Annotated in this window: 100 protein-coding genes, 1 pseudogene and 1 riboswitch (2 of these 102 only partly in view); of the genes and pseudogenes, 46 read left to right on the forward strand and 55 right to left on the reverse strand. The window is 65.2% G+C overall.

Going from position 1 to position 113192, the window contains the following annotated elements:
- The 4 genes from nifN to AC1PPK_RS16910 form a co-directional block, all read right to left on the reverse strand.
- A protein-coding gene (nifN, locus tag AC1PPK_RS16895; protein WP_481114173.1) for a nitrogenase iron-molybdenum cofactor biosynthesis protein NifN crosses the window boundary here: on the reverse strand, nucleotides 1-1217 show its 5' portion. The gene continues 190 nt to the left of window position 1, outside the view; the window shows 1217 of its 1407 coding nt (coding positions 1-1217); it begins with the start codon at nucleotides 1215-1217; the stop codon falls past the left edge of the window.
- Between the two features lie 10 nt (nucleotides 1218-1227).
- The gene (gene nifE, locus AC1PPK_RS16900; protein WP_481114174.1) at nucleotides 1228-2625 is read right to left on the reverse strand and encodes a nitrogenase iron-molybdenum cofactor biosynthesis protein NifE; all 1398 of its coding nucleotides are present in this window, start codon (nucleotides 2623-2625) and stop codon (nucleotides 1228-1230) included.
- A 40-nt stretch (nucleotides 2626-2665) separates the two neighbouring features.
- On the reverse strand, nucleotides 2666-3052 hold the full coding sequence (locus AC1PPK_RS16905; RefSeq protein WP_481114175.1) for a hypothetical protein: 387 nt from the start codon (nucleotides 3050-3052) through the stop codon (nucleotides 2666-2668).
- 257 nt (nucleotides 3053-3309) lie between these two features.
- Nucleotides 3310-4518, reverse strand: coding sequence for a tyrosine-type recombinase/integrase (locus AC1PPK_RS16910; RefSeq protein ID WP_481114176.1), 1209 nt, complete (start codon nucleotides 4516-4518; stop codon nucleotides 3310-3312).
- 194 nt (nucleotides 4519-4712) lie between these two features.
- Between AC1PPK_RS16910 and AC1PPK_RS16915 the strand changes: the two genes are divergently transcribed.
- Nucleotides 4713-4910, forward strand: a complete 198-nt coding sequence (locus tag AC1PPK_RS16915) for a hypothetical protein (RefSeq protein WP_481114177.1) — start codon at nucleotides 4713-4715, stop codon at nucleotides 4908-4910.
- On the opposite strand, the gene AC1PPK_RS16920 is transcribed toward AC1PPK_RS16915, so the two are convergent.
- From AC1PPK_RS16920 to mltG, 6 genes are read right to left on the reverse strand one after another with little or no spacing between them, the layout of a single operon-like run.
- Nucleotides 4903-5589: an ankyrin repeat domain-containing protein gene (locus AC1PPK_RS16920; RefSeq protein ID WP_481114178.1), complete on the reverse strand. Its 687-nt coding sequence runs from the start codon at nucleotides 5587-5589 to the stop codon at nucleotides 4903-4905. The genes AC1PPK_RS16915 and AC1PPK_RS16920 overlap by 8 nt on opposite strands.
- Nucleotides 5586-6359, reverse strand: coding sequence for a TatD family hydrolase (locus AC1PPK_RS16925; protein ID WP_481114179.1), 774 nt, complete (start codon nucleotides 6357-6359; stop codon nucleotides 5586-5588). Before AC1PPK_RS16925 ends, AC1PPK_RS16920 begins: the two co-directional genes overlap by 4 nt.
- A gap of 30 nt (nucleotides 6360-6389) precedes the next feature.
- On the reverse strand, nucleotides 6390-6758 hold the full coding sequence (locus AC1PPK_RS16930; RefSeq protein WP_481114180.1) for a PilZ domain-containing protein: 369 nt from the start codon (nucleotides 6756-6758) through the stop codon (nucleotides 6390-6392).
- On the reverse strand, nucleotides 6755-7816 hold the full coding sequence (holB, locus tag AC1PPK_RS16935) for a DNA polymerase III subunit delta' (RefSeq protein WP_481114181.1): 1062 nt from the start codon (nucleotides 7814-7816) through the stop codon (nucleotides 6755-6757). The genes AC1PPK_RS16930 and holB overlap by 4 nt, the downstream gene beginning before the upstream one ends.
- A complete protein-coding gene (gene tmk, locus AC1PPK_RS16940) occupies nucleotides 7813-8430 on the reverse strand; it encodes a dTMP kinase (protein WP_481114182.1) in 618 nt (205 codons plus the stop codon). The genes holB and tmk overlap by 4 nt, the downstream gene beginning before the upstream one ends.
- Nucleotides 8427-9428: an endolytic transglycosylase MltG gene (gene mltG / locus AC1PPK_RS16945; RefSeq protein WP_481114183.1), complete on the reverse strand. Its 1002-nt coding sequence runs from the start codon at nucleotides 9426-9428 to the stop codon at nucleotides 8427-8429. Before mltG ends, tmk begins: the two co-directional genes overlap by 4 nt.
- 170 nt (nucleotides 9429-9598) lie before the next feature.
- Between mltG and ygfZ the strand changes: the two genes are divergently transcribed.
- Genes ygfZ through mfd form a run of 4 tightly spaced genes read left to right on the forward strand, consistent with a single transcriptional unit; the run spans nucleotide 9599 to nucleotide 15181 of the window.
- Nucleotides 9599-10630: a CAF17-like 4Fe-4S cluster assembly/insertion protein YgfZ gene (gene ygfZ, locus AC1PPK_RS16950; RefSeq protein ID WP_481114184.1), complete on the forward strand. Its 1032-nt coding sequence runs from the start codon at nucleotides 9599-9601 to the stop codon at nucleotides 10628-10630.
- A 9-nt stretch (nucleotides 10631-10639) separates the two neighbouring features.
- The gene (locus AC1PPK_RS16955; RefSeq protein WP_481114185.1) at nucleotides 10640-10930 is read left to right on the forward strand and encodes a DUF4936 family protein; all 291 of its coding nucleotides are present in this window, start codon (nucleotides 10640-10642) and stop codon (nucleotides 10928-10930) included.
- On the forward strand, nucleotides 10921-11688 hold the full coding sequence (locus AC1PPK_RS16960; RefSeq protein WP_481114186.1) for an NRDE family protein: 768 nt from the start codon (nucleotides 10921-10923) through the stop codon (nucleotides 11686-11688). The genes AC1PPK_RS16955 and AC1PPK_RS16960 overlap by 10 nt, the downstream gene beginning before the upstream one ends.
- A gap of 49 nt (nucleotides 11689-11737) precedes the next feature.
- The gene (mfd, locus tag AC1PPK_RS16965) at nucleotides 11738-15181 is read left to right on the forward strand and encodes a transcription-repair coupling factor (protein WP_481114187.1); all 3444 of its coding nucleotides are present in this window, start codon (nucleotides 11738-11740) and stop codon (nucleotides 15179-15181) included.
- A gap of 12 nt (nucleotides 15182-15193) precedes the next feature.
- Here mfd and AC1PPK_RS16970 read toward each other — a convergent pair whose 3' ends face one another.
- From AC1PPK_RS16970 to AC1PPK_RS16995, 6 genes are all read right to left on the reverse strand, one after another.
- Entirely contained in the window at nucleotides 15194-16006 is an 813-nt protein-coding gene (locus AC1PPK_RS16970) for a response regulator (RefSeq protein WP_481114188.1), read from the reverse strand.
- Nucleotides 16007-16314: 308 nt separating this feature from the next.
- Complete coding sequence (locus AC1PPK_RS16975; protein WP_481114189.1) at nucleotides 16315-16887, reverse strand: hypothetical protein; 573 nt, start codon at nucleotides 16885-16887, stop codon at nucleotides 16315-16317.
- On the reverse strand, nucleotides 16880-17671 hold the full coding sequence (locus AC1PPK_RS16980; protein ID WP_481114190.1) for a methyl-accepting chemotaxis protein: 792 nt from the start codon (nucleotides 17669-17671) through the stop codon (nucleotides 16880-16882). Before AC1PPK_RS16980 ends, AC1PPK_RS16975 begins: the two co-directional genes overlap by 8 nt.
- A 25-nt stretch (nucleotides 17672-17696) precedes the next feature.
- Nucleotides 17697-18062 (reverse strand): response regulator, encoded by a 366-nt coding sequence (locus tag AC1PPK_RS16985; protein WP_481114191.1) that lies wholly within the window; start codon nucleotides 18060-18062, stop codon nucleotides 17697-17699.
- A 33-nt stretch (nucleotides 18063-18095) separates the two neighbouring features.
- Nucleotides 18096-19070 (reverse strand): chemotaxis protein CheX, encoded by a 975-nt coding sequence (locus AC1PPK_RS16990; RefSeq protein WP_481114192.1) that lies wholly within the window; start codon nucleotides 19068-19070, stop codon nucleotides 18096-18098.
- A 10-nt stretch (nucleotides 19071-19080) separates the two neighbouring features.
- Nucleotides 19081-21471 (reverse strand): HAMP domain-containing protein, encoded by a 2391-nt coding sequence (locus AC1PPK_RS16995; protein ID WP_481114193.1) that lies wholly within the window; start codon nucleotides 21469-21471, stop codon nucleotides 19081-19083.
- A 282-nt stretch (nucleotides 21472-21753) separates the two neighbouring features.
- Here AC1PPK_RS16995 and AC1PPK_RS17000 point away from each other — a divergent pair, with 282 nt between their 5' ends.
- Genes AC1PPK_RS17000 through fdhF form a run of 3 tightly spaced genes read left to right on the forward strand, consistent with a single transcriptional unit; the run spans nucleotide 21754 to nucleotide 26658 of the window.
- A complete protein-coding gene (locus tag AC1PPK_RS17000) occupies nucleotides 21754-22248 on the forward strand; it encodes a formate dehydrogenase subunit gamma (RefSeq protein WP_481114194.1) in 495 nt (164 codons plus the stop codon).
- Nucleotides 22245-23795, forward strand: a complete 1551-nt coding sequence (locus tag AC1PPK_RS17005; RefSeq protein WP_481114195.1) for a formate dehydrogenase beta subunit — start codon at nucleotides 22245-22247, stop codon at nucleotides 23793-23795. The genes AC1PPK_RS17000 and AC1PPK_RS17005 overlap by 4 nt, the downstream gene beginning before the upstream one ends.
- A 10-nt stretch (nucleotides 23796-23805) precedes the next feature.
- The gene (gene fdhF, locus AC1PPK_RS17010) at nucleotides 23806-26658 is read left to right on the forward strand and encodes a formate dehydrogenase subunit alpha (protein WP_481114196.1); all 2853 of its coding nucleotides are present in this window, start codon (nucleotides 23806-23808) and stop codon (nucleotides 26656-26658) included.
- Nucleotides 26659-26807: 149 nt separating this feature from the next.
- Here the strand turns inward: fdhF and pal are convergent, their stop codons facing one another.
- A complete protein-coding gene (pal, locus tag AC1PPK_RS17015) occupies nucleotides 26808-27335 on the reverse strand; it encodes a peptidoglycan-associated lipoprotein Pal (RefSeq protein WP_481114197.1) in 528 nt (175 codons plus the stop codon).
- Between the two features lie 177 nt (nucleotides 27336-27512).
- On the opposite strand from pal, the gene AC1PPK_RS17020 reads away from it, so the two are divergent.
- A complete protein-coding gene (locus AC1PPK_RS17020; protein WP_481114198.1) occupies nucleotides 27513-28115 on the forward strand; it encodes a hypothetical protein in 603 nt (200 codons plus the stop codon).
- Here the strand turns inward: AC1PPK_RS17020 and AC1PPK_RS17025 are convergent.
- Together AC1PPK_RS17025 and AC1PPK_RS17030 are read right to left on the reverse strand one after the other, a co-directional pair.
- The gene (locus AC1PPK_RS17025; protein ID WP_481118274.1) at nucleotides 28087-28488 is read right to left on the reverse strand and encodes a hypothetical protein; all 402 of its coding nucleotides are present in this window, start codon (nucleotides 28486-28488) and stop codon (nucleotides 28087-28089) included. The genes AC1PPK_RS17020 and AC1PPK_RS17025 overlap by 29 nt on opposite strands.
- Nucleotides 28489-28696: 208 nt before the next feature.
- Nucleotides 28697-29050, reverse strand: a pseudogene (locus AC1PPK_RS17030) (FAD-dependent oxidoreductase); the annotation flags it as partial.
- Nucleotides 29051-29184: 134 nt separating this feature from the next.
- On the opposite strand from AC1PPK_RS17030, the gene AC1PPK_RS17035 reads away from it, so the two are divergent.
- The gene (locus AC1PPK_RS17035) at nucleotides 29185-29565 is read left to right on the forward strand and encodes a rhodanese-like domain-containing protein (protein WP_481114199.1); all 381 of its coding nucleotides are present in this window, start codon (nucleotides 29185-29187) and stop codon (nucleotides 29563-29565) included.
- Nucleotides 29566-29600: 35 nt separating this feature from the next.
- On the opposite strand, the gene AC1PPK_RS17040 is transcribed toward AC1PPK_RS17035, so the two are convergent.
- The 6 genes from AC1PPK_RS17040 to AC1PPK_RS17065 all read right to left on the reverse strand — a co-directional run bounded on the left by AC1PPK_RS17040 (nucleotide 29601) and on the right by AC1PPK_RS17065 (nucleotide 37993).
- The gene (locus AC1PPK_RS17040; RefSeq protein ID WP_481114200.1) at nucleotides 29601-30512 is read right to left on the reverse strand and encodes a hydroxymethylglutaryl-CoA lyase; all 912 of its coding nucleotides are present in this window, start codon (nucleotides 30510-30512) and stop codon (nucleotides 29601-29603) included.
- Nucleotides 30513-30528: 16 nt separating this feature from the next.
- Entirely contained in the window at nucleotides 30529-32217 is a 1689-nt protein-coding gene (locus tag AC1PPK_RS17045) for an AMP-binding protein (RefSeq protein WP_481114201.1), read from the reverse strand.
- Between the two features lie 150 nt (nucleotides 32218-32367).
- Nucleotides 32368-34383: an acetyl/propionyl/methylcrotonyl-CoA carboxylase subunit alpha gene (locus AC1PPK_RS17050; RefSeq protein WP_481114202.1), complete on the reverse strand. Its 2016-nt coding sequence runs from the start codon at nucleotides 34381-34383 to the stop codon at nucleotides 32368-32370.
- Between the two features lie 13 nt (nucleotides 34384-34396).
- Complete coding sequence (locus AC1PPK_RS17055; protein WP_481114203.1) at nucleotides 34397-35188, reverse strand: enoyl-CoA hydratase/isomerase family protein; 792 nt, start codon at nucleotides 35186-35188, stop codon at nucleotides 34397-34399.
- 10 nt (nucleotides 35189-35198) lie between these two features.
- On the reverse strand, nucleotides 35199-36806 hold the full coding sequence (locus AC1PPK_RS17060; RefSeq protein WP_481114204.1) for a carboxyl transferase domain-containing protein: 1608 nt from the start codon (nucleotides 36804-36806) through the stop codon (nucleotides 35199-35201).
- A gap of 14 nt (nucleotides 36807-36820) precedes the next feature.
- Nucleotides 36821-37993, reverse strand: coding sequence for an isovaleryl-CoA dehydrogenase (locus tag AC1PPK_RS17065; RefSeq protein WP_481114205.1), 1173 nt, complete (start codon nucleotides 37991-37993; stop codon nucleotides 36821-36823).
- A gap of 147 nt (nucleotides 37994-38140) precedes the next feature.
- Here AC1PPK_RS17065 and AC1PPK_RS17070 point away from each other — a divergent pair, with 147 nt between their 5' ends.
- From AC1PPK_RS17070 to AC1PPK_RS17080, 3 genes are all read left to right on the forward strand, one after another.
- Nucleotides 38141-39217 carry an AraC family transcriptional regulator gene (locus AC1PPK_RS17070; protein WP_481114206.1) on the forward strand — a complete coding sequence of 359 codons (1077 nt, stop codon included), beginning with the start codon at nucleotides 38141-38143 and terminating at the stop codon, nucleotides 39215-39217.
- Nucleotides 39218-40264: 1047 nt separating this feature from the next.
- Nucleotides 40265-40897: a type II toxin-antitoxin system MqsA family antitoxin gene (locus AC1PPK_RS17075; protein ID WP_481114207.1), complete on the forward strand. Its 633-nt coding sequence runs from the start codon at nucleotides 40265-40267 to the stop codon at nucleotides 40895-40897.
- Nucleotides 40887-41339 (forward strand): protein-export chaperone SecB, encoded by a 453-nt coding sequence (locus tag AC1PPK_RS17080; protein WP_481114208.1) that lies wholly within the window; start codon nucleotides 40887-40889, stop codon nucleotides 41337-41339. Before AC1PPK_RS17075 ends, AC1PPK_RS17080 begins: the two co-directional genes overlap by 11 nt.
- 382 nt (nucleotides 41340-41721) lie before the next feature.
- Here AC1PPK_RS17080 and AC1PPK_RS17085 read toward each other — a convergent pair whose 3' ends face one another.
- A complete protein-coding gene (locus AC1PPK_RS17085) occupies nucleotides 41722-42027 on the reverse strand; it encodes a hypothetical protein (protein WP_481114209.1) in 306 nt (101 codons plus the stop codon).
- Between the two features lie 471 nt (nucleotides 42028-42498).
- Between AC1PPK_RS17085 and AC1PPK_RS17090 the strand changes: the two genes are divergently transcribed.
- The 5 genes from AC1PPK_RS17090 (at nucleotide 42499) to AC1PPK_RS17110 (ending at nucleotide 47925) form a co-directional block, all read left to right on the forward strand.
- A complete protein-coding gene (locus tag AC1PPK_RS17090; protein ID WP_481114210.1) occupies nucleotides 42499-43293 on the forward strand; it encodes a hypothetical protein in 795 nt (264 codons plus the stop codon).
- 143 nt (nucleotides 43294-43436) lie between these two features.
- Nucleotides 43437-45566 carry a PQQ-dependent dehydrogenase, methanol/ethanol family gene (locus AC1PPK_RS17095; RefSeq protein WP_481114211.1) on the forward strand — a complete coding sequence of 710 codons (2130 nt, stop codon included), beginning with the start codon at nucleotides 43437-43439 and terminating at the stop codon, nucleotides 45564-45566.
- Nucleotides 45567-45685: 119 nt separating this feature from the next.
- Nucleotides 45686-46306 carry a transporter gene (locus tag AC1PPK_RS17100; protein ID WP_481118233.1) on the forward strand — a complete coding sequence of 207 codons (621 nt, stop codon included), beginning with the start codon at nucleotides 45686-45688 and terminating at the stop codon, nucleotides 46304-46306.
- Nucleotides 46307-46670: 364 nt separating this feature from the next.
- A complete protein-coding gene (locus AC1PPK_RS17105) occupies nucleotides 46671-47516 on the forward strand; it encodes an alpha/beta fold hydrolase (RefSeq protein ID WP_481114212.1) in 846 nt (281 codons plus the stop codon).
- 19 nt (nucleotides 47517-47535) lie between these two features.
- Nucleotides 47536-47925, forward strand: a complete 390-nt coding sequence (locus AC1PPK_RS17110) for a hypothetical protein (protein WP_481114213.1) — start codon at nucleotides 47536-47538, stop codon at nucleotides 47923-47925.
- A 308-nt stretch (nucleotides 47926-48233) separates the two neighbouring features.
- On the opposite strand, the gene AC1PPK_RS17115 is transcribed toward AC1PPK_RS17110, so the two are convergent.
- The 6 genes from AC1PPK_RS17115 to AC1PPK_RS17140 form a co-directional block, all read right to left on the reverse strand.
- A complete protein-coding gene (locus AC1PPK_RS17115) occupies nucleotides 48234-48794 on the reverse strand; it encodes an RES family NAD+ phosphorylase (protein ID WP_481114214.1) in 561 nt (186 codons plus the stop codon).
- A complete protein-coding gene (locus tag AC1PPK_RS17120) occupies nucleotides 48791-49222 on the reverse strand; it encodes an antitoxin Xre/MbcA/ParS toxin-binding domain-containing protein (protein WP_481114215.1) in 432 nt (143 codons plus the stop codon). Before AC1PPK_RS17120 ends, AC1PPK_RS17115 begins: the two co-directional genes overlap by 4 nt.
- A gap of 140 nt (nucleotides 49223-49362) precedes the next feature.
- Nucleotides 49363-50199 (reverse strand): MetQ/NlpA family ABC transporter substrate-binding protein, encoded by an 837-nt coding sequence (locus AC1PPK_RS17125; RefSeq protein WP_481114216.1) that lies wholly within the window; start codon nucleotides 50197-50199, stop codon nucleotides 49363-49365.
- A gap of 42 nt (nucleotides 50200-50241) precedes the next feature.
- A complete protein-coding gene (locus AC1PPK_RS17130; RefSeq protein ID WP_481114217.1) occupies nucleotides 50242-50907 on the reverse strand; it encodes a methionine ABC transporter permease in 666 nt (221 codons plus the stop codon).
- Nucleotides 50900-51736 (reverse strand): methionine ABC transporter ATP-binding protein, encoded by an 837-nt coding sequence (locus tag AC1PPK_RS17135; protein WP_481114218.1) that lies wholly within the window; start codon nucleotides 51734-51736, stop codon nucleotides 50900-50902. The genes AC1PPK_RS17130 and AC1PPK_RS17135 overlap by 8 nt, the downstream gene beginning before the upstream one ends.
- A 124-nt stretch (nucleotides 51737-51860) precedes the next feature.
- Nucleotides 51861-52178, reverse strand: a complete 318-nt coding sequence (locus tag AC1PPK_RS17140) for a DUF2325 domain-containing protein (protein ID WP_481114219.1) — start codon at nucleotides 52176-52178, stop codon at nucleotides 51861-51863.
- Nucleotides 52179-52555: 377 nt separating this feature from the next.
- Here AC1PPK_RS17140 and AC1PPK_RS17145 point away from each other — a divergent pair, with 377 nt between their 5' ends.
- Nucleotides 52556-52846, forward strand: coding sequence for a co-chaperone GroES (locus AC1PPK_RS17145; protein ID WP_079437001.1), 291 nt, complete (start codon nucleotides 52556-52558; stop codon nucleotides 52844-52846).
- 59 nt (nucleotides 52847-52905) lie between these two features.
- Nucleotides 52906-54540 (forward strand): chaperonin GroEL, encoded by a 1635-nt coding sequence (groL, locus tag AC1PPK_RS17150; protein WP_481114220.1) that lies wholly within the window; start codon nucleotides 52906-52908, stop codon nucleotides 54538-54540.
- An 8-nt stretch (nucleotides 54541-54548) separates the two neighbouring features.
- On the opposite strand, the gene AC1PPK_RS17155 is transcribed toward groL, so the two are convergent.
- The 3 genes from AC1PPK_RS17155 to AC1PPK_RS17165 form a co-directional block, all read right to left on the reverse strand.
- Nucleotides 54549-54905: a hypothetical protein gene (locus AC1PPK_RS17155; protein WP_481114221.1), complete on the reverse strand. Its 357-nt coding sequence runs from the start codon at nucleotides 54903-54905 to the stop codon at nucleotides 54549-54551.
- 14 nt (nucleotides 54906-54919) lie between these two features.
- Nucleotides 54920-56233, reverse strand: coding sequence for a hypothetical protein (locus tag AC1PPK_RS17160; RefSeq protein WP_481114222.1), 1314 nt, complete (start codon nucleotides 56231-56233; stop codon nucleotides 54920-54922).
- A 73-nt stretch (nucleotides 56234-56306) separates the two neighbouring features.
- Complete coding sequence (locus tag AC1PPK_RS17165) at nucleotides 56307-58217, reverse strand: glucokinase (protein ID WP_481114223.1); 1911 nt, start codon at nucleotides 58215-58217, stop codon at nucleotides 56307-56309.
- Between the two features lie 167 nt (nucleotides 58218-58384).
- Between AC1PPK_RS17165 and AC1PPK_RS17170 the strand changes: the two genes are divergently transcribed.
- From AC1PPK_RS17170 to AC1PPK_RS17180, 3 genes are read left to right on the forward strand one after another with little or no spacing between them, the layout of a single operon-like run.
- The gene (locus AC1PPK_RS17170; protein WP_481114224.1) at nucleotides 58385-59155 is read left to right on the forward strand and encodes a DeoR/GlpR family DNA-binding transcription regulator; all 771 of its coding nucleotides are present in this window, start codon (nucleotides 58385-58387) and stop codon (nucleotides 59153-59155) included.
- Nucleotides 59152-60222 carry an oxidoreductase gene (locus tag AC1PPK_RS17175; protein WP_481114225.1) on the forward strand — a complete coding sequence of 357 codons (1071 nt, stop codon included), beginning with the start codon at nucleotides 59152-59154 and terminating at the stop codon, nucleotides 60220-60222. Before AC1PPK_RS17170 ends, AC1PPK_RS17175 begins: the two co-directional genes overlap by 4 nt.
- Nucleotides 60213-60701: a heme-degrading domain-containing protein gene (locus AC1PPK_RS17180; protein ID WP_481114226.1), complete on the forward strand. Its 489-nt coding sequence runs from the start codon at nucleotides 60213-60215 to the stop codon at nucleotides 60699-60701. Before AC1PPK_RS17175 ends, AC1PPK_RS17180 begins: the two co-directional genes overlap by 10 nt.
- A 24-nt stretch (nucleotides 60702-60725) precedes the next feature.
- On the opposite strand, the gene AC1PPK_RS17185 is transcribed toward AC1PPK_RS17180, so the two are convergent.
- The 5 genes from AC1PPK_RS17185 to AC1PPK_RS17205 form a co-directional block, all read right to left on the reverse strand.
- Complete coding sequence (locus tag AC1PPK_RS17185) at nucleotides 60726-61838, reverse strand: ABC transporter ATP-binding protein (RefSeq protein ID WP_481114227.1); 1113 nt, start codon at nucleotides 61836-61838, stop codon at nucleotides 60726-60728.
- A 27-nt stretch (nucleotides 61839-61865) separates the two neighbouring features.
- Nucleotides 61866-62747, reverse strand: a complete 882-nt coding sequence (locus AC1PPK_RS17190) for a carbohydrate ABC transporter permease (protein ID WP_481114228.1) — start codon at nucleotides 62745-62747, stop codon at nucleotides 61866-61868.
- Nucleotides 62740-63678 carry a carbohydrate ABC transporter permease gene (locus tag AC1PPK_RS17195; protein ID WP_481114229.1) on the reverse strand — a complete coding sequence of 313 codons (939 nt, stop codon included), beginning with the start codon at nucleotides 63676-63678 and terminating at the stop codon, nucleotides 62740-62742. Before AC1PPK_RS17195 ends, AC1PPK_RS17190 begins: the two co-directional genes overlap by 8 nt.
- Nucleotides 63679-63771: 93 nt before the next feature.
- Nucleotides 63772-65028: an ABC transporter substrate-binding protein gene (locus AC1PPK_RS17200; RefSeq protein WP_481114230.1), complete on the reverse strand. Its 1257-nt coding sequence runs from the start codon at nucleotides 65026-65028 to the stop codon at nucleotides 63772-63774.
- A gap of 195 nt (nucleotides 65029-65223) precedes the next feature.
- Nucleotides 65224-66540 (reverse strand): carbohydrate porin, encoded by a 1317-nt coding sequence (locus AC1PPK_RS17205; RefSeq protein ID WP_481114231.1) that lies wholly within the window; start codon nucleotides 66538-66540, stop codon nucleotides 65224-65226.
- 408 nt (nucleotides 66541-66948) lie between these two features.
- Here AC1PPK_RS17205 and zwf point away from each other — a divergent pair, with 408 nt between their 5' ends.
- The 7 genes from zwf (at nucleotide 66949) to AC1PPK_RS17240 (ending at nucleotide 75396) form a co-directional block, all read left to right on the forward strand.
- The gene (gene zwf, locus AC1PPK_RS17210) at nucleotides 66949-68409 is read left to right on the forward strand and encodes a glucose-6-phosphate dehydrogenase (protein ID WP_481114232.1); all 1461 of its coding nucleotides are present in this window, start codon (nucleotides 66949-66951) and stop codon (nucleotides 68407-68409) included.
- A 17-nt stretch (nucleotides 68410-68426) separates the two neighbouring features.
- Complete coding sequence (locus AC1PPK_RS17215) at nucleotides 68427-69413, forward strand: glucokinase (protein ID WP_481114233.1); 987 nt, start codon at nucleotides 68427-68429, stop codon at nucleotides 69411-69413.
- A 122-nt stretch (nucleotides 69414-69535) separates the two neighbouring features.
- Nucleotides 69536-70783 (forward strand): ROK family transcriptional regulator, encoded by a 1248-nt coding sequence (locus AC1PPK_RS17220; RefSeq protein ID WP_481114234.1) that lies wholly within the window; start codon nucleotides 69536-69538, stop codon nucleotides 70781-70783.
- Nucleotides 70773-72311 (forward strand): sugar ABC transporter ATP-binding protein, encoded by a 1539-nt coding sequence (locus AC1PPK_RS17225; RefSeq protein WP_481114235.1) that lies wholly within the window; start codon nucleotides 70773-70775, stop codon nucleotides 72309-72311. The genes AC1PPK_RS17220 and AC1PPK_RS17225 overlap by 11 nt, the downstream gene beginning before the upstream one ends.
- Nucleotides 72312-72357: 46 nt before the next feature.
- Nucleotides 72358-73362, forward strand: a complete 1005-nt coding sequence (locus tag AC1PPK_RS17230) for an ABC transporter permease subunit (protein ID WP_481114236.1) — start codon at nucleotides 72358-72360, stop codon at nucleotides 73360-73362.
- Between the two features lie 76 nt (nucleotides 73363-73438).
- On the forward strand, nucleotides 73439-74371 hold the full coding sequence (locus tag AC1PPK_RS17235; RefSeq protein ID WP_481114237.1) for an ABC transporter substrate-binding protein: 933 nt from the start codon (nucleotides 73439-73441) through the stop codon (nucleotides 74369-74371).
- A gap of 71 nt (nucleotides 74372-74442) precedes the next feature.
- The gene (locus AC1PPK_RS17240) at nucleotides 74443-75396 is read left to right on the forward strand and encodes a carbohydrate kinase family protein (RefSeq protein ID WP_481114238.1); all 954 of its coding nucleotides are present in this window, start codon (nucleotides 74443-74445) and stop codon (nucleotides 75394-75396) included.
- A gap of 59 nt (nucleotides 75397-75455) precedes the next feature.
- Here AC1PPK_RS17240 and AC1PPK_RS17245 read toward each other — a convergent pair whose 3' ends face one another.
- The 3 genes from AC1PPK_RS17245 to AC1PPK_RS17255 are packed head-to-tail and all read right to left on the reverse strand — an operon-like array spanning nucleotide 75456 to nucleotide 77993.
- The gene (locus AC1PPK_RS17245) at nucleotides 75456-76025 is read right to left on the reverse strand and encodes a c-type cytochrome (RefSeq protein ID WP_481114239.1); all 570 of its coding nucleotides are present in this window, start codon (nucleotides 76023-76025) and stop codon (nucleotides 75456-75458) included.
- A 33-nt stretch (nucleotides 76026-76058) separates the two neighbouring features.
- Complete coding sequence (locus tag AC1PPK_RS17250; protein ID WP_481114240.1) at nucleotides 76059-77027, reverse strand: alpha-ketoacid dehydrogenase subunit beta; 969 nt, start codon at nucleotides 77025-77027, stop codon at nucleotides 76059-76061.
- Nucleotides 77028-77036: 9 nt separating this feature from the next.
- Entirely contained in the window at nucleotides 77037-77993 is a 957-nt protein-coding gene (locus tag AC1PPK_RS17255; RefSeq protein ID WP_481114241.1) for a thiamine pyrophosphate-dependent dehydrogenase E1 component subunit alpha, read from the reverse strand.
- A 294-nt stretch (nucleotides 77994-78287) separates the two neighbouring features.
- On the opposite strand from AC1PPK_RS17255, the gene AC1PPK_RS17260 reads away from it, so the two are divergent.
- Both AC1PPK_RS17260 and AC1PPK_RS17265 read left to right on the forward strand, forming a co-directional pair.
- Entirely contained in the window at nucleotides 78288-79940 is a 1653-nt protein-coding gene (locus tag AC1PPK_RS17260; protein WP_481114242.1) for a methyl-accepting chemotaxis protein, read from the forward strand.
- A gap of 143 nt (nucleotides 79941-80083) precedes the next feature.
- Nucleotides 80084-80351, forward strand: a riboswitch (cobalamin riboswitch).
- Between the two features lie 123 nt (nucleotides 80352-80474).
- Complete coding sequence (locus tag AC1PPK_RS17265; protein WP_481114243.1) at nucleotides 80475-82643, forward strand: TonB-dependent receptor; 2169 nt, start codon at nucleotides 80475-80477, stop codon at nucleotides 82641-82643.
- 83 nt (nucleotides 82644-82726) lie between these two features.
- Here the strand turns inward: AC1PPK_RS17265 and metE are convergent, their stop codons facing one another.
- Entirely contained in the window at nucleotides 82727-85018 is a 2292-nt protein-coding gene (gene metE / locus AC1PPK_RS17270; RefSeq protein ID WP_481114244.1) for a 5-methyltetrahydropteroyltriglutamate--homocysteine S-methyltransferase, read from the reverse strand.
- 99 nt (nucleotides 85019-85117) lie between these two features.
- Between metE and AC1PPK_RS17275 the strand changes: the two genes are divergently transcribed.
- The gene (locus AC1PPK_RS17275; protein ID WP_481114245.1) at nucleotides 85118-86026 is read left to right on the forward strand and encodes a LysR family transcriptional regulator; all 909 of its coding nucleotides are present in this window, start codon (nucleotides 85118-85120) and stop codon (nucleotides 86024-86026) included.
- Here AC1PPK_RS17275 and AC1PPK_RS17280 read toward each other — a convergent pair.
- A complete protein-coding gene (locus tag AC1PPK_RS17280; RefSeq protein WP_481114246.1) occupies nucleotides 86018-86497 on the reverse strand; it encodes a Fur family transcriptional regulator in 480 nt (159 codons plus the stop codon). The genes AC1PPK_RS17275 and AC1PPK_RS17280 overlap by 9 nt on opposite strands.
- 124 nt (nucleotides 86498-86621) lie before the next feature.
- Between AC1PPK_RS17280 and AC1PPK_RS17285 the strand changes: the two genes are divergently transcribed.
- The 9 genes from AC1PPK_RS17285 to AC1PPK_RS17325 all read left to right on the forward strand — a co-directional run bounded on the left by AC1PPK_RS17285 (nucleotide 86622) and on the right by AC1PPK_RS17325 (nucleotide 96338).
- Nucleotides 86622-88670, forward strand: a complete 2049-nt coding sequence (locus tag AC1PPK_RS17285) for a TonB-dependent receptor (RefSeq protein WP_481114247.1) — start codon at nucleotides 86622-86624, stop codon at nucleotides 88668-88670.
- A 24-nt stretch (nucleotides 88671-88694) separates the two neighbouring features.
- The gene (locus AC1PPK_RS17290; RefSeq protein ID WP_481114248.1) at nucleotides 88695-89405 is read left to right on the forward strand and encodes an ABC transporter ATP-binding protein; all 711 of its coding nucleotides are present in this window, start codon (nucleotides 88695-88697) and stop codon (nucleotides 89403-89405) included.
- Nucleotides 89405-90832: a DUF3526 domain-containing protein gene (locus AC1PPK_RS17295; protein ID WP_481114249.1), complete on the forward strand. Its 1428-nt coding sequence runs from the start codon at nucleotides 89405-89407 to the stop codon at nucleotides 90830-90832. Before AC1PPK_RS17290 ends, AC1PPK_RS17295 begins: the two co-directional genes overlap by 1 nt.
- 12 nt (nucleotides 90833-90844) lie before the next feature.
- Nucleotides 90845-92332, forward strand: coding sequence for an ABC transporter permease subunit (locus AC1PPK_RS17300; protein WP_481114250.1), 1488 nt, complete (start codon nucleotides 90845-90847; stop codon nucleotides 92330-92332).
- 72 nt (nucleotides 92333-92404) lie between these two features.
- Nucleotides 92405-93091, forward strand: coding sequence for a ZIP family metal transporter (locus AC1PPK_RS17305; protein ID WP_481114251.1), 687 nt, complete (start codon nucleotides 92405-92407; stop codon nucleotides 93089-93091).
- 21 nt (nucleotides 93092-93112) lie between these two features.
- Nucleotides 93113-93766: a DUF1826 domain-containing protein gene (locus AC1PPK_RS17310; protein WP_481114252.1), complete on the forward strand. Its 654-nt coding sequence runs from the start codon at nucleotides 93113-93115 to the stop codon at nucleotides 93764-93766.
- 5 nt (nucleotides 93767-93771) lie between these two features.
- The gene (locus AC1PPK_RS17315; protein WP_481114253.1) at nucleotides 93772-94443 is read left to right on the forward strand and encodes an ABC transporter ATP-binding protein; all 672 of its coding nucleotides are present in this window, start codon (nucleotides 93772-93774) and stop codon (nucleotides 94441-94443) included.
- The gene (locus AC1PPK_RS17320; RefSeq protein ID WP_481114254.1) at nucleotides 94440-95726 is read left to right on the forward strand and encodes an ABC transporter permease; all 1287 of its coding nucleotides are present in this window, start codon (nucleotides 94440-94442) and stop codon (nucleotides 95724-95726) included. Before AC1PPK_RS17315 ends, AC1PPK_RS17320 begins: the two co-directional genes overlap by 4 nt.
- Before the next feature lie 9 nt (nucleotides 95727-95735).
- Nucleotides 95736-96338: a DUF3299 domain-containing protein gene (locus AC1PPK_RS17325; RefSeq protein WP_481114255.1), complete on the forward strand. Its 603-nt coding sequence runs from the start codon at nucleotides 95736-95738 to the stop codon at nucleotides 96336-96338.
- Between the two features lie 239 nt (nucleotides 96339-96577).
- Here the strand turns inward: AC1PPK_RS17325 and AC1PPK_RS17330 are convergent, their stop codons facing one another.
- The 5 genes from AC1PPK_RS17330 to AC1PPK_RS17350 are packed head-to-tail and all read right to left on the reverse strand — an operon-like array spanning nucleotide 96578 to nucleotide 102902.
- Entirely contained in the window at nucleotides 96578-97438 is an 861-nt protein-coding gene (locus AC1PPK_RS17330; RefSeq protein WP_481114256.1) for an isocitrate lyase/PEP mutase family protein, read from the reverse strand.
- A 14-nt stretch (nucleotides 97439-97452) separates the two neighbouring features.
- Nucleotides 97453-98634 carry a 2-methylaconitate cis-trans isomerase PrpF gene (prpF, locus tag AC1PPK_RS17335; RefSeq protein ID WP_481114257.1) on the reverse strand — a complete coding sequence of 394 codons (1182 nt, stop codon included), beginning with the start codon at nucleotides 98632-98634 and terminating at the stop codon, nucleotides 97453-97455.
- Nucleotides 98634-101267 carry a Fe/S-dependent 2-methylisocitrate dehydratase AcnD gene (gene acnD, locus AC1PPK_RS17340; protein WP_481114258.1) on the reverse strand — a complete coding sequence of 878 codons (2634 nt, stop codon included), beginning with the start codon at nucleotides 101265-101267 and terminating at the stop codon, nucleotides 98634-98636. Before acnD ends, prpF begins: the two co-directional genes overlap by 1 nt.
- A 13-nt stretch (nucleotides 101268-101280) precedes the next feature.
- A complete protein-coding gene (gene prpC / locus AC1PPK_RS17345) occupies nucleotides 101281-102435 on the reverse strand; it encodes a bifunctional 2-methylcitrate synthase/citrate synthase (RefSeq protein WP_481114259.1) in 1155 nt (384 codons plus the stop codon).
- A 23-nt stretch (nucleotides 102436-102458) separates the two neighbouring features.
- Nucleotides 102459-102902, reverse strand: a complete 444-nt coding sequence (locus AC1PPK_RS17350) for an acyl-CoA thioesterase (protein ID WP_481114260.1) — start codon at nucleotides 102900-102902, stop codon at nucleotides 102459-102461.
- 160 nt (nucleotides 102903-103062) lie between these two features.
- Between AC1PPK_RS17350 and AC1PPK_RS17355 the strand changes: the two genes are divergently transcribed.
- The gene (locus tag AC1PPK_RS17355; RefSeq protein WP_481114261.1) at nucleotides 103063-104505 is read left to right on the forward strand and encodes a short-chain fatty acyl-CoA regulator family protein; all 1443 of its coding nucleotides are present in this window, start codon (nucleotides 103063-103065) and stop codon (nucleotides 104503-104505) included.
- Between the two features lie 3 nt (nucleotides 104506-104508).
- Here the strand turns inward: AC1PPK_RS17355 and AC1PPK_RS17360 are convergent, their stop codons facing one another.
- The 5 genes from AC1PPK_RS17360 to pgl all read right to left on the reverse strand — a co-directional run bounded on the left by AC1PPK_RS17360 (nucleotide 104509) and on the right by pgl (nucleotide 109917).
- Nucleotides 104509-105852, reverse strand: a complete 1344-nt coding sequence (locus AC1PPK_RS17360; RefSeq protein ID WP_481114262.1) for a GAF domain-containing protein — start codon at nucleotides 105850-105852, stop codon at nucleotides 104509-104511.
- Between the two features lie 79 nt (nucleotides 105853-105931).
- Nucleotides 105932-106408, reverse strand: a complete 477-nt coding sequence (locus AC1PPK_RS17365; RefSeq protein ID WP_481114263.1) for a hypothetical protein — start codon at nucleotides 106406-106408, stop codon at nucleotides 105932-105934.
- A gap of 157 nt (nucleotides 106409-106565) precedes the next feature.
- A complete protein-coding gene (gene pgi / locus AC1PPK_RS17370; RefSeq protein ID WP_481114264.1) occupies nucleotides 106566-108209 on the reverse strand; it encodes a glucose-6-phosphate isomerase in 1644 nt (547 codons plus the stop codon).
- Between the two features lie 7 nt (nucleotides 108210-108216).
- Entirely contained in the window at nucleotides 108217-109116 is a 900-nt protein-coding gene (gene hexR, locus AC1PPK_RS17375) for a transcriptional regulator HexR (RefSeq protein WP_481114265.1), read from the reverse strand.
- A gap of 39 nt (nucleotides 109117-109155) precedes the next feature.
- Complete coding sequence (pgl, locus tag AC1PPK_RS17380; protein WP_481114266.1) at nucleotides 109156-109917, reverse strand: 6-phosphogluconolactonase; 762 nt, start codon at nucleotides 109915-109917, stop codon at nucleotides 109156-109158.
- A gap of 255 nt (nucleotides 109918-110172) precedes the next feature.
- Between pgl and edd the strand changes: the two genes are divergently transcribed.
- The 3 genes in view from edd to AC1PPK_RS17395 are tightly spaced (at most 24 nt apart) and all read left to right on the forward strand, a layout consistent with a single transcriptional unit that may run on beyond the window.
- On the forward strand, nucleotides 110173-112008 hold the full coding sequence (edd, locus tag AC1PPK_RS17385) for a phosphogluconate dehydratase (RefSeq protein ID WP_481114267.1): 1836 nt from the start codon (nucleotides 110173-110175) through the stop codon (nucleotides 112006-112008).
- Between the two features lie 24 nt (nucleotides 112009-112032).
- Complete coding sequence (eda, locus tag AC1PPK_RS17390; protein ID WP_481114268.1) at nucleotides 112033-112671, forward strand: bifunctional 4-hydroxy-2-oxoglutarate aldolase/2-dehydro-3-deoxy-phosphogluconate aldolase; 639 nt, start codon at nucleotides 112033-112035, stop codon at nucleotides 112669-112671.
- A gap of 10 nt (nucleotides 112672-112681) precedes the next feature.
- On the forward strand, nucleotides 112682-113192 hold the 5' portion of the coding sequence (locus AC1PPK_RS17395; protein ID WP_481114269.1) for an aldose epimerase family protein. Its footprint extends 494 nt past the window's final position; the window shows 511 of its 1005 coding nt (coding positions 1-511); the start codon lies at nucleotides 112682-112684; the stop codon falls past the right edge of the window.

Below are 113192 nucleotides of genomic sequence, written 5' to 3' on the forward strand. Positions count from 1 at the left end.
AAGATGTCGTACAGCGGGAAGCCGGCCCGGAGTAGCGGAATGCGCAGCCTCTCCGCGATGTCCGCGCCATGGGAGTTGGCGATCAGCACCTGGGCCTTGCCCGCCTGGGCCCGCGCTTCCAGGTCTTCCAGGTCGCCGACGACGACCGCTTCGATCGGCAGATCGACCAGCCCTTCCGCACGGCTCGACGCTACCGCGGCGACCACATGGATGCCGACGCCGGTCAGGAAGCGGGCCAGCATGCCCAGGTGGTCAGGGTCGGCGGCTACGCCAAGGCGCAGGGCGCCGAGCACGAAGTGGGTGTCGACCATCGCATCGAGCAGCTGCTCGCGCAGCCGGTCGATCCGGTCCGGGACGGAGCGCCCGGAAATGCCGGCCAGCGCCTCGGTGAAGGCATCGCATGCCGCCAGCCCCATCAGCCCTTCGAAGCGGTGATCCGGCACGCCGGTGCGGGCTTTCAGCCGATCCGCAGCGGTGAAGACCGACGGGCCGACGGCCAGCGTGGCGACGGACTTGCCCATTGTCGCCACATCGATGCGCGACACGCCGCCGCGCGACAGGGTCGAGAAGCCCGCCGGGTCGAAATGCCCATCCAGGCTGCCGCCCAGGTCCGGCAGCATCACCGGACGCAGGCCGAAAGCCTCGACCCAGGCCCGCACGGCTTCGGCGTCCCCCGGCGTCAGCATCGACGACAGCAACACGTTCACCTGCCGGGGCCGGTAGCCGGCTACCCGGCCCTCCGGCACCAGGTGCTCGATGACGGCCTCCAGCGCGCGCGCGTAGCCGCTCTCCAGGCTGCCGAGGGTGTCAGGCGTGTTGATCGGGATCACGCTGATGTCCATGAATTCCGGACTGCTGCGCTGGAACTCCTTGACCGTCCGCGCGATGTCGGCCCCCTGGGTTTCGGTCAGACCGGTGGTCATCAGGCCGATCACTTCCGGGTTGTTGAGTTCGGCCACCGTCCGCAGCGCTTCGACGACGCTGCTGTCAGCGCCCATCACCGTCACCACCTGGTCCATCGCGGTGGTCTGCAGTGCTACCGGTTCGCGGAAGTGGCGGGTGAAGAAAACCTTGCTGAAGGCGGTACAGCCCTGGGCGCCGTGCTGCAGCGGCACCGCCTGGTCCAGCCCCAGCACGGCCAGGGTGGCGCCCATCGGCTGACTGACCTTGAGCGGATTGACGGTCAGCGGCTTGTTCGAGATATGTACCATCGCCATGTCAGTCCCCTCAGGCGCAAGCCAGGGCCATGGCGGGCCGCCGGTGCCAGGCCGGCTTGCGGACGAGCTGGGCCCAGATCGGATTGTCGATTACGTCGGCGATGTGCTGCGCCAGTTCGACGAGGCCGTCGTAGCCGGCATAACCGAAATCCCGCTCATGGTTGATGTCGAGAAAAGGGATGCCGGATTTGAGCGCCGGATACAGGTAGCGGCCACCGGCGAAGAGGATGTCGACGCCGTACTCGCGGCAGGTCTCCATCAGCGTGCCCTGGTCGTTGTTGCCGATCATGCGGGCTTCGGGGCCCATCAGCGCACGGATGCGGGCGCGGTCTTCCTCGGTGGACTTCTCGGTGCCTGTCGCCACGACGTCCATGCCCAGGTCCTGCAAAGCCGACACGATGGACCAGGATTTGACGCCGCCGGAGAAGATCAGCGCCCGCCGTCCGGCCAGGCGATTGCGGAACGGCGCGAGGCGCTGGGCCACCCCACCCTCTTCCCGGCCGATCACGACCTCGGTGCGCACGCGGAAGTCCGCATCGCCAACCAGGCAGGCGAGATCCCGCAAAGCCTGGGAGGTGTCTTCCACACCGTAGAAGCTGCCTTCAAAGAACGGGGTGCCGTAGTCCTCCTGCAGCTTGCGCGCCACGTTGAGCATCGCCTTGGAGCAGACCACCATGTTGGCCTGCGCCCGGTGCATGGTCTGCACTTCATGGAAGCGCGCGTCGCCGGACAGCGTGCACAGGATGCGCAGGCCCAGTTCGTCGAACAGGGGCGCGACGCGCCAGAACTCGCCGGCGATGTTGTACTCGCCGATCAGATTGATGTCATGGGTCGGCAGGCCGTCCGGGCGCGGCCGGGCCGGTGCGGGCTCGCGGGTTCCGATCACGTGGCGATACAGCGTTTCGCCGGCAATCCGGTTGCCGAGGCTCTTGCTGCCGTAGAAGCCGGCACAGTCCACCGGGACGACCGGGATCTGCCAACGTTGGGCGGCGACCTTCGCCACTGCGGCCATGTCGTCGCCATGCAGGGCCGGCACGCAGGTCGTATAGACGAAGACCGCCGCGGGGCGATAACGCTCGACCGCCTGTCCGATGGCGTGGAACAGCTTCTTCTCGCCGCGACCCATCACCACGTCGATATCCGAGAGATCTGTGGTCATCCCCAGCCGATAGGTGTCCGGGCCTGACGAGCGTGTTCCGCGCGCATCCCACGAGCTGCCGGAACAGCCAATGGGGCCGTGGACGATGTGGGCCGCATCGGCGATCGGCAGCAGCGCGATCTGCGCGCCGTCGAAGGCGCACCCCCCCTGGGTCGCACCCGGTTTCGACTTGGCACAGCCGGTCTTGCCCTTGTTGTTGTGGGCGCAGGCGGGCTCGTCGAGCAGGGCCTGGATTTCATCTGCGTTCATGGTCGTATCCCTTCAGCCATTCGGCGCCGGTTGGTCGGTTTCAGTCGTGGTCCTTGAAATCAGGATTTGCTGCCCGCTGGGCAAGCTGGCGGGCATGCTCCTTTTCCTGCTCGGTCAGCAAGGAATCCCGCACCCGATTGAAAAAGGGGTTCAAATAGGCATCCAGCCAATTGAACAGCGGAGAGCGTTCCTTGATGGCGTTCTTCCTGAATCGCAAGCAGCGGTAGCACATTGGAGAGCGCGCGGGATGATCCTCGGCGCGGATCGCGTAAGCGAAGGCAAATGCCCGAATGCCGGTAGCCAGCACCTCTCGGAATGCGCGAAACCACCAGGCGCGCCGGTAACACAATTGCTCGAGGCGAATGGTGCAAATGCGGCACGAGGCGGTGCTTTGCACCTGAAATACGGGCAGTGCATCGGATGGCATTTCAAACTCCCGGGTGAACCGGCTTATTGCGATGAGCGCAATTCAGCAAGCTCCGGGCCACCTGATGGCCGTCAGCGAAAATGGGACTGAAATCGAAAAGCGAAATGCCGCCGATCCGCAGCAATAGGCGGATTGCGGCGTGAGGCGGGATGACTCTCGAAGGCGCGCAGCGGAAAGGGTGCTATGAATTCAGGTACATTCCGGAACGCTTCAAAGGACAGACGCACATCCGCGTTCCGCCCGGAAATACTCCCGGACTATTTCTTCCCGCCCCAGGGCAGGCGCTGCTTCTGTGCCTCGTCGTGCCAACGCTCTTCTTCCTCGTGGATGTAGCGCTGCGTTGTGCGGGCGTCCGTATGGCGGGCGTCCTTCTGCACGAAGCGCTCGTTGATGCCGCTGTCGAGTTTGGCGGTGATGCCAGTGTGGCGCCCCCAGTGGGCCGACGCGGCGCGCAGCTTTTCCTTCTTGTGCTCCGCCTCGGGCGGCAGCAGCTCCGCCGCGGCACTGAAGATCTGCTTGAGGACCTGGTTCAGGCGGCGGGCGGTGATCGGGCTGCCATCTTTCACCGACACCAGCAGCGGCGTGTTGTCGTCCCGCCGCGGCACCGCCGTGAGGCCCAGATGCTTGCGGTAGCGGATCAGCGCCTGCAGCATGTCATCGGCCACCGGCACCTTGGCCTTCTTGCCGCCCTTCCCCACCACGTGCCACCACCACAGCCCGCGTTCCTCGCGGAAGCTGTTCATGCGGTGGGATTCCAGTTCGCCAGCGCGGGGCGCCAGCATGTACAGGATGGCGGCGATGAAGCGGGCCCGCTCATATTCGTCACGGCCCCGTTCGACGTCCCGCGGCATTGCCTCGATGGCGGATGTCACCGCATCCCACATCTGCTGGTCGAGAAAACGTTCGACCTTCTCCATCTCCTCGGTCTGCGCGACGGCCCGCAGCGGACCGGTGACCTCGCCGGACATCTTGCGGCGGCGCTGGCGGATCAAGCCCAGCGGATTGCCCTGCAGGTAGCCCGCATCCACCAGGTAGGTCATCAGCGAATTGATGGCCGCCATCGCGGTGAGCACGGCGCTCTCGCTGAGCGGGCCGACGAAGGGGCGCCATTTCTCCGACATGCGGTTGACCTTGGCGCCGCACCACAGCGCGGACGGCTGCGGGTCGGCGAGGAAGTTCAGATAGCCCTCGAAATCCTGCCGGTTGAGGCTGGACAAGGGTCGCCCGCAATCCACCAGCGACCACAGCAGCAGCCGCTCGCACTCCCGTTGGTAGATCCGGTAGGTGCCCGGCGAACGATCGTACTCGGACAGGAAGCAGCGGATCGCGTCCGCATCCGTGGTGGCCTGGATCTGCAGGCGCGCCGGGTCGGCGCGGTTGGCACCGTCGTGGCCATCGAGCCCGGCGGGAACGGAGATCTCGTCCAACGGACGCAGCGGCACTACGGTGGTGTAGGTGATGGACATGGACAGTGATGTATCCGGCTGGATGCGAATCAGCTCGATGGACGGACGACATGAGACTACTGGACTTGCGTACAGTAGATTACTGTATATAATTACAGTTATCGAGAACGCGGAGCCCGGATCGAGCCGTCGATCAGCTTCATGTGCATCCGCGCATTCGCCCAGCCGGGCTTCAATATCGTGTTGAGGAGTCGATGATGGAAACCTTGATTTGCCGCATTCTGATGGTCACGGGTGTTCTGGTCGGTGTGCTTCTGGCCGGGGGCTACGGCATGCAGGCTGCCGTCCCTGCGCTGCTGGCGCTGGTTGGGGTCGGCGTGCTGCGTCAGGTGGCACCCTCCCTCCCCTGGCGCCTGGATCACGGCAGGCGTTACCGTTATCGCGTCAATTGATCTCGAGCTGCAGTTTGCCGGCCCGGGCTTTCCGTTCGGCCTGAATCAGTTCGACGATGTCCGTGTTGCGGTTCTTGCCTGCCCAACTTTCGGCGTTCTCGTTCTGGTCGTTCTTCCAGTCGATGTTTGCGTCAGCCTTCAACAGCGCGCGCACGACGTCCTCGTGTCCGTTGCGGGCGGCAAACATCAGCGGCGTCGACTGATTAGGTGCCAGAACATTGGGGTTGGCACCCTTTTCAAGCAGCAGATTGACGACGGCCAGGCGACCTTCGAAGGCGGCGTATAGCAAGGGATTCCAGCCCGGATGGTCGAAAGCGGCGCCGGCCTCCAGCAGTTGCTGTGCGATTCCGGTGAAACCGCGAAGGCTGGCCAGCATCAGCGCACTATCGCCGGCGCTGTTCCGCGCATCCAGCTTGATGCCGCGCTGCTTGAGCAGCTCGGCAACGACCTTGGGCTGCTCTTCACGCGTGGCGAGGATCAGCAGGGTGTTGCCGCTGGGATCGCTCGAATTCACGTCCATGCCCTGTCTCACTAGCTGCGCCACTTCGGCGGCATCGCCGAGTTTGGTGGCGTTGAAAAGGTCGTCCAGGGAGGCCGCGGCGGCCGGAACGCACAGTTGAACGCTGATCAGGCAGGCGCCCAGCAGGCGCATCGCACGAAGCTTGAAAACGGAGTTCATGACGGTTGTGCGTCCTTGAAGAGCCTGAAGAAATTACGGGTCGTCAGCTCGGCGATCTGTTCCAGGCTCTCGCCACGGGCCTTGGCCACCGCTTCCGCAACATGGCGGACATAGGCCGGCTGGTTGGTCTTGCCACGGTACGGCATCGGTGCCAGGTAGGGAGAGTCGGTTTCCACCAGCAGACGGTCGGCCGGCACGTAGCGGGCCACGTCCCGCAGGGCTTCGGCGTTCTTGAAACTGACGATGCCGGAGAAGGAAATATGGAAGCCCAGGTCGAGGGCCTGCTCGGCGACTTCGCGGGTTTCCGTGAAGCAGTGCATCACGCCACCGGCGGCGCCCGCGTCTTCCTCGCGCATCAGGCGGATCGTGTCGGCGGCGGAATCGCGGGTATGGATGATCAGCGGCTTGGCGCTGCGGCGGGCGGCGCGGATGTGGGTACGGAAGCGCACCCGCTGCCATTCCGGCGCGTCCTTGTGCCAGTAGTAATCGAGCCCGGTCTCGCCGATCGCCACCACCTTGGGATGGGTGGCCAGGGCCAGCAGGCGTTCTTCGTCCGGCTCTTCGCAGTCGGCGTTGTCGGGGTGCACGCCGACGGACGCGAACACATTGGCGTGGCGTTCCGCCAGGGCCAGAATGCCCGGCAGGGTTTCCAGCTTCACGCTGACGCACAGCGCGTGGGTCACGCCGTTGTCGGCCATGCGGGCCAGCACTCCGGCTTCGTCGTCGATCAGATCGGGGAAATCGATGTGGCAGTGGGAATCAACAAGCATTGCAGCGCAATCGGAAATGAAACGGGCGGATCAGATCGTATGAGTGGGACGCGACGAACCCAGGTGCCCGGCCAGAATCTGCTCGATCCGGTTGCGCAGCACCTGCCCGGCTTCGTCCTCGCTGAACTTGACTCCGATACCCTGGGTCTTGTTCCCCTGGGCACCGGCCGGAGTCTGCCAGATCACCGTGCCGGCCACCGGATGCTTGGTGGGATCGTCCATGATCTGCAGCAGCATGAAGATCTCGTCGCCGAGCTTGTATTCGCGGGCCGTGGGCACGAAGATCCCGCCGTTCTTGATGAACGGCATGTAGGCGGCATAGAGCGCCGACTTGGAGCTGATATTCAGGGACAGGACGCTGGGCCGGGCCTGGGCCGGCCGCCTAGCGGGTTCATTCATCGGCGCACCGTCGTCGCGGTCGCCTGGATACTCCGGGCGTACCGCAGAAGCATGTCTTCGAGAAAGAGTCGCGCGTTGAGCGGATGCTGAGCCACGCGGCGCGACTGGGTGATGTCATTGTAACAGCCGAGGGCCGTATCAACGGACAGCCTGTCCGCGATGGCCTGCAGTGCGCTCAGCCGGGTTGGGAAGAAACGCACCGGACCACCGAGGCGAAGGCTGACAAGGTCGGCGATCCAGCGCTGCAGCCAGCTCGTGAGGGTAGCCATGTCGAGCCCGCTGGACTGGGCATCCTTGCTCTTGAGCCAACTGTCCCACTCCCCGGCCAGACGCAGCGGCGCCTTGGCCGGCACCGCGCTCACATCGGCAACGAAACGCCGCAGTGCCGCCGCGCCACCGCCTTCCGCCAGTTCCGACGCGGCCAGCGGCATGCCGCCGGCAAAGGCGAGCAAGGCTTCTGCATCGGCAACCTGGCGCTCGGCCAGCCAGCGGGCGGCCGTGTCGGCCGGCGGGCGGGAGAAGGCCCAGGTCTGGCAGCGGCTGCGGATGGTCGGCAGCAAACGCTTTGGCGACGACGATACAAGCAGAAACTGCACGTTGGTGGTCGGCTCTTCCAGCAGCTTGAGCAGCGCATTGGCGGTGAACACATTCATCGCCTCTGCCGGATCGACGATGACGACCCGCTGGCTGCCCCGATGCCCGCCAGTGGTCAGTGTCTGCTGCAGATCGCGGATCTGTTCGATGACGATCTGGCGGCTGGCCGCCTTGCCGCCTTCCAGCTTCTCGGCGGCGCCTTCGCCGCGCTCCTCCTGGTCGGCTTCCGGTACCACGCGTATCAGGTCCGGGTGATTTCCGGCCTGACGCCACAGACAGTCGTCACAGATTCCGCAGGCGTAGCCATCCGGCCCGGGATTCGCACACAGCACGCGGGCTGCCAGCGCCTCGGCGAAGATCCGTTTGCCGCCACCGGCCGGGCCGGCGAACAGCAGCGCGTGGGGCATGCGTTCAGCCCGATCCAATGCCCGCTGCCACAGAGGCTTCTGCCATTCGAAGATCATTGGAAACAGTTCCGCAGGAGGATGTCCGCCACCTCGGCACGGATGGTTTCCGGGTCATTACCTGCATCCACCACCTTCACGCGCAGGGGGGCCGCAGCGGCGCGCTTGAGATAGGCGTCCCGCACACGGGCGAAGAAATCGGCCTGTTCCCGCTCGAAGCGGTCCGGTGCATTGCCGGTGCCGGCGAGACGCTGGGCGGCCACTTTCGGGTCGAGATCGAAGATCAGCGTGAGGTCCGGCTGCAGGTGCGGATGCACCCACTGCTCAAGGGCCGCGAAACGGCCCTCGTCCAGCCCGCGCCCACCGACCTGGTAGGCGTAAGTCGCATCGGTGAAGCGATCCGACACCACCCACTTGCCTTCCGCCAGGGCCGGTTCAATGCGCTGCGCCAGGTGTTCCCGGCGCGACGCGAACATCAGCAGTGCTTCCGTCTCCAGGTGCATCGGCTCGTGCAGCACGATCTCGCGCAACTTTTCGCCGAGCGGCGTGCCGCCCGGCTCGCGGGTCTGTACGACCTCGATGCCACGGGATTCGATCAATGCGACGGCCGCGGCGATCTGGCTGCTCTTGCCGGCACCGTCGATGCCTTCGAAAGTAATGAAGCGGGATTTCACGGGTTGCGTTTCCGGATGTACTGGGCCACGGCCCGGTTGTGTTCGTCGAGGGTGCGCGAGAAGGCGCTCGATCCGTCACCACGGGCGACAAAATACAGGTATTGAGTGCGCGCCGGGTGGAGCGCCGCCTGCAGCGCGGCAACGCCCGGCATTGCGATCGGCGTCGGCGGCAGGCCGGGCCGCGTGTAGGTGTTGTACGGCGTGTCGTTCTGCAGGTGTTGCTTGCGCAGGTTACCGTCGAAGTCCGAGCCGAGGCCGTAGATCACCGTCGGATCGGTCTGCAGCAGCATGCCGGCCTGCAGGCGGTTGAGGAAGACCGAGGCCACCAGCGGTCGATCCTTGGCCTGCCCAGTCTCTTTCTCGACGAGGGAGGCCATGATCAGCGCTTGATAGGGGTTCCTGTAGGGCAGCCCGCCAGCCCGCTGCTTCCACTCCCTCAGCAAGACCTTCTGCTGCTGCCGGTAGGCCCGGCGCAGGATGTCCAGGTCGCTGCTGCGCTTGGAAAACAGGTAGGTGTCGGGAAAGAACAGGCCTTCGGGATGAGTAGCGGCGGCGCCGATGCGCTCCAGGATCTCCGCGTCGGCAAGGCCCACGCTGTCGTGGCGCAGGTCGGGATGGCGATCCAGCGCAGCCCGGAACTGGCGGAAATTCCAGCCTTCGATCAGCGGCAGCTCCGCCTGCGTGACGTCCCCGCGGGTCAGCTTGTCGAGCAGCCCCAGCGGCGTGACGCCCGTCTCGACCTCGTAGCTTCCGGCCTTGATCCCGTTGGCCTGCCGGGTCATCCTGGAAAGGAGGATAAGGCCGAAAGGCTCCACATCGACGCCCGCGTCGACGAGCTGGCGAGCCACCTGCTTCATCGGCGAGCCAGGTTCGATGGTGAAATCAAGGGGACTTTGGCGCAAATGCACCGGTGCGTGTGCGAACCATGCCAATAGTCCGACGGCGCCGACAGCGCACAGCAGGACCAGGGTCAGCAAGCGAAAAAACAGGCGCTTCATCAGGGAACTTGGCGCGTCGGGAACGAACGAATGCAGTGAAGAAAGGAGGATGTCCTGGCAGATTCACGAGGGCTTGATTATTGCTTCGAAAGCGCTGGCACCCCGCGTGCGGCAGCGCCCATAATAGCGCAAACCGCTTTGAGACTCGTTTTTGCGACAGGACAAGACTGATGAACGCAACTTGGCAAAATTATCTGGGCGCGAAAGGCGCGAGTTTTTCCGACTTCTCCGTCAAGTTCCATGAAGACGAACGGCAGGATGTGATCCTCGCCGCCCAGGGTACCGTAGTGGTGCCGCTGCAGCACCTCGGCGCGATTCGCGCCAGTGGCGAAGACGCCAGCGTGCTGCTCCACAACCTCTTCTCCAACGACGTGAAGAAGCTCGGCCCCAACGAGGCCCAATTCACCAGCTTCAACAGCCCGAAGGGCCGCATGCTCGCCAACCTCCTGCTATGGCGGGAAGGCAGCGACTACCTGCTGACCCTGTCGGCGGACATCCACGCCGCGATCCTGAAGAAGCTGTCCATGTACATCCTGCGTTCCAAGGTGCGCCTGATGGACGACAGCGGTGACAGCGTGCTGATCGGCCTGGCCGGCCCGCAGGCGGGTGCGGCGCTCGAGGCCGCCGGACTGCACATCCCCGGTGCGCCGCGGGCCACCGCATCCGGCATCGCCACCGTCGTGCGCCTGGATGGGGCACGCTTCATCGTTTCCGCACCGCTGTCCGAAGCCTCCGGGCTGTGGGAAAAGTTTGTCGCGTCCGGTGCCGTGCCGGCGGGTTCCGCGGCGTGGCAGTGGATCGACATCTGCGAAGGCCTGCCGGTCGTCACACAGCCGATCCAGGAAGAGTTTGTCGCCCAGATGCTCAACTACGAGCTGATCGGCGGTGTGAGCTTCAACAAGGGCTGCTACCCGGGCCAGGAAATCGTCGCCCGCACTCATTACCTGGGCAAACTCAAGAAGCGCATGTTCCGCGTGCATGCGGACATCGCCGCGGCGCCGCTGGCCGGTACCGATGTGTATTCCCCCGAGTTCGGCGAGCAGTCCGCCGGCAAAGTGGTCAGCGCGGCGCCCGCGCCCGAGGGCGGTTACGACGTGCTGGTGGTGCTGCAGACATCGAGCGCCGAATCGACAGAAGTCCACCTGGGCTCGCCGGCCGGCTCCATCGTGCAGTTCCTTCCCCTGCCCTACGCCCTGCCCTGAGTCCCTTCCTTGGCCCTGTCCCATTACTACATCTACTACCCGGTACGGATCGGCACTGAAGCCGATCTGGCCCGGGTACTCCATCTGCTGCAGGCCGACATCCACCGGGAAACCGGTGTCGCCGGGCGCTTCCTGCGCAAGGCCGACGATCCCTGGACGTGGATGGAGATCTACGAGGACGTGGGCGCCCCGGCAGAGTTCGAGCGCAGCCTCGAACAGGCGGTCGAGCGCCAGGGCGTGGCCCGCTTCATCGCGGATGACGGCCGCCGTCACACTGAACGTTTCATCCCATGTGCCTGATCCTGCTGGCCTGGCAGGCACATCCGGACTTTCCGCTGGTGGTGGCTGCGAATCGGGACGAGTTCTTCACCCGCCCGGCTGCTGCCGCCGCCTGGTGGCCTGAACGCCCGTCGATCTTTGCCGGGCGCGATCTCGAAGCGGGCGGCACCTGGCTCGGTGTGACCCGTGACGGGCGTTTCGCCGGCCTGACGAATTTCCGCGATCCCCAACGCCAGCGTGACGGACGACCGTCCCGCGGCCATCTGGTCACGGATTTTCTCGCCAGCGCTGAAAGCACGGCCTCCACCCTCGAACGGCTGCGCCACGAGGGCCCGCAATACAACGCCTTCAACCTGCTGATGTCCGACGGTGAATCCCTCGGCATCTACGAGAGCGAAAGCGGTGCGGCGCACATCCTGCAACCCGGGCTTTATGCGCTGTCCAACCACCTGCTCGACACGCCCTGGCCAAAGGCCGTGGCCGGCAAGTCCCGGCTCGGCAAAGCTCTGTGCGCGCTGCCGAACACCGCGCCGCTGGAAGCGCTGCTGCGGGACGACCGCCCCGCCGCCGATGCCAGCCTGCCGCGTACCGGCGTAAGCCTGGCCTGGGAGCGCATGCTGTCGAGCGCCTTCATCCGCGCGCCCGGCTACGGCACCCGCTGCTCGACGCTGATCCGCCAGGATCGTCACGATGCAGTACAGGTCGTCGAGATCAGCTGGAACGACGTAGGCATCGAGACAGGCCGCATCGCCGAGACCTTCCGGATCGCACGGGTCTGAGCCCCGCGCCTATAATTCGCCCCTTGTTTCCGCTGCAGCACCGTTCCGCATGACTGCCTCACCCTCCTTCCGCGACCTCCTGCCCGCTTTCGACGTCCATGCCAAGGCCAAGCCCGGCCAGCGCCTGGACCTCCCGGCCTGTACCGGCTCCTCCGACGCGCTGGCGATCGCCCGTCTGGCGGGAGGTGGGCGGATGCTGGTGGTGGTGACGGCCAATCCGCTGGATGCCCAGCGCCTGTCCGACGAGATCGCCTGGCTGGCGCCCGGCCTGCGCACGCACTTGCTGCCGGACTGGGAAACGCTGCCCTACGACAGCTTCTCGCCGCACCAGGACCTGATCTCCGAGCGCCTGTCCACGCTCTACGCAATCAGCCGCGGCGAAGCCGACATCGCACTGGTGCCGGCCTCCACCGCGCTGTACCGATTGGCGCCGCCGGCCTTCCTCGCCGCCTACACCTTCTTCCTGACGCAGGGCGAGAAGCTCGACGTGGAGCGCCTGCGCATGCAGATGACGGTGGCTGGATACGCCCACGTCACCCAGGTCATGTCGCCCGGCGAATACAGCGTGCGCGGCGGCCTGGTGGACCTCTACCCGATGGGCGCCGCGCTGCCCTACCGCATCGATCTGTTCGACGAGGAAGTGGAGAGCATCAAGACCTTCGACCCGGACACCCAGCGCACGGTGTTCCCGGTGAAGGAAGTCCGCCTGCTGCCGGCCCGCGAGTTTCCGATGGACGAGACTGGCCGCACGCGTTTCCGCGGCCGCTTCCGCGAGGCCTTCGAGGGCGACCCTTCGCGCAGCCCGATCTACAAGGATGTCTCCCACGGCATTGCGCCGGCGGGCATCGAGTACTACCTGCCGCTGTTCTTCGACGAGACCGCGACGCTCTTCGACTACCTGCCCGGCAACGCGCCGGTGCTGCTCCACCGCAACGTGCCGGGTGCCATCGAGGCCTTCTGGAAGGACGCCCGCAGCCGCCACCAGCTGCTCGGTGGTGACAAGACCCGGCCGATCCTGCCACCGGACCAGTTGTTCCTGTCTGAAGAAGCCTTCTTCGTCGCTCTCAAGGAGCGCACCCGCCTGGCCATCCCGGAAACAGGCGGCGACGGCCCGACCCAGGCGTTGCCGGATGTGTCCGTGGAGCGCAAGGCCAGCGATCCGCTGCACCGCCTGAAGGCATTCACCAACGGTTTCCCGGGCCGCGTGCTGATCCTTGCCGAATCGGCCGGCCGCCAGCAGACCATCGCCGAGTTCTTCGCCGAGTACGGCCTGAAGCCAGCGGCGACGGCGGATTTCGACGCCTTCCTCGGCGGTGACACGGGTCTTGCCCTTGGCACCGGGCCCCTGGCGGCAGGCTTCATCCTGCCGGAAGCCAGGCTGGCGGTCGTCACAGAATCGGAGCTCTACGCCGCCACCGCCCGCACGCGCACCCGTCGTGACAGCCGCAAGGCGGCCACCGTCGAAGGCTGGCTACGCGACCTGTCCGAGTTGAAGGAAGGCGATCCGGTCGTCCACTCCAGCCACGGCATCGGCCGCTATATGGGCCTGGTGCACATGGACCTCGGCGAAGGGCAGACTGAGTTCCTGCACCTGGAATACGCCAACGGCGACAAGCTCTACGTACCGGTCGCCCAGCTGCATGTGATCACCCGCTACGCCGGTGCCGATCCGGAAGCGGTCAGTCTGCACACCCTCGGCTCCGGCCAGTGGGAGAAGGCCAAGAAGAAGGCCGCCCAGCAGGTCCGCGACACGGCCGCCGAGCTGCTCGCGCTGTACGCCCAGCGGGCGGCACGCAAGGGCCACAAGTTCGACTTCAAGCAGCACGACCTGGAGGCCTTCGCCGAAGGCTTCGGCTTCGAGGAGACACCGGACCAACTGGCCGCCATCGAGGCCGTCATCGCCGACATGAAGTCCGGGAAGCCGATGGATCGTCTTGTTTGCGGCGACGTGGGCTTTGGCAAGACCGAAGTCGCGCTGCGCGCCGCTTTCATCGCGGTGGCCGATGGCAAGCAGGTGGTTGTGCTGTGCCCGACAACACTGCTGGCCGAACAGCACTACCAGACCTTCGCCGACCGCTTCGCCGACTGGCCGATCCGGGTCGCCGAGCTGTCCCGTTTCAAGAGCGCCAAGGAACAGGCCGAGGCCATCAAGCAGCTCGGCGAGGGCAAGGTGGACATCCTCATCGGCACCCACCGGCTGCTGCAGAAGGACGTCACCTTCAAGCGCCTGGGCCTCGTCATCATCGACGAGGAACACCGTTTCGGCGTGCGCCAGAAGGAAGGCCTGAAGGCCCTGCGCAGCGAGGTGGACATCCTGACCCTCACCGCCACGCCGATCCCGCGTACGCTGGGCCTGGCGCTGGAAGGGCTGCGGGAATTCTCGGTGATCGCCACCGCGCCGCAGAAGCGCCTCGCCATCAAGACCTTCGTGCAACGCCACAGCAAGGGTATCGTCCGCGAGGCGGTGATCCGCGAATTCAAGCGCGGCGGGCAGGTGTACTTCCTGCACAACGAGGTCGAGACCATCGAGAACATGCGCGAATCCCTCGAGGAATTGCTACCCGAGGCGCGCATCGTGATCGGCCACGGCCAGCTGCCGGAGCGCGAGCTGGAGCGCGTGATGCGCGACTTCACGACGCAGAAGGCCAACCTGCTGCTGTGTACGACGATCATCGAGACCGGCATCAACATCCCGACCGCCAACACCATCATCATCAACCGGGCCGACCGCTTCGGCCTGGCCCAGCTGCACCAGCTGCGTGGCCGGGTCGGCCGCTCGCACCACCAGGCCTACGCCTACCTGCTCACCGACGCCCACGCCAAGCCGACCGCCCAGGCCCAAAAACGCCTGGAGGCGATCACCATGATGGAAGAGCTGGGTTCCGGCTTCTATCTGGCGATGCAGGATCTGGAGATCCGCGGCGCCGGCGAAGTGCTCGGCGAAAACCAGTCCGGCGAGATGCAGCAGGTCGGCGTCAGCCTGTACACCGAGATGCTCAAGCGTGCAGTGCGCGACCTGCAGCAAGGCAAGGAACCGGACCTGAGCCAGCCGCTGGAAGTGGTGTCGGAGATCAACCTGCATGCCCCCGCCCTGCTGCCCAACGACTACTGCAGCGACGTGCAGGAGCGGCTGACCCTCTACAAGCGTCTTGCCAACTGCGAGACGGAGGACGACCTGCAAGCCCTGCAGGAAGAACTCATCGACCGCTTCGGCGAGATGCCGCCGCAGGCCCACGCACTGCTCGAAACCCACCGCCTGCGCATGCTGGTCAAGCCTTTCGGCGTGGCCAAGCTGGACGCGTCCGAATCCCAGCTGTCGGTACAGTTCGAAGCCACCGCGCCGATCGATCCGACCAAGGTCATCCTGCTGATGCAGAAGGACCGCGGCATCCGCATGTCCGGCCCGGACAAGCTGGTACGCAAGCTGTCGATGCCGGACATCAAGGCACGGGTCAAGGCTGCCCGCGACCTGCTGGAGGCCGTGAAGGCCTGATTCGTCGCCGGGTCAGTCCTGATCGCGCTGGAGCATGGTAGTGAGCAGGTCGAGCAGCATGTCCGTCTCCAGCGGCTTGTCGCAGATGCCTGACACGCCGGCCTGCTCTACCGCGGCCAGGCGGCCGGCGTCCGATTCGCTGGTGACCATCAGGATCGGCACGGCTTGCTGCCAGCTGCGGGTTCGCACGTATTCGACGAGCTCCCGACCATCCATCTCCGGCATGTTGTAGTCGGTGACGATCAGGTCGACCATCGTGTCACCGAGCAGCACCACGGCCTCCCGCCCGTTATCCGCTTCGATGAAGTGCTGCAGACCCAGGTTGGACAGGATGCGCCGGATGAATTTGCGCGCATTGGGGCTGTCGTCCACCAGCAGTACGCGCACCTCCTCCAGGTCGACCTCGTTCTCCAGATCGCGTCGAGTGCCGAGCAGATCCATCGTGCGGCTGATCGCCCTGGCCAGCTGGGACGCATCGAAGGGCTTGGGCAGGATGCCGCACAGGCCGGCCTGCCGTACGGGGTCGAGGGCCTGCGGGCGGGTTTCGCTGGAAATCAGGATGAAGGCCACATCCTCAAGACGCGGATCGGTGCGCATCGCCGCCACCAGCTCGGTACCGGGCAGATCCGGCAGATAGAGGGCGCTGAGCACCACGTCCGGCCGCTCCACGCGCATCGCCTCCAGGGCTTCCGCGGAGCTGCCGACCGTGCGGACGCGAGTCAGTCCAATTTCCTCGCATTCCCGCTGGATGATCTTGGCCTGCAGGGTCGATGGCTCGACGAGCAGGAGCCGGGTGTTCTCGAATCGGGAAGCGGTGTTCGTCATTGTTTTTGTGCCTAACCAGTTTGGACGGCACTGTTAGCGAACAAAAATGAAAAAAATTGAGGTCGATCCGCTAAAAAATGGCGAAAACGGCGCTCATGGATCGATTGCCCCGGAGCGTGGACGGAGCGAAAGGCAAGAACAGAGGGCAAAAAAAAGCCGGCCAGGGGGGTGGCCGGACAAAAGCTGGGAGTCATCTACAGAACGACACCAGGATGGAGATGACTCATCAAGGTGTCGCGCCGTGAAGTTTAGCTATTCTGCATTTATATGCAAGTGAAATAATCACTTGAGAATGCCCCGGCAAGTCGCTAGAAGAACTCCAGTTCGCCACTTGACTCAACCTGCTGCTCTTCATGCCGCTCGACGCGGAAATCCAGTGTCTCGTTGCTTGCCACCTGCACGCACAGGGTCAGCCTGAAGCGGGCGGTGTCGTTGATCGTGGCCGTCAGCGCCATGATCTCGGTCGGCTGCAGGATCGCCACGTGATCCACACAGGCGCTTTCCAGGAAGAAGGGCGTCGACATGCCTGCATGAAAACGTGCCGACAGCCCGCGATTGACCGCGCCGCACACCATGTTCACAAATTCCGCGTAGGCATCGAACAGCACATTTTCGTCCAGCGTCCGCTCATCGAGACCCGCCAGCCCGGCCAGGTGGCTCCTCATCCCGCCGTCCCGCTCGAACTCGAACAGCGCAACGATCCTGAACAGGTAGGACGAAATGTTGAGCACCACCAGATCGGCGCTGGAGCCGCTCCCCGCCTCATCCCGGCCGGCGTGCGGATGGATCTCGCAGCGGTCCGACGCAGCATTCACGCTGTGCTCGCGAATGGCCTTGTCGAACAGCCATTCGATGGACTCCCGCGCATCCCGGCTAATCATGCGCCCCGTCCTGCCCGGCGACGATCCGGGCGATGCGGTCCGTGGTTGCGCCGAGCCCGAACAGCGCCGTGCGGATCATGTTGCCGCTGGCCTGCATGTCCTGGAAGGTAGTCGTAGTGATCAGGTCGTTCTTGTCCAGGTTGGTCTTGTAGTCCTGGGCCAGGCGTGTGGAGGTCAGCGCCAGGTCGCGCACGCCGTCGGCGACAACCGAGAAGCCCCGGCCCTGCTCGCCGGCGCGGGCCGCCTCGATGGACGCATTGAGGGCGAGCATCACCACGCTCTTGTTGATGTTCTGAAACTGCTCGTTCTGCTTCTTCAGCTCCTGGTTGTTGCGCAGGATGGCTTGCATCTCGCCGTGCCAGCGCTCCAGGCTGCGGATCATGCCCTGCAGGGACGCCACGTTCCCCTGCCAGGCGCCCTGCTCTGTGGCCAGCGCACTACGTTGCTCGGCCAGCTTCTGCTGGTGCGCCGCCTCCAGCGCCGCGAGGGCAGCGGCGCTCGCCGCCTCGGCCTCCTCGCGACTACGGGCGAGCGCCGCCTGGTGGCTGCCCTGCTGGGCTGCGAGGTGCTGCTCCAGCGCATCGATGCGCGCCTGCAGCGAGGCCCGCGTCGCTTCCGCCTCGGCCGGCGGGATGCGCGGCCCGAGCTCGTCGATGAGCCGGTCCCGCTCGGCCAGGGCCGAACGATGGCTCCTGCGGACCTGCGTCCATTTCGACCACCACACGGAGGTGGCGAGGCTGCCGCCGAGCAGCGCGACCAGGAAGGCGTTCAATCCCGTTTCCATCGATGTTTCCGCGTTCCCGCGCGCCTCAGCCGACCAGCTTCTTCAGCGAGCCGACCACCGCCGGGCCATTGAAGGGCTTGACGATCCAGCCCTTGACGCCGGCTGCCTTGCCGCGCTCCTTCATCGTCGGGCTGTTTTCGGTGGTCAGCATGATGATGTTGACGCTGGCGTTGCGCTGCTCGCTGCGGATCTTCTCGGCCATCGTCAGGCCGTCCATGTTGGGCATGTTCACGTCGCTGACGACCAGCTTGATGCCCGGGTCCGCCTTCAGCTTGTCCAGCCCGTCACGGCCATCCACCGCCGCGCTGACCGTCAGGCCGTTGGCCTTCAGGAAATCGCAGACTTCGTTACGGACCGTGCTGGAATCATCGACAACCAAAACCTGTGCCATGGGAAATACTCCTCAAAATTGAAAAACGGACGTTCAGAACAGTTCGAGTTCGCCGGATTCGACCAGCGCCTCGACGGACGGATTTTCGTGAAAGGCTTCCGGCGACCAGCTCAGGTTGAACACGAAGCGTTGGTACACCGGCACCGCCACATCCCCGCGGCCCTGCGGACGCAAGGTGTACTTGAAGCACAGCTGGGGATCCTCCGAGCCGAAGGAGATGTAGTTGCGGTGATGATTGATGATGATCGGCACCTGGGTCTGGCCGTGGAGCCCTGTGTCGGTCGTCCCCACATAGCGGTTCTTGAACGAACCCCAGATCAGGTTGGTGGCCTCGCCGAGCACGTTGTTGAGCTCGCGGAACCCCATCGGCTCGCGCTCTGCGCAGTCCTCGCCCAGCAGGCGCAGCAAGGCGCTCTCCGAGGCCTGCAGCATCATGTAGCCGCGACACCAGTTGCTCTCGATGGCGATCATCGTGAACACTTCGCCGTGGATGATCCGGTCCTTCACCAGGTAGGGGGTTTCCATGTCCACGTCGCAGCCGTGGAACAGGCTTTCCAGCGAAGCCCGCGTCATCTCCGCAATGCCGCGCACCAGATCGTTGGGATAGACCCGGCTGAAGATCGACGCATCGAGGGAGGCGCGCAGGTGTTGCAGGTCCTGCAGCGTGTAGGCGCAGCGGAACATCGCCGCGTCCCGCTCGGTCAGGCCGGCCACGCTGGCCGTCGCGTCGCGGCGCAGAAAAATCGGCAGTTCGGGGCGCAATGCGTGGATCTCCCGGGCCAGGCCCAGTCCTTCGCCAGCCGGGCCGCCGTAGTTCTCGTAAAGCATGATGCCGCCCAGGTCCACGTTGGAACGCAGGATGCCCATCACGCTGCCGGCGTCGCCATGCGGCCGGATGCCGAGCAGGCCGGCGTCACCGCAGAAAGCCTTGAGGCCGTCGAAATGCCCGACCGCGTCGTCGAGGATCAGCACCTTGCTGACGATCAGTTTGTCGCTGTTCATATCCATGCTCGTCCCCTCAAACCGCTGCCTGCAGAGCCTTGTCGGCCGCCGGAAGCTCCGCGTCGCGGGCGTCCGGCCCGATGTCCACACGTACTGCAAAGCTGTCGGGCAGGCTCACGACGATCTGGAACTGGCGGAAATCGGCGCCTTCGGCATCGTCCAGGAACATGATTTCGATGCGCCCGTGCTCGCGCTTCACGAAGTCGAGCACTGCGTCCATGCCGACGCCGCGGCCGGACACCTCGGTCACGTGGCTGGCCGTCGAGAAACCCGCCTGGAAGATCAGCCGGGCCGTCGTCACGTCGTCGAGCTGCGCATCCTCGCCGATCAGGCCCTTGTTGACCGCGATGCGGCGGATGCGCGCCAGCGCCAGGCCGCGCCCGTCGTCGCGCAGCGCCAGCTGGAACTGCCCGTCACGCACGCTCGCATCGAGGGAAATCAAGCCGGCCAGCGGCTTGCCGGCGGCAATGCGCTCGTCCACCGTTTCAAGGCCGTGATCCACCGCGTTGCGGATCAGGTGCATGAAGACGTTCTTCAGCAGGCTGCCGGCCTGGCTGCGCACCACGTAGCCGTTGTCGTCGATGGAAACCATCGGCACCACCTTGCCGAGTTCCCGGGCCAGCGACGGCAGGGAATCGAAGATGCCGGACAGCACGTGGCTGATGGATTCGGTGCCGAGCAGGCGCAGCACGCGATGCACCTCGTCACGGGCGGCGACCAGTTCCCGCATGTTGCCGGTGTTCACCGTTTCCAGGCGCTGCAAGGTGTGCTGGATCTGCTCCCGGTCCACCATCAGGTAGCGCTCGACGCCGCCACGACGGCCCGGCCCCTTGCGGCCCAGACTGACCTCATTGATGCGGGCGTAACGTTCCACCTCGGCGCGCACGCCGTTCAGCTCTTCGAGCAGCTGTTCCTGGTCCCAGGCGATGGCCGGGCGCGTACCCCGCAGAGCCTCGTAGGTCTGTTCCGCCTCGTGCACCAGGTTGGTCAGGTGCAGCAGGCCGTAGGTCCGGGCGTTGCCCTTGATGGTGTGCATGTTGCGGAACAGGCGGTCGACGGTGCCGGTCTGCGCCTCGTCGCGCTGGCGGATCAAGGCTTCGTTCTCGTCCACGAACCTGAGGGCGCCGGCGATGAACTCATGGAACTTCTCCTGGCTGACCGCCAGGATCTCGCCGATGATCTCCAGCTCGCGCTTCTGCTCGTTGGCCTCGGCGGCCAGCTTGCGCAGCTCGGTCACATCGCGCACGCACAGCAGCAGGCGCACGGTGTTGCCGTCCGCATCGGTGATCGGTGACCAGTTGAGGTCGAGGATCTTCACCTTCCCGTCGGCCAGGGTCTTCTCGATCTCGCCGGGCAGCAGGTGGGCGTTGAACTCGAAATTCATCGCGTCCTCGCCGATGCAGGCGCCGCCGACGGCCTCGATCTGCGACAGCAGATCGGAACCCAGGTTGGTACCGGAAAACACCAGCTCCATCATGTCGCGCCCGGCGATGTCCTGCGTCTCGAAGATGCTCTCGAGGTAAGCCGAATACTCCGGATGCACGCGGTTGCCGTCGGCAATGGTCAGGATGCCCTGGGGCATGTTCTGCAGCATGGTCTGGATGTCGGCAGTCTTCTGGCGCAGCTGCGCCGAGCTTTCCTCGATCTTGGCGAGCATCGTGTTGAAGGCAACGATGGAGCGGCCGATCTCGTCCTCCCGCTCGACCGGCAGGCGGCGGCTGAAGTCCTGGCTCGTCGCGATCTCGGTCATCATCGACTGCATGCGGCCGATCGGCCGCACCACCTGGCGGTACAGCATGCCGCCGACCGCCGCGAGGATCGCCAGCGCAGTCAGCGCCGCCGCCGAAATGCCGGTCACGGTCTGCGCCAGGCTGTCGTTGAGGGCGGTGATGGCGCCGTCCTTGCTGCGGTTCTTCTCGATGCGCAGGGTTTCGACGACCGACTGGATCTCGCGCTGGTACTCGCCCACTGCACCGAACAGGGCGGCCTCGGCCATCTCCTTCTGGCCGGACAGCTTGAAGCGGGTCGCGTCGTCGATGGCCGCAAAATAGTTGTCCAGGCTTTCCCTCGCCTGTACGACGAGGCCCCGCTGGGTGTCGCTGGTGGCTTGTGCGCCCTGCTGTTCGATGGCCTCCTTGAGGGCCGCCTTGTCGGTCTTCAGTTTGTCCTCGGTCTGCAGCGCCAGCTTGGCGTCCGGCGCGGAGACCAGCTCCATCGTCGTCAGCTGGACGTCCTTCAGGTGGGCGACCAGGTCGGCCGACGCCAGTGCACTGGGCACGATGCCCTCGGTGACGATGCGCACTTCGGAAGCGTTCCAGCGGGACTGCAAGGCGGCATAACCGCCGATGGACAGCATCGCCGTCAGGCTCAGGACGACCAGCAGGATGATGCGATGTCGGATATTCATGCTTGGTATCAATAGGAATGGACAAAGCCGCGTCGCCCCTTCCATCGCACCCGGAACCGAACGGCCGGCACCGCGAAACAGAAAGAAACGATCTGCGGGAGCGCCGGAGTATGTATATCTTTAGTTATATTCTTGTGACGGTCGCGGCTTTGGTTGCGCATGGCCCTTCGGCGACGTCGAACAAGCGTTCGACTTTTCTCGATGTCGCTCCACGGCCAGCCCGGCTACCATTCCCTGCAAATCGAATCCGGCGCCCCGCCGTTTCGCACCTTGAGGAATGCCATGTCCGCGACACCCGCCCCGTCCGACCACCGCCTCGCAGCGATCCATGCCGCGGTGGAAACCCATCGCACCCGGCCCGGCGCCCTGTTGCCGATGCTGCACGCGATACAGGACGCCCTCGGCTGGGTACCGCCCGAGGCGATCCCCGTCATCGCCACCGCACTCAACCAGAGCCGCGCCGAGATCCACGGCGTCATCAGCTTCTATCACCACTTCCGCACGACGCCGCCCGGACGCCACGTGGTCCAGGTGTGCCGTGCCGAGTCCTGCCAGGCCAAAGGTGGCGTGGCGCTGGAAGAGCACGCGAAGCGCAGCCTCGGCATCGACTGGCACCAGACCACGCCGGACGGCGCCATCAGCCTCGAACCGGTCTACTGCCTCGGCAACTGCGCCTGTTCGCCAGCCATCCGCATCGGTGACGAGATCCTCGGCCGGGTCAGCTGTGCCCGCTTCGACCGCGTCGTCGAGGGGCTGCGCGAGGAGGTGCCGGCATGAGCATCCGCATCTTCGTTCCCATCGATTCCGGCGCGCAGTCGGTCGGTGCCGAGGACGTGGCCCAGGCCATCGCCGCAGAAGCCGCCGCCCGCGGCATCGACATCGAACTCGTGCGCAACGGCTCCCGTGGCATGTACTGGCTGGAGCCCCTCGTCGAGGTGGACGCCCACGCCGGTCGCCTGGCCTTCGGCCCGGTGACGGCGGAGGACGTACCGGCCCTGTTCGACGCCGGTTTCCACGAAGGCGGCATGCATCGCCTGGGCCACGGCCTGACCGAGCACATTCCCTTCCTGGCCGGCCAGGAGCGCCTGACCTTCCGCCGTGTCGGCATCACCGATCCGCTGTCCCTTGCCGACTACGAAGCCCACGGTGGCTTCGAGGGCCTGCTGAAGGCGGTCGGCCTGGACGGTGCCGCCATCGTCAAGGAAGTCACCGACTCCGGCCTGCGCGGGCGCGGTGGCGCGGCCTTCCCGACCGGCATCAAGTGGAACACCGTGCTGCACGCCGCCGGGCCGGACAAATACGTGGTGTGCAACGCCGACGAAGGCGACTCCGGCACCTTCTCCGACCGCATGCTGATGGAAGGCGACCCCTACTGCCTCATCGAGGGCATGACCATCGCCGGCCTGGCGGTGGGCGCGCGGCACGGCTACATCTACCTGCGCTCCGAATACCCCCACGCCTTCCACGCCCTGCAGCAGGCCATCGCCAAAGCCCGCGAAGCGGGCTGGCTGGGCAACGACGTGGCCGGCTCGGGCCGCAGCTTCGAGCTTGAAGTCCGCCTCGGCGCCGGCGCCTACGTGTGCGGCGAAGAAACCGCGATGCTCGAGAGCCTGGAGGGCAAGCGCGGCATCGTGCGCTTCAAGCCGCCGCTGCCGGCCATCCAGGGCCTGTTCGGCAAGCCGACGGTGATCAACAACGTGATGAGCCTCGCCGCGGTACCGCTGATCCTCGCCCGCGGTGCCGCCTTCTACCGGGACTACGGCATGGGCCGCTCCCACGGCACGCTGCCCTTTCAGCTGGCCGGCAACCTGCGCCACCCCGGCCTGGTGGAGAAGGCTTTCGGTATCACCCTGCGCGAGCTGCTGCTCGACTACGGCGGCGGTTCCGCCAGCGGCCGGCCCATCCGCGCCGTGCAGGTCGGCGGCCCGCTGGGCGCCTACGTACCGGAGTCACAATTCGATGCCCCCCTCGACTACGAGACCTATGCGGCGATGGGCGCGATGATCGGCCACGGCGGGCTGGTCGCCTTCGACGACACAGCCGACATGGCCAGGCTGGCGCGCTACGCGATGGAGTTCTGCGCAACCGAATCCTGCGGGAAATGCACGCCGTGCCGCATCGGCTCGACGCGCGGCGTGGAGGTCATCGACCGCATCATCGCCGGCGAGGCGCGGGACGCCAACCTGGCCCTCCTCGACAGCCTGTGCGACACCATGCTGAACGGCTCCCTGTGCGCGCTGGGTGGCATGGCCCCCTACCCCGTCAAATCCGCCCTCACCCATTTCCCGCAGGATTTCGGCATCGCGCCGGTCACTGCCGAATAAGGAACGTCCCATGTCCCTGCCCCGCGACACCGATTTCGGCACCCCGGCCCGCGAATCCGACACCCCGGTCAGCCTGCTCATCGACGGCCAGCCAGTCTGCGTGCCCGCCGGCACCAGCATCATGCGCGCCGCCGGCCAGTCCGGCTGTTCGATCCCCAAGCTGTGCGCCACCGACAGCCTGGAACCCTTCGGCTCCTGCCGCCTGTGCCTGGTGGAGGTGGAAGGCCGCAAGGGCTTCCCGGCCTCGTGCACGACGCCGGTGGAAGCCGGCATGGTCGTGCGCACCCAGACCCCCAAACTGGCCGAGCTGCGCCGTAACGTGATGGAGCTGTATATCTCCGACCACCCGCTCGACTGCCTGACCTGCTCCGCCAACGGCAACTGCGAGCTGCAGGACATGGCCGGCGTCGTCGGCCTGCGCGAGGTGCGCTATGGCTTCAAGGGCGAGAACCACTTCAGCGAACCCTGCAAGGACGAGTCCAACCCCTACTTCAGCTACGACCCGGCCAAGTGCATCGTCTGCAACCGCTGCGTACGGGCCTGCGAGGAAACCCAGGGGACCTTCGCGCTGACGATCTCCGGTCGGGGCTTCGACTCCCGCGTGTCGCCGGGCCAGGACCAGGCCTTCATGGACTCCGAATGCGTGTCCTGCGGTGCCTGCGTGAATGCCTGCCCGACCGCCACGCTGATGGAGAAATCGGTAATCCAGCTCGGCCAAGCCGAGCGCAGCGTCACCACCACCTGCGCCTATTGCGGCGTCGGCTGCTCCTTCAAGGCCGAGGTCAAGGGCAACCAGGTAGTGCGCATGGTCCCGGCCAAGGACGGCGGCGCCAACCAGGGCCACGCCTGTGTGAAGGGCCGCTTCGCCTGGGGCTACGCCACCCACGCCGACCGCATTACCACGCCGATGATCCGGCCGAGCATCGACGCACCCTGGCAGAAGGTCAGCTGGGACGAGGCGCTGGCCTACGCCGCCGGCGAGTTCAAACGCATCCAGGCCAAGTACGGCCGCGGCGCGGTGGGCGGCATCACTTCCAGCCGCTGTACCAACGAAGAGACCTACCTGGTGCAGAAGCTGGTGCGTACCGCCTTCGGTAACAACAACGTGGACACCTGCGCCCGCGTCTGCCACTCGCCGACCGGCTACGGCCTCAAGCAAACCCTGGGCGAGTCCGCCGGCACTCAGGATTTCGCGTCGGTACTGAAGGCCGACGTGGTGATGGTGATCGGCGCCAACCCCACCGACGGCCACCCGGTGTTCGGCTCCCTGCTCAAGAAACGCATCCGCCAGGGCGCACAGCTGATCGTCGTCGATCCACGCGCCATCGACCTGGTGCGCGCGCCCCACGTGGCCGCCGTCCATCACCTCAAGCTGCGCCCCGGCACCAACGTGGCGATGGTCAATGCGTTGGCCCACACCATCGTCACCGAAGGCCTGGTGGACGACGCCTACGTGGCCGAGCGCTGCGAACAGGAAGCCTTCGAAGCCTGGCGTGAGTTCGTGTCCCTGGCGGAGAACTCCCCGGAAGCGGCCGAGCCCGTCACCGGCGTGCCGGCCGCGGACATCCGTGCCGCCGCCCGCCTGTATGCCCAGGCCGGCAATGGGGCGATCTACTACGGCCTCGGCGTCACCGAGCACAGCCAGGGCTCGACCACCGTGATGGGCATCGCCAACCTGGCCATGGCCACCGGCAACGTCGGCAGGCCCGGTGTCGGCGTCAATCCGCTGCGCGGCCAGAACAACGTGCAGGGCAGCTGCGACATGGGCTCCTTCCCCCACGAGCTGCCCGGCTACCGCCATGTGTCGGACGCCACCACCCGCGCCCTCTTCGAGGACGCCTGGCAGGTGCGCATCGATCCGGAGCCTGGCCTGCGCATTCCCAACATGTTCAACGCGGCGCTGGATGGCAGCTTCAAGGGCATGTACATCCAGGGCGAGGACATCGTGCAGTCCGACCCCAACACCCAGCACGTGGAAGCCGCCATGGCGCAGATGGAGTGCGTGGTGGTGCAGGATCTGTTCCTCAATGAAACCGCCAAGTGGGCGCACGTCTTCCTGCCCGGCTCCAGCTTCCTCGAGAAGGACGGCACCTTCACCAATGCCGAGCGGCGCATCTCCCGCGTGCGCAAAGTGATGCCACCGCTGGCCGGCAAGGCAGATTGGGAAACCACGCTGGCGCTGTCCGCCGCGTTGGGCTACCCGATGCACTACGCCCAGCCGTCGGAGATCATGGACGAGATCGCCCGCCTGACGCCCAGCTTCCACGGCGTCAGTTATGAACTGCTGGAGCAAAAGGGCAGCATCCAGTGGCCGTGCAACGAGGCTGCGCCCGACGGCACGCCGACCATGCACGTCGGTGGCTTCGTCCGCGGCAAGGGGCGCTTCATGCTGACCGCCTTCGTGCCGACCACCGAGAAGGTCACCCGGCGCTTCCCGCTGATCCTCACCACCGGCCGCATCCTCAGCCAGTACAACGTGGGCGCCCAGACCCGCCGCACCGCCAACGTGGCCTGGCACGACGAGGACCGGCTGGAGATCCATCCGGTGGACGCGGAAGACCGGGGCATCCGCGACGGCGACTGGGTCGGCATCGCCAGCCGGGCCGGTGAGACGGTGTTGCGCGCGACCATCACCGAGCGCATGCAGCCGGGCGTGGTCTACACCACCTTCCACTTCCCCGAATCCGGCGCCAACGTGATCACCACCGACAACTCGGACTGGGCCACCAACTGCCCGGAATACAAGGTCACTGCCGTCCAGGTCAGCCTGTGCACGCAGCCGTCCGACTGGCAGCAGCGCTTCGCCCGCCGCCGCGATGAGCAGCTCGAACTGCTGCGCGGCGCCACCTCCACCACCAGCTGACGCACGGGGCGGCGTTTTTCCTGCCCCAAAAAACACGAGGCCCGCTGAATCCTTCCCTCTTGGGGAGAGTTCAGCGGGCCTCGCCACGCCACCGGCCGGAACACGCTGTCCGGCCGGTTCAGTTCAGGACTGAAGCGGCAGGACGCGAATTACTTGTCCTTGTGGTTGAAGTCCACGCGACGGTTCTCGGCGTAGCACTTCTCTTCGTGACAGTCGGCACGGGGCTTCTCGGAACCGAAGCTGACGGCTTCCAGGCGGGAGTCGGACACGCCCATCGTGACTAGCGCCTTGCGCACGGCTTCGGCACGCTTCTGGCCGAGGGCCAGGTTGTACTCGCGGCTACCGCGTTCGTCGGCGTTGCCTTCGATGCTGATCGCGTCGCTGGCGTGGGCGTTGGTGAACGCAGCCTGGTTCTTGAGCACGTCGGCGTACTTGGCTTCGACGTTGAACTTGTCGAAGGCGAAGTAAACGCTCTGCTTGGCCAGCGCGGCACGCTCTTCGGCGATCTTGCGGGCTTCGAGTTCTGCAGCGGACATGCCGGCGGCGGGGATCGGAGCGGTCGCGGCCTTGGGCGCCTCAACCGGTTGCTCGGTGGTAGCGGCGGTCTTCGGCGCGTTCGACGAGCAGGCGGCCAGCACGGCGGCACACAGCACGGTCAACAGGGCGGACTTTTTCATGAACTACGGGCTCCTCTGGGGTAGGTGGGTTTCAAGGTCGCTGAATATAGTGAGGCCGCGGTGCTTGCGCAAGTTGGGGCACGCACTTATAGGGATCAGCCGCAGCAAAAGTGATGCTTTTACGCACGATATGGACCATATTCAATAGATGCGGCAAGATCGGCGCCCCGTCCATGATTGCCCGACAATTCCTTCATGAGCCTGACAGTCTCGCCCGTCCTGCGTCTCTGGTTGTTGTCCCTTCTTGCTATCGCCAGCCTGATCGGCTGCCAGGCCATTGCAGCAACGCCAGACGATGTCGTATCGGTGCCGCCGGAAAGCATAGACAAACCTCATCCACAATTACGGCATTCCGGTTGGTCGAACATCGTGGCTACGCTCGAAGAGCGTGCACGCGCCCTGAACATCCAGATCCGTAGCAGCGAGAGCCCCGACAGCATCGACTTGTTCCTGGACACCCGGAGCGCCTTCCTCGACGATGGACGGGAGCTCTCGCCGGAATTCACGGCCCTGCTGGTGGAAATCGTCAGCCTGCTGCAGGCCATACCGGCGGCCCAGATCCGTATCGCCGGCTTCGGCGATTTTCCGGCCACCCGCTACAACCCTGTCACGCTTGGCTTGCGGGTTCGTCGCCTGCGAAGCGTACTGGCCAATGAAGGTTTTCCCGTCCGTCAGATCCGCGCCCTGGTCAAGGATCATCAGACCTTCACCGGCCCGGATTTTCTCGCCGGTCTGACACGGACCGGACGCATCATCGAACTTCGGATTTCTCCCCGTTGAGAGGCTTGCCCTCCAGCCGCAGGATACCCAACGCCTTGAGGATGTACTTCTCGTAGATCGGCTCGGATGTACCCGCCTTCACCTTGTGCAGGAAGTACTTTTCGAAGGCGACCTTGGCCAGATGGACCCACTTGCCCTTGCGGAACCAGTTGACGTTGCGCGGCGGCAACTGCGGCAAGGCGACGAAGGCCGCGCCACTGTCGCCCATGTCCGCAAGGCAGATCGCGTTCCACGTGCCCTTGGCCTTCGCCTCCTTCCCTTCCAGGTCGGCGGCGATGTTGTCCACGATGGCGGTGACCATCGTCTCGATCATGTAGCCGGTCTTCGGCGCACCGGTTGCCACTGGGGTCACCTCCACCGGCGGAATGGCCACGCACACGCCCGCCGCGAAGATGTTGCGGTACCCCCGGCTGCGCTGATTCGAGGATGAAGGCGAACTCGTAGGCCGGGCCGAAGCAGCTGGCGCCGGGCATCGCGCCGACGATCACCGGGCCGGGGTTGTGCAGGAAGTCCTGGTAAGCCGCATGGGCTCGCTCGGCGTGGTCGGTCGTGCAGATCGAGTGCGTATGCCCGTCCGTCGGCCCGGCGCCGGGCACTTCCTCGAAGGCCAGCCGGGGGCCGGTCGTCAGCACGAGGTAGTCGTATTCGAGCGTGCTGCCATCGACGAGTTGCAGCGTGTTCTTCTCGGGCTGTACGGCGGTGACAGCCTGCGCGACGAACGCGATGCCCTTCTTCTCCAGATGCGGACGCAGCGGCACGGTGATTGCGTCCCGCGTGCGTGTGCCCACCGCGACCCACGGGTTGGAAGGAACGAACTGGAAGTAATCGCCCGCGTTGACGAGCGTCACTTCATGCCCCTTGCCCAGCCGGGCTTTCAGTTCATAAGCCGCGGGTACACCACCGATGCCCGCACCGACGACAACGATCCTGGCCATGTGTCTCCTCCTTTATGGATGGGTTATAATTCAAATATTAGTATTTTCTAATATTAAACCCAAACCTAAAGCGAAAACCACGTTCACGCACTTCAGGCGCGAACGCCAGTCACGTAGACCTTTGCGAGGAAACCATGAAATCAGCCCACGACCTGGTCGCCGCCGCCAAGCAGCGGATCACGGAAATCGAGATGAGCAAGGCCGACGCCGCCATCCGCGACGCCAACATCCTGCTGGATGTGCGCGAGCCCGAAGAATATGCCGCCGGCCACATCCCCGGCGCCATCAACATTCCGCGCGGCATGCTGGAATTCCGCATGAGCGCAGCGCCGGAGCTCACCGCCCGCGACCTGCAGATCATGCTGTACTGCAAGACCGGCGGACGCGCTGCACTGGCCGCCGCCACGCTGCTCGACATGGGCTACCTGAAGGTCGAGTCGCTCGCAGGAGGCTTCGATTCCTGGGCCGCCGCCGGTTATCCGGTCGCGCGTCCCCAATTGCCGGACTTCGAATAAACGATGCAGCAGCCCAGCCATCCGGGCCGCTTTCTTCAGCTGGCCGCCGAGCAGCCGCGCCGGGCCAGCGAGACCTTCGAACCGCAGGTCCGGCCGATCTCGCCGCAGATCCACCAGGCGGTATCCACCAGCGCATCCAGCTGGATGCCGGTCTCGATGCCCAGGCCGTCGAGCATGTACACCACATCCTCGGTCGCCACGTTGCCGGACGCGCCGACCGCGTACGGGCAGCCGCCAAGGCCGGCAATCGAGGTGTCAAAGGTCGCCACGCCGGCCTCCAGCGACGCGTAGATGTTGGCCAGCGACTGCCCATAGGTGTCGTGGTAGTGGCCGGCCAGCTTGTCCACCGGTACCCGCCGGGCCACCGCGTCGAGCATGCGCCGCGTCTTGCCCGGCGTGCCGGTGCCGATGGTGTCGCCGAGGCTGACTTCGTAGCAGCCCATTTCATAGAGCCGCGCCGCCACGTCGGCCACCGCCTCCGGTGCGACTTCACCCTCGTAGGGGCAACCCAGCACGCAGGACACGTAGCCGCGCACCCGCACTTCAGCGGCGCGGGCCGCCTCCAGCACCGGCACGAAGCGCTCCAGCGACTCGGCAACCGAACAGTTGATGTTCTTGCGGCTGAAGGATTCGGACGCCGCGGCGAACACCGCGACCTCCTTCACCCCTGCCGCCAGCGCTGCCTCGAAGCCCTTCAGGTTGGGCGTCAGCACCGGGTAATCGACGCCGGGCAGGCGCACGATGCGCGCCATCACTTCGGCGTTGTCGCCCATCTGCGGCACCCACTTGGGCGACACGAAGGCGGTCGCCTCGATGGCCTTCAGGCCGGCCGCGCCAAGGCGGGCGATCAGCTCGACCTTGGTGTCGGTACTGACAAGCTTCTTCTCGTTCTGCAGGCCGTCGCGGGGGCCGACTTCGACGATGCGTACGCGCTGGGGCAGGTTCATGGTTTCCTTTCTTCCATCAGGCTGTCGCGGCCTCATCGAGGCCGAGGGTCTGCTTCATTTTCTCGCGGATCTGGAATTTCTGGATCTTTCCGGTCACCGTCATCGGAAAACTGTCCACGAAGCAGATGTAGCGCGGAATCTTGTAATGGGCGATCTGCCCCTGGCAGAAGGCGCGCACCTCATCTTCCGTCAGGCGCTCGCCTTCCCGCACGATGATCCACGCGCACAGCTCCTCGCCGTACTTCTTGTCCGGCACGCCGACCACCTGCACGTCCAGCACCTTCGGGTGGCGGTACAGGAACTCCTCGATCTCGCGCGGATAGATGTTCTCGCCGCCGCGGATCACCATGTCCTTGCTGCGCCCGACGATGTTGCAGAAGCCCTCCTCGTCCAGCGTCGCGATGTCGCCGGTGTGCATCCAGCCGGCCTTGTCGATGGCCTCCGCGCTCTTCACCTCGTCGCCCCAGTAACCGAGCATCACCGAGTAGCCGCGGGTGCACAGTTCGCCGGGCGTGCCGCGCGGCACGATGCGGCCGTCGCTGTCGACGATCTTCACCTCGCAATGGGGCTGCACTCGGCCGACGGTAGACACGCGCCGCTCGATGCTGTCGTCGGTGGCGCTCTGGAAGCTGACCGGCGAGGTTTCGGTCATGCCGTAGGCGATGGTCACCTGGCTCATGTGCATCTTGTCGATGACCCGCTTCATCACCTCGATGGGGCACGGGCTGCCAGCCATGATGCCGGTGCGCAAGCTGGACAGGTCGAAGCCCGCAAACTCCGGGTGGTCGAGCTGGGCGATGAACATCGTCGGCACACCGTAGCTGGCGGTGCATTTCTCCTCCGCCAGCGTCTGCAACACCGCCAGCGGCTCGAAGGCCTCGGACGGATAGACCATCGTCGCGCCGTGGGTCAGACAGCCCAGGTTGCCCATCACCATGCCGAAGCAGTGGTACAGAGGCACCGGAATGCACACCCGGTCGCCCGGCTGCAGGCGGATCGCCTCGCCGACGAAATAGCCGTTGTTGAGGATGTTGTGGTGGGACAGCGTGGCGCCCTTCGGATTGCCGGTCGTCCCGGATGTGAACTGGATGTTGATCGGGTCGTCGAACTGCAGGCGCTCGCCGAGTTCTTCCAGCTCCGCCAGTTCGTCGCGGCTCGGCGGTGTGCACAGGCTGTCGAAGTCGAGCATGCCCGGCGTGTGCCCGGAGCCCAGGCGGATGACGATCTCCAGGCTGGGCAGCTTGTGGGCGCGCAGCAGGCCCGGTTCGCAATGGCCCAGCTCTGGCGCCAGGTCGGCCAGCATCTCCAGGTAGTCGCTGCTCTTGAAGGACGGCGACAGGATCAGCGCGCGGCAGCCGACCTTGTTCAGCGCGTATTCCAGCTCGCTGCGCCGGTAGGCCGGGTTGATGTTCACCAGCACCAGGCCGGCCTTGGCGGTGGCGAACTGGGTCAGGGCCCATTCCATGTTGTTCTGGGACCAGATTCCGATCCGCTCGCCTGGCTGCAGGCCCAGGCGGCGCAGGCCGCAGGCCAGCGCATCGACCTTGAGGCGCAGCGCCGCATAACTGAGGCGCACGTTCTGGTGGCGCACCACCAGCGCCTCCCGCTCCGCGTGCTGTGCGCAGGCGGCGTCGAAATGGTGGCCAATCGTCTGGCCGATCAGGGGTTTGTTCGATGCTCCGTGGACGTAGCTCAGCGCGTTCATGGGTCTCCTCACATCTTGGTTGTGGATTGCTGCGGTCCGCTCCCGTCTGTGCGGGCTGGCGGATTGAAACCGTTAGGGGCGCAGGAACGCGCCCCAGGGAATGACACCCAGCGGGCGGGGGCGAACGACGTCGCCCCGCGCCGGATTGCCTTACTCGGCAGCCGCCTCGAACTCCACCAGCTCGGCGCCGTCGCCCACCTGGTCGCCGACGGCAAAGTGGAAAGCCTTGACGAGGCCGGCGGACGGCGCGGTGATGGTGTGCTCCATCTTCATCGCCTCGAGGATCAGCAGCGGCGCGCCCTTGGCCACCGTGGCGCCGGCTTCGGCCAGCAGCGCGATGACCTTGCCGGGCATTGGCGCAAGCAAGCCGCCTTCCGCGCCGCCACCCTCGCCGCTGTGATGCAGCGGGTCCACCGCGGCGAACTGCCAGGCGTGGCCGTGCCCGAAGACATGACGCCGCTCGCCGGCCACCACCACCGTCGCGGTGGTACGCAGGCCGTCGAACTCGGCCCGCAGCAGGCCGCGTGGGTTGAGGCTGCCGCTCACCGTGCTGGTCGCCTCGTCCAGCGTCACGTCGAAGCGGTCGCCATGGGCCGCCACGCGCAGGGTCTTCTGCACCTCGCCAAAACGGAACACCAGATTGCGTGCCGCCGACGCGTTCATGCGCCAGCCGTCACGCTGGTGCCACGGCGAGGCCGGTTCCGGGTGCCGCGCCGCCATCGCCGCGGCGCGCTGCCGTTCGCGCAGCAACTCGGCCAGCGCCACGGCCAGCCAGGCTTCGCGGGTAGGCTGCTGCTGGTCCGGGAAGAGGTAATCCTTCTCTCGCTCGATCAGGCCGGTGTCCAGATCCGCGTTGGCGAAGGCCGGGCAGGCCGTCAGGCGGGACAGGAACTCGATGTTGTTGGCGACGCCGACCACGCGGTACTCGGCCAGCGCCTGCAGCATGCGCGCCAGGGCCCGGTCGCGGTTCACATCCCAGACGATCAGCTTGGCGATCATCGGATCGTAGAAGGGCGAGATCTCGTCCCCCTCCTCCACGCCGGTATCCACTCGCACATGCATGCCCTCCTCCGGCGGCGCCAGATGCAGCAGCTTGCCGGTGGAGGGCAGGAAGCCCTTGGCCGGATCTTCCGCGTAGATGCGCGCCTCCAGCGCGTGGCCGTTGATCGCCAGCTGCTCCTGGGCCAGCGGCAGCGGCTCGCCGGACGCCACGCGGAGCTGCCATTCGACCAGATCGAGGCCGGTGATCATCTCGGTCACCGGATGCTCCACCTGCAGGCGGGTGTTCATCTCCATGAAGTAGAAGGTGCCGTCCTTCACGAAATTCTCACTCGCGATGAATTCCACCGTGCCGGCGCCCACGTAGCCGACCGCCCGCGCCGCATCCACGGCGGCCTTACCCATCGCGGCGCGGCGCTCCGGGGGCATGCCCGGCGCCGGCGCTTCTTCGAGCACCTTCTGGTGGCGGCGCTGCACGGAACAATCCCGCTCGAACAGGTAGACGTAATTGCCGAGGGTGTCGCCAAAAACCTGGATCTCGATGTGGCGCGGCCGGGTCAGGTATTTCTCGACCAGCACATGGTCGCTGCCGAAACTGGACGCCGCCTCGCGCTTGCAAGACGCCAGCGCGTCGAGGAAGTCCTCGCTGCGCTCCACCAGCCGCATGCCCTTGCCGCCGCCGCCGGCCGCCGCCTTGATCAGCACCGGGTAGCCGATGGCGTCCGCCTGCACGTTGAGGAAACCCGGCTCCTGGTGGTCGCCGTGGTAGCCGGGGGTCAGCGGCACCTGAGCCTTTTCCATCAGCTTCTTGGCTTCCGACTTGGAACCCATTGCACGGATGGCCGACACCGGCGGCCCGATGAAGACGATGCCGGCCTGCTCGCAGGCATGGCAGAAGTCCTCGTTCTCCGACAGGAAACCGTAGCCCGGATGGATCGCCTGGGCGCCGGTCTGCTTCGCCGCCTCGATGATCCGCTCGATCACCAGGTAGCTCTCCCGCGCCGCTGCCGGCCCGATCAGCACCGCCTCGTCGGCCAGGCGCACATGGCGCGCGCCGGCATCCGCCTCGGAATACACCGCCACCGTCTTGATGCCGAGCCGCCGCGCCGTCTTGATGACGCGGCAGGCGATTTCTCCTCTGTTGGCGATGAGGATCTTGTTGAACATGCTGTCTCCCTTCTTATTGTGTGTCCGCGATCCACGCCGCCGGCCGCTTTTCCAAAAAGGCGGCGAGGCCTTCGCGGGCTTCGGGCGTGGCGCGCAGGCTGGCGATGCGGCGGGCGGTGTCTTCGACCAGTTCGTCATCGACAGGCTTGTCGGCCACCGCGCGGATCAACTCCTTGGCGGCGCCCTGGGACAGCGGGCCGCCCTGCAGCAGCGCGGTGACGATCTCGCTGACCTTGGCATCCAGCCCATCGGTCGGCACCGCCTCGTGGGCGAGGCCCAATTCATAAGCCCGTGTCGCAGAGATGCGCTCGGCGCTCTGGAAATAGCGATAGGCCTGACGCGCGCCGATGGCGCGGAGCACATAGGGGCTGATGGCCGACGGGATGATCCCGAACTTCACTTCGGACGTGGCGAACACCGCGCCCTCGCCGGCCACGCAGATGTCGCAGGCCGCCGCCAGCCCCATGCCGCCGCCGAGGGCCGCGCCATGCACGCGGGCCAGTGTGGGTTTGCGCAGCTCGGCCAGCACTCGCAGCATGCCGGCCAGCTTGCGGGCGTCGGCGAGGTTCTCGTCGACGGTCGCCGCGCCGGCGCGCTTCATCCAGTTGAGGTCGGCCCCCGCCGAGAAGCTCTTGCCGCGCCCGGCGAGTACCACCACGCGCACGCTGCCGTCCGCGTCGAGGGCCTGGCAAGCGGCGGTGAGCTCAAAGATGAGCTGCTCGTTGAAGGCGTTGTGCACCTCCGAGCGATTCATCCAGATCGTCGCGACAGGGCCGTCGCGGAGGATTTCCAGCGTCTCGTACATGCGGCTCCCCTTACATCCGGAACAGGCCGAAGCGGGTCGGCTGGATCGGCGCGTTGAGGCTGGCCGACAGGGACAGGCCGAGCACGCGGCGGGTCTGGGCCGGATCGACGACGCCGTCGTCCCACAGGCGGGCGGTGGCGTAGTACGGATGGCCCTGGTCCTCGTATTGCTGGCGGATCGGTGACTTGAAGGCCTCCTCCTCGTCGCGGCTCCAGCTGCCGCCCTTGGCCTCGATGCCCTCGCGGCGCACGGTGGACAGCACGCTGGCCGCCTGCTCGCCGCCCATCACCGAGATGCGGCTGTTGGGCCACATCCACAGGAAGCGCGGGCTGTAGGCGCGGCCGCACATGCCGTAGTTGCCGGCGCCGAAGCTGCCGCCGATCAGCACCGTCAGCTTGGGCACCTGCGCCGTGGCCACGGCGGTGACCATCTTGGCACCGTCCTTGGCGATGCCGCCGTTTTCGTACTTGCGGCCGACCATGAAGCCGGTGATGTTCTGCAGGAAGACCAGCGGCACGCCGCGCTGGGCGCACAGCTCGATGAAATGGGCGCCCTTCTGCGCCGACTCGCCGAACAGGATGCCGTTGTTGGCGACGATGCCCACCGGCATGCCGTACAGGTGCGCGAAGCCGGTGACCAGCGTGGTGCCGTAGCGGGCCTTGAACTCGTCGAAGCGCGAGCCATCGACGATGCGGGCGATCACCTCGCGCACGTCGTAGGGCTTGCGGGTGTCGGTGGGGATGATCCCGTAGATTTCGGCCGGGTCGTAGAGCGGCTCTTCCGCGTCGGCGAGCTTGAGGTCGGTCGGCTTGGTCCGGTTGAGGGTGCCGACGATGCGCCGGGCGATGTGCAGCGCGTGGGCGTCGTTCTCGGCCAAGTGGTCGGCCACGCCGGAGATGCGCGTATGCACGTCGCCGCCGCCCAGGTCCTCGGCCGTCACCACCTCGCCGGTGGCCGCCTTCACCAGCGGCGGGCCGCCGAGGAAGATGGTGCCCTGGTTCTTGACGATGATGGTCTCGTCGCTCATCGCCGGCACATAGGCGCCGCCGGCGGTGCATGAGCCCATCACCACCGCGATCTGCGGGATGCCCTCGGCGGACATGTTGGCCTGGTTGAAGAAGATCCGCCCGAAGTGGTCCCGGTCCGGAAACACTTCATCCTGCTTGGGCAGGAAGGCGCCGCCGGAATCCACCAGGTACAGGCACGGCAGCTTGTTCTGCTGGGCGATCTCCTGGGCCCGCAGGTGCTTTTTCACCGTCATCGGGTAATAGGTGCCGCCCTTCACGGTGGCGTCGTTGGCGACGATCATGCACTCCACGCCGCTGACCCGCCCGATGCCGGCGATCACCCCGGCCGAGGGCGCATCGCCGCCGTACATGTCGTAGGCGGCCAGCTGGCCGATCTCCAGAAAGGCCGTGCCCGGATCGAGCAGATGATCCACCCGGTCGCGGGGCAGCAGCTTGCCGCGGGCCACGTGCTTGGCGCGGGCCGCTTCGCCGCCGCCGAGGGACACCTGGGCCGCCTTCTCGCGCAGGTCGGCGACGATGCGCCCCATGGCTTCCACGTTGGCCTGGAATTCCGGCGAGCGGGTGTTGATGCTGGATTTGATGACGGTCATCGCTGCTACTCCGCTCAGGCCGTTTCGGCGAACAGTTCGCGGCCGATCAGCATGCGGCGGATCTCGCTGGTGCCGGCGCCGATCTCGTACAGCTTGGCGTCGCGCCACAGGCGGCCGGTGGCGTATTCGTTGGTGTAGCCGACGCCGCCGAGGGTCTGGATCGCCTCGCCGGCCATCCACGTGGCCTTTTCGGCGGAATACAGGATCGCGCCGGCCGCGTCCTTGCGCAGCGTGCGGGCGTGGTCGGCCTTGTCGCAGGCCTGGCCCACCGCATACACATAGGCGCGGGTCGCCATCCAGGTGGAGTACATGTCGGCCAGCTTGCCCTGCATCAGCTGGAACTCGCCGATGCTCTGGCCGAACTGCTTGCGGTCGTGGAGGTAGGGCACCACTTCGTCCATACAGGCCGCCATGATCCCCAGCGGGCCGCCGCACAGCACTGCGCGCTCGTAGTCGAGGCCGCTCATCAGCACCTTGGCGCCGTTGCCCACGCCGCCGAGCACGTTTTCCTCGGGCACTTCCACGTCGTCGAAGAACAGCGGAAAAGTGTTGGAGCCACGCATGCCCAGCTTGTCCAGGTGGGTACCGTGGCTGAAGCCTTTCATGCCCTTCTCGACGATGAAGGCGGTCATGCCCTTGGCGCCGGCTTCGATATCGGTCTTGGCATACACCACCAGCGTGTCGGCGTCGCCGCCGTTGGTGATCCACATCTTGGAACCGTTGAGGACGAAGCGGTCGCCCTTCCTGTCGGCGCGCAGCTTCATGCTCACCACGTCGGAACCGGCGTTCGGCTCGCTCATCGCCAGTGCGCCCACATGGTCGCCGGAGATCAGCTTGGGCAGGTATTTCTGCTTCTGGGCTTCGCTGCCGTTGCGGCGGATCTGGTTGATGCACAGGTTGGAGTGCGCCCCGTAAGACAGGCCCACCGACGCCGACGCGCGGGACACCTCTTCCAGCGCGATGATGTGGGCCAGGTAGCCCATATTGGTGCCGCCGTATTCCTCCGGCGCCGTCATGCCGTGCAAGCCCAGGTCGCCGAGCTTCTTCCACAGATCCGCCGGAAAGAGGTTGTCCCGGTCCACGTCCGCGGCGCGCGGGGCGATCTCCTTGGCCGCAAAGGCCTGCACGGTGTCGCGCAGGGCCTCGATGGTTTCGCCGAGATGGAAGTTGAGGCTGGGGATGTTCATGGGCGGGTCTCCTCCACTGATCGTTGTCTGGCGGCACGACGCGCACTTACAGCGCCCATGCCGAATGCTCGCCAGCGTACGCCCGAACGCGGTGCCGCAGGCGCCATCGAGGTTGCAAATCGTGCCACCGGCAATGAGAATCCGCCCATGCCCGCCAAGATCGCCCTGCCCGCCTCCCTCAACAGCGGCCGCGCCGCCACGCCGATTGCCTTCATCCGCGCCATCGTGCTCGCCTACCACCGCTACGGCCGCGACCCGGCCGGCGCACTGGCCCGCGCGGAGATCGATCCGCGCCTGCTCGACGACCCCGCCGCCCGCGTCACCGCCGCCCAGATGGAGGTCATTTCCGGCCACGCCATGCAGGAACTCGACGACGAAGCGCTGGGCTGGTTCTCCCGCCGCCTGCCGTGGGGCAGCTACGGCATGCTGTGCCGCGCGTCGATTACCTCGCCCGACCTGGGCGTCGCCCTCAAGCGCTGGTGCCGCCACCACCGCCTGCTCACCGACGACATCGCGCTGGAACTGGAGATAACACCCACCTCCGCCCGCCTGAGCATCACCCCCCAGCGCGACCTCGGCCCCATGCACGAGTTCTGCCTCGTCACCCTGCTGCGCTACGTGCTCGGCTACGCCTGCTGGGCCATCGACTCACGCATCCCGCTGCAGGAAAGCACCTTCCCCTTCCCCGCCCCGCCCCACGCGGACGCCTATGAACTGCTATTCCCCGGCCCGGTGCGCTTCGACGCACAACAAGCCTCCATCCGCTTCGAACCCCGCTACCTGGCCCTGCCCATCCGCCGCGACGAACAAGCCCTGCGCGACATGCTCCACCGCGCCCTGCCCCTGACCGTGCTGCAATACCGCCGCGACCGCCTCCTCGTCCAGGGCGTCCGCCAGTTCCTGCAAAGCCCCGGCAACCGCAGCGCCACCGCCGACCAAGTCGCCGGCCACCTGCACATCTCCGTCCGCACCCTGCACCGCCAACTCCAGGACGAAGGCGCCTCCCTGCAACAACTCAAGGACGAAACCCGCCGCGACCAAGCCATCGAGCTCCTCGATCGCAGCTCGCGGTCGATCAAACAGATCTCGGCGCTCGTCGGGTTCAGCAATGAGAAGAGCTTCTCCCGCGCTTTCAAGGGGTGGACTGGGCTTTCACCGCAGGCGTTTCGGGGGCGGGGGAAGCGGGGCCAGGATTTCGTTGAGCCGGGTGGGCTTTTGGCTTGATGAGCTTCCCTCCGAGGGGAGCTGGCTTAACTCGGAAGGTAACTTTTAATGCCCGAAGGGAAGTGGGTTCAGGTTTGGGGGAAGCTGGCTTAAGTCGCGGCTTCGCTGGTTCAAGTCTGAGGGGAGTGAGTTCAAGTCGGCGGAGAAAAAGTTCGGGTCCGCGGGGCGAGCGGTTAAATCAGAGCCCCGGAAGTTCAAATCTGGGCGGCGAATCTTCAAGTCGGAGGGGCGTGGGCTGAGTCTAGTCTGCGGAAAGATGGCGAAAACGCCAAACCAGCCTGTCTTTCCTGCCAAATTTGAGAAATGTGAACTGTTCCGTAGCAGCCCCACCGACTGCCGTGCAATATTTCTGCTCGTCACTACGCCATAACTGCGTTGGGGTGAAAGCAGTCCGCGGGTAAGAGTGATCAACCTTTTCGGGACTGCTGTATGCTTTAGGAATATTTATTGCGGCGCAAATGAGAGCCCTGCAACACGGCTGCCGACATGTCGATACCATACAAAGCTGAGACGCACGTCTTTCACATAGCCATAAAGCCCCTTCTTATGTGCGTTTTCAGCTAAGAAAGGAGATTGTCGGCATGTCTGAGGATAAACAAGGGATTGCGGAACTTACCATTATGGTAAATAATCAAACGCACAAACAGACACATCAGCATGCCGCTACATAACCTCAACTTAGCAAAGAACTTAGTTGCGCAAGGTGAATACGAGTTGGTGACACATAAGGCACGTAATGATTCCAAAAATCTTGGGTGGAACAGCAGGCACCACGCTGCGATTTTTAATCTGCTTGATGTAAATCGTCATTACACAAAATCCCCAAAGAAACAACAATCAGACTGGGGCTGCCTGGACTGTGATCAGTACAGTATAAAAATTGTTGAACTAGAGAGAGATGATGACCACGACCCTTCTTTGCCAGACAAACCGCTAATAAGGGAAGCTCGCACACATGAAGCGAGTATTGAGTGCTTTGTGAAATTCGCAATTGATACAGAGAACCCAAATGTCGCAATCATCTCACTCCACCTATAGAGATATAGTATGAGTAAAATCTGCCGTAAGTGCAAAACAGGCACGATGATTGAAAAAGAGACTGCCCAAGACTTAACTGTCAAAGGCGTATCACTGCATGTTGCCGGACTTCGGCACTTCGAGTGCGAAGCATGTGCTGCTCAGGTTGAGACTCCACATCAAATTGACTATAACGCTGAACTTATACGTTTGGCGTTGGCAAAGAAACGTGCCGAAATGCGTGACCCAAAGCTTCTAACCGGCCGCGAAATTAAAGATTTACGGCTGAAATGGGGTTTCACACAAAAACAAGCATCAAAAATCTTTGGCGGCGGGCCAACAGCTTTTGCCAAATACGAAGCAGACGACGTCGTACAGAGTGTAGCTATGGATAATCTATTGAGGGTCGCAGTTGCGATCCCTGAGGCTGCCCGTTGGTTAGCTATCAGAGCTAATGAAATTATTGAGCCTATACATTCAGCTGACAATAAACTGGAGAACCTAACGGAGTTGGCACGCCATATTTTCCAAACAGCCATAAGAAAGCCTCTGCCTACAGGGATGTTTGCTGTTGATCCTGGAGTGAAGCTAGGGATGTTCGCAATGAAAGATAACAATCCATCTTCATCTTCCAATGATAAGGAATTTGCCGATGCAGCCTAGTCCAATTCAGCTAAAAGACATATCGTACATTGGATTCAAAGTATGGGCGAGGTCATTAAGCGAGGATGAACAGATATCGATAGACAAGTTCGACTTCAATGGCGTTATGATCGGAGAGTCGATTGAATTTGCGGCACTAGGCGATCAAGACGAACCAGAAAGCTACGCCGTAAAACTAAAGATTGCAATCAGCAACAACGAAGGGAAAAAAGCCCCATATGATGTAGATGTTGAGGTTGCTGGACTCTTCTCAATCAGCAAAGATGTCCTCATGGCTGACCGTGAAGATTTCATCGTTGTTAATGGGTGTGCAATTCTTTATGGCGCGATCCGCGATCTGGTTCTCAACCTCACTTCTCGGTCAGGGAACGGTCCGTTGTTGTTGCCAACCGTAAACTTCTTGGATCATCGAAAACGGAATAGAGAATCAAAATCCCAGTAGGGATTGGTAAAGACCGGCCCCCGAACCCCGGAGGTTTTTGATTCACAGAGAGAACTATGATCACACTTGGATCAAGCTCGGGTATTGTGCGCGTAGCTTGAAGAAGGCAACTCAAACTCCGGTGCGCGTCAAGATAGTTGTCGCCTGATTCATGCAGCCATTTGCTATTTATTCCCCATGGCGACGACCGTCTCTCGCTCTAGATTGAGGGGCCCCGCGGTGATGCGAGGTCTCTTTGCTCTCAGCCCAGAAGGCGGCACGCTGTTGAGTGTGAACAGGTCTTGGTGTCACGGGATGTAAACTGAGTATGCGGAAGAGGCAATCACAGGTGAGTGCGACTGTTCTGGGGCGAAGGCTCGCCCCAGAACGATATGGCCTGAGCTTACGTTGAGAGCCCCTGATGGCCTTTGTCTTCAGATTCCGGGCGCCCCCTTGCTTCGAGACAACCCAAAACGCCGAACAGCTCCTGCGCTTCCATGGCCATCATGCCGCAGGCCCACATGAAGCTGTCCTGCCATTGATCGTTCATCAGCCGGAACGCCTTGCCTTGCTCGCCTCGTGTCATGGCCAGCAGGGCCGTCAGTTGGGCGAGCCGGGCGCTGAGTTGATCGGTGACGGTCAGCGCATTGACATTCGAATGGAGGCTGTAGAGCCGATCGCTGGCGGTGAAGGTCAGGTTCGGGCTCATAGCCAGGCCTCCCTTCCCAGTTTGAATGTACGGACGAGATGAGACATGGTGAATCTCCGATGTAGCGGTATGTAACTCCGCTCCTCAGCCGCCAAGCTGGGGGGCGGAACCGTGCAGGTTGGCGGACCGGTACATCGAAACCGGCAGGGTTTCCCCTCCCGCACGGCCCGCCCATAGGGACGATGCCATGCTCCGGACACAAAAAAACCGCACGGGGCGGTCGTCCGTCGATGTAATCCGGGCCGCCAAGCCCGGCCGCTGTTGTTTGCAGCAGCCCCGGCATGATGCGCCGCGAGGCTCCATGACGCAAGATCGGTAGTCAGCACATTCCTTTCCGCGACGTCGGTGGCCGACTGGAAAGCCATGTCCAGGTACGCTTTCTGCATCAATGCTGGTGTATTTCTCCTGCACAGCAGGAGGCCGGCAAGCGATTCCGCCAACCGGCAATTCTTACCGACACGGAGGCAGAAAATGGACATTCGGGCCGTGGGTCAGCCGATCACCGCGTCTCAGCGCCACAGCTACGCCGAGGCGCCCGACAACAGTTTCTACCAGACCTTCCAGTCGGCCTTTGCGGCCGCCAGCGCGGTTGCCGACGGGGCTGCGGCTGGGCCGGAGGCGGCGGGTGGCCAGGCGGGCCCCACGTCGTCCGAGGCCCTGGAGGCCATCCTCGGGCGGACCCACACGGAGCTGTCCGCGCTGCGTGGCGTGGGCGCCGACAGCCAGGCCGTCTACGCCAAGGTGCTGGACAAGGCCTACGCCAGCGGCGCGATGAGCAACGCCCGCCAGTTCCTGAGCAGCCTGTCTGCCGGGGAGCTGGAGGCCGTCCGCAGGAACCACTGCCTGGCCGAGCCCATCGACGTGGCGGCGATCAGCGAGGAAGGCGCCCGCAACCTGCTCCTGCCGGAGGGCTATTGTGTGGATCTCAATGGCGATGGCCTCGACGAGGTCGGGGCGGGCCTGATCGCCCACTTCCCGCCCAACGACGCCCCCGCGGCGGTTCGGGAAGCGTGGTTTCAAGCCACGGCCGCCATGCCCGATGGCGAGGCGATGACCTATGGCCTGATGATGCACGACGCCGTGTACGGCCTGCACATCGACGGCCAGAACACGCCCTCCCCCTACAAGGCCGACGACACGGACAGCTACCGCCAGATCGTCAGCAACTTCCTGGCCGCGCTGGAGGCCCAGCGGGGAATGATCTCCAGCGAGCAGTACGCGCGGGACAAGGATTTCTTTACGCGGCTGGGGGCGTTGCTGAAATGACTAGCAAGGTCCACGCGTAGAACGCCTTCAGAAAGTCTGCACTTTCCTCCAGTCAGGTCTGCACAGACAGTCAAGCTCGCCTGAGTCTCAGTCTCCAAACTCCTCCGTACAAATTTTCATAAAAGACGTACGGAGGAGTACCAATGGAGTCAAAGCAAACGCCCCACCGACTGGGAGGTTGGTTGGGTGCGCTGTGTCTGCTGATCCCGGCCAGCCTTGCCCTGGCGGGCAACCCTGCAAATGTCGACAACCGGCGGCTCGTTGCTGCCGACAAGGAGCCCGGCAACTGGATGAGCCACGGGCGAACTTACGACGAGCAGCGTTTCTCACCGCTGAAGAAGATCTCCGAGACAAATGTCGGCAAGCTCGGCCTCGCGTGGACCTACAAGCTGGATGTGGACCGCGGCATCGAAGCCACGCCGATTGTGGTCGATGGCGTCATGTACACCACCGGGGCCAAGAGCATGGTGTATGCACTCGACGCCACTACCGGCAAGCTGCTGTGGAAGTATGACCCGCAGGTGCACGGCATCCGCCTCTCGGAAGGTTGCTGTGACGTGGTCAACCGGGGGGTTGCGGTATGGCAGGGCAAGGTTTTCCTCGGGGCCTTCGACGGCCGCCTGATTGCCCTCGATGCCCGGAACGGTCGCAAGCTGTGGGAGACGGATACGGTTCTCGACCACGGTCGTAGCTACACCATTACCGGTGCGCCGCGGGTCGTGAAGGGCAAGGTGTTGATCAGCAACGGCGGCGCCGAATTTGGCGTGCGCGGCTACATTTCTGCCTACGATGCCGACACCGGCAAGCTCGCGTGGCGCTTCTATACCGTACCCGGCGACCCGGCCAAACCCGCCGAGAACAAAGCCATGGAGATGGCACGGGCCACCTGGTTCGGCACCGAATACTGGAAGCAAGGCGGTGGTGGCACGGTTTGGGACGCCACGGCCTACGATCCCGAGCTGGACCTGCTCTACGTCGGGACCGGCAACGCTTCCTGGTGGAACCGCAAGGCGCGCTCGGATGGCAAGGGTGACAACCTGTTTGTGTCGTCCATCGTTGCCCTGCGCCCGTCCACGGGCGAGTACGTCTGGCATTACCAGGTGACGCCCGGCGACATGTGGGACTACACCGCGACTCAGCACATCATCCTGGCCGATCTGCCCATCGACGGGAAGACCCGCAAGGTGCTGATGCAGGCACCCAAGAACGGCTTCTTCTACGTGCTCGATCGCCAGACCGGCGAACTGCTGTCCGCGGAAAAATATGCACCGGCCACCTGGGCAACCCACGTGGACATGAAGACCGGCCGCCCTGTGGTGGACGAGAAGGCCTCCAACTATCTGGACGGACCAAAAATCGTCAGCCCGGCCTTTATCGGTGCCCACAACTGGCAGCCGATGTCCTTCAACCCCCAAACCGGCTTGGTGTACATCCCGGTCCAGGAAACCGCGGCCATGCTGTCGGCCACCACGCCGGTCAGCCGCAGCCCCCACAAGTCCGTTGTGAATCTGGGTATCGACGTGCCCGATCTGCCCGAGGACCCGGCGATCGTCAAACAGATCTCCGACAGCTACAAGGGCAAGCTGGTGGCTTGGGATCCGGTGCGCCAGAAGGCTGCATGGAGCCAGGACTACCGCACCATCTACAACGGCGGCACCCTCAGCACCGCAGGCAACCTGGTCTTCCAGGGAACCGCCGATGGCCGGGTAGTCGCTTACGCTGCCGACTCGGGTAAAAAGCTGTGGGAATCGCCCGCCAACACCGGAGTGATGGCAGGCCCCATTACCTACGAGGTGAAGGGTGAGCAGTACGTAAGCTTCATGGCCGGCTGGGGCGGCACCTTTCCGTTGATTCTCGGGCCTCTGTCACAGGCCGCGAAGGTGAAGCCGGAATCGCGCGTGCTCACTTACAAGCTCGGTGGTACTTCCAGCTTGCCGGCACCACGTAACGAGCCCCAAGCCTTGCCTGAACCGCCCGCTGTCACCGCCGGAGCGGACGACCTGAAGGCCGGTCGTAACCTGTTCAACGGCTATTGCGGGGGGTGTCACGGACTCAATGCCGTGTCTGGTGGTGTGATCCCCGATTTGCGCTACCTCGACGCGAAGAAGCACAGCCAGTTCGAGGACATCGTGCTGCGGGGCCAGCGCGTCACGAAGGGGATGCCGCCGTTCGCGAGCGTGCTGTCGACGGATGACGCCGAGCGCATCCACCAGTATCTGATCAAGCGTGCCCACGACCTGAACAAGGAAATCGGCCCCTCGGCCCAGCGCTGAGCGGCTGCCATTGCCGGAGGCGATGGGAGTCGCCGCCGGCTATTCATGGCCCTCAAGGCCCATAAGACCCAAAAAAATGGAGACAAACATGAACACCATCCTACATCGTTGATCCTCAGATCATCGTGCCCGTCGGCCGCCAAAAGGTGGGCCTCGCCGACAAAGAAACCTCCGGCTTGGGCGACGTGATCTTTGGCGGCACGCTATGGACTATTGCTGACATGCAGAACGGCGAGCACCTGGGTTGGTCGGTGTTCTTCACTGCGCCGACCGGCAGTGACAAGAATCAGGGCTTCGCACTCAGCAATAATCGGTGGGCTACCGATTTCCAGGTTGGTTACGTCAAGCGCTTTGCGCCCAAGTGGTCACTCGATGCAATTGGCGAAGTCGAGTTCTATCAGCACGAACGGGACTCCGGCGCCAAGCGCGATCCGCTCTACCAGGTGCACACCCACCTGCGCTACCACATATCCGACGCAACCCACCTTGGGGTGTCCTATCGCCACAATTGGGGCGCCAAGGATTCTCTGAATGGCGTGGCCCAGACCGATAGCCGCAACAATGGAAACCTCACACTGACCGCCGCGACCTTCATTGCCCCCAACGTGGCAGGCCATGGTCCAGTACAGCCACGACACTCAAGTCCAGGATGGCCCGCTGACTCGTGGAATCCAGACCCGTCTCGTAAAGATCTTCTGAAACCAATCCCCCACCCAGGACAAGGCTCCGATTCCGGTTGAGTCAAAACTGCCCGTTTGCGTCAAAGCATGCGGGCAACCGGAGTCATATGGCGGAATCCTCAGAGTTCGAGCCGCCGCTCGCTCATCCACTTGACGATGGCTGCGCGGGTGAGCTCGTAGCCGGCGTCCTCGACCCACAGCTTCCTGGTGACGAACGATACCCTCGGCACCCTCTCCTGCGTTGCAGCGCTCTCCGTGGAAAGCGGGCCTTCACGCTACTGGCTTGTTGGTGGCACCGGCCAGCCATACAATGACACATGAATTAAAAGAGAAATCCACTTCATGCTTGGCCATGCCATGCCGCTCACCAATTGACGCAAGCCGCGCACACCTCACGCAACCTCCCCCATAGGACCACCACCCCATGCTTTCTTCCTCCGTCGGCTTTCGCCTGCCCCGGATCCTAGCGGCCCTATGCCTGACGCTCCTGGCCGCTTGTGCCAGCCCCCCGCAAAAGCAGCACACCGGCAGCGCCGAGGCGGACATGCTCGACACCTCCAACACCCCTCTCGTGCGCCTCGGCAAGGGAAGCCCTCCGCTCGTACTGCAAGCCGGGCTGGGCGACAGCAAACGCACCTGGAAGAAAGTCCTGCCGGCCCTCGCCAGTGAGCATCTGGTCGTCGCCATCGACCGCCCCGGACGCAATGGCCTGGCTGATGCGGAAACGCCGCGCGATCCGTGCAGCATTGCCCGCGAGCAGCATGATTTGCTGAAGAACGCCGGGATCGCCCCTCCCTACCTCCTCGTCGGCCATTCCCTGGGCGGCTTGTACCAGTTCGTCTACGCCAAACTCTACCCGGATGAAGTCGCCGGCCTCGTTCTCGTCAACCCTACCCCGCCCCACCATTGGGAACGGATTCAGCAGGAGGCACCTACCGCTGCCGTAATGCTGAAGGGATTGCGTGCGGTGGCATTCAGCCGCACCGACCGGGCCGAGTTCGACGACCAGGAGAGTTGCCTGGCCAGCCTGGACCTGCGAACGCCCCTGAACAAACCCGCCAAGGTGCTGCTTGCCGGGCGCCTCCGCCCCGAGGAAAAGGGGGATTTCGAAAAGATGCTCAAGCGCTCACGCCAGGACTGGATTCGGCTCACCGGGGTGCCGGAGCTCGATATGATCTGGGACTCCGGGCATTTCATCCAGAAGGACAGCCCTGAAGAGGTGGTCAGCGCGGTACGGCAAGTTACCGATCTGGTCCGTCGCCCTCAGTAGTGCCGAAGGAGAAATCGAAATGCCCCCGCCGAAGCCCACCCGACTCCCGCCCAAAGGCAAACAGCTGCTCTCCGCCCTCCTGCTCGCAAGCCTGAGCGCCTGTAGCGTAATCAGCCCCAGCGCCCGTCTGGAGGAGCAGCACCAGGAAATTCTACCGGGCAAGACAACCAAGCAGGAACTGCGCAGCCGCCTGGGCGACCCCAGTGAAACAATCCAGGAAGAGAGGGCCAATGTGTGGGTCTACAGCGGCAAGCTGGAAGTGCCCTTCCTGATCGGGATGATTCCGATTGTCGGCGACGTGCTTGAAGCCGTGGAGGCGGCACACAACCTGCGCACCCATTACGAGTTGATTGTTCAGTTCGACTCCCGCGACGTGGTCAAAAAATACAAGCTACGGGAAATGGACTAAGCCCCCGACGGAGTCGGTGGATTAGACATATTCGAGCCTTCTCCTCATCCAGCCTGGGGCACGACCTGCCGGGGATGGCGCGCCATCTTGATCGGGAGTTCCCGCGCGACCGACCGGGCAACCTTTGATCATTCGCCGGTAGCCGGCGCCACGCGGGCCGCTGAGTTCAGCGTTGGCGAGCGGCGTGATGACGATGCCGGGGCTGATGGTGTTGATGCGCGTGCCGCGTTGCCCCCACTTCACCGCCCCGGCCATCCTGGCACGGCGGCAGGATTGCAAGGAATTCCAGTTTCGAGCAAGGCGCTAACTCAACGGCCTGACGAGGACACAGCCGAACCCTTCAGCAGCCGCCCGTCAAAAGGATAACGAGCGGCTGAGACAACTTGGCAGCCCGCCATCACCGGTTGGAGATGGTTGAGCAGGATACTTTGTGCGCGCCCCATAGCTGAGACGATTCGGCAGCCCGCCATCTCTGGATGGAGGGGGTTGAGCAGGATATTGTGTGCGCGCCCCACCACGGTCGAAGGAACACGAAGCAGCAGGGATGTTCCGTTGGCCAGCCAGGCATCTCCGCAACGGCGCGTTGTGATGAGGTCTGCCTGCCAACCGTCGGTAAGCGGAGCGCCGTCAGGCAGGGTCACGTGGGTGATCGACACACCGTCCGGGACTTCTATTTCAAGCAACTGGTACTGGGCCGGGAGTTCGCCGGGATGGGCGGCTTCCACGTGGACCAGCACATCCAAGAGTGCCGCTGACGCACTTTCGGCGAGATAGATGACTGGTCGCCCCCGGTTGTGCCAGCGGCCGTGATGGACGAGCCCTCCGACGCCGGAGAGGTTGACGTAATTGCTGATCCGCCACAGGATCAAGCGAAATACCCTTGGTCGATCTCGTGAAGCCAGTTCTCGACGGCTTCGAAGCCCAGGACGTCGCTTGCAAAATCCATCGGTGCCATGCCGTCGAGGCGCTTTTTCGGGGTATGAAGCCAGTCATGGGCGCGTTGGGCATCCCCAAAAACCAGCTCTGCCAACAATTGCAGGCGGAGCATCCGGTACAGTCCATCGAACTCGCTGTTGGTGAGCAAGCCTTCGTTCTTGCGCCGGATCCAGGTTCTGCGAGGGACGATCCGATAAACGTCGGCCGGCGCCAGGAGGTGTTCGCCCACCAGCGTGCGCAACAACATCCCGCCGAGCTGCTTGCGATCCGTTCGGGCGAGACTCATCTCATCGACAGCCGTGGGCATGCCGAGCGCACCTCCCAGGCGGCTCGCCAGACGGTCCTGCAGGGATGAATTCATGTCGCTTCCATGTGAGCCACGATGGAAACGATGGTGCGCCAGATGGCGCAAAGATTCAACGATTGCGCCCAAGGGCGGCGCTGGAAGGACTGGGCATGGCACCCATGCCTTCAGCACTCTGCTTCTGTGTGTCCCTCGCCTTACTGCAGGAAAGCCGGCCGCGCATATCCCTGGAAATGCTTGTCCAGCGCCGCCCGGTACTCCGGCGCGCGGAAGGCCGCGGCCAGGTCCTTCGCCCACGGCTTGTCCTTGTCTTCGGCCTTCACCGCGACCACGTTGAGGTAGTGGTCCGGGGTCTTCTCCAGCACGACCGCTTCGGTGAGCTTGAGGCCGGAGGAGATGGCGAAGTTGCCGTTGATCACCACGAAGTCGGCGTCGTCCAGCGTGCGCGGCAGCTGGGCGGCTTCGATGGGGGTCAGCACCAGTTTGTGGGGGTTCTCGGCCACGTCCTTCTCGGTGGCCTTCAGGGGATCGACGCCCTGCTTCACCTTGATGAGCTTGTTCTGTTCAAGGAAGACCAGCGCGCGGGCCAGGTTGCTGGGGTCGTTGGGCAGCGTGATGCGGTCGCCGCTCTTCAGATCGGCCAGGCTCTTGCGCTTCTTGGAGTACAGCCCGAGCGGCGCGATGGGGGCCTTGGTGATGTCCACCAGATTCAGGCCCTTGTCCGCCGAGAATTTCTTGAGGTAGATGATGTGCTGGAACAGGTTGGCGTCCAGGGAACCCTGGGCCAGCGCGAGGTTGGGCTGCACGTAGTCGTTGAATTCGACGAGCTTGACGGTGTAGCCCTTCTTTTCGAGAACGGGCTTGATGCCGAGCTTGAGCTGGTCGAAGTTGGAGCCGGCGGTGGCGCCGAGGGTCAGGGTCTTCTTTTCCTGGGCGTGGGCGGCGCCATGGCCGAGACCCAGGCTGGCGGCGACGCCCAGGACTGCCGCGATGCGCAGCGCCCGCAGGCCGAACTGACGACGAGAGGAATGCATGCTGTGTTCTCCTGTTTTTGCTTGGATTGAATGCTTGATGGGTCAGCGCTTGTCCACGCGCCGGGCCAGCCATTGGCCGAGAAACTGGATGCTCTGCACAAGGGCTACCAGCAGGACGATGGTGATCAGCATCACGTCGGTCTGGAAGCGGTAGTAGCCGTAGCGGATCGCCAGGTCGCCGATGCCGCCACCGCCCACCACGCCGGCCACCGCCGAGTAGGACAGGAAGCTCACCGCCAGCACGGTGACGGCCAGCACCAGGCCGGAACGGGCTTCCACCAGCAGCACGTGACGCACGATCTGCAGCGGCGAGGCGCCCATCGCCTCGGCGGCTTCGATGACGCCGCGCGGCACGTCGCGCAGGGTCTGCTCGATGAGGCGCGCGAAATAGAAGATCGCAGCGATGGACAGGGGCACGCTGGCGGCCAGCGGGCCGATGGAGGTGCCGGCCACGACCCGGGTGAAGGGCGAGATCGCCACCAGCAGGATGATGAAGGGGAAGGAACGCACCACGTTGATGACGCCGTTGGCCAGCAGGTTGAAGGCCCGGTAACGCTCCAGCGCTTGGCCCCGGCTGGTGAGGAACACCAGCAGGCCAAGGGCGCCGCCCAGCACGAGGGCTGCCGACAGGCAGATGCCCATCATCAGCAGGGTTTCGCCGGTGGCCTTGAGGATCTCCGGCAGCAGTTCTTCGAGGGTCTCAAGCATGGGCGCTCTCCTGGGCGAGATGATGGGGCGCGGGCTCAATCGGCGCGGACGAAGCACCGCCCGCCGCGCCGCCGAACTCCGCCAGCCAGCCGCCCAGGCGGGAGTCTTCCGGGATGCGTCCGTCGGCGATGTCGAGCTGCTCGACGATCTGGCCGGCCTCCATCACCGATACCCGATGGCACAGGCGGCGGATGACTTCCATCTCGTGGCTGACCAGCAGGATCGTGACGCCGAAGCGCCGGTTGGCGTCGGCCAGCACGCCGAGCAGGTCCAGCGTCGTCCGTGGGTCGAGGGCTGAAGTTGGTTCGTCGGCGAGCAGCACGTGGGGTTCTGGCGCCAGCGCACGGGCAATGGCCACGCGCTGCTTTTGTCCGCCCGAGAGGCGGCCCGGATGCACGTCGGCCTTGGCGGCGAGGCCGACGAAATCGAGGCAGGCCGCGACGCGTTCGCGGATGCGCGCCGCCGGCTCGCCGGACAGGCGCATCGGCAGCGCGACGTTCTCGGCCACCGTGAGGTTATGCAGCAGGTTGAAGTGCTGGAAGATCATGCCGATGCGGTGGCGCGCGTGGCGCAGCGCCGGTGCGGACAGGCGGGTCAGGTCCTGGCCGTGCACGATCACCTGGCCCGCGTCGGGCCGTTCGAGGAGATTGACCAGGCGCAGCAGCGTGGACTTGCCGGCACCCGAGAAGCCGATGATCCCGTGGATCTCGCCGGCTGGCACCGCCAGGCTGGTCGGCTGGACGCCGACGTTCTGTCCGCCCGGATCGGTGAAGCGGCGGGAGACGCCGCGCAATTCGATGGCCGGCGTTGGACTATTGGTTCGGGACATGGGCTTATGCAAAATGAAGCGATGGGGCGACTCTAGCGCCGCCCTGCCCGCTCCCGAACCAAGTAATCCTGCTGAGCTTTACAGCGCCGCCGTGGATAGCTTTCCACGCTCGGCGGACTCTTGCTTACTGCTTGCGATGCGCGCAGCGGGCACAGCTCAGGTCGTCGAGCCGCTCACGCACTTCGGTGGCGGAGTGCCGGCAGAACACCATGGGAATGCCCAGGTCTTCCGCCTGCTTGCGCACATTGCGCATCAGCATGTGATTGGCCCGGTCGCACATGAAGACCACCAGACCGGTGCGGCGCGACAGCTGGCGCCGGTTCTCCGAGGCCTTGCGGCCGGTCCAATGGTCGATCTGCTTGATGCCGAACTGGTCGGCCACCCGCAGGATTTCACTGCGGATACCTTCGATACGGTCCGCTCCCACGATCACTGCCTGCATATCGGCGACTCCTTCAAAGCGTGCCGCAGCACGAATGACGTGAGTGTGTCGCGGCCCCGCAGCGCACCAAACCAAATTCTTTCGATATGCATTGCAGGCGGACGGGGCATAAGCGCTATTCCATCCCCAAAGCTAAGCTATTGAATATTTTGAATTCATGCTTATTCATGAAGGCCAAAAAATGCTGCCGTCCGGGCAGCCGGTGAGCATCACTGTTGAAATCCAAACAGCACCTGCGCCGCGCTCGGGAAGATTCTTGTTAGCAATCAAGGGCGTCGAGTGCTGGCATTGCCCTTGCGATAGGTGATCCAAGGCCGCAGCCCTGCCATCGCAGGCCGGCCGGATCGTCCAAATCAAGCAACGGAGAACTCAGAAAAATGGCCATTCGTCCGCTCTACGACCGCGTCATCGTCAAGCGCCTCGACCCGGAGCGCACCACCGCCAGCGGCATCGTCATCCCCGACAGCGCCGGTGAAAAGCCCGATCAGGGTGAAGTGCTGGCCGTCGGCAACGGCAAGCTGCTCGCCAGCGGCGAGCTGCGTCCGCTGGCCGTCAAGGTCGGCGACCGCGTGCTGTTCGGCAAGTACGCCGGCCAGGCCGTCAAGATCGACGGCAGCGACGCCCTCGTGCTGCGCGAGGAAGACGTCATCGCCATCATCGAAGGCTGATTCCCCAGCCCCGCACCCGACAACACCACAAGACATTAAGAATCAGGAGCTCTCCACTCATGGCATCCAAGAAAGTCCTCTTCGGCGACGACGCCCGTGCCCGCATCGTCGTCGGCGTCAACATCCTGGCCGACGCGGTCAAGGTCACCCTCGGCCCGAAAGGCCGCAACGTGGTCCTGGAGCGTGCCTTTGGCGCCCCGACGGTGACCAAGGACGGCGTGTCCGTGGCCAAGGAAATCGAGCTGAAGGACAAGTACGAGAACATCGGCGCCCAGCTGGTGAAGGAAGTCGCCTCCAAGACCTCCGACAACGCCGGCGACGGCACCACCACCGCCACCGTGCTGGCCCAGGCCATCGTGCGTGAAGGCTTCAAATACGTGGCCGCCGGCTACAACCCCACCGATCTCAAGCGCGGCATCGACAAGGCCGTCGTCGCCATCGTCGCCGAGATCAAGAACATCGCCCGCCCGACCACCACCAGCAAGGAAATCGCTCAGGTCGGCGCCATCTCCGCCAACTCCGACGCCGACATCGGCCAGATCATCGCCGACGCCATCGATCGTGTCGGCAAGTCCGGCGTGATCACCGTGGAGGACGGCAAGTCCCTGGCCAATGAGCTGGACGTGGTGGAAGGTCTGCAGTTCGACCGCGGCTACCTGTCGCCCTACTTCATCAACAACCCGGACAAGCAGATCGCCGCGCTGGACGATCCGTTCATCCTGCTGTTCGACAAGAAGATCTCCAACATCCGCGACCTGCTGCCGGTGCTGGAGCAAGTGGCCAAGGCCGGCCGCCCGCTGCTGATCATCGCCGAGGACGTGGAAGGCGAAGCCCTGGCGACGCTGGTGGTCAACACCATCCGCGGCATACTGAAGGTTGTCGCCGTCAAGGCGCCGGGCTTCGGCGACCGCCGCAAGGCCATCCTGGAAGACATCGCCATCCTGACCGGCGGTCGCGTGATCGCCGAGGAAGTCGGCCTGACGCTGGACAAGGCCACGCTGGACGATCTCGGCCAGGCCAAGCGCATCGAAGTCGGCAAGGAAAACACCACCGTGGTGGATGGCCTCGGCAGCGCCGATGCGATCAAGGCCCGCGTGGGCATCATCGACGCGCAGATCGCCGAAGCCACCTCCGACTACGACAAGGAGAAGCTGCAGGAGCGCAAGGCCAAGCTGGCCGGCGGCGTGGCGGTGATCAAGGTCGGCGCGGCCACCGAAGTCGAACTGAAGGAAAAGAAGGCCCGCGTGGAAGACGCGCTGCACGCCACCCGTGCGGCGGTGGAAGAAGGCGTGGTGCCCGGCGGCGGCGTCGCGCTGCTGCGTGCCCGCAAGGCCATCTCCGAACTCAAGGGCGACAACCACGACCAGGATGCGGGCATCAAGATCGTGCTGCGCGCCGTCGAGGAACCCCTGCGCCAGATCGTCGCCAACGCCGGCGACGAGGCCTCGGTGGTGGTCAACAAGGTCATCGAGGGCGACGGCAACTTCGGCTACAACGCCGGCAACGGCACCTACGGCGATCTGGTCGAGCAAGGCGTGCTCGACCCGGCCAAGGTCACCCGCTCCGCGCTGCAGAACGCCGCGTCCGTGGCGGCACTGATCCTCACCACCGACGCCATCGTGGCGGAACTGCCGGACGACAAGCCGGCCGTGCCTCCCGGCCACCATCCGGAAGGCTTCGGCGGCGGCTTCTGATCACCTGATCACCTCACGGCAGCCCCCCTGCTTGTGACGGCCGGCCCTTCGGGGCCGGCTTTTTTGTGGCCATCAGCCGCTGGGCAAGCCAGCCCGCTCTGCCCGCTCGTGGCGCCAGGCTGCGGGTACGTCAGCGGATTGCATCGGGATTCCGCCAGCACGTGCAAGCCAATCAGCAGATAGAGCACGTAGACGAAGCCAAAGGCCCAGCGCCAGCCCACCGTATCGGTGAGCACCCCAGCGATCTGTCCGCCGATGAAGCGGGCCAGGGTGTGCTGGCGCTCCGCATAGGGAACCTTGTCGCCAATCCAGGCCATCGAGAGCGGAATGATGCCCGCCGCAGCCCCCCCGGGGAATGCGGTCATGAAGAGTGTTCTTCTTATCTGGAAGCGAGCGCCAGCCACACGACGGCGAGACAGTAGGCTTGCAGGCAATAGCGCATGTTGCCGCGCGCCAGGGTGCCGGCCGGGACGCCGAAGCGCCCCTGGATGGCGATGTGGATGCCGGACATCGAGCCCGCGGCAAGTCCAATGGCCCACGACTCGACGAAGACCAGGGCAAGCAGGTCGGGTTCCGGGTGAAGCGGTGCCAGCCAGGACGCCATGATGGTGATCGAGATCACCACGTGGATACCGAGAATGGACAGCAGGATCATCAGGGCCAGGATGATCGCCGCCTCGAAGGTGCCGAACACGCTGAAAGGCATCCACACGCCGCCGAGGCTGATCAGCGACTGCAAGCCGCTGGCAAAGACCCCGGCCGCCAGAAACAGGATGAGCTCGCCGGACATGCCGGGCAGGCGGTCCCTGGCATGGCGGTAGATCGACCGTGCGGCGGCCCCGGGGCCCTTTTCAACGGAGGTCACCGCGCAGACGATCGCCAGCGCAGACAGGCTGACGATGGACAGCGCCGCCCACTGCGGAAGCAGCCAATGCCCGGCCGCAACCAGCACGGAGAGCAAGGCCGGCACACGCAGCGCCCGCAGATGCATGGGGTAGCCGACGAAGGTCGCGCTGCTGTTGCCCAGCGCTCTTTCGATATCGCGCACTGCCAGCACCAGCAGCACGGCAGCGAGCGCCGCGCCGATGCCGGCCAGCCGCATTGGATTGGCGCCCGGCGCATTGGTCAACGCAACCGCGGTGGCCGCAAAGAAGGGCGACCACAGGGCCGCCGCCAGAAAGGCCCGCCCAAGGATCATGGCCTGCTCGGGACGGAGCTTGCCCGCCGCCCTGATCCGCTCGGCCATGATGAAGACCGCCGACAGGTTGATGACCGCCCCCAGCAGATGCACGCCAAGGGCCGTGCGCCACAAGGCCTTTCGCCCCTGCGGCAGCGTCTCGCGGGCATCTTCCGCCGTATTGAGCAACTGCAGGAAGCTGACCGCTCCGAGCATGCCCAGCAGCGCCGTATTCTGCGTCAGCACACTGAGCCACGCCGGACGCTGGCCATGGAACAGACTCACCCCGAAGGCCAGCAGCCCGCAACCCGCCAGCAACACGGCCTGGCGTTTCTGCGCTGCGGGCAGGCGTGGCCACAGGAGCGCCGCGGCCAGCCAGGCGCTGGCGCCGGCCCACCCGCTTGGTGGCCCGTGGCCCGTCCCCGTCAATGCCGCCAGCACGATCATCACGGCCAGCAAGGCCGAGGCCAAGGGCTGGCGCTTGAGCAGCGTGTGCTGTGTATCCGATTCACGCATCGTCTTGAATTAATACCGGCAAGCCTCCCACCCGCGGGAGCCAGGCTGCCGCGGGCGGACCACTCTGCATGCCTTAACTGGCGTGGGAGATCAAATTGCCCAGTCCGCCCGGAGCGGGTGTGCCGACCGCGCCGGTCAGACCCTTGCCCAGCTCCCGGTCGGCGGCCGCCGGGTCGAGCAGGCGCACCGCCACGCCGACGGCCAGGATGTCGATCATCAGCAGGTGCAGGATGCGCGACACCATCGAGATGTAGCTGGTGCCGTCCTCGGCGTGGTCCACCGCCAGCGCCACGGTGGCTTTGGCGGCCAGCGGCGAATTGCTGGTGGTGATGGCGATGACGCTGGCGCCGGCAGCCAGCGCCAGGTCCACTGCCTGCAGGATGTCGGCCATCGCGCCGGAGCGGGACACCGCCACCACCACGTCGTCCTTGCCGAGCAGCTCCGCCGCCATCATCTGCAGGCGCGAGTCGGAATAGGCCACCGTCGGAATGCGGAAGCGGAAGAACTTGTGCTGGCCATCGATGGCCACCACCGCCGAGTTGCCCATGCCGTAGAACTCGATGCGCCGCGCCTTCTGCAGCAGTGCGATGGCCTTCTCGACGGCCTCCGGGTCGAGGCTGTCGCGGAAGCGCAGGATCGCCGACACCGTGTTGTCGAGCACCTTCACCGACAGGTCCGGCGCGGAGTCGCCAAGCCGCACCTGGCTGTGGCGCACCGGCACCGTGCCGCTGATCCCCGAGGCCAGCTTGCGCTTGAACTCGGCCAGGCCCTGGGCGCCCAGCGAGCGGCAGAAGCGGATCACCGTCGGCTGGCTGACCTCGGAATGGCGGGCGATCTCGACGATGGGCTCGTTGAGGAACATGCGCGGCTGGCTCAGCAGGAACTGGGCGACGCGCTGCTCCGCCGGGCTCAGGCTGGCCTTGGCGCGGCGGATGTTGCCAAGCATCGGGCTCTCCGATTCGCCGCGCTGCAGATGGGCGCCGAGGATCGCCGCCACGCCGAGGAAGGCCGGGTTGGCGGCGGTGATCACATAGGTCGGGATCTGCGCCAGGTAGTCGGCGAAACGGCCCTTGCTCTCGAAACGCTGGCGGAAGGCCGAGCGGTCGAACACCTCGCCCAAGCGCGGCACGATGCCCGCGCCGATGTAGATGCCGCCGACCGCACCGAGTGTTACCGCCACGTCGGCGGCCACCGTGCCGAGCATTGCGCAGAAGCACTCCACCGCCTCGGCGCACAGGCCGGTGTCGCCGTTCAGCACCGCCTGCACGATGTCCGGCGCGCTGCGGCCGGGCGCCTCGACGCCATTGCGTGCGGCCAGCGCCCGGTGGATCAGCTCCAGGCCGGGGCCGGACACCAGGCGCTCGGCGGAGACGTGGGGCAGTTCCTTCCACGCATACTGCAGGATGAACACTTCCCGCTCGTCCGCCGGCGCAAAGCTCACGTGGCCGCCTTCCGAGCCCAGCGTGATCCAGCGGTCCTCGGCGGGGATCAAGCCGGAAACGCCCAGCCCGGTGCCAGGGCCGATCAGGCCGATCACCGCGTTCTGGCGCGCCTCGCCACCGCCGACCTGGCGCCGCTGCGGGTTGCCGAGATACGGCAGGGACATGGCCAGCGCGGTGAAGTCGTTGACCACCAGCAGGGTGTCCAGGTCCAGGCCACGGCGCGCGTCCTCGATGGAGAACTGCCAGTCCCGGTTGGTCATCTTCACGAAATCGCCATCGATGGGGTTGGCGATGGCCACCGCCGCATGGCGCGGCCGCGGCCCGCGCAGGCCAGCGAAATAGGCCTGCACCACCGCCACGAAACCGGCATGGTCGGCACAGGTCAGCACCGCCAGCTGTTCCAGCCGGCCCGGCGCGGTTTCCAGCGCGAAGCGCGCATTGGTCGCCCCCACGTCGGCGAGCAGACGCGGGCCGCTGTCGTACAGCACCCCACTCGCTTCATTGCCCTGCATGTCCCAGCCGGCGGCCATTGCTCCTCCCACGTCCTTCTCCTGTTCGCTGATGCCCTTCAAATCTGCCCGCAAGCATAACCCAAGCGGAAGCCGATGCTGCCCACGCGGTTTTTTGCGGCGAGCTTTTCACAAAACCGTATACTTATGCACAAAACCGCAAATAGAATTGCGGGTATTCCCCACTTTGTTTGGACCCCATGCTCCCCGCCGCCCGTCACCGCGCCCTCCTCCAGCACCTGGCCAACAGCGGCCAGGCCGGCATCCTCGAACTCGCCACCGCCCTCGATGTGTCCGACGACACCATCCGCCGCGACCTGAAACACCTGGAAGCCCAGGGCCTGCTGACCCGCAGCCACGGCGGCGCAGTGCTGGCCGACATGCACGCCCTACCCCGCACGGCCCGTGACGCGGTGCTACCCGAAGAGAAGGAAGCCCTCGGCCGCGCCGTCGCCAACGCAATTCCGCCAGACGCGTCCCTGATGCTCGACGCCGGCTCGACGCTGCTGGCCGTCGCGCGGGCGCTGCGTGGGCCACATCTCGTCGTGACCCACTCGCTGGATGTCGCCCAGGCGCTGAGCACCCGGCCCGAGATTCGCTTGGTGCTGGCCGGTGGCGAATGGGATGCGCGCCAACGCCTGTTCCGCGGAGCAGCCACGGTGGACACCGTGCGCCGCTACCGCGTCGACCTCGCCATCCTCGGCGCCTGCGCGCTGCATTCACGCCACGGGCTGACCGCCACCGAGGCCGGCGACGCCGAGGTCAAGCGCGCGATGCTCGCCTGTAGCAGCAGCCACTGGCTGGCCACCGACCACCTCAAGTTCGACACCCTCGCGCCCCATGCGGTCGCCCCGCTGGACGATTTCGCGCGCTTGTTCTGCGACCAGCCTTTTTTTGCCGACTCATCTGCCAACTTACCCGCCGGCCTCACGCAAACCGCCCTCGACAGCACCGGAGAGCAAACCCGATGACGACACCCGCCCAACCTGTTCCGGTCGCCCTGATCGGCTACGGCAACGCCGGCAAGACCTTCCACGCCCCGCTGATCGCCGCCACGCCAGGCCTGCGCCTCGCCTGCATCGCCTCCAGCCAGGGCCAGGCCGTCTCCGCCGACTGGCCGGACGCCCGCGTCGTGGCCGATCCGCTGGCCGCCATCCACTCGCCGGATATCGAGCTGGTGGTCATCGCCAGCCCCAACGACACCCACGCAACTCTCGCCGCCGCGGCGCTGGCCGCCGGCAAGCACCTGGTCGTGGACAAGCCCTTCACCGTCGAGCTGGCCGAAGCCCGCGAGCTGATCCGCCTCGCCGAACAGCATGGCCGGCTGCTGTCGGTTTTCCATAACCGCCGCTGGGACGCGGACTTTCTGGCCCTGCGTGCGCTGCTCGCCGATGGCCGTCTCGGCCGGCCTACCCAGCTGGAATCCCGCTTCGAGCGTTTCCGCCCGGAAGTGCGCGCCCGCTGGCGTGAGCAGGCGGTGGCCGGAGGCGGCGTGTGGTACGACCTGGGGCCGCACCTTGTCGACCAGGCCCTGCAGCTCTTCGGCCTGCCGGACAGCGTGTCGGCCCGCTTCGCCATCCAGCGGGATGGCGCCGAGACAGACGACTGGGCCCAGGTGGATCTGGACTACGGCCGCCTGCAGGTCACGTTGCGTGCCTCGATGCTGGTGGCCGGCGGCATGCCGCGCTTCGCCGTCCACGGCACCGCCGGCAGCTGGGTCAAATACGGACTGGACTGCCAGGAAGACCAGCTCAAGGCCGGCATGCGTCCCGGTGCGCCGGACTGGGGGCTCGATCCACAAGCGCCCGCCCTGTATGCCGCCGACGGCTCGACCACCACGCCGCCGCTGCCCCGCGGCGACTACCCGGCCTACTACGCAGGCATCCATGCGGCGCTGCGGGAAGGCGCGCCCAACCCGGTGCCGGCCCACGAAGCCCTGGCTGTGATGGCCGTCATCGACGCCGCCCGGCGTAGCGCCCGCAGCGGCCAGCGCACCGACCTGGAGCTGACCGACAAGGAGCGCAGCGCATGGAACTGAAGGACGAGATCACCCGCGTCGCCACCCAGGAAACCGCCCTGCGCCTACCCCGCTTCGACGAGGACTTCGCCTGGCGGCTCGGCTCGCGCCTGCGCGGCATGGCCGTGGAACGCCGGCTGGCCGTTGCCATCGAGATCCGCCGCTGCGGCCAGCTGCTGTTCCATGCGGCACTGCCGGGCACGACGCCGGACAACGGCGACTGGATCCGCCGCAAGGGCAATGTGGTGACGCGCTTCCTGCGCAGCTCCTACGCCGTCGGCCTGAGCCTGCAGGAGAAAGGCGGCGACCTGACGAGCCGCTACGGCCTGCCGGCCGCCGACTATGCAAGCCACGGCGGCGCCTTTCCACTCTGCGTGGAAGGCGCCGGCGTCATTGGTTTCGTGGCAGTTTCAGGACTCCCCCAGCGCCTCGACCACGAGCTGGTGGTCGAGGCGCTGAGTGCCGAACTGGGCCTGGCGTATTCGCCACCGCCCGCCTGAACCGAAGCGCAGGCAGGCGGCAGCTCAGGCGATGCGCTGCTCGCTGGCCGGGTCGAAGAACACCGACTTGGACAGATCGAACATCAGCTCCATCGACTCGCCCGGCTGCCGGGCGTGGGCCGGATGCACGCGGCACACTACGTCCTTGCCATTGATCGGCACCAGCACCATGGTGTCCGGCCCGGTCGGCTCGGTCAGGCGGATCGGCATCTCGGCGGTCTGGAACTGGGGCAAGCCGAGGCGGGATTCGCTCTTGTGGGTGATCTGCTCCGGGCGGATGCCGAACAGGACTTCCCTGCCCTCCCAGGCCTTCAGCTTGCCGTCGGCCGCCGGCACTGGGAAGACATGGGTGTGCTGGCCGCTTTCCAGCTTCACGCCGTAGCCGCTGCCCACCGCCTCGACCTTGGCCGGGATGAAGTTCATCGACGGCGAGCCCATGAAGCCGGCCACGAACAGGTTGGCCGGGTTGTCGTAGATCTCCCGCGGGGTGCCGAACTGCTGCACCTCGCCGGCCTTCATCACGGCGATCTTGTCGCCGAGGGTCATCGCCTCGATCTGGTCGTGGGTCACGTAGACGATGCTGGTGCCCATGCGCTGGTGCAGCAGCTTGATCTCGGTACGCATCTCGACGCGCAGCTTGGCATCCAGGTTGGACAGCGGCTCGTCGAACAGGAACAGGGACGGCTCGCGGGAGATCGCCCGGCCCATCGCCACCCGCTGGCGCTGGCCGCCGGACAGCTGGGACGGCTTGCGGTCGAGCAGATGGCCGATCTGCAGCGTGTTGGCGACGCGCTCGACGATGCGCGCCTGCTCGGCGGCCGGCACCTTGCGGATCTGCAGGCCGAAGGAGATGTTCTCGCGCACCGTCATGTTGGGATACAGCGCATAGGACTGGAAGACCATCGCGATGTCCCGGTCCTTCGGACTGAGGTTATTGACGACCCGGTCGCCGATACGGATCTCGCCGGAGGTCACGCTATCCAGGCCGGCGATCATCGACAGCAGCGTCGATTTGCCGCAGCCGGACGGGCCGACCAGGATCAGGAATTCGCCCTTCTCGATTTCCAGGTCGATGCCCTTCAGGATCTCGTTGCCGTGATAGGACTTGCGCACGTTGCGGATGGATAAAGCGCCCATTTTCGTCTCACTCCTGTATTTGTCTTGTCAGCCCTTGACCGCACCGGCGGTCAGGCCACGCACGAAGTACTTGCCGGCAACGATGTACACCAGCAGGGTCGGCAGCGCCGCGATGATGGCGGCGGCCATGTCCACGTTGTATTCCTTCACCCCGGTCGAGGTATTCACCAGGTTGTTCAGCGCCACGGTGATCGGCTGGCGGTCGCCGGACGAGAACACCACGCCGAACAGGAAGTCGTTCCACACCTGGGTGAATTGCCAGATCACGCTGACCACGATGATCGGCACCGACAGCGGCAGGATGATGCTGAAGAAGATGCGCAGGAAGCCGGCGCCGTCGATCTTGGCCGCCTTCACCAGCTCGTCCGGGATCGTCACGTAGTAGTTGCGGAAGAAAAGCGTCGTGAAGGCCGCGCCATACACCACATGCACGAAGACCAGGCCGACCGTCGAGTTGGCGATACCCAGCGCGCCGAGGGTCTGGGCCATCGGCAGCAGCACCACCTGAAAGGGGATGAAGCAGCCGATCATCAGCATCCCGAACACCAGGTCGCTGCCGCGGAAGCGGTACATCGTCAGCGCGTAGCCGTTGAAGGCGCCGATCATCGTCGAGATCACCACCGCCGGCACCACGAAGGACACCGAGTTCCAGAAGAAGCCCTTGAGGCCTTCGCACTGCACGCCGGTGCAGGCCGAATCCCAGGCCTTCACCCAGGCGTCGGTACGGAACTCGCCGGGCAGCGACAACAGGTTGCCGGCGCGGATCTCGTCGAGGCTTTTCAGCGAAGTCGACAACATCACGAACAGCGGCATCAGGTAGTACAGGCAGACCAGCGCCAGCAGCCCGTAGATGATGAAGCGGCCGAGCTTCGAGGCGCCCGCGGTGTGAGCAACAGACATGTCAGCCATGGCGGGACCTCCGCATTTCCGAATACATGAAGGGGACGATGACGGCCACCACGATCATCAGCATCATCATCGCGCTGGCGGCGCCGAGGCCGATCTGGTTGCGCGTGAAGGCGAAGGAGTACATGAAGGTCGCCGGCAGGTCGCTGGAGAAGCCCGGCCCGCCGTTGGTCAGGGCCATCACCAGGTCGAAGCTCTTGACCGCGATGTGGGCCAGGATCATGAAGCTGGAGAAGAACACCGGCCGCAGGCTGGGGATGATGATGCGGCGGTAGATGGTCGGCATCGAGGCACCATCCACCTGGGCCGCCTTGATGATCGAATCGTCGATGCCACGCAGACCGGCCAGGAACAGCGCCATCACGAAGCCCGAGGACTGCCACACGGCGGCGACGATCACGGTGTAGATGGACCATTCCGGATCGATCAGCCAGTCGAAGCGGAAGTTGGTGAAGCCCCAGTCATGCACCAGCTTCTCGATGCCGAACTCCGGGTTGAGGATCCACTTCCAGGCCGTGCCGGTGACGATGAAGGACAGCGCCATCGGGTACAGGTAGACCGAGCGGATGAAGCCCTCTGCGCGGATCTTCTGGTCCAGCAGCACCGCCAGCAGCAGGCCCACGGCCAGGCAGATGACGATGAAGCCGCCGCCGAACACGGCCAGGTTGGACAGGGCCTGCCACCAGCGCTCGTTGTCGAACAGGGCTTCGTACTGGGCCAGCCCGGCGAACTCATAGTTCGGCAGCAGGCGCGAGGGGGTCAGGGAGAGCACCGCGGTCCACAGGATGTAGCCGTAGACGAAGACCAGGGAGCACACGAAGGTAGGCGCCACCACCAGCTTAGGCAGCCACGCATCCAGGGTGTCGCACCATCGGCAGCGCCGGGCAGGCCGGGCCGCCGGAGCGGTGGTTGAAGAAAGCACCGTCGCGTTCATTTGTCGTCCTCCATCCCGTCCGCGGCGCTGCCGCGGCGGGATCTGTTATCACGGGCCCGGCTCATGCGCGGCCAGGCCGTTCTTGCTGCGCTGTTACCGGACCTTCGCGGCCAGGGCCAGCTTGTCGGCGGCGGCCTTGGGCGTCAGCGTGTGGCTGTTGAAGAACTGGGTCACCACGTCCTGGATCGCGCCGGCGGTCGCCGCCGGCACCGCCATCTGGTGGGCGATGCTCGGCACCAGCCCGCCGCTCTTGGCGCTGGCGGTGAAGTCGGCGGCGGACTGCTTGGCGCAGTCGTCGAACTTGGCGAGGTCCATGCCCTGGCGGGCCGGGATCGAACCCTTGTTGAGGTTGAAGACTTCCTGGAACTCGGGACTCATCACCGCGGTGGCGAGGTCCTGCTGGCCCTTCTTGGCGTCGGCCGACTTCTGCGTGAACATCACCAGGCTGTCGATGTTGAAGGTGAAGCCGTTGGCGGTGCCCGGCGCCGGCAGGCATACGTAGTCCTTGCCGGGCTTCTTGCCGGCAGCACTGAACTCGCCCTTGGCCCAGTCGCCCATGAACTGCATCGCCGCCTTGCCGTTGATGACCATCGCGGTGGCCAGGTTCCAGTCCCGGTTGGCGGCGTCCTTGTCGATGTACTTGCGCACCATCTGCAGGGTTTCCAACGCCTTGATCATCGTCGGCCCCTTCAGCGAGGCCTGGTCCAGGTCCACCAGCGCCTTCTTGTAGAAGGCCGGGCCGCCGACGCCCATCACCACCGATTCGAACAGCGTGAAGTCCTGCCAGGGCTGGCCGCCGTGGGCCACCGGGACGAAGCCGGCCTTCTGCAGCTTTTCCGCAGCAGCGGGAAATTCGTCCCAGGTCTTGGGAATCGCCACGCCGGCCTTCTTGAAGACCTCCGGATTCGCCCACATCCAGTTCACCCGGTGCACATTCACCGGCACCGCCACGTAGTTGCCCTTGTACTTCATCACGTTGGCCACCACCGGCGGCAGCAGGCCGTCCCAGTTGCCGGCCTTGGCCACGTCGTTCATGTTGGCCAGCACGCCTTCGGCGCCCCACTCCTGGATGCTTGGCCCCTTGATCTGCGCGGCGGTCGGCGGGTTGCCGGACACCACGCGGGACTTCAGCACCGTCATGGCGTTCTCGCCGCCGCCACCGGCCACCGCGAAGTCCTTCCATTTGTGGCCCTTGGCCTCGAGCATCTTTTTCAGCTCGGCCACCGAGCGGGCTTCGCCGCCGGCGGTCCACCAGTGCAGCACTTCCACGTCGGCGGCCTGGGCACCGGCCGCGGCCAGCAGAGAGGTAGACAACAGCGCTGCGTGCAGGGTCTTGGTCAGGGTCTTCATCGCTCTTCCTCCTCGGGAAGCAGATTCATTCTTGAGTATGGCCCGGTGGGCCGTGGCGACAAGCTGCGCCACGGCGGCCGGGATTTTCGCGATCACATCACAAAACGGTGTCCGGATCTGCCGGGGATAACACGGAGGGCGCACTAGGGAGAGGGGAAGACACCCTCCGCGCCACCCCCGGCGAGCCGGACCCGATCACCACCAGGCTTCGGCCTGGATGCCGAAAGTGCTACCGTTGGTGGAAGAACCGAACACACCCGTCGCCGACAGCGTATCCCCGGCCGGCGCAGCGGCCTGGGCGGCGTCGTTCCACCTGGCGTAGGTGTAAAAAGCCCGCAACGCAGGGCGGGAGAAAAACTGGCGCCCCGCCGAAATCTGCGGTGCGATGGTGATCTTGTTGAGCACGCGGCGGTCGCCGCCGTCCGGCTTCACTTCGTCGTGGCCGAAATCCACCGCCAGGCTCCACTTGTCGTTGAAGTGGTACTGGGGACGGGCGCCGTAGGAAATCCACTTCTGCTTGCCGATCTGGTCTTCGTAGACAAAGGTGCCCATGCCGGTCCAGTTGGTGCCTTCCGGCTGCACCATCAGCTGCTCGACGACGCGCCAGGCCTTGTCGCTGCTGCTCGCGCCGAAGGCCGGCGCACCCGGCGACAGGTTGGCCACCACGCCGCGGCCGTACTGCAGCGCGATCCGGTTGAAGCCGCCGAGGACGTTGTTCTGGGTGTGCATCAGGTTGTAGAGCTGGCCGTTGGCGTTGCTGATGCCGGCCGCCTTGGCGGCGTCGGAGTTGTCGGCAAAGCGGAAATCGACGCCGACGGTCAGCTCGCCGCCCGGATTGACCTGAATGCCGCCGAGCCGGAAGTCATGGCCGCTGATTGCCGAGGTGCTGTTCACATCCACCAGGCGGGTCTTGGTCAGGCCGTCGTTCGGGTCCAGGTAGAACTCGGTCTTCGTACCGGTCTTCACGCCACCGCTGTTGCGGCGGTAGGCGTAGCTCAGCTTGCCGACGCCCACATCCACGTTCTCGATACCGCCGCCGTTGCCGCTGTTGTTCCAGAAATAGAAGTCGGTGATGTGTACATCGTTACGCTGATAGAAGCGCTTACCGGCCCACAGGCGGGCGTTGGCAAAGGCACCGCTGCCGATCTTGTCGGCCTCGGCCCAGGCTTCCGCCCAGCTGGTGGTGGTGCTGGCCGAGTCCAGGTCCTGCGGCGCATTGATGGCCAGGCGGGTATGCACGCGAAAGGTCGTGTCGCTGTTCGGCATCTGGTACAGCTGGGCGCCCAGCGCTAGTTCGCCGTAGGTCTCGCATTCGTTGCCGAGACGGTACTTGGATGCGGCACCGGCAAGCTTGAAGCAGGCCTGCTGCCCGCCTTTGGACGTTCCACCCGTGCCGGCGCGAAAGTAGCCGTTGAAATCGATCGGTACCCCCCCATCCGCCGTCGCGCTGCCGCTGAGGGCCGCCAGCACGCCGGCTGCCAGCAGGGACGGGTTGATCATTTTCTGCTTCATGTCTCCTCCAGTTTTCTCACTTGGTTTTCAAACGCTGTTGGTTACATCCACCCCAGGCTGCCCCAACTTCAGGCCACCGGCCGGAACCCCTCTTTTCCGACCACCTGCGAGATGAATGTAGTTTTGTTTAACTGGATTCGAGTGTAGTTAAGCTACAAATAAAACACAAGCGAGATCAAACAAAATCTTTGCACAGCCCCGCCACTGCACATCAAAACCCCATAATTCAAGCGCTTTTGAATTGCCATCCTGCAACGATTACCTCAATACAAAGGCTGTTTGCGACTACAAAATTGCGGCAACAAATTTATCTACGAATAAAATATTCTTGCTTTTAAGTACTTTTACTACATACTAGATAAAACAACGCGACGCTCTCTTGCATCGCAAGCACACGAAGGAACGGAGATGCGGGATATCAAGGAACTTGACCTGGTGCTCTTTGGCGGCACCGGTGACCTGGTGATGCGCAAGCTGCTACCGGCGCTGTATCACCTGCAGAAGGACGGCCTGCTGCCCGGCGGCGCCCGGATCATCGCGGTGGCGCGGGAAACGCTCGACACTGCGGGCTATCTGGATACCGCCACGCGCACCTGCGAGCCCTATCTGGGCCAGGATTTCGATGCGGCGGAATGGGCCCGTTTCTGCGAGCGCATTGACTACCTGGCCATCGACGCGCTCGAGCCGGCCAGCTACGCCGCCCTCGCCGAGCGCCTGGGCGAAGCGGCGTCCCGCGAGCGGGTGTACTACCTGTCCACCTCCCCCAACCTGTTCGCTGCCACTTGCCGCAACCTGGCCGGAGCCGGGCTGATCCACGGGCGCAGCCGGGTGGTGCTCGAAAAGCCTCTCGGCCACGACCTCGCCTCGTCGCGCCAGATCAACGACGAGGTCGGCCGCTACTTCGGCGAAGACCAGATCTACCGGATCGACCATTACCTGGGTAAGGAGCCGGTGCAGAACCTGCTGGCGCTGCGCTTCGGCAACGCGCTGTTCGAGCCCCTGTGGCGACGCGAATGGGTGCGCGACGTGCAGATCACCGTCGCCGAGCAGCTCGGTGTGGAATCCCGCGGCGACTTCTACGACAAGGCCGGCGCGATGCGCGACATGGTGCAGAACCACCTGCTGCAGCTCTTGTGCATCGTTGCCATGGAACCGCCGGCTTCCATCGCTGCCGACGCGGTGCGCGACGAGAAGCTGAAGATCCTGCGCGCGCTGCGCCCGATCACCGGCCCGGCGGTGGCCACCCGCACCGTGCGCGGCCAGTACCGCGCCGGCGCCAGCGGCGGCCAGCCGGTGCCCGGCTACCTACAGGAACAAGGCATTCCGCCGGACAGCCGCACCGAGACCTTCGTCGCCATCAAGGCCGAGCTGGACACCTGGCGCTGGGCCGGTGTGCCCTTCTACCTGCGCACCGGCAAGCGCATGCAGGAGAAGGTCGCCGAGATCGTCATCAACTTCCGCGCCGTGCCCCACTCCATCTTCGGCGCGCCGGCCGACACCGCCCACACCAACCGGATGGTGATCCAGATGCAGCCCGAGGAGACCGTACAGCTGCACCTGTTCGCCAAACAGCCGGGCGACGTGATCCAGCTGCGGCCGGTGCATCTCAACCTGGATTTCGCCGAGACCTTTCGCACACGCCGGCTGGAAGCCTACGAGCGCCTGCTGATGGACGTGATGCGCGGCAACCTGACCCTGTTCGTGCGCCGCGACGAACAGGAAGCCGCCTGGTCCTGGGTCGAGCCGATCATGGACGCCTGGCGCGACGGAGGCGAAGCACCCAAGTCCTACACCGCCGGCACCTGGGGCCCGGCCGCGGCGAGCGCCCTGCTCGGCCGCGACGGCTTCAACTGGCACGAAGAACTGTAAGCCCGGAGCCCGACACCATGACGACTCCCGCTCCCGACCTGATCGGCGACATCGGCGGTACCAATGCGCGCTTCGCACTGGTCCGTACGCCCGGCGCCCCGTTCAGCGACGTGCTGACCCTGCCCTGCGCCGATCACCAGACACCCGCCGCGGCGATCCGCCACTACATGGCGCAGGTCGGTGTCGACCGCCTGCAGCGCGCCGCCATCGGCATCGCCAACCCGGTGACGGGCGACCAAGTGAGCATGACCAACCACCACTGGTCCTTCTCCATCGAAGCCCTGCGCGCCGCCCTCGACCTGCAGCTGCTGCACGTCCTCAACGACTTCACGGTGCTGGCCCTGGCCCTGCCAACGCTGGCGGCGGACGAGCTGGAGCAGATCGGCGAAGGCACGCCGGACCTCCACGCCCCGCGGGCGCTGATCGGCGCCGGCACCGGCCTCGGCATCTCCGGCCTGGTGCCCAGCGGCGATGACTTCATTCCCCTCAACGGCGAGGGCGGCCACGTCACGCTCGCCGCCACCGACAGCCGCGAGGCCGAGATCGTGGCTCTGCTCGGGCAGCGCTTTCCCCACGTGTCGGCCGAGCGGGTGTTGTCCGGCCCCGGCCTCGAAGCGCTCTACGAGGCGGTGACGCGCCGCCACGGCGCCACCACCGAAGCGCTCAGCGCCGCCGCCATCAGCACCCGCGGCCTCGACGGTAGCTGCGCCTATTGCGCCGAGAGCCTGGAGATCTTCTGCGCGATGCTCGGCACCGTCGCCGCCAACCTGGCCCTGGTGCTCGGCGCCCGCGGCGGGGTGTACATAGGGGGCGGCATCGTCCCCAAACTGGGCAGTTACTTCGCCCGCTCGCCGTTCCGCGCGCGCTTCGAGCAGAAGGGGCGCTTCAGCGACTACCTGGCCCAGATCCCCACCTACGTGATCCGCGCGCCCTACCCCGGCCTCGCCGGTGCGGCCCGCGCGCTGGAGCGCGACGCGCCCGGCTTCGTCGCCAAGGCGCCCTGAGCACAGGCCGCGCAGCTCTGGACGGGCTGCGCGGCCCAAGCAAGCCCTGACAGCCAGACACCCGATCCGGCCGATTAATTAAACCAGCCTGATTTATGAATCAGCGGGACGAGGAGACCACCATGCACCATCCCCGCGCCGGCCGCGGCCGCAACTCGATCCGCCTGCGGCGCTACAACGAACGCCTGCTGCTGCAGGCCCTGCGCCGCGGTGGTCAGGCCTCGAAGGCCGACCTGGCCCGCGCCACCGGCCTCACCAGCACGGCGGTCGGCACCATCATCCAGGCCCTCGAGGACGCCGATCTCATCGAATTCACCGGGCGCCGTGCGGAAGGCCAGCGCGGCCAGCCGGCCTCGCTGATCCGCCTCAACCCGAAGGGCGCCTTCGCCGTCGGCGTGCGCCTCGACCGGAACAGCGTCGAGACCGCCCTGCTCGACTTCGCCGGCCGCATCCTGGCCCGCCGCGTCCATCACCGGGTGCTGCCGCCGCCGCAGGAGGCCCTGGCCATCGTCGCCGCCGACGTGGATGCCGTGCTGGCCACCCTCAGCGACGGCGAACGGCGCCGCCTCACCGGCATCGGCGTCGCCCAGCCCTACAACCTGGGCGCCTGGCTGCGCGAGCTGGACATGCCCCAGCCCCATTTCCACGACTGGGACGACTACGACTTCGCCTACGAACTGGGCGAAACCAGCGGCCTGCCGGTGTTCAGCGAGAACGACGGCAACGCTGCCGCCATCGCCGAGCTGTTCCACGGCTGCGGCCAGGAGCACGACGACTTCCTGTACGTCTTCCTCGGCCCGGTCATCGGCTGCGGCATCGCGCTGGACGGTGACTGCCTGCGAGGCGTCGGCGGTAACGCCGGCGACATCGCGGTGATGCCCGTCCCGCCCGGCCGCCTGGCCTCCAGCCCGCGCCCGGCCGGCGCCTGGGATCTGTTGCTGTCCCGCGCCTCGCTGCATGCGCTGGCCCGCCACCTGCGCCACTGGGGAGCCGCCGCCGAATCCCTCGATGACCTGGCCGAATGCGTGCGGCAGCAGCACCCGGCCGTCGAGGAATGGCTGGACGACTGCGTCGATGCGCTGGCTCCGGTGCTGCGCGCCAGCCTGTGCCTGCTCGACCTGCCGGCGGTGGTGGTGGATGCCGACATCGACGCCGGCCTGGTGGATGCGCTGATCCAGCGCCTGCGCCGCGCCCTCGCCGCCAACGCCCCGGAAGCCCGCAGCGTGCCCGAGCTGCTGCGCGGCAGCTTCGGCTCCGACGCCGGCGCCATCGGCGCCGCCAGCCTGCCCCTGTTCTTCAACTTCTCCCCGCGCACCGAAATCCTGCGCCGGGACGCCCACCGTTCGGAGGAGATGCCCCATGAGCAATGACGCCAGCCCCATCCTCGAGATGCGGCATATCTCGAAGACCTTCCCCGGGGTCAAGGCCCTCAAGGACGTGCAGTTGTCGATCCGCGCCGGCGAAATTCACTCGCTGATGGGCGAGAACGGCGCCGGCAAATCCACGCTGATGAAGATCCTGTCCGGCGCCTACGTGCCCGACGCCGGCGCCGAGATCCTGGTCGATGGCAAGGCCGTGAGCATCGAGGGCCCGCTTTCCGCCAAAGCTCTCGGCATCGCGGTGATCTACCAGGAGCTGAGCCTGTGCCCCAACCTCAGCGTCGCCGAGAACATCTACCTGGGCCGCGAGCTGCGCCGCCACGGGCTGGTGGACCGCAAGGCGATGCAGGCTGCCTGCGCCGGCATCCTGCGCCGCCTCGGGGCGAGCTTCGGTCCGGCCACCGAAGTGGCCAGCCTGTCCATCGCCGAACGCCAGCTGGTGGAGATTGCCCGCGCGCTGCACGCCGAGGCGCGCATCCTGGTGATGGACGAGCCGACCACGCCGCTGTCCTCGCGGGAGACCGACCGCCTGTTCACGCTGATCCGTCAGTTGCGCGCCGACGGCCTGGCGATCATCTACATCAGCCACCGCATGTCGGAGATCTACGACCTGTCGGACCGGGTCTCGGTGCTGCGCGACGGCACTTACGTCGGCACCCTGGAACGTGCAGCCCTATCCGCCGAGAGCCTGGTGCAGATGATGGTCGGGCGCGATCTGTCCGGCTTCTACACCAAGGAGCATGCCCCCTACGACCCGGGCCGTGTGGTGCTGGCGGCCCGCCACGTGGGCGACGGCAAGCGGGTGCACGACTGCAGCTTCGACGTGCATGCCGGCGAAGTCCTCGGCATCGCCGGGCTGGTGGGCGCCGGCCGCACCGAGCTGGCCCGCATGGTCTTCGGTGCCGACCCGCGCAGCAGCGGGGAGATCCACATCGACGGGGTGCCGGTGGACGTCCGCACGCCCCTTGACGCGATCCGCGCCGGCCTGGTGTACCTCACCGAGGACCGCAAGGCCCAGGGCCTGTTCCTCGACATGAGCGTGCGCGACAACATCAACGTGTGCGCCTGCAGCCTCGACGCCCGCCCCGGCGGCCTGCTCGACCGAGTCAGGGGCAAGGCCCGCGCGGCGGCGGCCATCGCCTCGCTGGGCATCCGCGTCGGCGACGCGCGCCGCAACGTCGGCGCCCTGTCCGGCGGCAACCAGCAGAAGGTGCTGCTGTCGCGCCTGCTGGAGATCAAGCCCCGCGTGCTGATCCTCGACGAGCCGACCCGCGGTGTGGACATCGGCGCCAAGTCGGAGATCTACCGGATCATCAACGAGCTCGCCCGGAGCGGCGTGGCCATCGTCGTCATCTCCAGCGAGCTGCCCGAGATCGTCGGCACCGCCGACCGGGTACTGGTGATGCGCGAGGGCGAGCTGGTCGCCGAGCTGGGCGGCCACTCCGGCGAACCCATCGAGCAAGCCACCATCATCGAATACGCCACCGGCGCCCGCCAGACCCTGCTGGCCGCTGCCTGAGCCTCGAACACATCACAACAAATCCACCTCGACCGAGGAGACATCCATGAACACCCAAGTCAGCGGCGTTGTCGCCAACCTCCCGCAAACCCCGGCTCCGTCCGCCACGGAGCGCCTGCGCCAGCTGATGCGCAGCGTCGGCATGCTGCCGGTGCTGATCCTGCTGTGCATCGGCTTCGGCACCCTGGCCGACGGTTTCTTCAGCCTGCAGAACGCCTCCATCGTCGCCCAGCAGGCCTCCATCAACGTGGTCCTCGCCGCCGGCATGACCTTCGTGATCCTCACCGGCGGCATCGACCTGTCGGTGGGCTCCATCCTCGCCGCCGCGGCGGTGGTCACCATGCTGGCCTCCAACCTCCCCGGCGCCGGCATGCTCGGCGTGGCGGCAGGCCTGCTGGCCGGCCTGGCCTGCGGGCTGGTGAATGGGAGCCTGATCGCCTTCGTGCGCCTGCCGCCCTTCATCGTCACCCTCGGCGCGCTGACCGCCATGCGCGGCGTGGCCCGCCTGCTCGGTGACGACAAGACCATCTTCAACCCCGACCTGCCCTTCGCCTTCATCGGCAACGGCGCGGTACTGGGCGTGCCCTGGCTGGTGATCATCGCCGCGGCCGTGGTGCTGCTGTCCTGGTTCATCCTGCGCCGCACCGTGCTGGGCGTGCAGATCTACTCGGTCGGCGGCAATCCGGAAGCGGCGCGCCTGTCCGGCATCAAGGTGTGGAAGGTGCTGCTCTTCGTGTATGCCATGTCCGGCCTGCTGTCCGGCCTCGGCGCGGTGATGACCTCGGCCCGCCTGTTCGCCGCTAACGGCCTGCAGCTCGGCCAGTCCTACGAGCTCGACGCCATTGCCGCGGTGATCCTTGGCGGCACCAGCTTTGTCGGCGGCGTCGGCTCCATCGTCGGCACCCTGATCGGTGCGCTGATCATCGCGGTGCTCTCCAATGGCCTCGTGCTGCTCGGTGTGTCCGACATCTGGCAGTACATCGTGAAAGGCCTGGTGATCATCGGCGCCGTCACCCTCGACCGCTATCGCCAGTCCGGCGCTCGCACCTGATCCATCCCCACTACGCCCCGCCGGGATGCCGGCACCGCGCGGGGATTTCGACAAAGCCGGCACGGAGACACGCATCATGTTCAAGTCCAAGACCCTCGCCACCGCCCTGATCCTCGCCCTCGCCGCCGGCAGCGCCGCCGCGAAGGAGATCAAGTCGGTGGGGATCACCCTCGGCTCCCTCGGCAACCCCTTCTTCGTGACCATCGCGAAGGGTGCCGAAGCCCGCGCCAAACAGCTCAACCCCAACGCCAAGGTCACCACCCTGTCGGCCGACTACGACCTCAACAAACAATTCACGCAGATCGACAACTTCATCGCCGCCGGCGTGGACATGATCCTGCTCAACGCGGCCGACCCGAAGGCCATCGAGCCGGCGGTGAAGAAGGCCCAGAAGGCCGGCATCGTGGTGGTGGCGGTGGACGTGGCTGCCGCCGGCGCCGACGCGACAGTGCAGACCGACAACGTGCAGGCCGGCCGCATCGCCTGCGAGTACATCGTCCAGAAGCTCGGCGGCAAGGGCAACGTGATCATCCAGAACGGCCCGCAGGTATCCGCCGTGGTGGACCGGGTGAACGGCTGCAAGGGCGTGTTCGCCAAGACGGCCGGCATCAAGGTGTTGTCCGACGATCAGGACGGCAAGGGCTCCCGCGAAGGCGGCATGAACGTGATGCAGGGCCACCTGACCCGCTTCCCGAAGATCGACGCGGTGTTCACCATCAACGACCCACAGGCCATCGGCACCGACCTGGCAGCCCGCCAGTTCAAGCGCAACAACCTGGTGATCACCTCGGTGGACGGCGCGCCCGACATCGAGGGCGCCCTCAAGGGCAACACCCAGGTGGAGGCCTCCGCCAGCCAGGACCCGTGGGCGATGGCTCAGAAGGCGGTGGACATCGCCCAGGACATCGTCAACGGCAAGCGTCCGGCCACCCCGACCGTGCTGATGCCGTCCACGCTGGTGACCCGCGCCAACATCGCCACCTACAAGGGCTGGTCGTCCCCGCGCTGAGCCTCGTCCGTCCCGTCCACCGCCGGCGCGGTGCCCTTCCGGGGCCGCGCCGCCCAGTCCGGAGTGCCACCATGTTCCTCGTCTGCGGCGAAGCCCTCTTCGACGTCTTCATCAACGGCAACGCTGCCGCCGGCTCCGATGTTCTCAAGCTGGAAGCCCACCCCGGCGGCTCGCCCTTCAACGTGGCCATCGGCCTGGCCCGCCTCGGCCAGCCGGTGTCCTTCCTGGCCGGCGTGTCCCGCGACATGCTCGGCGAGCGCCTCGTCGCCAAGCTGCGCGCCGAGGGCGTCGACACCGCCACCGTGCAGCGCCTGGCGGCGCCTACCACCCTCGGCTTGGTCGGCCTCGACGACCAGGGTGTGCCGGCCTACGCCTTCTACGGCGACGGCGCGGCCGACCGGCGCCTCGACATCGCCGCGCTGCCGAGCCTCGACCCCGCGATCCGCGCGATCCACCTGGGTTCCTACGCGACGGTCGTCGAGCCCACCGCCGGCGCACTGGAAACCCTGGTCCGGCGCGAATGCGGGCAGCGCCTGATCGCCTACGATCCCAATGTGCGTCTCAACGTGGAGCCGTCCCTGGCCCGCTGGCATGCCCGCGTGGACACCTTGTCCACCCTCGCCCACCTGATCAAGATCAGCGACGAGGACGTGCGCCTGCTCTACGACGACCTGCCGCCCGAAGCCTTCGCCCGCCGCATGCTGGCCCGCGGCGCTCGGCTGGTGGTGGTGACCCGCGGTGCCGACGGCGCCATCGCCTGGAACGGCCAGGCCAGCGCCCAGGTGCCCGGCGTGCCGGTGGACCTGCAGGACACGGTCGGCGCCGGCGATACCTTCCAGGCGGCGATGCTCACCTGGCTGGCCGACGTCGGGCGACTGTCGCCTGACGCGTTGGAAGCCCTCGGCGCCGACGACATCGCCGCGATGCTCGGCTACGCGGCACGGGCTGCCGCGCTGACCTGCTCGCGGCGCGGGGCCGACTTGCCCCGCAAGGCGGAAGTCGGCCCGGCCTGCATCGCCGCCTGAGAGCGTGAAAGGCCACCCGGATCGAGGCGGCCTTTCACGGCGATGCGTGGCGACGTGGCTCAGTCGGCTTTGGTCAGCGTGCCCGTCGGCGGCTGGTAGTCCGGCACCTTGTTGCGGATGGCCGGTTGGGCTTTCAGGTAGGCAAACACCGCGCGCAGGTCCTGATCGGAAAGTTTGGCCAGTGCCGGCCACGGCATCGGCGGCATGATCGGCCGGGCCCCGCTCACGTGCTTGCCGCTGCGCAGGTTCTGAATGAACTGCTTTTCGGTCCAGGCACCGATGCCGGTCTCCTTGTCCGGGGTCAGGTTGGCCGAATAGGTGGTGCCCCAGGGCCCGACGAAGGCCGTCATGGTCGCCGCGCCGGCCCAGTTCCAGGCGGCGGCGAGTTGCGGTGGCGGCGGCAGGAGCAGCTCCTCCGGATGGCCCGACAGGCCGCGGGCCATGTCTTTCTCCGGCCCATTGGGGCCCATCTTGAAGGGCGTGTGGCAATCCGTGCAGCCGCCTATGCTGACGAGGGCCGCACCGCGTTTGACTAGGCCGCTGTCTCCCGCAAAGCTCGGGGACGCCAGCATGCCGCAGGCAATGGCGAGAATGGCAAGGGTGGCGTTGTTCTTGGTGTCGGGGCACATGATGGAAACTCCTGTCGGGTTTGGGGGAATTGATCAGACACGCTGTCGGCCGCACAGGCGGACCGCAGCAGAGGCAATGGCATCCGCCTGGGGCACGAAGGCCTGCTCGAGCGGATAACTGGACGCCACCGGGGCGTCGGGACCGCCGAGGCGCACGATGGGCGCCTTCAACGCGGCAAATGCCTGCTCGGCCACCAGCGCGGCGACTTCCGCCCCGACGCCGCACAGCTTGTTGGCTTCATGCACGACCACCAGCCGGCCGGTCTTGCTGACCGAAGCCAGGATCGCCTCCTCGTCCAGCGGCTTGAGGCTGCGCAGGTCGATGACCTCCGCCGAGATGCCCTGCCCCGCCAGCGCCTCGGCGGCCTGCAGGCAATGCAGCACGGTCTTGCCGTAGGACACCAGGCTTACGTCGGCCCCCTCGCGGGCCACCGTGGCCTTTCCGAGCGGAACGACGACGTCGCCGGCCGGCACCTCGCCGGGCACGTAGAGCAAGCCGATATCGAGGAAGAACATCACCGGATTGTCGTCGCGGATGGCCGCCTTCAAGAGGCCCTTGGCGTCCGCCGGATTGCTCGGCATCACCACCTTGAGGCCGGGGCTGTGCACGAACCACGCCTCGACGTTGTGGTTGTGCTGGGCCCCTACGCCCCAGCCGGCGCCGGTCTGTGCCAGCGCAACGAGGGGGAAGGAGAACTGCCCGCCAGACATGAAACGCAGCTTGCCGGCGCTGTTCACGATCTCGTCCATCGCGTAGCACATGAAGGGCGCAAACAGCAGGTCGATGACTGGGCGCAGGCCGGTGCCCGCAGCGCCCACCGCCGTGCCGGCGATGATGCCCTCGGCCAGCGGCGTGTTGCGTACCCGCAGCGCGCCGAACTCCTGCACGAGGTCGTGACGCTTGGTGGCGATGCCTTCGCCGAAGGCGATGACGGTCTGGTCGCGGCGCATTTCCTCGGTGAGGGCGGCGCCGACGGCATCAAGCAAAGTCAGGGTGGTCACGGAAATTCCTCAGGCGTAGACGAAGCGGGTCAGCGCCTCGGTGGAAGGGAAAGGCGACGCATCGGCGAAGGCCTGGGCAGCGGCGATGCGGGTCGCCACCTTGTCGGTCAGCGCGTCGGCCTGGGTGGCGCTGAACTGGCCGTCGGCGATCAGCCGTTCGCGGCACAATTTGATCGGGTCGCGGGCGACCCATGCTTCCCGTTCAGCCGGGTCCACGTAGGCCTGATCGTCCGGCTCGAAGTGGCCGCGAGTGCGGTAGGTATAGGTTTCCAGCAAGTAGGGCCGGCCGCTCTCGCGCACCTGGGCTGCCGCCTCCTGCGCTGCCGCCAGCACCGCGGCTACGTCGTTGCCGTCTACGCTGCGGGACGGAATGCCATAGGACGCGCCCCAGTCCGACACGTGGTCCTTACACATCGCCTCGCGGCGGTGCACGAAGGCTTGCCAGTGGTTGTTCTCGCAGATGTAGAGCACCGGCAGGTTCCACAGGGCCGCCAGGTTGATGGATTCGTGGAAGCTGCCCTCGCAGGCGGCGCCGTCGCCGAAGAAGCAGGCCACGATGCCGGGCCGGCCGAGCATCTTCTGGGACAGGGCCACGCCCGGCGCCAGGGACAGCTCCGCGCCGACGATGGTGGAGGTGAGCACCACGCCCAGTTCCTTGACCGAGATGTGCAGCGAGCCGCTGTGGCCACCGCAATAGCCGCCGCTACGCCCCATCACCTCGGCCAGCATGCGGCCGGGGTCGGCGCCGCGGGCCAGCAGATGGCCCGAACTGCGGTGGTTGGTGAGGATCAGGTCTTCCGGCGTCAGCGCATTGACGACGCCTACCGCGGCGGCCTCCTGGCCCACCGAGGTGCAGGTGCCCGGCACCTTGCCGGCCTGGCTACCGGCGACGATCGCTTCTTCGTAGGCGCGCACCAGCATCATCTGCTCGAGAAGCCGGTGTGCATCGGGGGTTTGGGTTGCCATGACGTCTCCCGTCGTTGATCGATGGAGTCAGTCTAGGTCGCCCGAAACCCCTTGCAAATCGGGTGAAAGCTGCTTACGGATCTTTTAAGAAACGCTGAATGAATATTTAAGAAGACCTGTGCCAAGTGGCTCTGTAGTGGCCACGAATGTTGGGGGCACATCACTCGACGCTCTTCTCACTACCTGGGAAGCTGTTCCTGGATGAGAGAAATTTAAAATCAACGAAAAATATAAATTTGTTAAATACAACAAATTTCACATTAATAATAATTACCTTTTGATAAAGTACTTCAATTGCACATCCGCCCCGATGGTTCCTCTGGAGTGATCATGAAACTGACGCAACGCCTTATGGCCGCCTTGGGCACAGCCCTGTTCACGCTGATTCTCGTCGGCTTCCTGGGGATCTGGCAGTTGCGGCAGGCCAATGCCCGCTTCGATTACGTTCAGGTCAATACCTTTCCGAGTGTGCACACCCTGCTCGAAGCGCGCAGCAGCCTCACGGCCAGCCGCTTTGGCACCTACCAACTGGCGCTCGCCGTCGATAGTGCACATCGCGAGGAAATTGCCCGGGAGGTCCAGGCCGCCGATCAGAAGCTCGATGCCCAGTTGCAGAAATACGGTCGCGAGTTGATCTCGGACGAAACAGACAAGCAATTGCTGGACAAGGCGCTTCAGGCAATTGCCGACTACCGCTCGACCAGGGAAGAGTATTACCGCAAGCTCAGCGCCAACGACATGGCCGATGTTCGGGATTTCTTGCGCGGAACGCTCCGTGAGAAAGCACGGGCCGCCGGCGATGCGCTCCAAAAGGACATGGAATACAACTATGAGCTCGCCAACAAACTGAACCGCGAGAACACAGCCGATGCCGCGACTGCCCAGTGGATGACCTCTGGCTCCCTTGTTGCTGCCTGCCTGATTGTCATCATCATGGCGTATTTCCTGATCATTTCGTTCCGGACGAGTCTCGCCGGCATGCGCGACACCATTGTTCATGTGAACGACAGCCAGGATTTCACGGTCCGTGCTCCCGTGCTGCGCATGGACGAGATCGGTGAAACCGCAACAGCCTTCAACCAATTGCTCTCCAAACTCCAGGACAATTTCCGCAGCCTCGCGGAAGGTGCAAGGTCGGTCGCCGATGCAAGCCGTGAAATGGCAGTTGCATCCGATCAGGTCGCAAATGCGGCAGGCACCCAGAGCGAAGCCTCCTCCGCCATCGCCGCAACCGTCGAGGAAATGACGGTCAGCGTCAATCACGTAGGCGACCGCGCCAACGAGGCCCACTCCCTGGCCGATCAATCCGGCAACATGGCCAAGACCGGCTCAACGACCATCGATAGAACCATCGGTGATATCCGCAGCATTTCCGCCTCGGTCAGTGCCGCAGCGACTTCTCTGCGCGAACTGGGCTCACAGGGAGAACGGGTTGGCTCGGTCGTGCAGGTCATCAAGGACGTCGCCGACCAGACCAACCTGCTGGCCCTGAATGCGGCAATCGAAGCAGCCCGGGCAGGCGAACAGGGGCGCGGCTTCGCGGTGGTGGCTGACGAAGTGCGCAAACTGGCCGAACGTACGTCCAGTTCGACGCAGGAGATCTCCTCCACCATCGAGGCCATGCGCCGACACTCCGAACAGGCCGCACGAGAAATGGAAGCAGCGGAAACGCTCGTGGTGCAGAGCGTTTCCCGCGCCGACGACGCGGACAAGGCGATCAAGGAAATCGGTACGGCGGCCAGCGACACCGCCCACGTCGTATCCGAGATTTCGGACGCAATCCGCGAGCAAGGTGCAGCCAGCAACAACATCGCCGTGCAGATCGAGCGCATCGCACAGATGGCCGAAGAGGCCGCTGCCGCAGCGGAGCAATCGTCCGTCACAGCCCGCAGCCTGGACGAACAGGCCCAACGTCAGATCGCCACACTACAGCTGTACAAGGTCTGAAATCCTGGCGGATTGGACACCATCCGGGCACGACATCAACCTGATCGCCCGGGCGCCTTGGCCCAAACCATACAAATCTCATATCGACAGAGTTTTTCAACAAGGCATAGAATGCGCGGCTTCGTTGAATTCACTTCGAATTTCAGCGATCCCATGCAGCAGGTGCCCGGAATGCCATGGCATTCCGGGTTAAACGGGAACAAGGTGCGTAGTTTTTCTGCAAAGCCTTGGCTGCCCCCGCAACGGTAAGCAAGTTCAGGTACATCCCGGTCGTCCTCCCCGATGGCCAGCCACTGATCTCCTACGTGACGTCGAACACGGCGTGCGCGAAGAGTTTGGGAAGGCGATGCACTCGACATCGGTCCGATGTCACTTGCGAGCCCGGAGACCGGCCTGTTGCTCGATGTCCCTGGATCAGACCGGGGGCGCTTGCAACAGACCGTCTGCGGGGTGCAGAGGGCGGCAAAAGCACACTGCCTCTGGCACTGCCTGTCGTCTTCGCTGTGCGGACGGTCCACCAGGACGTTCGACCTCATGCCAGACGCGCAACGCAAGTTCCACCCTCCCTCGCCCCGCAGCTTCTCCCGTCGCGCCGCCATCTTCATGATGAAGCAGCGCATGCGGCCCCTGATGCTGGCCGTCCTTTCCACGTGCTCCTTCCCTGCTTTCGCAGCCGGTATTCCCACGCTGCAGGAAGTCACCGTCAACAGCAGTAGCAGGGATTTGATAGGAGTAGCCGATTCCGCGAGCGAAGGCACCGTCACCGCGAAGCAACTGGCGAACCGGCCGCTGCTTCGCCCTGCCGAAGTGATGGAGGTCGTGCCAGGCATGATCGTCACCCAGCACTCCGGCGACGGGAAGGCCAACCAGTACTTCCTGCGCGGCTTCAACCTCGACCACGGCAGCGACTTCTCGACCCACGTCATGGGCATGCCCATCAACATGGTCAGCCACGCGCACGGCCAGGGCTACATGGATCTCAATTTCCTGATTCCCGAGCTGGTCAGTACCGTGAAGTACAAAAAGGGCGTCTACGGCGCGGAGGACGGTGATTTCGCCACCAGCGGCAGTGCCCGCATCGACTACCAGCGGAAGCTGGCTGCCCCCTTCATCGACCTGACCGTCGGCCAGCACAACTACAGCCGCCTGCTCACTGCGGGCAGCACGGAGTTCAACGGCTTCAACCTGCTGGCGGGGATCGAGGTGGCCGGAAACGATGGCCCCTGGGATCAACCGGAAAACCTCGAGAAACAGAACGCCGTCTTCCGGCTGTCGTCGGGAACCGCCGCCAACGGCTTCGCCCTGACGGCCATGCTCTACAAGGCCGACTGGACCGCATCCGAACACGTGCCCGCGAGAGCCATCGCCAGTGGCGAAATCGGCCGCTACGGCACCCTGCTTCCCAACGACGGCGGACACACGCATCGCTACAGCCTGTCCGGCGAATGGGCGCTCACCGGCGAGAACAGCGCCACCCGTGCCAACGCCTACGTGATCGATTACGGGCTGAATCTGTTCTCCGCGCCCTCCGGCTATATCAGCGGCCTCGCCGGCGACCAGCATGAACAAGCTGACCAGCGCGTCGTCTGGGGGGGCGATCTCCGCCGCACCTGGTTCCTCAGCCCCGCGCTGCGGGATACCGAGCTCACCGCCGGCGTCCAGCTGCGCCAGGACCGCATCAGCAAGGTCGGCCTCTACAACACGGTCAATCGCCAGCGCACCGACACCGTTCGCGAAGACAGGATCACTGAAACAGCGTCGGGCGTCTTCATTGACGCCAGGACGCAATGGCTACCCTGGTTCCGCACCAACATTGGCGCCCGCTACGACGCTATCCGTGCCGAATCCACCGCACTGGGCGGTGCCAACAACATGACGAACGGCGGCGACGCCTCCGCCAGCCAGGCCAGCCCGAAACTGGGCGCGGTCTTTGGGCCCTTCAATCTGGTGGGTCCAACCGAGTTCTACGCCAACTGGGGGCACGGATTTCATAGCAACGATGCGCGTGGAGCCACCGCCAGGGTGAATCCCCAGGACGGCAGCGCTATCGACGCAGTTCCCCTGATCGTCAAGGCGAAAGGCAGCGAGCTCGGCGTGCGCATGGTGCCGCTGCCCGGCTGGAACAGCAGCCTGTCGGTGTGGCAGATGGACCTGGCGTCGGAACTCGTCTTCATCGGCGACGAAGGGGTCACCGAGCCCAAGGGCGCATCGAAGCGCAGCGGTATCGAATGGTCCAACTACTTCACCCCGTTCTCCGGCGTCATTGTCGATGCCGATCTGGCGCTTTCCAGGGCCCGGTTCAGGAACGAAACCAATGGCGGACGGCGTGTCCCCAACGCCATTCCGTTGGCCGCCTCGCTCGGCGTGACCTACGACGATGGCGGCACCTGGTTCGGTGGGGTCCGCATGCGCTATCTGGGCTCCTATGATCTGGAAGAAACCGGCGCCGAGAAGTCCGAGGCCTTCTGGATGACCAACCTCAAGTTCGGCTACCGCTTCAACAAGCAATGGCAGGCAACGCTCGATGTGTTGAACCTTCTCAACAAGAAGGCCAATGACATCGAATACTGGGGCGGCGCATGCACGCGCAGCGAAGCGCTCGCCGGCACCGGCGGTTGCGGTACCGGATCGGCTATCGACGGACGCCTGGTACACCCTCTGGAGCCGCGTACGGTTCGACTCGGCGTGCGCATCAGCTTCTGATTCGTGACGCCAGAAGGGCCCGAAACAAGGCGCTGGGCCCTTCCCCTCTGAAATCAAAGCCTTCGCACACGTCCAATCGCCCCTCAGGCGGCTGCGCGCAAGGTTCTGGCGGCTGCCACCATGTGGGTCAGCGCCGGAATCACTTCGGCCCACTGGCGGGTCTTCAGGCCGCAATCCGGATTCACCCACAGCCGTTCCGCCGGAATGCACTCGGCGGCTTTCTTCATCAATTCGACGATATGCGCCTCGGTCGGGATGTTCGGCGAATGGATGTCGTAGACGCCGGGGCCGATCTCGTTCGGGTACTGGAAATCGTCGAAGGCGTCGAGCAGCTCCATGTCCGAGCGGGAGGTCTCGATGGTGATCACGTCGGCGTCCATGTCGGCGATGGACGCGATGATGTCGTTGAATTCCGAGTAGCACATGTGGGTGTGGATCTGCGTTTCGTCGCGCACGCCGTTGGCGGCGATGCGGAAGGATTCGACCGCCCAGTCCAGGTAGTCCTTCCACTGGGCCTTGCGTAGCGGCAGGCCTTCGCGCAGCGCCGCTTCGTCGATCTGGATCACCCGGATGCCGGCCTTTTCCAGGTCCAGGACTTCCTGGCGGATCGCCAGCGCGAGCTGTTTGCACGATAGTGCGCGGGACTGGTCATCGCGCACGAAAGACCAGTTCAGGATGGTCACTGGTCCGGTGAGCATGCCCTTCATTGGCTTCGCGGTGAGGGATTGCGCGTAGGTGATCCACTCCACGGTCATCGGCTGCGGACGGCTGATATCGCCGAAGAGAATCGGCGGCTTGACGCAGCGGGAACCGTAGGACTGGACCCAACCGAACTGGCTGAAAGCATAGCCGTCGAGCTGCTCGCCGAAATATTCCACCATGTCGTTGCGCTCGGCTTCGCCGTGCACCAGCACGTCCAGGCCGAGAGTCTCCTGCTCACGGACGCTGCGTGCGATTTCGGCCTGCATCGCCGTCTTGTAACCGGCGGCGTCGAGACGGCCGGCCTTGAAATCACTGCGCGCCTGGCGAATCTCCATGGTCTGCGGAAAGGAGCCGATGGTGGTAGTCGGGAAGACCGGCAGCTTCAGCCATTCGGCTTGCTTGGGCGCACGCCTGGCGTAGCGGCTTTCGCGCAGACCCAGGTGAGCATCGATGCGGGCCACCGCGGCCTGCACCGCGGGTTGGGTGACCCGCGGCGATGCCCGCCGGGCCGACAGCGCGGCCTTGTTGGCAGCCAGCGCATCCCGGACGGCTTCCCGCCCCTCGCGCAGCGCGGTGCCCAACACCTTCAGCTCGTCGAGCTTCTGCTGCGCAAAGGCCAGCCAGGACTTCACCTCGGCATCCAGCCGCTCCTCGCTGGCGAGGTCCACCGGCACATGCAGCAGGGAGCAGGACGGCGCGATCCACAGGCGCTCGCCGAGACGCCGGGCCAGCGGCTCCAGCCAGTCGAGCACCGCCGTCAGATCTGTCTTCCATATGTTGCGGCCGTTGATCACACCAAGGGACAACACCTTGCTGGACGGCAGCAGGTTGAGGATGGGACCCACGTCGTCCCGGCCATTGATCGCGTCGATGTGCAGACCCGCAACCGGCAGGTTGGCAGCGAGGTACTGGTTCTCCTGCAACTGGCCGAAGTAGGTGGCCAGCAACAGCTTGACCCGACTGCCCTTGAGCTCGTGGTACGCCGTGTTGAAGGCGTGCCGCCAGTCGGCGTCGAGTTCGGTGACCAGCAGCGGCTCGTCGATTTGGACCCACTCCACGCCCTGCTCCGCCAGCGTGTCGAGCAGGCGGGCATACGCGGGCAGCAGGCGCGGCAGCAACACCAACTTGTCGGAATCGTCCTTGGCCTTGCCGATGGCAAGATAAGTCAGCGGACCAATGATGACCGGTTTGGCTTTCACGCCCTGGGCCTGCGCTTCGACGAGTTCGCCGAGCAGGCGGGACGCATCGAGCCGGAACTCTGTGTCGGCGGTGAATTCCGGGACGATGTAGTGGTAGTTGGTGTCGAACCACTTGGTCATCTCACCGGCCGCCACACCGCCGCAGCACCCGGCGTGGGCCTCGGCAGTCCGGGCGGAGCGGCCGCGGGCCACGCGAAAATAATTGTCCAGCGCATCGCCATGGAAATCGCGCACCCGCTCGGGCAGATTGCCGAGCGCGAAGCTCATGTCCAGCACCTGGTCGTAGAACGAGAAATCGCCGACCGGCGCCAGATCGAGCCCCGCCTGCAGGTTCCAGTGGTGCTGACGCAGATCGGCGCCCAGCTTTTTCAGCTCGTCCAGGGACGACTCATCCCTCCAGTAGGACTCCAGTGCGAATTTCAGCTCACGCCGGGCGCCGATGCGCGGAAAGCCGAGGTTGTGGATGATGGTCATGGGCAACTCCAGAATTCAGTAGAGCGCCGATGGTATGGACTACATATCATGAAGTAAAATGGTCTTATTTCAACATTCAATGAATTTTGTTCACGTAATATGCTGGAGAGAATTCACCTGGCCATCGTTGCGGAAGTCGAGAGGCGCGGCTCGCTAACGGCCGCTGCCGACGTGCTGTGCGTCACCCAGTCGGCCCTCAGCCACAGCATCAAGAAACTTGAACAGCAGCTTGGTACCGACATCTGGTTGCGGGAAGGCCGCAGCCTGCGCCTCACGCAGGCCGGCCAGTATCTGCTGGCCGTGGCGAACCGGGTGTTGCCGCAGCTCACTCTGGCCGAAGAGCGCCTGCAACAGTTCGCCCAGGGGGAACGTGGCACCCTGCGCATTGGAATGGAATGCCATCCCTGCTACCAGTGGTTGCTCAAGGTCGTCTCGCCCTACCTGGCCGGCTGGCCCGATGTGGATGTGGATGTGAAGCAGAAATTCCAGTTCGGCGGCATCGGAGCGCTGTTCGGCTACGAGATCGACCTGCTCGTCACGCCCGATCCACTCTTCAAGCCGGGGCTACGCTTCGAACCGGTCTTCGACTACGAGCAAGTGCTGGTGGTGGCCCGCCATCACCCGTTGGCACAGGTCCCCTACGCCACGCCCGAAGACATGACGCAGGAAACCCTCATCACCTACCCGGTCGCCCCCGACCGGCTGGACATCTACACCGAGTTCCTGCAGCCGGCCGGCATGGCCCCCAAGCGCCACAAGACCATCGAGACCACCGACATCATGTTGCAGATGGTGGCCAGCCAGCGCGGCGTAGCCGCCCTGCCCCGCTGGCTGGTGCAGGAATATGCCGGCAAGTTCGACGTCGTCCCGGTACGCCTGGGGCAAACCGGAATCGCCAAACAGATCTTCCTGGGCGCGCGCGAAACGGACCTCGACATTGACTACCTGAAGGCCTTTATCAAGCTGGCGCGTGAGTCGGCGGAAACTCTTGGGACCACGTCAACCTAGCTCACGGCATCTCGGGCAGATCGCACCGATTTCTACCTCCTGGCTCTCCAGCTGATGTCCAACTGCCGCAAGGCTGGCAGTAAGAGCACGAATCACACTTTCGTCCTGCAATTCGGTCACTCCGTTACAGCGCGGGCAGACAAGGAACAGGCCCGGCATCCGTTCTTGATGGCACAGCTGGCTGCAGGCCACGAAGAGGTTCATCCGCCCGATTTTGTGGGCGAGTCCTTGATCAATCAGGAAATCCAGTGCGCGATAGACGGTTGGTGGTGAAGCGCCAGGTTTGTCAGCCTTCATCCGCTCCAGAAGATCGTACGCCTTGAGCCCTCGCGGATGGCTGTGAAGCATGGCCAGCACCATCCGGCGGATCGGCGTCAGGCTGACACCCCGAGCTCGACAATGGGCTTCGGCGCCGTCCAGGAAATCTGTCTCATCGGCGGGCGCTTCAATGGGAACGTAAGTGGTATTCATCTGGCCTGCTTGGCTCCATGAATGCAATGTTATAACATTGCATTCATGGTTCATATTTGAGTGGATCTAGATGTTAACCCGACTCGCCCGACTCGCGAGCCCTCGGCATCCGCGACGAAATTTCATGAGAAAAACGACCTTTGCGCTGACCCAGTTCATCCTGATCGGCCCAACCCCGGCCCAATCGCAAGCTGATGCAAACCTACCCGTCCTGGAAACGGTAGTTGTCCGTGGCGAGAAGGCCGCCCACCCTGCGGCTCTCGATTTCTCTAGTACCAGCCTGCCAACTCAGGTCACGGTGATCGACCGCTCTGAAATTGAGCGCACCAATGTGGGCCCGGATGCCGGGGACCTGCTTCGTCGGGTGCCGGGCATCCAGGCTCACAACCTGGGCCAGGGGAGCATCGGCACGGCTATCAAGATGCGTGGCTTCCTCACGGCGAGCCATGGCGCCGATGTGGCGGTTTATGTCGACGGTGTTCCCCAGAACATTCCATCGTCGGTAATAAACCACGGCATGAACGATCTCGGCTGGTTGGCCCCCGAGATGATCGAACGCATAGAGGTCATCAAGGGGCCCTTCTCTGCTCTCTATGGAGACCAGAACCGGGCCGGCGCAATCAACATCGTGACGCGAAGCCGGGCTCAAAGCAGCATGGGCATCGACGTCGCCAGCTACGGCGCCACGCGTGCCACCGCGGTCATCAATGGCGCGCAACAGTCCAGCGATATGCTTCTCGTCGCTGATCTCTACCGAACCGACGGCTACCGTGACAACTCGGATGAAACCCGCGGCACCCTCTTTATCAAGGGAAGCCAAACCATCGCCGGACAGAACCTGAGCCTCCGTTTCGTCCATCACAAGGCTGACTGGAGTGCGCCTGGTTTCCTCAATCTGAACAAACTTGTCAGCGGCGCGATTCGCCCAACTGACCGGGATACGTCCACTCCGGCTCTCGATGGCGATGCGGAACGCAGCAGCCTGGTCTTCAACCTGGCGCCCCGATATGGTGATGAAGGACTTTCCGCAACCCTGTATGCCGAAGACTATCAACGTCGGCGCAGCGTGGGCGCCAATACGACGGACATCAACATGCAGGAGGATGACCGCCGCATTCTTGGCGGCAGGATCCTAAACAACCTCCGCATCGGAGATCGGGCCAACCTGGCCTTGGGCGCAGAGCTACGCCAGGACCGGGGCGATGGCATCGTCCGCCGCTGGAGCGTCAGCCAGGCGACCCAGGATTACCTGACCAACCAGAATCTCGACCTACTGACCTACGGCCTTTTTGTCCAGGGCCAGTACAAACCCTGGCGAACACTCAAACTGCTCGGCGGGCTGCGCTGGGATGGCTTCGATTATTCGATCCGCAACCGCAAGCTGCCTGCAGCTTCAACAGAGTATTCCGGCTCTGTCACCACTCCGCGGGTCGGTATTGTATGGACGGTGTGCGAAGGCATGGAGCTCTTCGCCAACACGGGAGAAGGCTTCCGCTCTCCAAGCCAGGCAGAACTGAGCCCCAGTGGATCCTTTGGCCCCTTGGGTGCTTCTGGAGGGGTCGCCAATACAGGCTTGAATGCCCCCAAGGTCCGCTCCCGCGATGCGGGGATCAATGCCCTCTTGGGTGACGGCTGGCAACTCACCGGCGCCGTTTACCACACGACCAACGAAGATGAGATCAGCCAGATCGCTCCAGGTATTTTCGCCTCCGTCGGGAATACCACCCGTGACGGCTGGGAACTGGAAGCGCGCTGGCTGGGCGATGACGCATTCAGCTGGTACGGCAGCTTCGGCAAGCTCATCAAGGCCCGCATCAATAGTGCGACGCCGGGCACCGCAGACCGTCTCTCCCTACCGGGAAACACCGTCAAGACCGGTGTTGCCTACACTCGTCCTGCTGGTGCAAGCCGCCTGCTGTTCAATGCCGACGTCGCGTACATTTCGGCGACCCCATACTTTGAAGGTACTCCCCTAAGCCTGTCTCACGCTAAGCAGTACATTCGCTATGACCTGCGGGCCAGTCTGGAACACGGCGTTAACCGCTACACCACTTACGCCGTCCTTCAGCCCCTCAAGTACAGCAGCGAATCGATCATCGGTTCGGCAGGCGGCCAGCTCCTGGACCCACGCCCTCAAGTCATCGTCGGTGCCGCTTGGCAACGGCGTTTCTGAGCGTAGCCAAGGAGACACGAGTTCATGCTTGAGGCCCGCAGCCTGACAAAACTCTATGGCACCCACAAAGCCCTGGATCATTTGGAGCTCATTGTTAAGGAAGGTGAGGTGTTCTGCCTTCTGGGCGCCAACGGCGCCGGCAAAACGACCACCATCAATTTGTTTCTCGACTTCATCCAGCCGTCCAGCGGTCAGGCCATGGTCGGCGGAAAGAATGCCCGGGAGCCGGAGAGCAAGCATTTACTGGCCTACATTCCCGAGACCGTGATGCTCTACTCCAGCCTGACCGGCATCGAGAATCTGGACTATTTCAGTCGCCTGGCTATCGGGCGAAAGCACAGCAAGGAGGACCTGAGCTGCCTTCTGATCCGCGCTGGCTTGCCCGCCGAAGCAGCGACAAAGCCAGTCAGCAGCTATTCGAAGGGAATGCGCCAGAAAGTCGGGATTGCCATTGCCATGGCCAAGGGCGCGCGCGCCCTTCTGCTCGACGAACCCACCAGTGGTCTCGACCCTCAAGCCGCTAACGAATTCGCCACGCTCATGGAGGCTCAGCGTGCGCTTGGCGCCGCCGTCCTGATGACGACCCATGACCTGTTCCTGGCCAAGCAGGTTGGGACGCGAGTCGGCATTATGCGCCAAGGCCGGCTTCTCTCTTGTTTCGCTACGGCTGGCGTGGACCACGTGGAGTTGGAACGGATGTACCTGGATACCATTGGCGGCGGGATGAAGCCGTGATGGAAGGTGCAAACAGGGGCGCCATCAGCGACATTCTCGTCATTGCTCGCAAGGAAGGTCTGGAGCTATCCCGTGATCGACGCCTGCGCTGGCTGTTTGCCTGCCTGCTGGCGCTCATTCTCGGTGCCCTCGTTCAGGGCTGGCAGACAAGCGAGGCTGAGAGCCGGGAGCGAGTCTCGGCCCAGCATGCGAATTATCAGCAGTGGCTGGAGCAGGGAACACGTAATCCCCATAGTGCCGCCCATTACGGTGTTCACGCATTCAAACCCGTCAATCCCCTAGCCTTCATCGATCCCGGTGTGGGCGCGTTTGTTGGTATTTCCGTCTGGCTGGAGGCTCACAAGCAGAACGAATTCCAGTTCCGCCCTGCCCGGGACCGTAGCAGCCTGTATCGCTTCGGTGAACTGACTCCGGCCCTGCTACTTCAGACCCTCGCCCCTCTACTCCTGATCCTGGTGGGCTTTGCAGGTTTTGCCGCCGAACGGGAGAACGGCACCCTCCGGCAGCTTCTCAGCCTCGGCGTCTCGCGCCAACGGCTGCTGGCTGCCAAGGCCTTGGCACTCGTCGGACTGTTGGGTGCAATGGTCGTGCCCATTGCCGTAGCAGCGGCGCTTCTTTCGATAGGGGCGGAGGATGCACTTCGGCGGCTGCTCGCCCTTGCCGGTGCCTACTTCCTTTACTTGGGAGGCTTCGTTTTCTTAACGCTTGGAGTCTCTGCGCTCGCTCGCAGCGCCCGCCAGGCTCTACTTGTGCTGCTGGCCTTCTGGCTGCTGAACTGCTTCGTGCTGCCCCGGGCCACGACCGATCTGGCGCGTCACCTGGCCCCTGCTCCCAGTGGCGCGGCTTTCATCCAAGCGCTCACCGACGCCCGGCGAGCCACGTTCGGTCACGATGAAAGCCACCCTGCATTCATCGCCTTCCGTGAGAAGGTGCTGCGGAACTACAAAGTCAGTCGCACGGCGGATCTCCCGGTGGATTTTCGTGGTCTTGCCCTACGGGAAGATGACCACGCCGGCTACCGTATCCACGACGAACATTTCGGACGCCTCTGGGCCATTTACAACACTCAGGATAGCCTGCGCCAGATCTTCGGCTGGCTGTTTCCAGGATCGTCCATCCAGGCTGTGTCAGCAGGTTTCGCAGGTACCGACACCCAGAATCATGTCCACTTTGCCCGCGCAGCCGAAGCCCACAGGCGCGTGATCCAGGAGACCATGAGTGAGAACCTGATCCAGCATCGCCGCCATGACGATCCGGACTACAGCGCCGATCGACGGCTCTGGGCCCGCATTCCCCCCTTCGTCTACACCCCGCCGACGCTGGGCGAGCGCCTTACCTGGCAAACCGGCAACCTGGGCCGCCTAGGTCTGTGGCTCGGCGGCTGCATCGCATTTTCCCTCTGGGCAGTCCACCGTCTGCGCCCCTGAATACCCAAGCTCATGAACCTGAACGCCCCCTTTCTCGTCTGCCTGGGTCATGAATTGCGTCTTCTGCGCATCGAAAGTCTGTCTGCACTGATCGGTTTTATCCTGGCTGCCGCGTTCGCATACGCTGCCTGGAACGGTACCGGCTGGGCCCAGCGTCAGCAGGAGGCCGTGGCCACCGCCCAAACCGCGCACGAAACCCGCGTTCACGACAAGCTGACGCAATTAAACGCCATGGAAGCAGGCACTTACCGCCCGCCTTCCGCCTTTCTCAATCCGGCCAATCCCCTGTGGATTGGACTGCGCCATGCCAGCACCCCGGCCGCCCTGCCGGCCACAGCCTTGCAAGCAGCAGCGGTCGGCCAAAGCGATCTCTTCCCGCCTTATCTCAATGTATCGGCTGACACACGGGACACGTGGAGCCTGCAGGAAGATGTGGAGAATCCCACTAACCTGCTCGCTGGCGCCTTCGATCCAACCTTCGTTGCGGTTGTCCTGCTTCCCTTGATCCTGATCGCTTTGTCCTACGATCTTCTGTCATCCGAGCGGGAACGCGGGACGCTGGCTCTTCTCCTGACTCAACCGGTCTCCCTGACGACCCTGCTCGCCGCCAAGGTGACAGCACGCGCAGTGGTAGTTCTCAGTGGGGCCAGCTTGTTCGGTGCCCTACCCCTGGCTCTGGTCAGCTCAAACCCGCTTTCGACAGACTTCCTCCTGCGCATTGGACTGTGGACCTCCCTGGTCTGGGCCTACGGCCTGTTCTGGCTTGCCCTGTGTGCAACCGTCAGCAGCTGGGGAGGCTCCTCAGCCGCCGGTGCGCTAACCCTCTGCGGTCTGTGGCTCCTGTTCCAGCTGATCATTCCAACTCTTGCCAGTGCCCTTGCCCAGACTTCCCTGCCTGCCCCCTCACGGTCGGCCATGGTCAGCGAGATTCGGGCTGCTCAGGATCAGGCCCGGCAACGCGGCGACGCATCCCTCGCCCATTACCTTTGGGAGCATGGAGAAGAGCGTCCTGACACACCGGTCTTGCACGGCCATGACCTGGACGACGCCCGTCGTCGGATCGTCATCCTCCTCGACAGCAACACGGAGGTCGAGCGCATCCTCAATGAACAGGAAAGACGCAGGCAGGCGCAGCTGAGCCTGATCGCCTGGCTCCGCTTTCTCTCTCCTCCGGTACTGATGCAGGACGGCCTCAGCGAAGTGGCAGGCACCGGAGAGATCCGCCTTCGTCACTTCCACGCTCAGGCCGAGCACTTCGGCGCCCGTTGGCGCGAGCACTTCCTGACCCGAGCCCTGCGCAATGAGGCACTTTCCAGTGCTGACTACGCCCGCTTCCCGGCTTTCGAATACCAGGAACTGCCAACAGCCAGACTCATAGGAGAAATCACCTTGATCCTCTCAGGGTTGATCATGCCGGCGGCTCTGCTCGGCCTCCTCGCACGCCGCCGCCTCAAGAAACCAGTAGCCCACGAACAGTTGTTGTTTGTGTCACACACCTGAAATGCAGGAAATCGCCCAATGAGCCCGCTCACCCACATCCTTCTCGCCTGCCTGGCCGGCGGACTGCTAAGCATGGCGGCCGCAGCCCTCCTCACCTTCGGGCTCTCCCACCGCTGGCTGATACGGATGGTCAGCTTTTCGACCGGAATTCTGCTCGCCACGGCCCTGCTCGATCTGCTGCCCGAAGCCTCGGATACCGGCCTGTCGCCCCACATTCTGTTTGCACTCGTTCTCGCCGGACTGATCGGCTTCTTCCTCCTTGAAAAGGCCGCCCTATGGCGTCACAACCATGACGATACGGCGGAAACTCGGCCCCTGACCCGCACAGTGCCGATCATCCTTGTCGGGGACGGCGTTCACAACTTCACCGACGGTCTCGTTCTGGCGGCCACCTTCATGGTGGATATCCATCTGGGCTGGGCAACTGCACTGGCCATCATCGTGCACGAAATTCCCCAGGAAACAGGCGATTTCGTCCTCCTCCTCTCCGCCGGCTGGAGCAGGACGAAAGCCTTTATCTGGAACGGCCTCTCCAGTCTTACTTCCGTGCTGGGTGGCATCGCCGGCTACTTCTGGCTGACCAACGCCCAAGCCTGGTTGCCCCACATCCTGGCTGTTACAGCAGCCAGCTTCATCTACTTGGCCGTGTCCGACCTGATGCCCTGGCTACGCCACGAGAAAGGCGACTTTGTCTGGCACACCGGTTTCATGGCCGCCGGCATCGCCCTCGTCCCGACCGGCATGGCCATTTTCCACTGAGCACCCGCAGAGCCCCTTCCCATGAATGCACGCCCCGATCTCCTCGCTCCCATATCTCACACTGTCATCGCGAGCAGCCCCGCCGCACTCATCGACATTTTCCAACCGGACGTGCAACTCGCTGTCTGGCAGCGCCCCATCGATCAAGCCATCGCCGGCTACCTTGGGACAAACCGGCTGCACCTTGGCCGTGGCTTGCGTAGCAGTCTGACTGCGGATAAATGCCCTGACCTCGTCGACCTGCCCGCCAGCCCAGGGCGCGACGCCCTCGCAGAGGACATGGGACGCCTGGCTGAACTCCTCAGGGATCTCCTCGACTGCCCACGGATCGGCCTCCGCCTCGAAGTGATCGACAAGGCTATGTGCCCACGCTTTCACGTGGACCGGGTCGGTATCCGCCTGCTATGCACCTACCGGGGCCCCGGCACGGAATGGATTGCGGACACTGGCTCTGACCGCACCAAGCTCGGCAGCGGCGCCAGTGGCTGGCCCGACGAAGTTTCGAGCCTGATCGGCGCAGACACACGCATCGAGTCTGTAGCCAGCTTCTCCGTCGCACTACTGAAGGGCAGTTTGTGGCAGGGCAACGGTGGACGCGGCGTCATCCATCGCTCGCCCGCCATACCGGTCGATGCCCTGCCGCGGGTCGTACTTGCCCTCGACGGAATGTGGTGAGGGTCTTGGACGCCATCATCCGCATCCGCGACTTGAGTTTTACCTGGCCGGGGAGCCGGAGGCCCTGCCTCTCACAATTGGCTCTCGACGTGAATCGTGGCGAGCGGCTGTTCGTACACGGAGAGAGCGGCGCCGGCAAAAGCACCCTGTTGAATCTGATCGGCGGCGTCATGCTGCCCGAAAGAGGCTATATCGATGTCCTGGGCCGCCCCCTCGGGAAATTGTCGTCCAGCAACCGCGACCGCTTCAGGGTCGACCATACAGGCTTCATCTTCCAGCAGTTCAACCTGATCCCCTACCTGTCGGTTCTCGACAATGTGCTGCTGCCCTGCCGTTTCTCCACCGAGCGGGCTCGACGGACTGGTGGCTCCGCATCTGCTGAAGCCCGGCGTCTCCTGGCCGCCCTCGATCTGGACCCGCGGCTCGCCCATCGCCCTGCAGCCAGTCTGTCGGTCGGCCAGCAGCAGCGGGTATCGGCCGCACGTGCCCTGATCGGCCGGCCGGAGCTGATTCTCGCCGACGAACCGACCTCGGCGTTGGACCCCCGTCGGCAAGCCGTCTTCATCGAACTCCTGATGGGTGAGGTCACCGCGAACGGCGGGACCCTCGTTTTCGTCAGTCACGATCAGCGTCTGGCCCCCCTATTCGACCGCTGCATCGAACTGCTCGCGCCATGAAGATACTCCTCCCGCTTGCGCTCGCCAGTGCCTGGAATCGCCGCCTGAGCCTGGCCCTGTCGGTGTTCTCCATCGCGCTCGCCGTCACGCTGCTGATCGCCGTCACCCGGATCCGTGATGCAGCTCAGACCAGCTTCGCGCAGGCCGCGGCGGGCGTAGACCTGGTGGTCGGACCGCGAGGCAGCCCCGTGCAATTGTTGCTCCACGCCGTCTTCCACCTGGGCGAGGCCACCCACACAATGCGTTGGCAGAGCTACAGGACGCTGGCCGCGGACCCGCAGGTCGCATGGAGCATTCCGCTGGCGCTCGGTGACTCTCATCGGGGCTTCCCCGTGCTGGGCACAACACCGGAGTACTTCCGGCACCTTCGCTACGGGCAGCAACAGCCCCTGGGCTTCTTCAGCGGACAGCCCTTCAGCGGACTTTTCGAAGCAGTCGTCGGCGCAGAGGTTGCGGATCGTCTCGGCTACCGGCTGGGAGACCTGATCACCCTCCGCCACGGTTCCGCTCACCTCGACGAGCTTGAAGACCGCCACCCGCACGGGGCCGAGCATGCGGACAAGCCCTTTCGCATCAGCGGCATCCTCCTCCCCACTGCTACGCCAGTCGACCGGACGATTCATGTGAGTCTGGCGTCGCTGGAGGCCATCCATCTCAACTGGCAAGGCGGCCTGCCTTTGCCGGGCCTAAATATTCCACCCCAACTCGCCACCAAGTTCGACCTCACCCCCAAGACCCTTGATGCAGTGCTGATCGGGCTGCACCAACGCACCGACGCATTCCGGACCCAACGGCAGATCGCGGATTTCACGGGCGAACCCTTGATGGCCATTCTGCCCGGCCTGGCCATGGATGAACTCTGGCAACTCCTCGGCAGCGTCGAACGCAGCCTGCACGGCCTTGCCTGGCTGATCGTGGGCGTCGGCCTGGCCGGCATGGCCGCAGTCATCCTCGCCAGCCTCGGCGAACGGCGACGCGAACTGGCAATCCTCCGCTCGGTTGGAGCTGGTCCTGGGCATATCGTCGCGCTCGTGATGCTGGAGGGGGGTACGCTCACGGCTGTCGGCCTGCTGACGGGCCTTGGCCTCGTGGAAGGTGCCGGCTATCTGTTCGCACCCTTGGGCAATGCCCGCCTGGGCCTCGACCTATCGACAAACGCGTTTTCTGCGGAAGAGCTCCGGCTTATCGCCGGCATCTTCGCAACAGGTTTGCTGACCAGCCTGCTGCCGGGTTGGCGTGCCAGCCGGATGTCCCTGGCCGACGGTCTGGTTCCCCGCCTTTAAGACGAGCCCATGCACCATCCACTCATCGCGATCCTCCTGGTGCTGCTTCTTGCCCACGGTGACTGTGCCCGGGCGATCGAACCAAGTGCCGGATTCCAGGTGGGAGACCGCCTGCGCAGCACCGCTGCCGCCGGAGAAGTGGGCTACCGGGACATCACCTGGGATGAACTCCTGCCAAAAAACTGGAATCCGATGGCAGCCTTCAAGGGTATCGACTTCTCCAAGCTTCGAGACAATGATCCGCGCGCCACCGCCGCGCTCGAGAAGATCAAGGAAGCCTGGAACGACGCGCCCGTCGAGAAAGCCCTCAATGGCCAGCGCATTCGCCTGCCCGGCTTCGCGATTCCCCTGGAACGCAACGGAGAGTTGACCCGCGAATACCTTCTGGTGCCTTACTTTGGGGCTTGCATCCACGTGCCGCCGCCGCCCTCCAACCAGATGATCCACGTAATCGCCCGCAAACCTGTGCGCGGGCTCAACACAATGGACCCCGTCTGGGTCAGCGGCACGCTGCAAATCCACCGTGCCGATACGGGCATGGGTATGGCTGGCTACCGTCTGAGCAGCGAAATAACGATGCCATACAAAGGGACTCGACCCGCTGCTCGATAGTAGCCCGCGTCTAGGGGGAAACCATGGCTCGATGAGCTTCAGGAGTGCGGACAGCTCCAGGGGACTGTATTCCGTCACCGTGCAGTTGTTGGTCCGTCGATGTGCCACCGTGACGAGTCCATCTCTTGCCAGTACCTTGAGCGCTTCTTTGGGCGTAAAGGAGGGAGGTCTGCCTCCTATACGCTTCAGTCAGGCAGTGCGGCCGGGTACGGACAAGCGTCCCAAGAGCAAGCCGGCCATCAGGCGTAGCGTTTTTCGAGGGCATCCCACTCCGGCTTGCCCACCAGGCGCTGGCGCTCGGCGAAGGGCGTCACCAGCCCGCTGGACTCCTTGACCTCCTTCTCGTCACGCAGCACGGTCAGCGCCTTCTGCATGCCCATCAGCGCACCCTGCAGCGCCGCGTTGGCGTAGAGCACGATGCCGAAGCCCAACTGGCCCAGCTCGTCGGCATTGAAGATCGGGGTCTTGCCGCCGATGACCATGTTCATCAACTGGGGCGTAGCCAGGCGCTGCGGCAGGGCGCGGATTTCCTCGGCGGTAGTCACGGCCTCGACGAACAGGATGTCGGCGCCGGCCTCGGCGAACTTCTGCGCCCGCTCGACGGCCGCCTCGAAGCCCTGTACGGCGGCGGCATCGGTGCGGGCCATGATCAGGAAGTCCGGATCACGGCGGGCATCCGCCGCAGCCTTGATCTTGGCGACGGCCTCTTCGGTGGAGATGACGTCCTTACCGGCGAAATGCCCGCAGCGCTTGGGCGCCACCTGATCTTCGAGCTGGATGCAGTCGGCACCGGCGCGTTCGAGCGTGCGCACCGTGTGATAAACGTTGAGGGCATTGCCGAAGCCGGTGTCGGCATCGACCAGCAGCGGCACCTCGACCGCGTCGCGGATCCGCGCGGTGTGCTCGGCGATCTCGGAGAGACCCATGAAGCCCTGGTCAGGCATGCCGAACCACATGTTGGTGACACCGGCGCCGGTGACGTAGATGGCCTCGAAGCCGAGGTCGGCGATGACCCTCGCGGACAGCGCATTGAAGGCGCCGGGAACGATGACGCCGCGTCTGGCGGCGACCAGTGCTTTCAGTTTCTTGCGGGTGGACATGTCGAGTTCCTTGCTCAGAATGCATCGCCGGGCACGCGTACCCAGCCTTCCATCAGAATGCGGGCGCTGCGGCTCATGACTGCCTTGGTGACTGTCCATTGACCATCGACCAGTCGAGCCTCGGCGCCGACGCGCAGCGTGCCAGACGGGTGGCCGAAGCGGACGGCGTTGCGCTCACCGCCACCCGCCGCCAGATTGACCAGCGTGCCGGGAATCGCCGCCGCCGTGCCGATGGCTACCGCCGCGGTGCCCATCATCGCGTGGTGCAGCTTGCCCATCGACAGCGCCCGCACCAGCAGATCCACGTCGCCAGCCTTGACCGGTTTGCCGGATGCGGAGATGTAGTCCTTGGGAGGCGCCACAAAGGCGATCTTCGGGGTGTGCTGGCGCGTGGCGGCTTCCTCGGGGCGCGCGATGAGGCCCATCCGCAAGGCACCAGCAATGCGGATGGCTTCGAATCGGGCCAATGCCGCAAGGTCGGAATTGATCGCTTCGCGCAGTTCGGCACCGGTGTAGCCGATCTCCGCAGCATTGACGAAGACGGTCGGGATGCCGGCCGAAATCAGCGTTGCCTTGAGGGTGCCGACGCCCGGCACCTCCAGTTCGTCCACCAGGTTTCCGGTCGGGAACATCGCGCCGTCACCATCGTCGGATGGGTCCAGGAACTCCAGCACGATCCCGGCGGCCGGGAAGGTCACCCCGTCGAGTTCGAAGTCGCCGGTCTCCTGCACCTGGCCGTTGTTGACCGGGACATGGACGACGATGGTCTTCTGAATGTTGGCCTGCCAGATGCGCACGGCGCAGATACCGCTCTGCGGCAGACGCGAAGCATCCAAGTAACCCGCGTGGATCGCGAAGGCGCCGGCGGCGGTCGTCAGATTGCCGCAGTTGCCGCTCCAGTCCACGAAGTCCTTGTCGATGGCGACCTGGCCGTAAAGGTAGTCCACGTCGTGGTCCGGCTGCGTGCTCCGGGAAAGGATCACGCACTTGCTGGTGCTGGACGTGGCACCACCCATGCCGTCGATATGGGCAGCGTAGGGGTCGGGGCTACCGATGACGCGCTGGAACAACCGGTCGCGCGCCGCGCCGGGCACGCGGCAGCGCTCTGGCAGGTCTTCCAGGCGGAAGAACACACCCTTGCTGGTGCCGCCACGCATGTAGGTGGCGGGGATGCGGACTTGCAGAGCCGAGGTCATCAGCGATTCTCCTTTTCCGATGCCAGGAAGTCCTGGGCAAAACGTTGCAATACGCCGCCCGCTTCGTAGATCGACACGTCCTCGGCGGTATCCAGGCGGCAGGTGACCGGCACTTCGAGCGTCTCGCCGTTCCGGCGATGGATCACCAGCGTCAGCGTGCAACGGGGCGCACGTTCGCCGACCACGTCATAGGTCTCGGTGCCGTCGAGGGCCAGCGTGAGGCGCGTGGTGCCCAGCTGAAATTCCAGCGGCAGCACGCCCATGCCGACCAGGTTGGTGCGGTGGATACGCTCGAAGCCTTCGGCGACGATAGCTTCGACGCCGGCCAGACGCACGCCCTTGGCAGCCCAGTCGCGGGACGAGCCCTGGCCGTAGTCGGCGCCGGCGACAATGATCAGCGGCTGCAGGCGCAGCATGTAGGTCTCGATGGCCTCCCACATGCGCATCACCTGCCCTTCCGGCTCCACCCGCGCCAGTGAGCCCGGCCGCACGCTGCCATCGGCATTGCGCACCATCTCGTTGCGCAGCGTCGGATTGGCAAAAGTGGCGCGCTGGGCGGTCACGTGATCGCCCCGGTGGGTGGCGTAGGAGTTGAAGTCTTCCTCCGGCAGGCCCATCTTCGCAAGGTATTCGCCTGCCGCGGAGTCCGGCAGGATGGCGTTCGATGGCGACAGGTGGTCGGTTGTGATGTTGTCGGGCAACAAGGCCAGCGGACGCATGCCGGTCAGCGTGCGCTCGTCGGCCAGCACGCCTTCCCAGTACGGCGGACGGCGGATGTAGGTGGACTTCGGGCGCCAGTCGTAGAGCGGGCTGATCTTTTCTCCTGCCTCACAATGGACGGCGAACATCGGCTCGTAGATCTGGCGGAACTGCTCCGGCTTGACGCTGGCAGCGACGAGGGCGTCGATTTCTTCGTCGGACGGCCACAGATCCTTCAGGCGGATCTCCCGGCCATCGACGACGGCCAGCACATCCTGCTCGATGTCAAAGCGCACGGTGCCGGCCAGCGCGTAGGCGACGACGAGCGGCGGGGAAGCAAGGAAGGCCTGCCTGGCGTAGGGATGGATGCGTCCATCGAAATTGCGGTTGCCGGACAGCACGGCGGTCACATACAGGTCGCGGTCAATGATCTCCTGCTGGATCTTCGGATCGAGGGCGCCAGACATGCCGTTGCAGGTGGTGCAGGCGTAGGCGACGATGCCGAAACCGAGCTGCTCCAGCTCCGGCAGCAGGCCGGCCTCTTCCAGGTACAGCCTGGCGACCTTGGAGCCCGGTGCGAAGGAGGTCTTGACCCATGGCTTGCGGACAAGGCCCAGCGCATTGGCCTTCTTTGCCAGCAGCCCAGCCGCGACCACGTTGCGCGGATTGGACGTGTTGGTGCAACTGGTGATGGCCGCGATGATCACCGCACCGTCTGGCAGCAGGCCTTGCGCCTCTTTGGCCTTCGCGGCGGCCAATTTGTCGGCGTCGGCGATGCCACGCTCGTGCAGGGCCGATGTCGGCAGGCGTTTGTGCGGGTTGGACGGGCCGGCCATGTTGCGCACGACGGTGGACAGGTCGAAGACCAGCACGCGCTCGTATTCGGCGGTCGCCAGCGACTCGGCCCACAACCCAGTGGTCCGGGCGTAGTGCTCCACCAGCGCCACCTGCTCCGGCGCACGGCCGGTGAGCTTCAGGTAGTCGATGGTCTGCGGGTCGATGTAGAACATCGCCGCAGTCGCCCCATATTCCGGACACATGTTGGAGATGGTCGCACGGTCGCCGATGGACAGGCTGTCCGCGCCCTCGCCAAAGAACTCCACCCAGGCGCCGACGACCCGCTCCCTGCGCAGGAACTCGGTCAGCGCCAGCACGATGTCGGTGGCGGTGATGCCCGGCTGGCGCCGGCCGGTGAGCTTGACGCCGACGATGTCCGGCAGGCGCATCATCGAGGCGCGGCCGAGCATCACAGTTTCGGCCTCCAGGCCGCCGACGCCGATGGCGATGACGCCCAGCGCATCCACGTGCGGCGTGTGGCTGTCGGTGCCGACACAGGTGTCGGGGAAGGCGACTCCGCGGCCGTTTTCGTCATTTCTGACTTGGATGACCGGCGACATCTTCTCCAGGTTGATCTGATGCATGATGCCGTTGCCCGCCGGGATCACATCCACGTTCTCGAAGGCACGTCGGGTCCATTCGATGAAGTGGAAGCGGTCCTCGTTGCGCCGGTCCTCGATGGCGCGGTTCTTCGCGAAGGCGTCGGGGTCGAAACCGGCGTATTCCACGGCCAGCGAATGGTCGACGATGAGCTGCGTCGGCACCACCGGGTTCACCTTGGCGGGGTCACCACCCTGGTCGGCAATCGCGTCGCGCAGGCCGGCCAGATCCACCAGCGCGGTCTGGCCGAGGATGTCGTGGCAGACCACGCGGGCCGGATACCACGGGAAATCGAGGTCACGCCGGCGCTCGACAATCTGTGTCAGCGCGTCGGTGAGCAGCGCCGGATCACAGCGGCGCACCAGTTGCTCGGCCAGCACACGGGACACATAAGGCAGGCCTGCATAGGCGCCCGGCCGAATGGCATCGACCGCGGCCCGGGTGTCGAAGTAATCGACACTGCTACCCGGAAGAGGCTTGCGGAATTGGCTGTTCATGTTCACCTGCCCGTTACTGACGCTGTTCGATGGATACGAACATGCGGTCTTCCGGCCCGACATAGTTGGCGCTCGGGCGGATGATCTTGTTGTCGATGCGCTGCTCGATGATGTGTGCGGCCCAGCCGGAAGTGCGGGCAATCACGAAAAGCGGTGTGAACATCGCGGTGGGCACGCCCATCATGTGGTAGCTGACGGCGCTGAACCAGTCCAGGTTGGGAAACATCTGCTTCACATCCCACATCACTGCCTCCAGACGGGCCGCGATGTCGAACATTTTGGTGGAGCCGGCATCGACGGAAAGCTGGTGGGCGACGCCCTTGATGACCTGATTACGCGGGTCGGACACGGTATAGACCGGGTGGCCGAAGCCGATGACGACCTCCTTTGCCTCGACGCGGCGGCGGATGTCCGCCTCGGCCTCGTCCGGATTGTCGTAGCGCTTCTGGATCTCGAAGGCAACCTCGTTGGCTCCGCCATGCTTGGGCCCACGCAGCGCACCGATGGCGCCGGTGATGGCCGAGTACATGTCCGAGCCCGTCCCGGCGATGACGCGGCCGGTGAAGGTAGAGGCGTTGAATTCGTGCTCGGCGTAGAGGATCAGCGAGGTGTGCATTGCACGCTCCCACAGGGCCGATGGCTTGCGCCCGTGCAGCAGATGCAGGAAGTGGGCGCCGATGGAGTCGTCGTCAGTGTCCACGTCGATGCGTTTGCCGTTGGTGGACCAGTGGTACCAGTAGAGCAGCATCGAACCGAGGGACGCCATCAGGCGGTCGGCGATATCGCGGGCGCCGGGGATGTTGTGATCATCCTTTTCGGGCAGCGCACAGCCGAGCGCCGACACGCCTGTCCGCATGACATCCATCGGATGCGCCGAAGCCGGCAGGCATTCCAACGCCTCCTTCACGTTGGTCGGCAGGCCGCGCATGGACTTCAGCCGGGCCTTGTAGGCCTTGAGTTCGGCGGTCGTCGGCAGCTTGCCGTGCACCAGCAGGTGGGCCACCTCTTCGAATTCGCAGCGCTCCGCGATATCGAGGATGTCGTAACCGCGATAGTGCAGATCATTGCCGCTTTTGCCAACGGTGCACAGGGCCGTATTGCCGGCCGTCACGCCCGAGAGGGCAACCGACTTCTTGGGCTTGAAAGTGGATTCTTGCGTAGCGTTCATCCGAGTCTCCATTGCATTTGTGTTCACTGAATTCCAGAAAGCGCGTCTGGCGCCTCCCCCTCCACCAGAATGGCCCGAGGACGACCCGCGTCATCCACTGCCACCATTTCGAAGCGCCCGCGCAAAGCTGGAATTCGCTCGCCCCCCGGCAGGGTCTCGGCCACGCCTTCCACCTCCACGCTCATGGAGCTTCTCCCCACGCGCACAACCCGCCCGGTCAGTTCGAGCATCTGCCCCAGGCGAACCGGGGTATGAAACTCGACCCGTTCGGATGCGGCCATCACCACCGATCGCCGGGCAAAGCGCGTTGCGGTGACGAAGGCCGCCTTGCCGAGAATCCCCAACGCATTGCCACCGTAGAGGGTGCCGTAGTGGTTGGCTTGCTCAGGAAAGACCATTTCCACGAAGGTGGTGACCCAGCACCTGCCTTCCGGGATCTCGCCGGATTTTTCGTTCAGAGGATTCATACTGGCTTGCGTTCGACATAAGGTATTCGCAATATACGCACCTCAAGAAAGCTGTGAACCACTGAAAAAGTGAAGGATTGCGAATGAAATTCTGTACGTTTGCGAATCTTGAGAAGATTCATCGTGAGGCAACGAGCACGTATCGCCAGAGGAATTCAATATGAAGAAGACCTTCATGGGCATCCGCCTGCGACGCTTCCGGGAAGAGCGCAGCCTGACCCAGGTGGCGCTGGCGCGGGCGCTGGAGTTGTCCCCGAGCTACCTGAACCAGCTGGAACAGAACCAGCGCCCCCTCAGCGTGCCGGTGCTGCTCAAGTTGAATGCAGTCTTCGGCGTCGATGTGCAGCAGTTCTCCGAGGACGACGAAGCCCGCCTCATTGCGGATCTGCGCGAGGTGTTCCTGTCGGCTCCGGGAGACAGCCCGGTATCGACCGCGGAGATCCGCGAACTGGCCGCGAACATGCCAGCAGTGGCACGCACGCTGATTGCCCTGGAGCGCAGCCTGCGCGACCAGAGGGAGCGTGCAGAGGTGCTGGCCGCCCGCCTGGGTGATGACCGCAGCGGCATGGCAAGCCCGGCCCCCATGCCTTACGAGGAAGTGCGGGATTTCTTCTATGCGCGCCACAACCACATCGACGAACTCGACCGGTTGGCGGAGGCGATCTTCGAGTCCTGCGGCGATGGCTCGGATCTGGCCACCGGGCTGGCCCGGCGCCTTGAAGACATCCACGGCGTCCGGATCGCTTTCGACAGGGAGGATGCCGGCGTGCAGCGCAGCTACGATCCTGCCGCGCGGCTACTGCGTCTGTCCTCGCGCCTGGAACGGGGTCAGCAGGCCTTCCAGCTGGCCACCCAGCTCGCCTTTCTGGAAGCTGGCGACATCATCGACGGCATGGCCGCCTCGGGGCGCTTTGCGCTGGACGAATCGCGGGCCCTCGCGCGCATCGGGCTGGCCAGTTATTTCGCCGGCGCGCTGGTCCTGCCTTATGGCCGCTTTCTGGAGACGGCCGAAGCCCTGCACTACGACATCGGCCTGCTGGAGCAGCGCTTCGGTGTCGGCTTCGAGACGGTCTGCCACCGCCTGTCCACGCTGCAGCGGCCGGCCGCCCGTGGCGTGCCCTTCTTCTTCATCCGCGTCGACCGGGCCGGCAACATCTCCAAACGGCAGTCGGCCACCGACTTCCATTTCTCGCGCATCGGCGGCACCTGCCCCTTGTGGAACGTCTATGAAGCCTTCACGGTGCCCGGCCGCATCCTGACCCAGCTGGCCGCCATGCCCGACGGGCGCCGCTATCTGTGGATCGCCCGCAGCGTGGCGCGGGAAGCCGGCGCCTACGGCGCACCGGGCAAGACTTTCTCCATCGGCCTGGGCTGCGACCTGCGCCACGCCGACCGGCTGGTCTATTCCCGCGGCCTGGACCTCAGCAATCCGGACGTCGCAACGCCCATCGGCGCCGGTTGCAAGGTCTGCGAACGGCAGGACTGCCCGCAACGGGCCTTCCCGCCGATGGGTCGCAGCCTGTCCATCGATGCTGACCGACGCTACTTCGAACCCTACCGACATGGGGCGCGGGAGCATGCCGGGGCGGGCATGCCGGATTAGGTGTCAGTCTGTCACCAGTTCCAGCGGCCGATCCACCGTCAGCGCATAGCGCCCGCGCCCGCTCTTGGCCAGGTGGATGCCGGCGCTCCGCTCGTCCAGGCGCCGCTGCAGCAGCACCAGGCGCGCCTCCAGGTTGTCGCTGACGCCGGGCAGGCGGATGCGCGGGTCCACCCGCAGCCCCTTGTTGGTGAACTCCGTGCGGCCGCGCTCGACGAAATCCTGCAGCAAGGCCCACAGGATGGCCCCCGCCACGCCCTTGATGAGATAGTCATCATCGAGGAACACGCTGTCGTTGGCCCCGTAGTGGCGGACCAGCAGTGGCGGACCGGCCGGGACTGGCGGCGCAGCGTCGTATTCCTTCACCTCCTCCTCCACCTCCTCGGCTTGCTGGTGGTGCAGGATCGCCTGCCCGAGTTGGGCGGCGAAGGCCACCAGCGCATCCTCGTCGTCGTAGCCGAAGTGCAGGTCGGCAACGCTCTCCACGTACAGCACGCCGAGCACCCGCTCGCAGGCCAGGATGGGCACGGCCATCTGACTGCGAGCCTCCGGCAGCCCCGGCAGCGGAATCGCCGTCTCCAGCGTGTCCGCATAGCCTTCCGCGGCAATGCTGTCGCGCACCGTACGCCCGTAGGTGTACTCACTGGTCATGAAACCGATGCGGATCGGTGAGCGTTCCCGCGCGCTGATGCCGATCAGCCCGACGCCCATCGGGATCTCCGAGCCCACTCCGGACTCCGGATAACCCCGGCTGGCCAGCGTGTACAGCCGCCCGCGCCCCTCGTCGTGCATCAGCAACATCACGTGGCCGATGCCGAATTCCGACTGCAGACTGTCGAGGGCGGTCTCCAGCAGGCATTGCAGGTTGGCGCTGCCGGCCAGCTTCTGGGCGGCCCGGCGCAGCGCGGTGAGGTAATTGACCGGCGGTGGTGGCGGCGCCACCGTCGGCCCGACCGCCTGCTCGATGGACAGCACCCGGTAGATGTCAGAACCGAGCAGCTTGAACACCCCGCTCATGCCCGTGTGGGCGGCGATGCCGGCCAGCTTGGCCTTCATCTGCTCGAACAGCGGGCCAGCGGTTTCGGTGCGCAGAAACTGCAGCTCCGCCCGGTACTGGGCCCCCGTGAGGTGGCTGGTCAGCAGCAGGCGTACCGGCGAGCCGGCCAGCACGTTCTGCCGGGTGCGGTTGAAAAACTGATAGGACAGCGCGACATGCTCGTTGTCGATGAACTCCACCTGGGACAGATAGGCCAGGTTCGGCATGCCCTCGGCGTCGCAGGTGCCGATGTGGCCGGGGATGATCCCCTCCAGGCATTCGCGGATGGTTTCCAGGCGCACGTTCATGGTCATAGAACGACCCACCGGTCACTGCGTGACCACCTCCCCATTGAAGGATGAGCGCCTCCTTCGGGTGGCCGGGCGCAGGCGCTCATACAGCGCCTCCAACCGGTTCGCCGGCCTTCGGCCCGGGCGTCTGGGAAAACACCGCCGAAGCCGAGAAGACCACCGTCACCAGATCATCCACCGTGCAGGAAAACACCGTGCGCACTACCTGCTCCGCCATGCCGAGGGGTACGACCTCCAGTACGAACTCGTCGATATGGTGATTCACGATCGCCATATCGGCCGGATCGAAGGGCTGCACGACGGCGTCGGCGCCCTTCAGCTGGAAGGTGCGGTTGCTGCTCGGCAGGCTGAACACGCAGGCCACCTTCCCGGTGGCAGCGATGTTGTCGAGCAGCTCCAGGGACTGGGAGCGCTTGACGAAGACCGCCATCCTGCGTCCCCCATCGAGCACCTTGCAGCCCATGCCGCGGCTCATGCAAGCCAGCCGTACCGCATTGCACGCGGCCAGGCTGATGCTGACGCCGGTCTGCAGGAAAGCCTGGGTATCACAGTCGAGCATCGGTCATCGTGGAGGAATAAATGTCACCGCCACTATAGGCAGGCATTACCCAGAATGACATGAAGGAATACCAGCACCCGTGAGGAGCGTGCCGCAGAAGCGCCCGCTGCAAATGTGCGGCGCACAAAAGCCGCGGCCGGTGCGGCGGCCTTGCACCTCAGGCCTTCAGCGACGCCCTCACCCGCCCGATCAGTTCCCGCGTGGATGCGTCGTGGCTGCCCAGGCTGTCGCCGCGCAGCTCGGCGACGATGTCCACCGCCAGCCGCTTGCCCAGCTCCACGCCCCACTGGTCGAAGGAGTTGATGTTCCAGATCACCCCCTGCACGAAGACCTTGTGCTCATAAAGCGCAATCAACGCACCGAGGGAGTGCGGCGACAGGTCGGGCAGCAGCAGCGTATTACTCGGCCGGTTGCCGGGGAAGACCTTATGCGGCACCAGCTCCTCCAACTCGTCGCCGGCCATGCCGGCAGCGCTGAGCTCGGCGCGCACCTCGTCGGCACTTTTCCCGCGCATCAGCGCCTCACTCTGGGCCAGGCAGTTGGCGAGCAGCAGCAGCTGGTGGTCGTCGAGGGCATGGTCGGCCTTCAGCGGCGCGATGAAATCCACCGGTATCACATCCGTGCCCTGGTGCAGCAGCTGGAAGAAGGCGTGCTGGCCATTGGTGCCCACCTCGCCCCAGATCACCGGGCCGGTGGCGCCGGACACCGGGCGGCCGTCGCGGGTCACCGACTTGCCGTTGCTCTCCATGTCCAGCTGCTGCAGGTAGGCCGGAAAGCGGTTGAGGCGGTGCGCATAGGGCGCGATGCAATGGCTGCCAGCGTTGAAGAACTGCCTGTACCACACCCCCAGCATGCCGAGGATCACCGGCATGCTGCGCTCCAGCGGCGCCGACGCGAAGTGCTCGTCCATCTCCCGCGCCCCGTCCAGCAGTGCGGCGAAGGCCAGCATGCCGATGTACAGCGCGATGGACAGGCCCACCGCCGACCACAGGGAATAGCGCCCGCCGACCCAGTCCCAGAAGCCGAACATGTGCTCCGGGTCGATACCGAACTCGGCCACCCGGCGGGCATCCGTGGACACCGCCACGAAGTGCCGCGCGATGTCTTCCTGCTCGCCGCCATTCTCCAGGAACCAGCTCCGCGCGCTGGTGGCGTTGCGCAGGGTTTCCTGGGTCGTGAAGGTCTTGGACACCACGACGAACAGTGTCGTCTCCGGATTGACGCGGTTCAGCACATCGGCCAGCGGCGCTCCATCCACGTTGGACACGAAATGCATCGACAGACGCTGGTGGCCGATCGGCCGCAGGGCTTCGCAGACCATCTGCGGGCCGAGGTCGGAGCCGCCGATGCCGATGTTCACGATGTCGGTGATCGGCTGGCCGCGGTAACCCTTCCAGCTGCCGCCGCGCACCCGGTCGGTGAAGCGGCGCATCTGATCGAGCACGTTGCGCACGCCGGGCACCACGTTCTCGCCACCGACCAGAATGGTCTCGTCGCTGCGGGCGCGCAGCGCCCGGTGCAGTACCGCCCGGTGCTCGGTGATGTTCACCGGCGCACCGGAGAACATCTCGTCGCGGGCCTCCTCCAGCCCGCGGGCGCGAGCCAGGGCCATCAGCGCCTCCATCGTGGCGGCGGTGACGCGGTTCTTCGAGTAGTCGAGGAACACCCCGGCGGCCTCGACGGAGAAGCGCGCGGCCCGCGCCGGATCGTCGGCGAACAGGCGGCGCAGGTGGGCGCTCTGGAGTTCTTCCCGGTGGGCCTGCAGGGCAAGCCATTCCCGGCTGGTGGTCAGCGTGTTCATGTCGGCCTCAATATCCTCGAATGCGTTTGTCGCGAAGGGTCTGCTTGGTTCTTTCCAGGCGCTTCACCAGTTCCGGCCCGGCCACCAGGGCCACGCCGACGGCGAGCACGTCGATGATCGCCAGGTGGGCGATGCGCGAAGTCATCGGCGAATAGACATCCGGGTCCTCCGGCACGTCGGCGGCCAGGGTCACGCTGGCGGCGCGGGCCAGCGGCGACCCGCTGGCGGTGATCGCCACCACCTCGGCACCGGCGTCGCGGGCCAGCTCCACGCTGCGGATCAGGTCCGTCGTGCGCCCGCTGGCGGAGATCGCCACCACCGCATCGCCGGCCCGCAGTAGCGTCGCCGCCATGCCCTGGATGTGCGGATCGCCATAGGCCACGCTGGGCGTGCCGTAGCGGAAGAACTTGTGCTGCGCGTCCTGGGCCACGATGCCCGAATTGCCGATGCCGTAGAACTCGATGCGGCGGGCCTCGGCCAGGATGTCCACCGCCCGCGCCACGCGCGCCGGGTCCAGGTGGTTACGCACGTTGAGCAAAGCGCCGATGCTGCGGTCGAAGACCTTGAGCACCGCCTGGTTGAGGCTGTCTTCCGGCCCCACGTCGCGGTGCACGAAGGGGGTGCCGCTGGCCATGCTCTGGGCCAGGCGCAGCTTGAATTCCTTGAAGCCGGAGAAGCCCAGCGCGTTGGCGAAGCGCGCCACCGTCGGCTGGCTCACGCCGACCCGGTAGGCCAGCTCGGCGATGGAGATGTTGAGCACCTCGCTGGGCTGCTCCAGCACGAAGTCGGCCACCGCGCTCTCGGACTTGCGCAACTCGCCTTTCATCGCGCCGATGCGCGTCAGCAGCGAGGCGCCGCCCGCCGGCTCGGCGAGGGCTTCGCGGCGGTCGTTCTCAGGGGAATCCATGGACGCCATACTTGTTTTCACCTTGTCTTCACTCTCGGATCAGGCGCAGAAGAACAGCTCCGGCACCACCTTGCGCTGCTGCAGCACCGCGGCAATGGGCAGCAGCAGCGGATCGCCCTGGATCGCCGCGCGCTCCAGCACCTCCCGCTTCTTCGCGCCGCCGGCCTGCACGAACAGGCGCTGCGTATCGAGCAGCCCAGCCAGCGTCAGCGTGATGCGCGCATGGGGCGCCACCGGCGGATGGATGCAGGCCAACCTGGCAGTACCCGCCATGTCCAGTGCCTCGGCCAGGCCCGCCGCATCCGGGAACAGGCTGGCCGTGTGGCCGTCCTCGCCCATCCCCAGCACCACCGCGTCGAAGGGTTGCGGCAATTCTGCGCGCAGCGCCAGCGCCGCCGCCACACCGGCTTCGGGCGACGGAGCCAACGTCTTCAGCGGCACGAAACGCGCCGCCGCGGCACGCCCCTGCAACAGGTGGCGGCGCACCAGCGCCTCGTTGCTGTCGGCGCTGTCCGGCGCCACCCAGCGTTCGTCCACCAGCGTCACCACGGCCCGCGACCAGTCCAGCGTCTCCGCCGACAAGGCTTCAAGGAAGGGAATCGGGCTGCGCCCGCCGGACACAGCCAGCGACGCGGACCCGCGCCGGGCCAGTCCGCTGCGCAGCGCGTCGGCCACCGCCGCGGCCAGCGCGCAGGCCATCGCCACATCGGCATCGAACAGGCTCTGGCGGACAAAGCCCGGCAAGGCCAGCGGTGAAATCGTCTCGTTCATTGCATGAATACCCAGGAGGAAGCCGATCATGGCTATAAATGTACTTTTGTTACACAGCATTAAAGCGGTAGCTTTGTAGAAAGTCAACACGAAAAACTACACGCCAAAAATTTTCAACCGCCTCAATATCTACTGTTTTTATTGGTATTTATACAAAATTTCAGCAAGCCCACCGATGTAGACAAACAAAAATCTCAAAAGCTTTCTTGTATTTCTTTTTGGAGTAATGCTACATTTATTTCAACAAACTACACAGAACAGGCCTCAACAGGCCAAGGAGACATGATGAACATCCATCCCGTCCTCGCCCGCGTCACCGAGCGCATCCAGCAGCGCAGCACCGCCACCCGCCAGGCCTACCTGGAACGCACCCGCAATGCCCGCCAATCCGGCACGGTGCGTGGCCATGCCTCGTGCACCAACCTCGCCCACGCCTTTGCCGCCGCGCCGACCAACGACAAGCTGGTGCTGCGCGAGATCCGCCAACCCAACCTGGCCATCGTCTCCGCCTATAACGACATGCTGTCCGCCCACCAGCCGCTGGAGCGCTTTCCGGCGCTGATCAAGGAAGCGGCACGGGCGGCCGGCGCGGTAGCCCAGTTCGCCGGCGGCGTGCCGGCCATGTGCGACGGCGTCACCCAGGGCCAGCCGGGCATGGAGCTGTCCCTGTTCTCCCGCGACGTGATCGCCATGGCCACCGCCGTGGCCCTGTCCCACAACGTCTTCGACGGCGGCCTGTACCTGGGCGTGTGCGACAAGATCGTGCCGGGCCTGGTCATCGGTGCGCTGCAGTTCGGCCACCTGCCGGCCGTCTTCGTGCCCGCCGGGCCGATGACGAGCGGCCTGTCCAACGACGAGAAGGCCAAGATCCGCCAGCTCCACGCCCAGGGCAAACTCGACCGCGAAGCGCTGCTCGAAGCCGAGATGAAGGCCTACCACGGCCCCGGCACCTGCACCTTCTACGGCACCGCCAACAGCAACCAGATGCTGATGGAAGTGCTTGGCCTGCACCTGCCCGGCACTGCCTTCGTCACCCCCAACACGCCGCTGCGCGATGCGCTGACCCGCGCCGCCGCCGAACGTGCCGCCCGCATCACCACCGCCGGCCCCGAGTACACGCCGATGGCCGAGGTGGTGGACGAGAAGGCCATCGCCAACGCCATCGTCGGCCTTCTCGCCACCGGCGGCTCCACCAACCACACCATCCACCTGGTGGCCATGGCCTGGGCGGCCGGCATCCTCATCGACTGGGACGACTTCAACGCCCTGTCCGACGTGGTGCCCCTGCTGGCGCGCATCTACCCCAACGGCAGCGCCGACGTGAATCACTTCCACGCCGCCGGCGGCATGGGCTTCCTGATCCGCGAACTGCTTGGCCTCGGCCTGCTCCACGAGGACGTGAAGACCGTCGCCGGCCAGGGCCTGGCCCACTACACCCGCGAGCCCTTCCTCGACGGCGACCGGCTGGTATGGCGCGACGCCCCGGCCCGCAGCCTCGATACCGACGTGCTGCGCAGCGGCGGCGAACCTTTCAGCGCCGACGGCGGCCTGAAGCTCCTCACCGGCAACCTGGGCCGCGCAGTGATCAAGGTGTCGGCCGTCAAACCCGCCAATCGCATCGTCGAGGCGCCGGCCATCATCTTCGGCAGCCAGGACGACATGCTCGCCGCCTTCTCGCGCGGCGAACTGCACCGGGACTTCGTCGCCGTGGTGCGTTTCCAGGGCCCCCGGGCCAATGGCATGCCCGAGCTGCACAAGCTCACGCCCGCCCTCGGCGTGCTGCAGGATGAAGGCTTCAAGGTGGCGCTGGTCACCGACGGTCGCATGTCCGGCGCATCCGGCAAGGTGCCGGCTGCCATCCACGTCACGCCGGAATGCGTGGCCGGCGGCCCCCTCGGCCGCGTGCGCGACGGTGACCTGATCCGCCTCGACGCCGAAGCCGGCGTGCTGGAAGCCCTCGTCAGCCCCGTCGAATGGGATGCCCGCGTGGGCGCCGGCGCCGACCTGTCCGCCAACCAGCACGGCATCGGCCGTGACCTGTTCGTGAATGCCCGCGCCCACGCCACCGGCGCCGAGCAAGGCTGCATCACCTTCGCCCCCTACCCCAACGCCGCCGCCTGAGCCGGCCCCGCAGAGAGAACCATCATGCAGACCCGAGAAATCCTCGCCGCCAGCCCGGTCATGCCGGTCATCGTCATCGACGAACTGGCCTCCGCCGTCCCCCTCGCCCGCGCCCTCGTCGCCGGCGGCATCCGGGTGCTGGAAGTCACGCTGCGCACCGCCGCAGCGCTGGACAGCATTCGCGCCATCGTCGCCGAGGTGCCGGAAGCCCTGGTCGGCGTCGGCACCATCGTCAGCCCCGCCGATCTCGACGCGGCCCGCGCTGCCGGTGCCCGCTTCGGCGTCAGCCCCGGCGCCAATGCTGAGCTGCTGGCCGCCGCGCGGGACAGCGACCTGCCCTTCCTGCCCGGCGTGATGACCCCCTCCGACGTCATCGCCGCCATCGCCGCCGGCTTCGACACCCTCAAGCTGTTCCCGGCCAAACAGGCCGGCGGCGTCGGCATGCTCAAGGCCCTCGGCGGTCCCTTCCCGCAACTGCGCTTCTGCCCCACCGGCGGCATCGATCTGGCCAGCGCGCCGGAATTCCTCGCCCTGCCCAACGTGGCCTGCGTCGGCGGCTCCTGGCTGACGCCTGTCGACAAGGTCAAGGCCGGCGACTGGGCCGCCATCACCCATCTGGCCGCCGAAGCCGCCGCGCTGCGCCGCCCGGCCCACGCCGCCTGAGCCCACGGCCATGCCGCGCTACCGCATCGTCCACGCCCATTTCGACGGCCTGCCCACGGTCGTGCTGGAAGACAGCCAGGCCGGCACCCGCGCCGTGCTGTGCACCACCGGCGCCACGCTGCTGAGCTGGCAGCAGGCCACGGCGGACGGCCCGCTCGAACTGATCGACGGCTACGCCAGCGCCGCCGAGCTGCACAGCCAGGCCGGCGTACGCAGCGGCATCATGGCCCCGTTCAGCAACCGCGTCGCCGATGCCCGCTATCGCTTCGACGGCGCCCTCCACGACCTGCTGCCCGGCGTGCCGGACGCCGAGCGGCTGATCTACCACGGCTTCCTGCGCAACCTCGAACTGCCCATCGTCGAAGCCTGGGCCGACAACGACGCGGCCAGCGTGGAGTTCACCTGCAGCGCAATCCGGCCCGGCGCCTTTGCCGGCTACCCCTTCGCCCTCGACCTGCGCATCCTGTTTTCCCTGTCCGAGCAGGGCATTGCACTGGAGCTGGAAGCCCACAACGTCGGCG

Source organism: Zoogloea sp. JDB1 (assembly GCF_056724025.1).

What these genes read in the sequence shown, in the direction of transcription:
- nifE (WP_481114174.1), bottom strand. Translation starts at nt 2,625, where the DNA reads ATGAACGCAGATGAAATCCAGGCCCTGCTCGACGAGCCCGCCTGCGCC.
- AC1PPK_RS16905 (WP_481114175.1), bottom strand. Translation starts at nt 3,052, where the DNA reads ATGCCATCCGATGCACTGCCCGTATTTCAGGTGCAAAGCACCGCCTCG.
- AC1PPK_RS16910 (WP_481114176.1), bottom strand. Translation starts at nt 4,518, where the DNA reads ATGTCCATCACCTACACCACCGTAGTGCCGCTGCGTCCGTTGGACGAG.
- AC1PPK_RS16915 (WP_481114177.1), top strand. Translation starts at nt 4,713, where the DNA reads ATGATGGAAACCTTGATTTGCCGCATTCTGATGGTCACGGGTGTTCTG.
- AC1PPK_RS16920 (WP_481114178.1), bottom strand. Translation starts at nt 5,589, where the DNA reads ATGAACTCCGTTTTCAAGCTTCGTGCGATGCGCCTGCTGGGCGCCTGC.
- AC1PPK_RS16925 (WP_481114179.1), bottom strand. Translation starts at nt 6,359, where the DNA reads ATGCTTGTTGATTCCCACTGCCACATCGATTTCCCCGATCTGATCGAC.
- AC1PPK_RS16930 (WP_481114180.1), bottom strand. Translation starts at nt 6,758, where the DNA reads ATGAATGAACCCGCTAGGCGGCCGGCCCAGGCCCGGCCCAGCGTCCTG.
- holB (WP_481114181.1), bottom strand. Translation starts at nt 7,816, where the DNA reads ATGATCTTCGAATGGCAGAAGCCTCTGTGGCAGCGGGCATTGGATCGG.
- mltG (WP_481114183.1), bottom strand. Translation starts at nt 9,428, where the DNA reads ATGAAGCGCCTGTTTTTTCGCTTGCTGACCCTGGTCCTGCTGTGCGCT.
- ygfZ (WP_481114184.1), top strand. Translation starts at nt 9,599, where the DNA reads ATGAACGCAACTTGGCAAAATTATCTGGGCGCGAAAGGCGCGAGTTTT.
- AC1PPK_RS16960 (WP_481114186.1), top strand. Translation starts at nt 10,921, where the DNA reads ATGTGCCTGATCCTGCTGGCCTGGCAGGCACATCCGGACTTTCCGCTG.
- mfd (WP_481114187.1), top strand. Translation starts at nt 11,738, where the DNA reads ATGACTGCCTCACCCTCCTTCCGCGACCTCCTGCCCGCTTTCGACGTC.
- AC1PPK_RS16970 (WP_481114188.1), bottom strand. Translation starts at nt 16,006, where the DNA reads ATGACGAACACCGCTTCCCGATTCGAGAACACCCGGCTCCTGCTCGTC.
- AC1PPK_RS16975 (WP_481114189.1), bottom strand. Translation starts at nt 16,887, where the DNA reads ATGATTAGCCGGGATGCGCGGGAGTCCATCGAATGGCTGTTCGACAAG.
- AC1PPK_RS16980 (WP_481114190.1), bottom strand. Translation starts at nt 17,671, where the DNA reads ATGGAAACGGGATTGAACGCCTTCCTGGTCGCGCTGCTCGGCGGCAGC.
- AC1PPK_RS16985 (WP_481114191.1), bottom strand. Translation starts at nt 18,062, where the DNA reads ATGGCACAGGTTTTGGTTGTCGATGATTCCAGCACGGTCCGTAACGAA.
- AC1PPK_RS16990 (WP_481114192.1), bottom strand. Translation starts at nt 19,070, where the DNA reads ATGGATATGAACAGCGACAAACTGATCGTCAGCAAGGTGCTGATCCTC.
- AC1PPK_RS16995 (WP_481114193.1), bottom strand. Translation starts at nt 21,471, where the DNA reads ATGAATATCCGACATCGCATCATCCTGCTGGTCGTCCTGAGCCTGACG.
- AC1PPK_RS17000 (WP_481114194.1), top strand. Translation starts at nt 21,754, where the DNA reads ATGTCCGCGACACCCGCCCCGTCCGACCACCGCCTCGCAGCGATCCAT.
- AC1PPK_RS17005 (WP_481114195.1), top strand. Translation starts at nt 22,245, where the DNA reads ATGAGCATCCGCATCTTCGTTCCCATCGATTCCGGCGCGCAGTCGGTC.
- fdhF (WP_481114196.1), top strand. Translation starts at nt 23,806, where the DNA reads ATGTCCCTGCCCCGCGACACCGATTTCGGCACCCCGGCCCGCGAATCC.
- pal (WP_481114197.1), bottom strand. Translation starts at nt 27,335, where the DNA reads ATGAAAAAGTCCGCCCTGTTGACCGTGCTGTGTGCCGCCGTGCTGGCC.
- AC1PPK_RS17035 (WP_481114199.1), top strand. Translation starts at nt 29,185, where the DNA reads ATGAAATCAGCCCACGACCTGGTCGCCGCCGCCAAGCAGCGGATCACG.
- AC1PPK_RS17040 (WP_481114200.1), bottom strand. Translation starts at nt 30,512, where the DNA reads ATGAACCTGCCCCAGCGCGTACGCATCGTCGAAGTCGGCCCCCGCGAC.
- AC1PPK_RS17045 (WP_481114201.1), bottom strand. Translation starts at nt 32,217, where the DNA reads ATGAACGCGCTGAGCTACGTCCACGGAGCATCGAACAAACCCCTGATC.
- AC1PPK_RS17050 (WP_481114202.1), bottom strand. Translation starts at nt 34,383, where the DNA reads ATGTTCAACAAGATCCTCATCGCCAACAGAGGAGAAATCGCCTGCCGC.
- AC1PPK_RS17055 (WP_481114203.1), bottom strand. Translation starts at nt 35,188, where the DNA reads ATGTACGAGACGCTGGAAATCCTCCGCGACGGCCCTGTCGCGACGATC.
- AC1PPK_RS17060 (WP_481114204.1), bottom strand. Translation starts at nt 36,806, where the DNA reads ATGACCGTCATCAAATCCAGCATCAACACCCGCTCGCCGGAATTCCAG.
- AC1PPK_RS17065 (WP_481114205.1), bottom strand. Translation starts at nt 37,993, where the DNA reads ATGAACATCCCCAGCCTCAACTTCCATCTCGGCGAAACCATCGAGGCC.
- AC1PPK_RS17070 (WP_481114206.1), top strand. Translation starts at nt 38,141, where the DNA reads ATGCCCGCCAAGATCGCCCTGCCCGCCTCCCTCAACAGCGGCCGCGCC.
- AC1PPK_RS17075 (WP_481114207.1), top strand. Translation starts at nt 40,265, where the DNA reads ATGAGTAAAATCTGCCGTAAGTGCAAAACAGGCACGATGATTGAAAAA.
- AC1PPK_RS17080 (WP_481114208.1), top strand. Translation starts at nt 40,887, where the DNA reads ATGCAGCCTAGTCCAATTCAGCTAAAAGACATATCGTACATTGGATTC.
- AC1PPK_RS17085 (WP_481114209.1), bottom strand. Translation starts at nt 42,027, where the DNA reads ATGAGCCCGAACCTGACCTTCACCGCCAGCGATCGGCTCTACAGCCTC.
- AC1PPK_RS17090 (WP_481114210.1), top strand. Translation starts at nt 42,499, where the DNA reads ATGGACATTCGGGCCGTGGGTCAGCCGATCACCGCGTCTCAGCGCCAC.
- AC1PPK_RS17095 (WP_481114211.1), top strand. Translation starts at nt 43,437, where the DNA reads ATGGAGTCAAAGCAAACGCCCCACCGACTGGGAGGTTGGTTGGGTGCG.
- AC1PPK_RS17105 (WP_481114212.1), top strand. Translation starts at nt 46,671, where the DNA reads ATGCTTTCTTCCTCCGTCGGCTTTCGCCTGCCCCGGATCCTAGCGGCC.
- AC1PPK_RS17110 (WP_481114213.1), top strand. Translation starts at nt 47,536, where the DNA reads ATGCCCCCGCCGAAGCCCACCCGACTCCCGCCCAAAGGCAAACAGCTG.
- AC1PPK_RS17120 (WP_481114215.1), bottom strand. Translation starts at nt 49,222, where the DNA reads ATGAATTCATCCCTGCAGGACCGTCTGGCGAGCCGCCTGGGAGGTGCG.
- AC1PPK_RS17125 (WP_481114216.1), bottom strand. Translation starts at nt 50,199, where the DNA reads ATGCATTCCTCTCGTCGTCAGTTCGGCCTGCGGGCGCTGCGCATCGCG.
- AC1PPK_RS17130 (WP_481114217.1), bottom strand. Translation starts at nt 50,907, where the DNA reads ATGCTTGAGACCCTCGAAGAACTGCTGCCGGAGATCCTCAAGGCCACC.
- AC1PPK_RS17135 (WP_481114218.1), bottom strand. Translation starts at nt 51,736, where the DNA reads ATGTCCCGAACCAATAGTCCAACGCCGGCCATCGAATTGCGCGGCGTC.
- AC1PPK_RS17140 (WP_481114219.1), bottom strand. Translation starts at nt 52,178, where the DNA reads ATGCAGGCAGTGATCGTGGGAGCGGACCGTATCGAAGGTATCCGCAGT.
- AC1PPK_RS17145 (WP_079437001.1), top strand. Translation starts at nt 52,556, where the DNA reads ATGGCCATTCGTCCGCTCTACGACCGCGTCATCGTCAAGCGCCTCGAC.
- groL (WP_481114220.1), top strand. Translation starts at nt 52,906, where the DNA reads ATGGCATCCAAGAAAGTCCTCTTCGGCGACGACGCCCGTGCCCGCATC.
- AC1PPK_RS17155 (WP_481114221.1), bottom strand. Translation starts at nt 54,905, where the DNA reads ATGACCGCATTCCCCGGGGGGGCTGCGGCGGGCATCATTCCGCTCTCG.
- AC1PPK_RS17160 (WP_481114222.1), bottom strand. Translation starts at nt 56,233, where the DNA reads ATGCGTGAATCGGATACACAGCACACGCTGCTCAAGCGCCAGCCCTTG.
- AC1PPK_RS17170 (WP_481114224.1), top strand. Translation starts at nt 58,385, where the DNA reads ATGCTCCCCGCCGCCCGTCACCGCGCCCTCCTCCAGCACCTGGCCAAC.
- AC1PPK_RS17175 (WP_481114225.1), top strand. Translation starts at nt 59,152, where the DNA reads ATGACGACACCCGCCCAACCTGTTCCGGTCGCCCTGATCGGCTACGGC.
- AC1PPK_RS17180 (WP_481114226.1), top strand. Translation starts at nt 60,213, where the DNA reads ATGGAACTGAAGGACGAGATCACCCGCGTCGCCACCCAGGAAACCGCC.
- AC1PPK_RS17185 (WP_481114227.1), bottom strand. Translation starts at nt 61,838, where the DNA reads ATGGGCGCTTTATCCATCCGCAACGTGCGCAAGTCCTATCACGGCAAC.
- AC1PPK_RS17190 (WP_481114228.1), bottom strand. Translation starts at nt 62,747, where the DNA reads ATGGCTGACATGTCTGTTGCTCACACCGCGGGCGCCTCGAAGCTCGGC.
- AC1PPK_RS17195 (WP_481114229.1), bottom strand. Translation starts at nt 63,678, where the DNA reads ATGAACGCGACGGTGCTTTCTTCAACCACCGCTCCGGCGGCCCGGCCT.
- AC1PPK_RS17200 (WP_481114230.1), bottom strand. Translation starts at nt 65,028, where the DNA reads ATGAAGACCCTGACCAAGACCCTGCACGCAGCGCTGTTGTCTACCTCT.
- AC1PPK_RS17205 (WP_481114231.1), bottom strand. Translation starts at nt 66,540, where the DNA reads ATGAAGCAGAAAATGATCAACCCGTCCCTGCTGGCAGCCGGCGTGCTG.
- zwf (WP_481114232.1), top strand. Translation starts at nt 66,949, where the DNA reads ATGCGGGATATCAAGGAACTTGACCTGGTGCTCTTTGGCGGCACCGGT.
- AC1PPK_RS17215 (WP_481114233.1), top strand. Translation starts at nt 68,427, where the DNA reads ATGACGACTCCCGCTCCCGACCTGATCGGCGACATCGGCGGTACCAAT.
- AC1PPK_RS17220 (WP_481114234.1), top strand. Translation starts at nt 69,536, where the DNA reads ATGCACCATCCCCGCGCCGGCCGCGGCCGCAACTCGATCCGCCTGCGG.
- AC1PPK_RS17225 (WP_481114235.1), top strand. Translation starts at nt 70,773, where the DNA reads ATGAGCAATGACGCCAGCCCCATCCTCGAGATGCGGCATATCTCGAAG.
- AC1PPK_RS17230 (WP_481114236.1), top strand. Translation starts at nt 72,358, where the DNA reads ATGAACACCCAAGTCAGCGGCGTTGTCGCCAACCTCCCGCAAACCCCG.
- AC1PPK_RS17235 (WP_481114237.1), top strand. Translation starts at nt 73,439, where the DNA reads ATGTTCAAGTCCAAGACCCTCGCCACCGCCCTGATCCTCGCCCTCGCC.
- AC1PPK_RS17240 (WP_481114238.1), top strand. Translation starts at nt 74,443, where the DNA reads ATGTTCCTCGTCTGCGGCGAAGCCCTCTTCGACGTCTTCATCAACGGC.
- AC1PPK_RS17245 (WP_481114239.1), bottom strand. Translation starts at nt 76,025, where the DNA reads ATGTGCCCCGACACCAAGAACAACGCCACCCTTGCCATTCTCGCCATT.
- AC1PPK_RS17255 (WP_481114241.1), bottom strand. Translation starts at nt 77,993, where the DNA reads ATGGCAACCCAAACCCCCGATGCACACCGGCTTCTCGAGCAGATGATG.
- AC1PPK_RS17265 (WP_481114243.1), top strand. Translation starts at nt 80,475, where the DNA reads ATGCCAGACGCGCAACGCAAGTTCCACCCTCCCTCGCCCCGCAGCTTC.
- metE (WP_481114244.1), bottom strand. Translation starts at nt 85,018, where the DNA reads ATGACCATCATCCACAACCTCGGCTTTCCGCGCATCGGCGCCCGGCGT.
- AC1PPK_RS17275 (WP_481114245.1), top strand. Translation starts at nt 85,118, where the DNA reads ATGCTGGAGAGAATTCACCTGGCCATCGTTGCGGAAGTCGAGAGGCGC.
- AC1PPK_RS17280 (WP_481114246.1), bottom strand. Translation starts at nt 86,497, where the DNA reads ATGAATACCACTTACGTTCCCATTGAAGCGCCCGCCGATGAGACAGAT.
- AC1PPK_RS17285 (WP_481114247.1), top strand. Translation starts at nt 86,622, where the DNA reads ATGAGAAAAACGACCTTTGCGCTGACCCAGTTCATCCTGATCGGCCCA.
- AC1PPK_RS17290 (WP_481114248.1), top strand. Translation starts at nt 88,695, where the DNA reads ATGCTTGAGGCCCGCAGCCTGACAAAACTCTATGGCACCCACAAAGCC.
- AC1PPK_RS17295 (WP_481114249.1), top strand. Translation starts at nt 89,405, where the DNA reads ATGGAAGGTGCAAACAGGGGCGCCATCAGCGACATTCTCGTCATTGCT.
- AC1PPK_RS17300 (WP_481114250.1), top strand. Translation starts at nt 90,845, where the DNA reads ATGAACCTGAACGCCCCCTTTCTCGTCTGCCTGGGTCATGAATTGCGT.
- AC1PPK_RS17305 (WP_481114251.1), top strand. Translation starts at nt 92,405, where the DNA reads ATGGCGGCCGCAGCCCTCCTCACCTTCGGGCTCTCCCACCGCTGGCTG.
- AC1PPK_RS17310 (WP_481114252.1), top strand. Translation starts at nt 93,113, where the DNA reads ATGAATGCACGCCCCGATCTCCTCGCTCCCATATCTCACACTGTCATC.
- AC1PPK_RS17320 (WP_481114254.1), top strand. Translation starts at nt 94,440, where the DNA reads ATGAAGATACTCCTCCCGCTTGCGCTCGCCAGTGCCTGGAATCGCCGC.
- AC1PPK_RS17325 (WP_481114255.1), top strand. Translation starts at nt 95,736, where the DNA reads ATGCACCATCCACTCATCGCGATCCTCCTGGTGCTGCTTCTTGCCCAC.
- AC1PPK_RS17330 (WP_481114256.1), bottom strand. Translation starts at nt 97,438, where the DNA reads ATGTCCACCCGCAAGAAACTGAAAGCACTGGTCGCCGCCAGACGCGGC.
- prpF (WP_481114257.1), bottom strand. Translation starts at nt 98,634, where the DNA reads ATGACCTCGGCTCTGCAAGTCCGCATCCCCGCCACCTACATGCGTGGC.
- acnD (WP_481114258.1), bottom strand. Translation starts at nt 101,267, where the DNA reads ATGAACAGCCAATTCCGCAAGCCTCTTCCGGGTAGCAGTGTCGATTAC.
- prpC (WP_481114259.1), bottom strand. Translation starts at nt 102,435, where the DNA reads ATGAACGCTACGCAAGAATCCACTTTCAAGCCCAAGAAGTCGGTTGCC.
- AC1PPK_RS17350 (WP_481114260.1), bottom strand. Translation starts at nt 102,902, where the DNA reads ATGAATCCTCTGAACGAAAAATCCGGCGAGATCCCGGAAGGCAGGTGC.
- AC1PPK_RS17355 (WP_481114261.1), top strand. Translation starts at nt 103,063, where the DNA reads ATGAAGAAGACCTTCATGGGCATCCGCCTGCGACGCTTCCGGGAAGAG.
- AC1PPK_RS17360 (WP_481114262.1), bottom strand. Translation starts at nt 105,852, where the DNA reads ATGACCATGAACGTGCGCCTGGAAACCATCCGCGAATGCCTGGAGGGG.
- AC1PPK_RS17365 (WP_481114263.1), bottom strand. Translation starts at nt 106,408, where the DNA reads ATGCTCGACTGTGATACCCAGGCTTTCCTGCAGACCGGCGTCAGCATC.
- pgi (WP_481114264.1), bottom strand. Translation starts at nt 108,209, where the DNA reads ATGAACACGCTGACCACCAGCCGGGAATGGCTTGCCCTGCAGGCCCAC.
- hexR (WP_481114265.1), bottom strand. Translation starts at nt 109,116, where the DNA reads ATGGATTCCCCTGAGAACGACCGCCGCGAAGCCCTCGCCGAGCCGGCG.
- pgl (WP_481114266.1), bottom strand. Translation starts at nt 109,917, where the DNA reads ATGATCGGCTTCCTCCTGGGTATTCATGCAATGAACGAGACGATTTCA.
- edd (WP_481114267.1), top strand. Translation starts at nt 110,173, where the DNA reads ATGAACATCCATCCCGTCCTCGCCCGCGTCACCGAGCGCATCCAGCAG.
- eda (WP_481114268.1), top strand. Translation starts at nt 112,033, where the DNA reads ATGCAGACCCGAGAAATCCTCGCCGCCAGCCCGGTCATGCCGGTCATC.